The 113,630-nt window shown below is 60.4% G+C and carries 106 protein-coding genes and 2 tRNA genes (2 of these 108 cut by a window edge); 48 read left to right on the forward strand and 60 right to left on the reverse strand.

Annotated features, from left to right (window positions below; genetic code table 11):
- The 3 genes from tsaE to FP2506_RS06545 all read left to right on the forward strand — a co-directional run.
- A protein-coding gene (gene tsaE / locus FP2506_RS06535) for a tRNA (adenosine(37)-N6)-threonylcarbamoyltransferase complex ATPase subunit type 1 TsaE (protein ID WP_040489482.1) crosses the window boundary here: on the forward strand, window positions 1-320 show its 3' end. The gene continues 1,213 nt to the left of window position 1, outside the view; 320 of the gene's 1,533 nt are visible here — the last part of the coding sequence; its start codon lies off the left edge, out of view; its stop codon occupies window positions 318-320.
- The gene (locus tag FP2506_RS06540; protein ID WP_007066631.1) at window positions 317-1,081 is read left to right on the forward strand and encodes a nucleotidyltransferase family protein; all 765 of its coding nucleotides are present in this window, start codon (window positions 317-319) and stop codon (window positions 1,079-1,081) included. The genes tsaE and FP2506_RS06540 overlap by 4 nt, the downstream gene beginning before the upstream one ends.
- A 143-nt stretch (window positions 1,082-1,224) precedes the next feature.
- Window positions 1,225-1,584, forward strand: a complete 360-nt coding sequence (locus tag FP2506_RS06545) for a hypothetical protein (protein ID WP_007066632.1) — start codon at window positions 1,225-1,227, stop codon at window positions 1,582-1,584.
- Window positions 1,585-1,596: 12 nt separating this feature from the next.
- Here the strand turns inward: FP2506_RS06545 and FP2506_RS06550 are convergent, their stop codons facing one another.
- On the reverse strand, window positions 1,597-3,498 hold the full coding sequence (locus FP2506_RS06550; protein WP_007066633.1) for an ABC transporter ATP-binding protein: 1,902 nt from the start codon (window positions 3,496-3,498) through the stop codon (window positions 1,597-1,599).
- Window positions 3,495-5,363 (reverse strand): ABC transporter ATP-binding protein, encoded by a 1,869-nt coding sequence (locus FP2506_RS06555; protein ID WP_007066634.1) that lies wholly within the window; start codon window positions 5,361-5,363, stop codon window positions 3,495-3,497. Before FP2506_RS06555 ends, FP2506_RS06550 begins: the two co-directional genes overlap by 4 nt.
- A gap of 193 nt (window positions 5,364-5,556) precedes the next feature.
- Here FP2506_RS06555 and FP2506_RS06560 point away from each other — a divergent pair, with 193 nt between their 5' ends.
- The 3 genes from FP2506_RS06560 to FP2506_RS06570 all read left to right on the forward strand — a co-directional run bounded on the left by FP2506_RS06560 (window position 5,557) and on the right by FP2506_RS06570 (window position 8,484).
- A complete protein-coding gene (locus tag FP2506_RS06560) occupies window positions 5,557-6,009 on the forward strand; it encodes a tRNA (cytidine(34)-2'-O)-methyltransferase (protein ID WP_007066635.1) in 453 nt (150 codons plus the stop codon).
- Window positions 6,010-6,122: 113 nt separating this feature from the next.
- Window positions 6,123-7,034 carry an oxidoreductase gene (locus FP2506_RS06565; RefSeq protein WP_040489485.1) on the forward strand — a complete coding sequence of 304 codons (912 nt, stop codon included), beginning with the start codon at window positions 6,123-6,125 and terminating at the stop codon, window positions 7,032-7,034.
- 133 nt (window positions 7,035-7,167) lie between these two features.
- A complete protein-coding gene (locus FP2506_RS06570; RefSeq protein ID WP_007066637.1) occupies window positions 7,168-8,484 on the forward strand; it encodes an MFS transporter in 1,317 nt (438 codons plus the stop codon).
- Between the two features lie 44 nt (window positions 8,485-8,528).
- Here the strand turns inward: FP2506_RS06570 and FP2506_RS06575 are convergent, their stop codons facing one another.
- Window positions 8,529-8,786, reverse strand: coding sequence for a hypothetical protein (locus FP2506_RS06575; RefSeq protein ID WP_007066638.1), 258 nt, complete (start codon window positions 8,784-8,786; stop codon window positions 8,529-8,531).
- A 245-nt stretch (window positions 8,787-9,031) separates the two neighbouring features.
- On the opposite strand from FP2506_RS06575, the gene hemF reads away from it, so the two are divergent.
- Together hemF and FP2506_RS06585 are read left to right on the forward strand one after the other, a co-directional pair.
- Window positions 9,032-9,940, forward strand: a complete 909-nt coding sequence (hemF, locus tag FP2506_RS06580; RefSeq protein ID WP_007066639.1) for an oxygen-dependent coproporphyrinogen oxidase — start codon at window positions 9,032-9,034, stop codon at window positions 9,938-9,940.
- Window positions 9,941-10,031: 91 nt separating this feature from the next.
- Window positions 10,032-10,229, forward strand: a complete 198-nt coding sequence (locus tag FP2506_RS06585) for a DUF1059 domain-containing protein (RefSeq protein WP_148227487.1) — start codon at window positions 10,032-10,034, stop codon at window positions 10,227-10,229.
- Between the two features lie 120 nt (window positions 10,230-10,349).
- Here the strand turns inward: FP2506_RS06585 and FP2506_RS06590 are convergent, their stop codons facing one another.
- Window positions 10,350-10,739 (reverse strand): YbaN family protein, encoded by a 390-nt coding sequence (locus tag FP2506_RS06590; RefSeq protein WP_007066641.1) that lies wholly within the window; start codon window positions 10,737-10,739, stop codon window positions 10,350-10,352.
- 435 nt (window positions 10,740-11,174) lie between these two features.
- Between FP2506_RS06590 and FP2506_RS06595 the strand changes: the two genes are divergently transcribed.
- The gene (locus tag FP2506_RS06595) at window positions 11,175-11,780 is read left to right on the forward strand and encodes an LOG family protein (protein ID WP_040489486.1); all 606 of its coding nucleotides are present in this window, start codon (window positions 11,175-11,177) and stop codon (window positions 11,778-11,780) included.
- Between the two features lie 132 nt (window positions 11,781-11,912).
- A complete protein-coding gene (locus tag FP2506_RS06600; RefSeq protein ID WP_007066643.1) occupies window positions 11,913-13,463 on the forward strand; it encodes a bifunctional GNAT family N-acetyltransferase/carbon-nitrogen hydrolase family protein in 1,551 nt (516 codons plus the stop codon).
- 7 nt (window positions 13,464-13,470) lie between these two features.
- On the opposite strand, the gene rarD is transcribed toward FP2506_RS06600, so the two are convergent.
- Both rarD and pip read right to left on the reverse strand, forming a co-directional pair.
- Window positions 13,471-14,457 (reverse strand): EamA family transporter RarD, encoded by a 987-nt coding sequence (rarD, locus tag FP2506_RS06605; RefSeq protein ID WP_007066644.1) that lies wholly within the window; start codon window positions 14,455-14,457, stop codon window positions 13,471-13,473.
- 335 nt (window positions 14,458-14,792) lie between these two features.
- Window positions 14,793-15,752: a prolyl aminopeptidase gene (gene pip, locus FP2506_RS06610; RefSeq protein ID WP_007066645.1), complete on the reverse strand. Its 960-nt coding sequence runs from the start codon at window positions 15,750-15,752 to the stop codon at window positions 14,793-14,795.
- On the opposite strand from pip, the gene FP2506_RS06615 reads away from it, so the two are divergent.
- Window positions 15,751-15,951, forward strand: coding sequence for a hypothetical protein (locus FP2506_RS06615; RefSeq protein WP_007066646.1), 201 nt, complete (start codon window positions 15,751-15,753; stop codon window positions 15,949-15,951). The genes pip and FP2506_RS06615 overlap by 2 nt on opposite strands.
- A gap of 11 nt (window positions 15,952-15,962) precedes the next feature.
- Here the strand turns inward: FP2506_RS06615 and cysS are convergent, their stop codons facing one another.
- A complete protein-coding gene (gene cysS / locus FP2506_RS06620; RefSeq protein WP_007066647.1) occupies window positions 15,963-17,642 on the reverse strand; it encodes a cysteine--tRNA ligase in 1,680 nt (559 codons plus the stop codon).
- A 297-nt stretch (window positions 17,643-17,939) separates the two neighbouring features.
- Between cysS and FP2506_RS06625 the strand changes: the two genes are divergently transcribed.
- Entirely contained in the window at window positions 17,940-18,131 is a 192-nt protein-coding gene (locus FP2506_RS06625) for a hypothetical protein (RefSeq protein WP_007066648.1), read from the forward strand.
- An 89-nt stretch (window positions 18,132-18,220) separates the two neighbouring features.
- Here the strand turns inward: FP2506_RS06625 and FP2506_RS06630 are convergent, their stop codons facing one another.
- A complete protein-coding gene (locus FP2506_RS06630) occupies window positions 18,221-19,027 on the reverse strand; it encodes an SOS response-associated peptidase (protein ID WP_244404136.1) in 807 nt (268 codons plus the stop codon).
- Window positions 19,028-19,086: 59 nt separating this feature from the next.
- Here FP2506_RS06630 and FP2506_RS06635 point away from each other — a divergent pair, with 59 nt between their 5' ends.
- From FP2506_RS06635 to FP2506_RS06660, 6 genes are all read left to right on the forward strand, one after another.
- A complete protein-coding gene (locus FP2506_RS06635) occupies window positions 19,087-19,539 on the forward strand; it encodes an NUDIX domain-containing protein (RefSeq protein ID WP_007066650.1) in 453 nt (150 codons plus the stop codon).
- 47 nt (window positions 19,540-19,586) lie between these two features.
- Window positions 19,587-20,060 carry a TIGR02301 family protein gene (locus FP2506_RS06640; protein ID WP_148227490.1) on the forward strand — a complete coding sequence of 158 codons (474 nt, stop codon included), beginning with the start codon at window positions 19,587-19,589 and terminating at the stop codon, window positions 20,058-20,060.
- 105 nt (window positions 20,061-20,165) lie between these two features.
- A complete protein-coding gene (locus tag FP2506_RS06645) occupies window positions 20,166-20,426 on the forward strand; it encodes a hypothetical protein (protein WP_007066652.1) in 261 nt (86 codons plus the stop codon).
- 78 nt (window positions 20,427-20,504) lie between these two features.
- Window positions 20,505-21,386, forward strand: coding sequence for a hypothetical protein (locus FP2506_RS06650; protein WP_148227491.1), 882 nt, complete (start codon window positions 20,505-20,507; stop codon window positions 21,384-21,386).
- Between the two features lie 130 nt (window positions 21,387-21,516).
- Entirely contained in the window at window positions 21,517-23,436 is a 1,920-nt protein-coding gene (locus FP2506_RS06655) for an ABC-F family ATP-binding cassette domain-containing protein (RefSeq protein ID WP_007066654.1), read from the forward strand.
- A 351-nt stretch (window positions 23,437-23,787) separates the two neighbouring features.
- Window positions 23,788-24,306: a hypothetical protein gene (locus FP2506_RS06660; protein ID WP_148227492.1), complete on the forward strand. Its 519-nt coding sequence runs from the start codon at window positions 23,788-23,790 to the stop codon at window positions 24,304-24,306.
- 54 nt (window positions 24,307-24,360) lie between these two features.
- Here FP2506_RS06660 and FP2506_RS06665 read toward each other — a convergent pair whose 3' ends face one another.
- Together FP2506_RS06665 and FP2506_RS06670 are read right to left on the reverse strand one after the other, a co-directional pair.
- The gene (locus FP2506_RS06665) at window positions 24,361-24,813 is read right to left on the reverse strand and encodes a DNA polymerase III subunit chi (protein ID WP_007066656.1); all 453 of its coding nucleotides are present in this window, start codon (window positions 24,811-24,813) and stop codon (window positions 24,361-24,363) included.
- A gap of 18 nt (window positions 24,814-24,831) precedes the next feature.
- Complete coding sequence (locus tag FP2506_RS06670) at window positions 24,832-26,334, reverse strand: leucyl aminopeptidase (RefSeq protein ID WP_007066657.1); 1,503 nt, start codon at window positions 26,332-26,334, stop codon at window positions 24,832-24,834.
- Between the two features lie 272 nt (window positions 26,335-26,606).
- Here FP2506_RS06670 and FP2506_RS06675 point away from each other — a divergent pair, with 272 nt between their 5' ends.
- From FP2506_RS06675 to rsmA, 6 genes are all read left to right on the forward strand, one after another.
- A complete protein-coding gene (locus FP2506_RS06675) occupies window positions 26,607-27,803 on the forward strand; it encodes an LptF/LptG family permease (protein ID WP_007066658.1) in 1,197 nt (398 codons plus the stop codon).
- Window positions 27,800-28,882, forward strand: coding sequence for an LPS export ABC transporter permease LptG (lptG, locus tag FP2506_RS06680; protein WP_007066659.1), 1,083 nt, complete (start codon window positions 27,800-27,802; stop codon window positions 28,880-28,882). Before FP2506_RS06675 ends, lptG begins: the two co-directional genes overlap by 4 nt.
- Window position 28,883: 1 nt before the next feature.
- Window positions 28,884-31,355: an LPS-assembly protein LptD gene (locus tag FP2506_RS06685; RefSeq protein WP_244404137.1), complete on the forward strand. Its 2,472-nt coding sequence runs from the start codon at window positions 28,884-28,886 to the stop codon at window positions 31,353-31,355.
- A gap of 84 nt (window positions 31,356-31,439) precedes the next feature.
- Entirely contained in the window at window positions 31,440-32,390 is a 951-nt protein-coding gene (locus FP2506_RS06690) for a SurA N-terminal domain-containing protein (RefSeq protein ID WP_244404138.1), read from the forward strand.
- A gap of 13 nt (window positions 32,391-32,403) precedes the next feature.
- Window positions 32,404-33,456 carry a 4-hydroxythreonine-4-phosphate dehydrogenase PdxA gene (gene pdxA / locus FP2506_RS06695; RefSeq protein WP_040488972.1) on the forward strand — a complete coding sequence of 351 codons (1,053 nt, stop codon included), beginning with the start codon at window positions 32,404-32,406 and terminating at the stop codon, window positions 33,454-33,456.
- Entirely contained in the window at window positions 33,453-34,286 is an 834-nt protein-coding gene (gene rsmA, locus FP2506_RS06700; protein ID WP_007066663.1) for a 16S rRNA (adenine(1518)-N(6)/adenine(1519)-N(6))-dimethyltransferase RsmA, read from the forward strand. Before pdxA ends, rsmA begins: the two co-directional genes overlap by 4 nt.
- Before the next feature lie 18 nt (window positions 34,287-34,304).
- Here the strand turns inward: rsmA and gmk are convergent, their stop codons facing one another.
- The 7 genes from gmk to fabD form a co-directional block, all read right to left on the reverse strand.
- Window positions 34,305-34,973, reverse strand: a complete 669-nt coding sequence (gmk, locus tag FP2506_RS06705) for a guanylate kinase (protein ID WP_007066664.1) — start codon at window positions 34,971-34,973, stop codon at window positions 34,305-34,307.
- The gene (locus FP2506_RS06710; protein WP_007066665.1) at window positions 34,970-35,854 is read right to left on the reverse strand and encodes a YicC/YloC family endoribonuclease; all 885 of its coding nucleotides are present in this window, start codon (window positions 35,852-35,854) and stop codon (window positions 34,970-34,972) included. Before FP2506_RS06710 ends, gmk begins: the two co-directional genes overlap by 4 nt.
- A 65-nt stretch (window positions 35,855-35,919) precedes the next feature.
- A complete protein-coding gene (gene mltG / locus FP2506_RS06715) occupies window positions 35,920-37,029 on the reverse strand; it encodes an endolytic transglycosylase MltG (RefSeq protein WP_007066666.1) in 1,110 nt (369 codons plus the stop codon).
- 111 nt (window positions 37,030-37,140) lie between these two features.
- Complete coding sequence (gene fabF, locus FP2506_RS06720) at window positions 37,141-38,406, reverse strand: beta-ketoacyl-ACP synthase II (RefSeq protein WP_040488973.1); 1,266 nt, start codon at window positions 38,404-38,406, stop codon at window positions 37,141-37,143.
- A 130-nt stretch (window positions 38,407-38,536) separates the two neighbouring features.
- Window positions 38,537-38,776, reverse strand: a complete 240-nt coding sequence (locus FP2506_RS06725; RefSeq protein ID WP_007066668.1) for an acyl carrier protein — start codon at window positions 38,774-38,776, stop codon at window positions 38,537-38,539.
- Between the two features lie 130 nt (window positions 38,777-38,906).
- The gene (gene fabG / locus FP2506_RS06730) at window positions 38,907-39,644 is read right to left on the reverse strand and encodes a 3-oxoacyl-[acyl-carrier-protein] reductase (protein WP_007066669.1); all 738 of its coding nucleotides are present in this window, start codon (window positions 39,642-39,644) and stop codon (window positions 38,907-38,909) included.
- A 69-nt stretch (window positions 39,645-39,713) separates the two neighbouring features.
- Entirely contained in the window at window positions 39,714-40,652 is a 939-nt protein-coding gene (gene fabD, locus FP2506_RS06735) for an ACP S-malonyltransferase (protein WP_040488976.1), read from the reverse strand.
- 445 nt (window positions 40,653-41,097) lie between these two features.
- On the opposite strand from fabD, the gene rpsF reads away from it, so the two are divergent.
- The 7 genes from rpsF to FP2506_RS06770 all read left to right on the forward strand — a co-directional run bounded on the left by rpsF (window position 41,098) and on the right by FP2506_RS06770 (window position 48,353).
- Window positions 41,098-41,547, forward strand: coding sequence for a 30S ribosomal protein S6 (gene rpsF, locus FP2506_RS06740; protein WP_040488978.1), 450 nt, complete (start codon window positions 41,098-41,100; stop codon window positions 41,545-41,547).
- A gap of 6 nt (window positions 41,548-41,553) precedes the next feature.
- A complete protein-coding gene (gene rpsR, locus FP2506_RS06745; protein WP_007066672.1) occupies window positions 41,554-41,802 on the forward strand; it encodes a 30S ribosomal protein S18 in 249 nt (82 codons plus the stop codon).
- Between the two features lie 161 nt (window positions 41,803-41,963).
- Window positions 41,964-42,935: a DUF2232 domain-containing protein gene (locus FP2506_RS06750; protein ID WP_007066673.1), complete on the forward strand. Its 972-nt coding sequence runs from the start codon at window positions 41,964-41,966 to the stop codon at window positions 42,933-42,935.
- A gap of 55 nt (window positions 42,936-42,990) precedes the next feature.
- Window positions 42,991-43,626: a 50S ribosomal protein L9 gene (gene rplI, locus FP2506_RS06755; RefSeq protein ID WP_007066674.1), complete on the forward strand. Its 636-nt coding sequence runs from the start codon at window positions 42,991-42,993 to the stop codon at window positions 43,624-43,626.
- A 251-nt stretch (window positions 43,627-43,877) separates the two neighbouring features.
- Window positions 43,878-45,368, forward strand: coding sequence for a replicative DNA helicase (locus tag FP2506_RS06760; RefSeq protein WP_007066675.1), 1,491 nt, complete (start codon window positions 43,878-43,880; stop codon window positions 45,366-45,368).
- Window positions 45,369-45,414: 46 nt separating this feature from the next.
- Window positions 45,415-46,569, forward strand: a complete 1,155-nt coding sequence (alr, locus tag FP2506_RS06765) for an alanine racemase (RefSeq protein WP_040489496.1) — start codon at window positions 45,415-45,417, stop codon at window positions 46,567-46,569.
- A 203-nt stretch (window positions 46,570-46,772) separates the two neighbouring features.
- Window positions 46,773-48,353 (forward strand): vWA domain-containing protein, encoded by a 1,581-nt coding sequence (locus FP2506_RS06770; RefSeq protein ID WP_148227494.1) that lies wholly within the window; start codon window positions 46,773-46,775, stop codon window positions 48,351-48,353.
- A 79-nt stretch (window positions 48,354-48,432) separates the two neighbouring features.
- Here the strand turns inward: FP2506_RS06770 and FP2506_RS06775 are convergent, their stop codons facing one another.
- From FP2506_RS06775 to glpD, 9 genes are all read right to left on the reverse strand, one after another.
- Window positions 48,433-48,798 (reverse strand): hypothetical protein, encoded by a 366-nt coding sequence (locus FP2506_RS06775; RefSeq protein WP_148227495.1) that lies wholly within the window; start codon window positions 48,796-48,798, stop codon window positions 48,433-48,435.
- Between the two features lie 341 nt (window positions 48,799-49,139).
- Window positions 49,140-50,993, reverse strand: a complete 1,854-nt coding sequence (locus FP2506_RS06780) for an ABC transporter substrate-binding protein (RefSeq protein WP_007066679.1) — start codon at window positions 50,991-50,993, stop codon at window positions 49,140-49,142.
- Between the two features lie 65 nt (window positions 50,994-51,058).
- The gene (locus FP2506_RS06785; RefSeq protein ID WP_007066680.1) at window positions 51,059-51,322 is read right to left on the reverse strand and encodes a DUF2160 domain-containing protein; all 264 of its coding nucleotides are present in this window, start codon (window positions 51,320-51,322) and stop codon (window positions 51,059-51,061) included.
- Between the two features lie 21 nt (window positions 51,323-51,343).
- A complete protein-coding gene (locus tag FP2506_RS06790) occupies window positions 51,344-51,679 on the reverse strand; it encodes an SH3 domain-containing protein (RefSeq protein WP_007066681.1) in 336 nt (111 codons plus the stop codon).
- Window positions 51,679-52,455 carry a carbohydrate ABC transporter permease gene (locus FP2506_RS06795; RefSeq protein WP_007066682.1) on the reverse strand — a complete coding sequence of 259 codons (777 nt, stop codon included), beginning with the start codon at window positions 52,453-52,455 and terminating at the stop codon, window positions 51,679-51,681. The genes FP2506_RS06790 and FP2506_RS06795 overlap by 1 nt, the downstream gene beginning before the upstream one ends.
- A gap of 128 nt (window positions 52,456-52,583) precedes the next feature.
- Window positions 52,584-53,459 (reverse strand): carbohydrate ABC transporter permease, encoded by an 876-nt coding sequence (locus FP2506_RS06800; RefSeq protein WP_007066683.1) that lies wholly within the window; start codon window positions 53,457-53,459, stop codon window positions 52,584-52,586.
- On the reverse strand, window positions 53,459-54,556 hold the full coding sequence (locus FP2506_RS06805) for an ABC transporter ATP-binding protein (RefSeq protein WP_007066684.1): 1,098 nt from the start codon (window positions 54,554-54,556) through the stop codon (window positions 53,459-53,461). Before FP2506_RS06805 ends, FP2506_RS06800 begins: the two co-directional genes overlap by 1 nt.
- A 6-nt stretch (window positions 54,557-54,562) precedes the next feature.
- Window positions 54,563-55,651 (reverse strand): ABC transporter ATP-binding protein, encoded by a 1,089-nt coding sequence (locus tag FP2506_RS06810; protein ID WP_007066685.1) that lies wholly within the window; start codon window positions 55,649-55,651, stop codon window positions 54,563-54,565.
- A gap of 15 nt (window positions 55,652-55,666) precedes the next feature.
- Window positions 55,667-57,319 carry a glycerol-3-phosphate dehydrogenase gene (gene glpD / locus FP2506_RS06815; RefSeq protein ID WP_007066686.1) on the reverse strand — a complete coding sequence of 551 codons (1,653 nt, stop codon included), beginning with the start codon at window positions 57,317-57,319 and terminating at the stop codon, window positions 55,667-55,669.
- Window positions 57,320-57,527: 208 nt separating this feature from the next.
- Here glpD and FP2506_RS06820 point away from each other — a divergent pair, with 208 nt between their 5' ends.
- Window positions 57,528-58,286, forward strand: a complete 759-nt coding sequence (locus tag FP2506_RS06820; RefSeq protein WP_040488988.1) for a DeoR/GlpR family DNA-binding transcription regulator — start codon at window positions 57,528-57,530, stop codon at window positions 58,284-58,286.
- 218 nt (window positions 58,287-58,504) lie between these two features.
- Here the strand turns inward: FP2506_RS06820 and FP2506_RS06825 are convergent, their stop codons facing one another.
- From FP2506_RS06825 to FP2506_RS18675, 5 genes are all read right to left on the reverse strand, one after another.
- Window positions 58,505-60,106: an ABC transporter substrate-binding protein gene (locus tag FP2506_RS06825; RefSeq protein ID WP_007066688.1), complete on the reverse strand. Its 1,602-nt coding sequence runs from the start codon at window positions 60,104-60,106 to the stop codon at window positions 58,505-58,507.
- Window positions 60,103-62,361: an ATP-binding protein gene (locus FP2506_RS06830; protein ID WP_148227496.1), complete on the reverse strand. Its 2,259-nt coding sequence runs from the start codon at window positions 62,359-62,361 to the stop codon at window positions 60,103-60,105. The genes FP2506_RS06825 and FP2506_RS06830 overlap by 4 nt, the downstream gene beginning before the upstream one ends.
- A gap of 173 nt (window positions 62,362-62,534) precedes the next feature.
- Window positions 62,535-63,266, reverse strand: coding sequence for a response regulator (locus tag FP2506_RS06835; RefSeq protein ID WP_007066690.1), 732 nt, complete (start codon window positions 63,264-63,266; stop codon window positions 62,535-62,537).
- Window positions 63,263-64,990, reverse strand: a complete 1,728-nt coding sequence (locus tag FP2506_RS06840) for a sensor histidine kinase (RefSeq protein ID WP_007066691.1) — start codon at window positions 64,988-64,990, stop codon at window positions 63,263-63,265. Before FP2506_RS06840 ends, FP2506_RS06835 begins: the two co-directional genes overlap by 4 nt.
- Before the next feature lie 155 nt (window positions 64,991-65,145).
- On the reverse strand, window positions 65,146-65,397 hold the full coding sequence (locus FP2506_RS18675) for a hypothetical protein (protein ID WP_007066692.1): 252 nt from the start codon (window positions 65,395-65,397) through the stop codon (window positions 65,146-65,148).
- Between the two features lie 297 nt (window positions 65,398-65,694).
- Between FP2506_RS18675 and FP2506_RS06845 the strand changes: the two genes are divergently transcribed.
- Window positions 65,695-66,474, forward strand: a complete 780-nt coding sequence (locus FP2506_RS06845; protein ID WP_007066694.1) for a mechanosensitive ion channel domain-containing protein — start codon at window positions 65,695-65,697, stop codon at window positions 66,472-66,474.
- 326 nt (window positions 66,475-66,800) lie between these two features.
- Here the strand turns inward: FP2506_RS06845 and FP2506_RS06850 are convergent.
- A tRNA-Arg gene (locus FP2506_RS06850) sits at window positions 66,801-66,877 on the reverse strand.
- Between the two features lie 513 nt (window positions 66,878-67,390).
- On the opposite strand from FP2506_RS06850, the gene FP2506_RS18680 reads away from it, so the two are divergent.
- Window positions 67,391-67,996 carry a hypothetical protein gene (locus FP2506_RS18680; protein ID WP_007066695.1) on the forward strand — a complete coding sequence of 202 codons (606 nt, stop codon included), beginning with the start codon at window positions 67,391-67,393 and terminating at the stop codon, window positions 67,994-67,996.
- 653 nt (window positions 67,997-68,649) lie between these two features.
- Window positions 68,650-69,219 carry a transglutaminase-like cysteine peptidase gene (locus tag FP2506_RS06860; protein ID WP_187289026.1) on the forward strand — a complete coding sequence of 190 codons (570 nt, stop codon included), beginning with the start codon at window positions 68,650-68,652 and terminating at the stop codon, window positions 69,217-69,219.
- Between the two features lie 120 nt (window positions 69,220-69,339).
- Here FP2506_RS06860 and FP2506_RS06865 read toward each other — a convergent pair whose 3' ends face one another.
- Both FP2506_RS06865 and FP2506_RS06870 read right to left on the reverse strand, forming a co-directional pair.
- The gene (locus tag FP2506_RS06865; protein WP_007066697.1) at window positions 69,340-69,753 is read right to left on the reverse strand and encodes a gamma-glutamylcyclotransferase family protein; all 414 of its coding nucleotides are present in this window, start codon (window positions 69,751-69,753) and stop codon (window positions 69,340-69,342) included.
- A gap of 143 nt (window positions 69,754-69,896) precedes the next feature.
- Window positions 69,897-72,503 carry a hypothetical protein gene (locus FP2506_RS06870; protein WP_040488990.1) on the reverse strand — a complete coding sequence of 869 codons (2,607 nt, stop codon included), beginning with the start codon at window positions 72,501-72,503 and terminating at the stop codon, window positions 69,897-69,899.
- Window positions 72,504-72,638: 135 nt separating this feature from the next.
- Between FP2506_RS06870 and FP2506_RS06875 the strand changes: the two genes are divergently transcribed.
- Window positions 72,639-73,391 carry a pyridoxine 5'-phosphate synthase gene (locus FP2506_RS06875; RefSeq protein WP_007066699.1) on the forward strand — a complete coding sequence of 251 codons (753 nt, stop codon included), beginning with the start codon at window positions 72,639-72,641 and terminating at the stop codon, window positions 73,389-73,391.
- Between the two features lie 30 nt (window positions 73,392-73,421).
- Here the strand turns inward: FP2506_RS06875 and FP2506_RS06880 are convergent.
- From FP2506_RS06880 to FP2506_RS06910, 7 genes are all read right to left on the reverse strand, one after another.
- A tRNA-Leu gene (locus FP2506_RS06880) sits at window positions 73,422-73,505 on the reverse strand.
- Between the two features lie 73 nt (window positions 73,506-73,578).
- On the reverse strand, window positions 73,579-74,166 hold the full coding sequence (locus FP2506_RS06885) for a MerR family transcriptional regulator (RefSeq protein ID WP_007066700.1): 588 nt from the start codon (window positions 74,164-74,166) through the stop codon (window positions 73,579-73,581).
- A gap of 24 nt (window positions 74,167-74,190) precedes the next feature.
- Complete coding sequence (locus FP2506_RS06890; protein ID WP_007066701.1) at window positions 74,191-74,550, reverse strand: integration host factor subunit alpha; 360 nt, start codon at window positions 74,548-74,550, stop codon at window positions 74,191-74,193.
- Window positions 74,551-74,657: 107 nt separating this feature from the next.
- Window positions 74,658-75,629, reverse strand: coding sequence for a beta-ketoacyl-ACP synthase III (locus tag FP2506_RS06895; protein WP_007066702.1), 972 nt, complete (start codon window positions 75,627-75,629; stop codon window positions 74,658-74,660).
- Complete coding sequence (gene plsX, locus FP2506_RS06900) at window positions 75,626-76,666, reverse strand: phosphate acyltransferase PlsX (protein ID WP_050765129.1); 1,041 nt, start codon at window positions 76,664-76,666, stop codon at window positions 75,626-75,628. Before plsX ends, FP2506_RS06895 begins: the two co-directional genes overlap by 4 nt.
- A gap of 130 nt (window positions 76,667-76,796) precedes the next feature.
- On the reverse strand, window positions 76,797-77,363 hold the full coding sequence (locus FP2506_RS06905; RefSeq protein ID WP_007066704.1) for a YceD family protein: 567 nt from the start codon (window positions 77,361-77,363) through the stop codon (window positions 76,797-76,799).
- On the reverse strand, window positions 77,360-77,890 hold the full coding sequence (locus tag FP2506_RS06910) for a ubiquinol-cytochrome C chaperone family protein (protein WP_007066705.1): 531 nt from the start codon (window positions 77,888-77,890) through the stop codon (window positions 77,360-77,362). The genes FP2506_RS06905 and FP2506_RS06910 overlap by 4 nt, the downstream gene beginning before the upstream one ends.
- A gap of 149 nt (window positions 77,891-78,039) precedes the next feature.
- Here FP2506_RS06910 and FP2506_RS06915 point away from each other — a divergent pair, with 149 nt between their 5' ends.
- Window positions 78,040-78,534 (forward strand): outer membrane protein assembly factor BamE, encoded by a 495-nt coding sequence (locus FP2506_RS06915; protein ID WP_007066706.1) that lies wholly within the window; start codon window positions 78,040-78,042, stop codon window positions 78,532-78,534.
- A gap of 42 nt (window positions 78,535-78,576) precedes the next feature.
- On the opposite strand, the gene FP2506_RS06920 is transcribed toward FP2506_RS06915, so the two are convergent.
- The 10 genes from FP2506_RS06920 to FP2506_RS06965 form a co-directional block, all read right to left on the reverse strand.
- Entirely contained in the window at window positions 78,577-79,812 is a 1,236-nt protein-coding gene (locus FP2506_RS06920; RefSeq protein ID WP_007066707.1) for an MFS transporter, read from the reverse strand.
- A complete protein-coding gene (gene nusB, locus FP2506_RS06925; protein ID WP_007066708.1) occupies window positions 79,809-80,300 on the reverse strand; it encodes a transcription antitermination factor NusB in 492 nt (163 codons plus the stop codon). Before nusB ends, FP2506_RS06920 begins: the two co-directional genes overlap by 4 nt.
- A gap of 4 nt (window positions 80,301-80,304) precedes the next feature.
- Entirely contained in the window at window positions 80,305-80,754 is a 450-nt protein-coding gene (locus tag FP2506_RS06930; protein WP_040488991.1) for a 6,7-dimethyl-8-ribityllumazine synthase, read from the reverse strand.
- A 99-nt stretch (window positions 80,755-80,853) separates the two neighbouring features.
- Window positions 80,854-81,462 (reverse strand): riboflavin synthase, encoded by a 609-nt coding sequence (locus FP2506_RS06935; protein WP_007066710.1) that lies wholly within the window; start codon window positions 81,460-81,462, stop codon window positions 80,854-80,856.
- Between the two features lies 1 nt (window position 81,463).
- A complete protein-coding gene (ribD, locus tag FP2506_RS06940) occupies window positions 81,464-82,609 on the reverse strand; it encodes a bifunctional diaminohydroxyphosphoribosylaminopyrimidine deaminase/5-amino-6-(5-phosphoribosylamino)uracil reductase RibD (protein WP_007066711.1) in 1,146 nt (381 codons plus the stop codon).
- Window positions 82,590-83,063: a transcriptional regulator NrdR gene (gene nrdR / locus FP2506_RS06945; protein ID WP_040488993.1), complete on the reverse strand. Its 474-nt coding sequence runs from the start codon at window positions 83,061-83,063 to the stop codon at window positions 82,590-82,592. Before nrdR ends, ribD begins: the two co-directional genes overlap by 20 nt.
- 110 nt (window positions 83,064-83,173) lie before the next feature.
- A complete protein-coding gene (glyA, locus tag FP2506_RS06950) occupies window positions 83,174-84,484 on the reverse strand; it encodes a serine hydroxymethyltransferase (protein WP_007066713.1) in 1,311 nt (436 codons plus the stop codon).
- Between the two features lie 388 nt (window positions 84,485-84,872).
- On the reverse strand, window positions 84,873-86,207 hold the full coding sequence (locus FP2506_RS06955; RefSeq protein WP_007066714.1) for a L,D-transpeptidase family protein: 1,335 nt from the start codon (window positions 86,205-86,207) through the stop codon (window positions 84,873-84,875).
- Window positions 86,208-86,517: 310 nt separating this feature from the next.
- Window positions 86,518-87,027 carry a transcriptional regulator LdtR gene (ldtR, locus tag FP2506_RS06960; protein ID WP_007066715.1) on the reverse strand — a complete coding sequence of 170 codons (510 nt, stop codon included), beginning with the start codon at window positions 87,025-87,027 and terminating at the stop codon, window positions 86,518-86,520.
- A gap of 240 nt (window positions 87,028-87,267) precedes the next feature.
- Window positions 87,268-87,723, reverse strand: a complete 456-nt coding sequence (locus tag FP2506_RS06965; protein WP_007066716.1) for a DUF6163 family protein — start codon at window positions 87,721-87,723, stop codon at window positions 87,268-87,270.
- Between the two features lie 223 nt (window positions 87,724-87,946).
- Here FP2506_RS06965 and hemB point away from each other — a divergent pair, with 223 nt between their 5' ends.
- On the forward strand, window positions 87,947-88,972 hold the full coding sequence (gene hemB / locus FP2506_RS06970; protein WP_007066717.1) for a porphobilinogen synthase: 1,026 nt from the start codon (window positions 87,947-87,949) through the stop codon (window positions 88,970-88,972).
- Window positions 88,973-89,061: 89 nt separating this feature from the next.
- On the opposite strand, the gene FP2506_RS06975 is transcribed toward hemB, so the two are convergent.
- The gene (locus tag FP2506_RS06975; protein WP_244404140.1) at window positions 89,062-90,114 is read right to left on the reverse strand and encodes an MBL fold metallo-hydrolase; all 1,053 of its coding nucleotides are present in this window, start codon (window positions 90,112-90,114) and stop codon (window positions 89,062-89,064) included.
- Window positions 90,115-90,372: 258 nt separating this feature from the next.
- Between FP2506_RS06975 and FP2506_RS06980 the strand changes: the two genes are divergently transcribed.
- The 4 genes from FP2506_RS06980 to FP2506_RS06995 all read left to right on the forward strand — a co-directional run bounded on the left by FP2506_RS06980 (window position 90,373) and on the right by FP2506_RS06995 (window position 94,604).
- Window positions 90,373-90,846, forward strand: a complete 474-nt coding sequence (locus tag FP2506_RS06980; RefSeq protein WP_007066719.1) for an RDD family protein — start codon at window positions 90,373-90,375, stop codon at window positions 90,844-90,846.
- A gap of 151 nt (window positions 90,847-90,997) precedes the next feature.
- Window positions 90,998-92,827 (forward strand): SLC13 family permease, encoded by a 1,830-nt coding sequence (locus tag FP2506_RS06985; RefSeq protein WP_007066720.1) that lies wholly within the window; start codon window positions 90,998-91,000, stop codon window positions 92,825-92,827.
- A gap of 16 nt (window positions 92,828-92,843) precedes the next feature.
- Complete coding sequence (locus tag FP2506_RS06990; protein ID WP_040488996.1) at window positions 92,844-93,593, forward strand: arginyltransferase; 750 nt, start codon at window positions 92,844-92,846, stop codon at window positions 93,591-93,593.
- Window positions 93,594-93,653: 60 nt separating this feature from the next.
- Window positions 93,654-94,604 carry a DMT family transporter gene (locus FP2506_RS06995; RefSeq protein WP_007066722.1) on the forward strand — a complete coding sequence of 317 codons (951 nt, stop codon included), beginning with the start codon at window positions 93,654-93,656 and terminating at the stop codon, window positions 94,602-94,604.
- A 36-nt stretch (window positions 94,605-94,640) separates the two neighbouring features.
- Here FP2506_RS06995 and FP2506_RS07000 read toward each other — a convergent pair whose 3' ends face one another.
- Window positions 94,641-95,255, reverse strand: coding sequence for a GNAT family N-acetyltransferase (locus FP2506_RS07000; RefSeq protein WP_040489506.1), 615 nt, complete (start codon window positions 95,253-95,255; stop codon window positions 94,641-94,643).
- 441 nt (window positions 95,256-95,696) lie between these two features.
- Complete coding sequence (parC, locus tag FP2506_RS07005) at window positions 95,697-97,949, reverse strand: DNA topoisomerase IV subunit A (RefSeq protein ID WP_007066724.1); 2,253 nt, start codon at window positions 97,947-97,949, stop codon at window positions 95,697-95,699.
- Between the two features lie 220 nt (window positions 97,950-98,169).
- Between parC and FP2506_RS07010 the strand changes: the two genes are divergently transcribed.
- Together FP2506_RS07010 and FP2506_RS07015 are read left to right on the forward strand one after the other, a co-directional pair.
- A complete protein-coding gene (locus FP2506_RS07010) occupies window positions 98,170-99,426 on the forward strand; it encodes a hypothetical protein (RefSeq protein ID WP_007066725.1) in 1,257 nt (418 codons plus the stop codon).
- A gap of 72 nt (window positions 99,427-99,498) precedes the next feature.
- The gene (locus FP2506_RS07015) at window positions 99,499-100,044 is read left to right on the forward strand and encodes a 2'-5' RNA ligase family protein (protein WP_007066726.1); all 546 of its coding nucleotides are present in this window, start codon (window positions 99,499-99,501) and stop codon (window positions 100,042-100,044) included.
- 48 nt (window positions 100,045-100,092) lie between these two features.
- Here the strand turns inward: FP2506_RS07015 and aspS are convergent, their stop codons facing one another.
- A complete protein-coding gene (gene aspS, locus FP2506_RS07020) occupies window positions 100,093-101,880 on the reverse strand; it encodes an aspartate--tRNA ligase (protein WP_007066727.1) in 1,788 nt (595 codons plus the stop codon).
- Window positions 101,881-102,081: 201 nt separating this feature from the next.
- On the opposite strand from aspS, the gene rnd reads away from it, so the two are divergent.
- On the forward strand, window positions 102,082-103,233 hold the full coding sequence (gene rnd, locus FP2506_RS07025) for a ribonuclease D (protein WP_007066728.1): 1,152 nt from the start codon (window positions 102,082-102,084) through the stop codon (window positions 103,231-103,233).
- Between the two features lie 13 nt (window positions 103,234-103,246).
- On the opposite strand, the gene ppx is transcribed toward rnd, so the two are convergent.
- From ppx to FP2506_RS07045, 4 genes are all read right to left on the reverse strand, one after another.
- Window positions 103,247-104,761: an exopolyphosphatase gene (ppx, locus tag FP2506_RS07030; protein WP_040489508.1), complete on the reverse strand. Its 1,515-nt coding sequence runs from the start codon at window positions 104,759-104,761 to the stop codon at window positions 103,247-103,249.
- Window positions 104,754-107,141, reverse strand: a complete 2,388-nt coding sequence (locus tag FP2506_RS07035; protein ID WP_007066730.1) for an RNA degradosome polyphosphate kinase — start codon at window positions 107,139-107,141, stop codon at window positions 104,754-104,756. Before FP2506_RS07035 ends, ppx begins: the two co-directional genes overlap by 8 nt.
- Window positions 107,142-107,226: 85 nt before the next feature.
- Window positions 107,227-107,898 carry a P-loop NTPase family protein gene (locus FP2506_RS07040; RefSeq protein WP_007066731.1) on the reverse strand — a complete coding sequence of 224 codons (672 nt, stop codon included), beginning with the start codon at window positions 107,896-107,898 and terminating at the stop codon, window positions 107,227-107,229.
- Complete coding sequence (locus FP2506_RS07045; RefSeq protein WP_007066732.1) at window positions 107,899-109,080, reverse strand: AI-2E family transporter; 1,182 nt, start codon at window positions 109,078-109,080, stop codon at window positions 107,899-107,901.
- Window positions 109,081-109,301: 221 nt separating this feature from the next.
- On the opposite strand from FP2506_RS07045, the gene purM reads away from it, so the two are divergent.
- From purM to FP2506_RS07060, 3 genes are all read left to right on the forward strand, one after another.
- Window positions 109,302-110,363: a phosphoribosylformylglycinamidine cyclo-ligase gene (gene purM / locus FP2506_RS07050; RefSeq protein ID WP_040489511.1), complete on the forward strand. Its 1,062-nt coding sequence runs from the start codon at window positions 109,302-109,304 to the stop codon at window positions 110,361-110,363.
- The gene (purN, locus tag FP2506_RS07055; RefSeq protein WP_007066735.1) at window positions 110,360-111,067 is read left to right on the forward strand and encodes a phosphoribosylglycinamide formyltransferase; all 708 of its coding nucleotides are present in this window, start codon (window positions 110,360-110,362) and stop codon (window positions 111,065-111,067) included. Before purM ends, purN begins: the two co-directional genes overlap by 4 nt.
- 161 nt (window positions 111,068-111,228) lie before the next feature.
- A complete protein-coding gene (locus tag FP2506_RS07060; RefSeq protein ID WP_007066736.1) occupies window positions 111,229-111,870 on the forward strand; it encodes a hypothetical protein in 642 nt (213 codons plus the stop codon).
- Between the two features lie 62 nt (window positions 111,871-111,932).
- Here FP2506_RS07060 and FP2506_RS07065 read toward each other — a convergent pair whose 3' ends face one another.
- A protein-coding gene (locus FP2506_RS07065; RefSeq protein ID WP_040488998.1) for a molybdopterin oxidoreductase family protein crosses the window boundary here: on the reverse strand, window positions 111,933-113,630 show its 3' portion. The gene runs 414 nt beyond the window's last position; 1,698 of the gene's 2,112 nt are visible here — the last part of the coding sequence; its start codon lies beyond the right edge, outside the window; its stop codon occupies window positions 111,933-111,935.

Consider the following 113,630-nt stretch of genomic DNA (forward strand, 5'->3'; position numbering starts at 1 on the left):
CCAGGGTCAATATACCACCGGAACTCGAAGCCTCGCTGGTATCGACCTATGTCGCGGCGCGCAGAGCAGGGAATCCTGGTTTCAAACCGTTCATGTTCGAGCGCGACTACGCGGTGATGGCCGCGCAACGAGCCACGAAGGTTTTGGGAATCTTCGTGCGCCTTTCCGTCCGCGATCAGAAACCGCAATACAGGCGTCACATTCCCCACGTAACCGGCTATCTCGGGCGGGCCCTCGACCATCCGACGCTTGCTGCGGTCAAATCGCTCTACGCCGATTGGGGCATCGTCGGAAGCAAGCTGACATCAAGACGCGCATGACAAACGCAGCGACGACAATGATCTCCGCAAAAGGACTCCAAAGCTGCCGGCCAACGACTGCCATGATGCTCTCAGCTGGCCTTGGAAAGCGGTTGCGGCCGGTCACATCCACCGTGCCCAAACCCCTCGTTGAGGTTCACGGCAAAGCGCTGATCGATTACGGACTGGACGCACTTGTGCGGGCTGGCATCGAGACGGTCGTCGTCAACGTCCATTATCTGCCTGACTTGATGCGTGCGCATCTGCGCAAGCGCAAGGACATCGAAATCGTAGTCTCGGATGAAAGCGATCTTCTGCTCGATTCCGGCGGTGGGATTGTGAAAGCCCTCCCACATCTCGGCACCGATCCGTTTTTCGTGCTCAACTCCGACACGTTCTGGATCGAGAGCTATCGCGCAAATCTCGATGTTCTCGCTGATCTCTGGCGCCCGGAAAAGATGGACGTCAGCCTGCTGATCGCCGATATGGCGCAATCGACCGGCTACGACGGACGCGGCGATTTCGTGATGGACGCAGCCGGGCGGCTGATCCGGCGCGAGGAACGGGACATGTCGCCATTCATCTACGCCGGGGCGGGCATCTTTAAGCCCGAGCTCTTCGAAGGATACGAGGCGAAGCCCTTTTCACTCAACCGAGTTTTCGATACGGCGATCGAAGGCCAGCGCCTCTTCGGTGTCCGTCTGAGCGGTCTCTGGCTCACCGTCGGAACGCCAATCGCAATCAAGCAGGCGGAGGCCGCCCTCCTCGCCAGTGCGGCCTGATCGAACTCGTTCTTTTACAAACAGCTTTCCCGATTTAGATAGCGGTGCAAACACGCTTAGGCTATCGATGTCCGCCGTGACCCGACGATGTCCGAAGGGCCAGCCAGAAGCTCCTATGCGGCTTCGATAGGAAAGATCGACCCATGCGCCCTCGCCTTCTGCCAATCATCGCGGCAGCTGTCTTCGCCACTTCTTCAGCCTTTGCAGATCCGTCAGGCAGCTATACGATCTCCGGAACCAATCCGGATGGATCCGCCTACAATGGGTCCGTTCTGGTTGCGAAGGTCGGGGAGACGTTCACCGTAAACTATACGGTCGGCGCTCAGACCTTCACCGGGACGGGGCTCGGTGACGACGACGTCATCTCGATCGGCTACACAGCGGGTGGACAGGATGTCGGCGTCGCGCTGATGGTCGCCGACGGGAATGGCGGCTTCGAAGGTGTGTGGGCTTATCTGGGCTCGAAATCCATGGGTCAGGAGAGTTGGACCGCCGCGCAATAGGTGCAGCGATCGCTATTCAGCAGCCTCCCGATCGAGATCGCCGATAAAGCCGCCGGACTGGCGTTCCCAAAGTTGAGCGTAGAGCCCGCCCCGGCGAATGAGATCGGCATGGCGCCCCTCTTCGACGATCCGGCCTTCGTCGATGACGATAAGGCGGTCGAGCGAGGCGATGGTGGAGAGGCGGTGAGCAATCGCGATCACCGTCTTTCCCTCCATCATATGATTGAGATTGCCCTGGATCGCCGCCTCGACTTCCGAATCGAGAGCACTCGTCGCCTCGTCGAGAAGGAGAATCGGCGCATCCTTCAGAAGGACGCGCGCGATCGCGATGCGCTGCCGCTGGCCGCCGGAGAGCTTGATGCCGCGCTCGCCGACGGTCGCCTTGTAGCCGCTATTGCCCTTCGGATCGCGGAGCGTCGGGATGAAATCCGCCGCATTGGCACGCGCGGCCGCATCAAAGACCTCCTCGTCCGAGGCCTCGCTGCGCCCATAGGCGATGTTCTCGCGGATCGAGCGATGGAGCAGTGCCGTGTCCTGGGTGACTACGCCAATCGCTGCCCGAAGCGAGGCCTGAGTCACATCCGAGATGTTTTGGCCGTCGATCGTGATGCGACCGTCCTCGACGTCGTAGAGCCGCAGCAACAGATTCACGAGCGTCGTCTTTCCGGCACCGGAACGCCCGACGAGGCCGACCTTCTCACCCGGGTTGATGGCAAGCGAAAAGTTCTCGATGACACCGTCGCCCTTACCGTAGTGGAAGGTGATGTCCTCGAAGGCGACCGCGCCCGTCTCGACCTTCAGCGGCAGCGCGTCCGGCTTGTCGATGAGGTTCGGCAGCGGGCTGATCGTCGCGACGGCATCCTGAATCGTACCGTAGTTCCTCACGAGCCCGTTGATGTTGAACATCATCCAGCCGGACATCTGGTTGAGCCGCAGCACTAAGCCGAGCGCCGCGGCGACCCCGCCGGTCGTCACGGACCCTGCCTGCCAGCCGATGATCGCGACCCAGCCGACGCCGGTCATCATCAGCCCGTTGAGGATGGCGATCGCGGTTCGGATCGTCGTCAGCGCGCGGCAGAGTCGGCGCACTGCTTCGACATATCTGGCAAAGCCGTCCTTGACGAAGGCGTCTTCCTTGCGGGTCGAGTCGAAGAGCTTGACCGAAAGGATGTTGGTGAAGCTGTCGACCACCCGGCCGGTCCAGACCGAATTCGCGTTCGCACGCTCGCGGCCGAGAATGCGGATCTGCGGCAGGAGATTGCGGATCATCCAGATATAGCCGAGCGACCAGAGCGCGAGCACCACCGACATCCGCCAATCGATCGCTCCGAGGATCGAAATCGTCAGGACGACGAAGGTGATGAAGGACCAGAAGGTCTGCAGGATCGTGATGACGAAATCGCCTGTCGCCTGCCCTGCCTGCTGTACCTTCTGGGCGAGCCGGCCCGCAAAGTCGTTCTGGAAGAATGTGTAGCTCTGCTCGATGATCCGCCGATAGCTCTGCCAGCGTATGCGGTTAAAGAAGCTCGGCGCGATCATCTGCTCTTCGAGTACAGAGGCTGCAAAGAGGACGAGTGCGCGCCCGATCAGTGTCACGAAGAGCAGGCCGGCGATCAGCCAAAAGTGCTCGGCGAGGAACGTCGCTGGCGAGGTTCCTTCCATCGCGTCGACCAGCCAGCCGACGCCGGTGAACATGATCGCCTCGACAAGCCCCGTTAGTCCGCCACAGATGAGTAGACCAATCAGCGGCCATTTAGCTTGCTTGGCGAAATGCCAGATGAACTGGTTGGCGTTGTTCGGCAGCGGATCCAGGTGGCCGATCCGATTGAAGCGCGCGTGCTTTTCCGCTTCTCCATTGTCCTCGAAGGGATCGAGGACGTTTTCGAAGCGCTTGAGAAAGCCGTCCATCATCATTCGGCGGCCCTCACGGACTCGGGTTCGGCAGGCTCCGCGCCGAGCAGAAAACCGCCGGCCTGCCGTTCCCAGAGTTGGGCGTAGAGACCGCCGGACCCGACCAGTTCGCCGTGGGTTCCTTCCTCAAGGATCCTGCCCTCGTCGAGAACAATGAGACGATCGAGCGCAGCGATTGTCGATAGGCGGTGGGCAACGGCGATGACGGTCTTGTTCTCCATGAGGCGATAAAGATTGTCCGAGATTGCAACTTCTACCTCTGAGTCGAGCGCGCTGGTCGCCTCATCGAGAAGGAGGATCGGCGCATCCTTCAGCATAACGCGGGCAATCGCGATGCGCTGACGCTGGCCGCCGGACAATTTGACGCCCCGCTCGCCTACCTCGGCATCTAGTCCGCGCTGGCCCTTGTGATCGATAAGCTCGGCGACGAAGTCGTCGGCCTTCGCGGCCTTGAGTGCCTCTTGCACCTCGGCCTCAGTGGCGTCGGGCTTGCCGTAGAGAATGTTCTCGCGGATCGAGCGATGCAGCAGCGAGGTGTCCTGCGTCACCATGCCGATCCGCTCGCGAAGCTGGTCCTGTCCGGCTTCTGAGACATCGAGGCCGTCGATGGTGATGCGACCTTTCTCTACGTCGTGAAAACGCAGCAGCAAGTTGAGGATCGTCGACTTGCCGGCGCCGGATCGGCCCACGAGCCCGATCTTTTCGCCGGGCCTGATACGCAGCGAGAAGTCGTCGAGGACGCCCCCCTCCTTGCCATAGTGGAAGGTGACATTCTCAAAAGCGATTGCCGCGTGCCGTACTTCGAGCGGCGCAGGCTGGCGCTTGTCGACCACTTGATGCGGTCGCTTGAACGTCTCCATGCCGTCTCGGATCGTGCCGAGGTTCTCGAACAGGGAAGAGACCTCCCACATGATCCAGTGGCTCATACCCTGAACGCGCAACACGATACCGATAGCTGCCGCGATCGCGCCGGCGGTGACGAGCCCGCCGGTCCAAGTGATGACCCCGACCGCTCCAACGCCGAAAAGCAGAAGCGAATTCAGGAACTGCAACACAAAGATGAACTGCGTGATCAGACGCGACTGGTCGTAGACTGGATGAAGGAATATGCGCATTGACTGACGCGCATATTCGGCCTCGCGCCGGGTATGGGCGAAGAGCTTCACCGCCTCGATGTTGGCGTAGGCGTCAACGACCCGGCCCGTCATCTCCGCGCGCGCATCGGCTTGACGCTGGGAGACACGATCCAGCCGAGGAATAAAATAAACGAGCATCACGACGTAAAGAACGACGTAACCGACGAAGGGCAGCGTCATGCGCCAGTCGGTGGCGCCCACCACGACCAGGATGCCTGACATGTAGACGACGATATAGAGGAACACGTCGATCGACTTGACGATGACCTCGCGTACCGCGAGCGCCGTCTGCATCAGCTTTTGTGAAACTCGACCAGCAAATTCGTCCTGAAAGAACGAGACAGAATGACCGAGCAGCCAGCGATGCATCGTATAGCGAAAACGCATCGGCAGATTGCCGAAGATAGCTTGGAAGCTTACGAAGCCATCGAAGAGCATCAGAGCGGGCAAGACGACAAGAATGAGGACGCTGAGCCCCGTCAACTGCCAACCATAATCCGCCAGGAACGTCTCCCGATCTGCAGCTGCGAACCAGTCGATAAGGTCACCGAGAAACGCGAACAGCGAGACCTCGATCGCCGAAAAAGTGAAGGTGAGGATGACCAGTGCGGTCAGCAGACGCCATGCCGGCTTGGCGAAATGCCAGATGAAGGCCCCCACCGAATGGGTCGGCGGCGCGGAAATCGGCATTTCGGGGAACGGATCGAGGAGCCGTTCGAAACGAGCGAACATCGTCAAACCAGTGGGTGATGCCACATCGTATCGATGCGGGATATGAGAAGACTGGAGGGGAACGCAGCAGCATTCCGAGCGTCAATCATCGCGCGTCCGCGACAAGTTCGGATATAGGCGCTCGTCGGCGCGATCACACCGCATGCTCGCGAGCCTTTGATCGCACGAAACACCATAAGAGAGCAGAGGTGCCATGGCGATTTCAATCGCACTGTACCAGCCGGACATCGCAGGCAATACCGGCGCGGTGATGCGGACAGCCGCCTGTCTCGATCTTCGGATCGAGATCATTGAACCGACCGGCTTCGAACTCTCCGATCGCTCGCTGAAGCGGGCCGGCATGGATTATCTGTCACTTGCGAACCTCACCAAGCATTTAGATTTCGAGGCGTTTGAAGCGTGGCGCAAACGCGCAGGCCGACGACTGATACTTCTGACGACGAAGGCCGACACTGTCGTCTGGGATTTCGAATTCCGCGATGACGACATCGTCATGTTCGGGCGCGAGACCGCCGGGGTGCCGGTGGAGGTCCATGCGGCGGCTGATGCGCGGTTGACGATTCCGATGCAAACAGGCGCCCGATCGATGAACCTGTCGGCGTCCGTCGCTCTCGTCTGCGGCGAAGCGGTGCGTCAGCTGCGTTAGCGTTGAGTGGTTTTGCCGACCGTGCCGTTTCGGCCGACCAGGCATCAATCGCCTCGACCGATACCCCTTTTGTCCGCTATCGCACAAAGCGTGACAACCCGAGGAGGCTTCTGATGATCCGGAACTTCACCGCCGAGGACGTGACTGATCAATCCGGCCGGACCTTCTTCGTGACAGGCGCGAATTCGGGGATCGGTCTCGAGACCGCGCGAGTGCTCGCAGCAAAGGGCGCCCGAGTGCTTCTCGGATGCCGGACGGAGGCCAAGGCCCTGTCCGCCATGGCCGACATCCGGCTCGAACATCCGAACGCCGATCTCGGCTTCGTTCCCCTCGACCTCGCCGATCTTGGCTCGGTACGAGGAGCGGCTGCAAAGGTTAAAGCGGAGGAGCGCATCGACGTTCTTGTGAACAACGCCGGGGTCATGGTGCCGCCGCTTGGACGCACGAAGGATGGGTTCGAATTGCAGTTCGGCGTTAATCATCTTGGCACCTTCGCACTAACTGGCCTTCTCCTCGACCAGTTGTTTGCACGCCCCTACGCGCGGATAGTCATCACGAGTTCGATTGCCCATCGCAGTGGCGAGATCGATTTCGACGACATCGACGCGCAAGCGGACTACAACCGACTGAAGCGCTATCGGATGAGCAAACTCGCCAACCTCCTGCACATGTATGAGCTCGACCGCCGGCTGCGCGACGCCAAGGCCGATGCGATCGCACTCGCTTGCCATCCAGGCGTCGCTGCAACGAATCTGATGCGCTTCCTGCCCGGTCCTGCAAAGCTGTTGATGATGCCAGGTCGTCTCCTTCTGAACTCCGCGGCCGAGGGTGCCTGGCCGACCTTGGCGGCCGCGACCTCGCCCAAGCTCGACGGTGGAGCCTATGTCGGCCCCAGCAAGCGAGGCGAGACGGCCGGTCCGGCGGCCATCGCGAAATCGGCGGAACGCGCCCGCAACTCCGAAATTGCCGAGCGGCTTTGGGCGGTCTCCGAGGAGAAAACGGGCGTCGAATACCGCTTCGCGTGAGATGACTCCGATCCCGTTCTGATAAGAAAAGCCCCTACGGCATGCCCATGGCGGAGACGTCAAAGATGCAGTATCCGGCCCTGAACCACGCTCCGTTTGGTACGGTAAGGCTGCACATTCTGTAGGTCGCGCGATGCTTAAAGTCTTGTCCGGGGTCTGGGCCCTCCTGATCGGAATTGTGTTGATCATGCTGGGCAACGGCATGCACTTCACATTGATTGGACTGCGCGGCGGCATCGAAGGTTTCTCAGCCTCCGAGTTAGCCGTCGTCACGTCTGGCTATTACGTTGGCTTCCTGTCGGGCGCGCAGTATACGCCAACGCTCATTCGCCGCGTGGGGCACGTACGCGTCTTCGCGGCGCTCGGCAGTTTCATGTCGGCCGGGCTGATCGCTTTTCCACTGATTGCCGAACCGTGGGCATGGACTGCCTTGCGCATCCTGCTTGGCTTCTCGATGTCAGGCATCTACGTCGCAGCCGAAAGCTGGTTGAACGAGGCCGCGACCAACGAGACTCGCGGCAAGGTCCTTTCGGCCTACATGATCGCCCAAACGCTCGGCATCATCGGCGCTCAGTGGCTTTTGACTCTCGGCGATGCGGCGACATCCGTTCTCTTCATCGGCGCGTCGATCCTCGTGTCGATATCCTTCGCTCCGATTCTTCTCACCGTCGCCCCGGCGCCGAAGACGGAAATCACGCGACCGATGTCGCTCGCCAAACTCTTCACCAGTTCGCCGCTCGGCACCGTCGGGATTTTCCTGCTCGGCAGCGTCTACGCGACCCAGTCAGGCATGGGGGCGGTGTTCAGCACTCAGATCGGCATGACGACAGCCCAGATCGCCCTTTTCGTCGCGATGCTTTTCGGCGGAGCGTTGGTGTTTCAGTACCCGATTGGCTGGCTTTCGGACAGGATGGACCGGCGCGCACTCATATTCGGAGCATCTGCCATCGGCGCCGGCTTCTGCGCAATCGGCTGGATCAGTGGTGACAGCCTCTGGCCGCTGATGGCCTCGGCCTTCGTCGCCGGAGGCATGACGACACCGCTCTACGCGCTGTTCCTCGCCTACACCAACGACTTCCTGGGCGCCGAAGACATGCCCGCAGCCTCCGGCGGTCTTGTCTTCACCTTCGGTCTCGGTGCCATACTGGGTCCGCTGGCCACCGGCTATGCGATGCAGTGGGTCAGCCCCTATGCGTTCTGGCTGGTGCTGAGCGGGACGTTCGGAGGGATCGCGCTCTACGCTCTCTATCGCATGACCCAACGCTCGACGGTGCCGGTCAGCCAGACCGAGAGCTATATCGGCGTTACGCCGACATCGTCACCGGTGGCAGTGGAAGCTGCCGGCGCTTGGGCGGTCGAGAAAGCCGAGCAGTCGGACACCTCGGCGGGAGCAGACGGAGAGATATACGACAGCGAACCGGCTGATCACGCGAACAAGAATGTGATTTGAGGCTGTGCGGCGGCTTCTGCACTAGATGCAAGTGTCTAGCGCTTTCAGTCCGCCGTCGGCAGCCGCCGCATCGTGAACTCGACCGAGCCATCATCCACCAGACGCCAGCTTTCAACCTGGGTCCAGTAGGCAGCCTTCGGATAGCGTTCGAACCACTCGCGCGCCTTGATGCGCGCTTCCTCTCGAGGCAGCGTGAACGTCTCGCGCACAAAATGCGCCGCCGGATCTTTCTCGGCCTGACGCGCACGTTGCAGTTGCCGCCGCAGTCCGCTTAGAGGGGGATCAAATTGGCCGGAGGTCATGGCCGGTTTCTTCCTGAGCTTCCCGTCTTTGAATGGGTCGTTGTTTCCTATCCAATTTAGCGTGCGCCGATCGTGATTGCGAATCGGTAAATTGCACGCCCTCGATAATACATTCACTCGCATACTTCGGTGGTGAACTGCTCAATTTTGCGAGAAGTTTTCATTGCCAGAGCGGCATGCAACCGCCATACCGCGAGAGAGGGGTCCGCACGCACGGACGGCATGAACCGGGGACGATGAGCTTTATGGAACGGGAGAACCTGCCCGAGGGGCTGCCGGACAATATCGAGATGAAAAAGGCGACTGCGCGCGCTTGGTTCGAAGCATTACGCGACCGAATCTGTGCGGTCTTCGAGGATCTCGAGAAAGCTCATGGCGAAGAAACGGGGTTGGAGCCGGGCCGGTTCGAGCGGACCGAATGGCATCGCGATAACGAGGGTGGCGGCGGCGTCATGTCGATGATGCACGGCCGGGTCTTCGAGAAGGTCGGCGTCCACACTTCGACTGTTCACGGCGAATTCTCCGAAGAGTTCCGTAAGAACATCCCCGGTGCGGAAGAGGATCCGACATTCTGGGCGTCGGGCATCTCGCTGATCGGGCATCTACGCAATCCGAACGTGCCGGCAGTGCACATGAATACACGGATGGTGGTGACGACGCGTCAGTGGTTCGGCGGCGGCGCCGACCTGACGCCGACACTCGAACGGCGTCGTACGCAAGAAGATCCTGATACGCGAGCGTTTCACAAGGCCCTTCAGTTCGTCTGCGACAGACACTCGAAGGTAGCGGACTACGGACGCCTGAAGGAATGGTGCGACGAGTACTTCTATCTGCCCCATCGCCAGGAGACGCGCGGCGTCGGAGGAATTTTCTACGACTATCTACACTCGTCCGACGAGGTGGGCGGTTGGGACGCGGATTTTGCGTTCACACGCGACGTGGGCAAAGCCTTCATCGTTGTCTATCCACATATCATCAAGCAGAACGTAGGGCAGCCCTACACCGAAGCCGACCGGGAAGAACAACTGGTTCGCCGTGGCCGCTATGTGGAATACAATCTGCTCTACGACCGTGGAACGCTGTTCGGTTTGAAAACGGGAGGCAACGTGCAATCTATACTGTCCTCGATGCCGCCCGTAGTGAAATGGCCTTAAATACTAAATAGTTAGTTAGATATCATAATAGAACCTTTTGATCTTTTCCCCATTTCTGATATGTTAATCGACGATGCGGGAGGAAAAGAGAATGTATGAACTGGATTGCGCCGGGGTAATCCCCGGATGTGCGCGCGTAATTCGTGCGGACACCGAGTCAGAAGTCTTCAGCCGCGCCGTAATGCAAGCCCGCCGAATGGGGTACGATCGTCTTCCGGCGGCAATGCTCGACAGATTTCGCGAGAACATGACCGAAGTCTCCGAACGGTCCATCCAAGCAGCTGGTTGACCTCTCAGCATTTAGACGACCCGCCGCTTGCGGCGGGTCGTTCTTCGAGAGACCACCTCAGTCCAAATTTTCCGGGTAGAGTGACCGGACGTAGGTGATGGCGAAACACAACGCCGGCATTCAGTGGCATTGTGCTTTCGCGCATCCAAGCGGCTCGCGACGCGTCCAAACGAACGCGAGGACAATTACGAAGATCCCTCCTTGAACCAGGAGGATGGTCACTGACAGTCCCAAAAAGCCACCCAGCATCAGCGTAAGGATCATGACCAGCGTCGCCAGCCATTTCGCCCTGCGCGAAATAGCGCGTTCAGCACGCCAATCGCGGATCGCCGGTCCGAAACGAGGATGATCGAGCAGCCAAGCTTCGAGCTTCGGTGAGCTTCTAGAGAAAGCAAACGCGCTGAGGATCAAAAACGGGGTGGTCGGGAGAAGTGGCAGAACAACTCCTAGAGCAGCGAGCAGAACCGCAGAAGTTCCGACGGTCAACCAGAAGAGACGAGCGGGGTTCATGGCGGTCCGTTGCGAGTGCGGTTGCGCTAGAATCTCAGTGAAGGTCAAACGCCGAACGTCAGGCGCCGTTGCGGTGCCTGCGGATAAAATGGGCCTGATCGACACCGAAGTACGTCGTGATCGTCACTCGATTTCCGTCTCTTGCAAAGGGAGCAACGTGATCAGTTGTTCCCGCTCGCTCATCGGTCTTGACCAAACTTAGATCGGCTTTCCACAGTGGCACGCCATGCGAAAGCAGCGGCGAGAAATCCTCTCACTTCCTCGATCGACATCAACCACGAACCGATGTTTCTAAGCTCTGTCTCCGATCGCTTTCTGCAGCGAGAAGAGGCACGCCGGACATTGACTGGGCACTATGAAGCTACGAACCAAAACCCAGCAAGCAATAAACCTTCCAGCTTGACGCCGACAACGGCACCGACGACCTTCCAGATCATGACAGCGATTCGATCCATTTGCGTCTATTGTGGCTCTTCGCCTGGCCGCGATCCGACCTTTGTCGATGCGGCGAACGAGCTTGGCAGGGCAATTGCCCGAGCTGGAGTTCGCCTCGTTTATGGCGGCGGCACGCGGGGCGTCATGGGCGCCGTCTCCGAAGGCGTCATTCAAGGCGGTGGGCAGGTGACAGGGATCATTCCGCGTTTCCTCATCGATATGGAAGCCACGGAGCGTGAACTGAAACGCCTGGACGAATTGGTCATCACGGAGGACATGCACGAGCGCAAGCATATGATGTTCCAACGGTCCGACGCATTCGTCGCGTTGCCAGGAGGAATAGGAACCCTCGAGGAACTGATTGAGATCCTCACCTGGGGCCAGCTTGGACGGCACAAGAAGCCTATCGTCATCGCCAATCTCAACGGCTTCTGGGACCCGCTGAAGAGCCTGTTGGACCATATGGACACAGAAGGCTTTATCCATCGATCCCAGCATGTAAAGCCGATCATGACCGCCGATATCGCGTCGGTGCTCCCTGAAATCGAGAAGGCCATGGCGCAGACGACGAACGGAGGCCGTCGTCAGATCATCGAGAAGCTCTGACCTCGTCAGGACCGATGCGAATTCGCTGAGATACGCCGCCAGCTGTTCTGCGGGCTTGCGCGCCTATACGCACCGCCTCACGCACCCTAGTTCCGGCACACCAATCATCCCAGGCAGGACCACCCGCAAGCAATGGCCGACAAACAAGCGAACCCGAAAATCGAAGTCCGCGTCGCGGAGAAGGAGGATGTCGATGCTATCATCGCTCTCTCCGCGAAGGTGTTTCGTGACGAAACGCCCTACACGCGCGGCATGATCCTCGGCCAGATGTCGGCGTTCGCGGAAGGGCAGTTCGTCGTCGTCTTCGAGGGCGAGATCGTCGGCTATGCGGCGACCATGATGCTGCCGGAAAAGAAGGCACTCGGCCAGCATACCTGGGCGGAGGTCACCGGTGGCGGCTATGCTGCGATGCACGACCGCAAGGGCGAGTGGCTCTACGGCATGGAAGTGTGCGTCGATCCCGACCGGCGGCGCCTGCGCATCGGTAAACGCCTCTATGACGCGCGTCGGCGCCTTGCGACCGACAAGCAATTGAAGGGGATTGCTTTCGGTGGGCGTATCCCCGGCTTTCGGCGCAACAGGAAAAAGTTCGACACAGCCGAGGATTATCTCGAAGCGGTCAAGAGCAACGACGTGAAGGACCCCGTCGCGACCTTCCACCTCAATGCGGGCTTCGAACCGATCCGGCTGCTCAAAGGCTACTACCCCTCTGACAAGGAGTCCGGAGGGTACGGCGTTCTCATGGTCTGGCGGAACCCGTATTACGATCCGCAGCGCGAGGAGCAGCCGGTCAATCGCGGCAATCCGGACGTGGTGCGCGTCGCGACGGTGCAGATGAAGGCACGCACGATCAGCAAGCCGCAGGAATTCTACGATGCCGTGGAATACTTCGTCGAAGTCGCGTCGGAATACGGCGGCGATTTCGTCGTATTTCCCGAGCTTTTCACGCTGATGCTGATATCCTGTGAGCCGGAGGAGCTCGATCCTGAGGCGGCTATCCAGCGTCTCACCGAACATACACCGGAATTCGTCGAGAAACTGACCGACATGGCGATCCGGCGGAACATCAACATCATTGGTGGCAGCCACGCGACGAAGACCGAAGATGGCGACATCCAGAACGTCGGCTACGCCTTCCTTCGCGACGGCTCGGTGCATGCCCGCGAGAAGATCCATCCGACGCCCAACGAGCAGACCTACTGGCAGATCCAGGGCGGCGATCCGATCGACGTGATCGAGACCGACTGCGGGCCGGTCGGCATCATGATCTGCTACGATTCGGAATTTCCGGAGATCGGGCGCCGTCTCGCCGATCAGGGCGCGCGTATTCTCTTCGTCCCGTTCAACACCGATACCCGGCACGGTTATCTGCGCGTCCGCTACTGCTGCCAGGCCCGGGCGGTCGAGAACCAGTGCTATGTCGTGACGAGCGGCATGACGGGCAATCTCGGCAATGTCGACAATCTCGACATCGAATACGCCCAGTCCGGTATCTTCACGCCATGCGACTTCCCCTTCGCGCGCGACGGTATCGCGGCAGAGGCATCCGAGAATGTCGAAATGGTGACTGTCGCCGACCTAAACCTCGCGACGCTGTCCTGGGCGCGCTACGAGGGCTCGGTAAAGAACCTGCGCGACCGCCGGCTCGATCTGTACCGCACAACATGGTCGGACGGCGGCTGAGGAGACATCATGTCTTACTAGGCGCATCTGCCATCGGTGCGCCGCCCTGGGTGCTGGCGCCGCGACGCCGGCGGCGCTCCGCCCTCGCCTGACGCAAGAGCGTGATCGTATAGAGTACCAGCGCCGCCCAGATAAAAGCGAATGCAACGAGTTGCCAGACGCTGAACGGCTCGCCGAACAGAAAGACTGCGGTGAGGAAGAGTAGTGTCGGCACCGCATATTGCAGGATGCCAATGGTCGCGAAATGAAGAAGCCGTGCGCCAGCCGCGAAAAGGATGAGCGGAACGGCGGTAAGCGGACCGGCGCCGACAAGCAGCAGCGTCTCGGAGAGCATCCCTCCGAAATGCTGGTCACCGAGCATCGACAGAACGGCAAGCGCCAGGGGCGTCAAGAGAACGACTTCGAGGAAGAAACCCTCGCTCGCATCCACCTTCACGACCTTGCGGATCAGTCCATAGGTGCCGAATGAGCAGGCGAGCACAAGGGCGATCCAAGGAAGGCCGCCGGCTTTGACCGTCATGATCGCGACGCCCACGAACGCCAGCGCTATGGCGACCCCCTGCAGCCGCGTCGGCCGTTCCCGGAGGACGAGCGCGCCGAGGGCAACGTTGATCAGCGGATTGATGTAGTACCCGAGGGCGGCATCGATCGCCTGGTTCGAGACGATGGCATAGACGTAGACGCCCCAGTTCGCCGAGATCAGGATCGCGGTGAGGGTGGCGAGACCGACCGTTCGCAGGTCAGTGAGATAGCCGAGCGTATGCTTGAGACGGCCTTGATAAACGAGAAGCAGCGCCGCGAAGGGCAACGCCCACAGAATACGATGCGCGACAATTTCGAGAGGCGAAACGTGGTTCAGCGCCTTCATATAGAGTGGTAGCACGAGGCCCCAGATGCCGTAGGCACCCAGCGCCAGGAACAGACCGCGGCGCGTCTCAGACTCGGAAATTTGCATGGAGTAGCCTGCTGCGACAGATTCAATGTCGGCAGCCATATCAGGACCGAGCGTCCCACGCGTCCCGATTTTTGATGATCGCTGGGATCAACAAAAATTATGGATTGGCCGATGAGGCGAGTGGAGACTTGTCCTGATGGCCAATTGCTTCCGGACGCTGAGCGACGATGACCTCGCATATGAAGAAGTACGCTTCCCCGCAGTCCTTCGTTCTTGTCTGGCAACGCCCGAGGTCATTCGCGAATGTTTAGCGAGATAGGACGCCGCGCGGTTGAGGCGTCCGGAGGGCACTCGAGTCGTACGAGCGAAGACGCGAAAGGCGTCGGTTCAGCCAGGGCCCAAGCCATCCCAATCGCCGAAGTGTTCCGTGCCTATCAGTTCCCCGCAAAGCGATCGGTTGCGGTCAGTAGTTCTTGGAGAATGCCGGGTTCCGCGAAGGCATGACCCGCACCCTCGACCATCCGGTAGTCGGCCTTCGTCCAAACCTCTGCAAGCTGCCACGAGGTAATGGCGGGCGTCACGATGTCGTAACGCCCCTGTACAATGACGCCAGGAATGTTCGAAAGACGCGCCGCGTTCCCGATCAGTTGGCCATCCTCAAGCCAGAGGCCGTGGTAAAAGTAGTGATTCTCAATCCGCGCGAAAGCGATCGTGGTATCGGATACGGATGGCGCGCTACGCGGGACCGCGCCCGAGCGGAGCATCACCGTCGCTGACTCCCACTGGGTCCAACTTGCCGCTGCAGCGGCGCGGACCGCGCGGTCCGGATCGATCAGGCGCCTGCGATAGGCACCGATGATATCGTCCTGCTCCGATCGCGGGACCTGAGCGAGAAAGCTCTCCCATTGATCGGGAAACAGGCGGTTCGCGCCCGTTTCGTAGAACCAGGCGAGCTCGGCTGGGCGACCGGAAAAGACGCCGCGTAGAATCATGGCGGAGACGTTGTCGGGATAAGTCTCGGCGTATGCTAGCGCCAGCGTGGCACCCCAAGAACCACCGAACAGCACCCATCGGTCAATTCCGAGTTTCTTCCTGAGTATTTCCAGGTCGCTAACAAGATGCCAGGTCGTGTTCGATTCAAGGCTCCCAAGCGGGGTCGACCTCCCGCAACCGCGCTGATCGAACAGAATGATGCGGTAGCGCGCGGGATCGAACAGCCGACGATGCTGGGGTGAGGAACCGCTCCCCGGTCCGCCATGAAGGAAGACAACAGGCTTGCCGTCTGGGTTGCCGCAAAGCTCGTAGTAGAGTTCGTGTCCTTCGCCCACTGCAAGCCGGCCCGTGTGATAGGGGTCAATCGCTGGATAGGCCTTACGTGGGGATTGCGTGTCCATGGAGCGTCAGATCATGTTTGTATTGATGTGCGGTGTTCCGTCGTACGCATTATTCGCCGTCGAAACCAAGGTCGGCTATCTGCAGGAAACTTCAAGCGTTTGGGCCGCTTCGAACGGCGCTTTTCTTAACAGCCGACAGTTCCGCTACATATATTCCAGTTATGCCGCGCTGAACCCGGTTTTCTGGAAGATCACATAAGGTCGAGCCGATCAACGCTTCAGCTCCCAGGTGGTCAAGCGCTCACCGGTTTCAGGGTCTTTTGAATCCTTCAGCTGGATACCTTTCTCCGCAAGCTCGTCGCGGATCCGGTCGGCTTCGGCCCAGTTCTTGTCGCCGATGAAAGCGAGACGTTGTTCAACGAGACGCTGTATCTCTAACTCGGAGATTTGCTCAGTTTTCTCGACGTGAACTATCCCACGCTCTGAAACAAAGTATTTCAGCTGCTCGTTTGACAGACTTGAGGCCTCAAACTGCGCATCACGTATCGACGTGTTCGCGGCAATTGCTCGTAAATTCAGCAGCTTGTTTTTTTCTCTAAGCGCCGAATGCGGTGACATTCCAATGGAGAGCGTCCCGGTGCTATAAACGCCTATGATCTCGGGTCTAAAAATTCCAAGGAATTCGAGAGACGCGATTATCTGAGTTACTTTACCAAATTCACTCTTTCTTACATTCGAAACAGCTTCTCTAACGTACCGAAGAGCTAGGGAGATGTTTAGATCATCCTCTAGCGCTTCTACAAAACCTGGCACAAAATCCCGGAGCTCCAACTCCTTTCGTAAACTCCAATTATTCAGTATTTCCTCATAGTCGAACTTCTGCGCTAGCCGGCTCAGCTCTTCCGCTGCCTCCTCCAGCCGCTTCACCGAAAAATCGATCGGCTCGCGGTAATGCGTCATCAGCATCGCTAGCCGCAGCACTTCGCCGGGCCATTTGCGGCCACCGAATTTCTCGGTGTGCAACAGGTCGTGGATCGTGATGAAGTTGCCCTCGGACTTGGACATCTTCCTCCCCTCGACCTGCACATAGCCGTTGTGCATCCAGACCTCGGCCATCGACGCCGTGCCGTGGGCGCAGCGAGACTGGGCGATCTCGTTCTCGTGGTGCGGGAAGATGAGATCGAGGCCGCCGCCATGGATGTCGAAGGTCTTGCCGAGATGGGCCTCGCTCATGACGGAGCACTCGATATGCCAACCTGGACGGCCGCGGCCCCACGGTGACCCCCAGCCCGGTTCGTTCTCGTCGGACAGCTTCCAGAGCACGAAGTCGCCGGGATTGCGCTTGTGGCTGTCGACGGCGACGCGGGCGCCGGCCTGCTGCTCGTCGAGCCTCCGCTTCGACAGGCTCCCGTAATCGGGCATGGAGGTGACGTCGAATAGCACCTCGCCGCCCGCCTCGTAGGCATGGCCCTTCTCGATCAGCGTCTCGATCATCGCGACCATGTCGTGGCCGTTCGCGTGGCCGGACACGTAGTCCGTCGCGCGCGGCTCCACCGTCGGAGGCAGGCAGCAAAGCGCGGCGATGTCGGTGTGGAACTGCTCGGTCGTGCGCGTCGTCACTCGGCGGATCGCGTCGTTGAGCGGCATGTCCGGAAAGTCGCGGGCGGCGCGGGCGTTTATCTTGTCGTCGACGTCCGTGATGTTGCGGGCATAGACGACGTGATCCTCGCCGTAGAGGTGGCGCAACAGCCGGAACAAGACATCGAAGACGATCATAGGACGAGCGTTGCCTATGTGCGCGTAATCGTAGACCGTCGGCCCACAGACATACATACGAACGCGCTTCTCGGCTTCGGGAATTTCCGCATCCCGCCAGTCGAGCGGAACGAAGTCCTCTTTCTGGCGCGTCATCGTATTGCTCAGTCTGAGACCGCGAAAGCCTGCTCTCATTGGCCTATCCCGTCGAACCTGTCTGCCTGATCGGATGCGTGCTTCCGGTAGGCGGAAACTGCGCCGATTTCAAACGCGACCCCGATGGAACTCTGTCAGACCAAGCTTGTTGGTTGTGCAAGAGTATAGCCGCGGCCCGTTAACGACACGGTTACCATAAGCGCGGACAGCGTGGCGTCAGCGCCACGCACTGAGACGCCGACCCGTTCCCGAATGAAATTCCTACCGGGTAGGAGGGTTTCGCCCTCAAAGCGTCTCAATTTGGGAGCGGCTGATTTGGGCACGAAACCAGCAGGCATGAAGGCCATGAAGCAGATCGAGATCCAGTTCCGTTCGCGGCGCGAGCGTGAGAACGAGATTCACTTAGAAGACAACTACCGGCAACTCGGCAACCCTGCGATCCTCGCAGCGGCCCGATATTGCGGCAAGGCACGCGAGTCGGTGCTGCAGACCAAATCTCAGCCAGCATACATTTCGGCCGGCGAATGACAGCACAGCGAGCGGGGCTGGCGACAGGCGGCGAATGGCCCCGCTCACTCTTTCGAAATGCGCAATAAGAGCGACGTTTTGATCGAGGCTCAAATGAGCTTCAGCTGATCCACATCATCGCTATGCGACCCTGTATCGGCCTCACGAGCAGTCTTGGTCTCTCCAGTGGATCTTATAGGGTGTTCATCGACCGGTTCCTGGATTGAGGGATCGGCGTTCATGACCTTGTTGACCGCAGTCCCGATCCGCACGATCTCGAAGCCGCGTACGGCGGACCCGGCAATGAGATCGGCGACGCCCGCCGGGTTGTAGTCGCGGCAATCCAGCCATCGCTCGAACTCTCCCTCCTCGATCGCGACCGGCATTCGGTCGTGAATATCCGCGGGCGGGCCGGATGCTTTCGTCGTGACTATCGCGGCTGTGTCGATCTCGCCGCCATCCGGGTCGATCGTGGTCTCCATCAGTCCCGCGAAGGCAAAGGGTCGACCGAATTTCGGCCGAAAGAGAAAAGGCTCGGACGGTCCGCCGCCAGTGCGGCGCCATTCGTAGAATTCAGTCGCGGGAATCAGGCAGCGCCGATATTTCATCGCTGCGCGGAACGAATTCTTCGTTGCCGCCGTCTCCCCGCGCGCATTGATGAGCAGCGGAAATTTCGATGCGTCCTTCACCCAGGACGGGATCAGCCCCCAGCGAGCCAGTTGGGCCGATCGGTTTGCTCTGTTGGCGTCCGGGCGGTCTTGGTGCCCGCCGATCGCGATGAGGATGGGCTGTGTTGGCGCGATGTTGTAGCGTGGCGGGAACTCGTCGATCTCATCAAGCGACAGGAATTCCGCGACGATCTCGGGGGAAGCATGAAGGGCAAAGCGTCCGCACATCGGAAGAGGGAACAGCGCCACGGCGGCGCCGTCAAGCAGTTGATGATTTCGATAGACTCGTGTGCCCCGGTGCAGTGCCATTGACCCGGCAGCCGCAGATAGCAGTCTCCGCCGCCCTCTTCCGCGGCGAAGAACAACTCCTGATCGAGCGCCAGAAGGGCCAGACACTTGAAGGTCTCTTTTCGTTTCCGGGCGGACGGGTCGGCTTCGGCGAGACGCTCAGGCAGGCGGTCGCGCGCGAAGTTCGGGAAGAGGTCGGCCTCAACGTTGTGGAGGAGAGCTTCGTCTTCGTGACGAATCACGAGGCGATCTACGAGGATTTCCACTTCGTCATCGTGGTCTTCGCGGCCCAGATCGGCGCAGACGCCAATCCGGTCGCGGGCAGCGACGCCGCAGCTGTAACTTTCGTCCCTAGCGAATCACTACCCCATCTCGAAAACGACGGCCAAACGACCCCGAGCCTCGCGTCAATCTCGCGGCAGGCACTCAGCATGTTGCTACTGAGGCACAGTTCGGTTGAAAAGGGTTCATAGACAAGACTTGTCTTGAAATTGCCGAACCCGAGGCCGACTGCTCGCAGATGCACATATTCTTAAGGTTCTCGTTCACGTGGCTGTTGTCAGCCGTCCTGATGATCTCGGCCGTCTCGATCTCCCCCGGCACTGCTCAGGAAGCGCAAAGCGAGGCCACCGAGGAGTCGGAATCGACGAATAAGGAGGCCGAACCGGAAAGTGCCGCTAACCGTCCGAGCGAAGGGCCGTTCATCGAGGCGATGAGTCGGCTCTCGACTGTACTTGGTTCGATGCATTTCCTTCGCGAGCTTTGCGCGGACGAGGAGAAGTCGACTTGGCGGGGCGAGATGGCCGCGCTCATGGAGGCGCAGTCTCCGAACGATGCAGACCGTCGCCGTCTGATCGCCAGCTTCAACAGCGGGTATCGAGCCTACGAGTCGACCTACCGGCACTGCACCGAGGCGGCGCGCGTCGCGCATAACCGCTATCAGACCGAAGGGGCGAACCTGTCGCGGGACATCCTCACCCGCTACGGGAATTAATCAATCGTCAACGATCTTCGCACTGCAGCCGCGACAATCGTCACGTTCGTGGTAATAAATCTTAAACGGATCGAAGGATCCGAAACGAAGAAAAGGGATGCCGTCATGCTGGAACTGCCGAAATCGGAACTCGACGAGATCATCCAGGCGGAAAAGAAACAGGTCGCCCTCGAATATCACAACGAAGCCTGGGCCGACGGCATCAGCGAAGGCATCGAATCGGAAATTCTCGCAGAGACGGCGCTGTCCACTGCGATGATCGAACTCGTTCGCCTCCACGGCGAGGCTCATGCAATGGAAATGCTGGACGATCTGCGCCGGCGCGTAGAGTTCGGTGAGTTCCGGGCGAACCCGACTCTACAATAAGTAACCGCCTGAAGTCCGTCCGGTCGCTGACGGCGCTTTCACCAATCCAAGCTCCCGGGGAAGACGATGCCGCCTTCCATGAGATCGATAGCCATCATGGCATTTTGCGTGAGGCTTCTCGCCTCTGGGCACGCTTCAGCCCTGTCGCAGATCGTCGATGACGACGGCAACGCCACGGGTGAAATTCGGGACGGTATCGTGGCAGTGCCATTGCCACCATTACCGGGAACCGAAGAAGGCGCATCGCCCGCTCAGGAGGGAGAGACGCTTGATCCGTCGCGACCCGACGAGGATACGCCGCTCCCGCCGACCGATGCGGCGCCCCCTCCCCCCGTCACGCCGACCGCCGGAGAACCGGCGTCCAACGGTCCCGCCGAAGAACCCGAAGAACCGTCGCTAGAGGAGCCGAGCGGCGCAGCAACGCCAGAGGCTGGCGAAGCCCCCGGTGGGTCGTCGACCGAATCGAGTGCCGTCGAAGCGGAGCCGCTCGCGACCTCAAAGGTCAGGTACAACGCCGAAGAATTGCCGCGGCCGGTCCGCGATCTTCGCGGGCGTCTGATGGAGATCGCCCGCAGCGGTGAGATCGAAGGGCTGCGGCCCTATATCGAGACCGGTGCGGAGGAAACCGTCCTCTCCTTCGGCGGCAGCGTCGATGATCCGATCGAATTCCTGAAGGCTTCGTCCGGCGACGATGACGGGATCGAAATCCTCGCCATCCTGCTCGAACTCCTCGAAGCCGGCCATGTCGTGCTCGAACCGGAGACCGAGAACGCGCTCTATATCTGGCCCTACTTCGCCCAGGCTCGCCTCGACCAGCTGACCAAGCCGCAGAAGGTCGAACTCTTCGAGATCGTCACCGCTGGCGACTACCAGATGATGCTCGAATTCGGCGCCTACAACTTCTATCGGCTGGGCATAACCCCCGAAGGCCGCCTCGCCTATTTCGTCGCAGGCGACTGACCTCAGACCGCACCAGGATCACCCAACTGCCCCCGCCCCTTTACCGTCGGTTCGGGCTAAGCACCAAACGCGTCGATGGAATCTCGAGGCCCGCCTTCACCTCGATGCGAGGCCGTGGCAAAAGACCTCCATGCTGCAGATCAACGACCTCTCCGCGCGCGTCGCTGGACGCCTTCTCATCGACCATGCGAGCCTGACGCTGCCGACCGGAACCAAGGCGGGCCTCGTCGGCCGCAACGGCGCGGGCAAGTCGACGCTTTTCCGGGTCATCACCGGCGATCTCGCCTCCGAAAGCGGCTCGGTGAGCATGCCCTCGAACATGACGATCGGCCAGGTCGCGCAGGAAGCGCCGGGCACCGAAGATTCGCTGATCGAGATCGTGCTCGCCGCCGACACCGAGCGCGCGCGCCTGATGGCCGCTGCCGAGACCGAGACCGACCCGACGAAGATCGCGGACATCCACACGCGTCTCTTCGATATCGACGCCCATTCGGCCGAGGCGCGCGCCGCGTCGATCCTTGCCGGCCTTGGCTTTGACGATGCGGCGCAGGCTCGGCCGGCCTCGTCCTTCTCAGGCGGCTGGCGCATGCGCGTCGCCCTTGCTGCGGTGCTCTTTTCGAGCCCCGATCTTCTGCTGCTGGACGAGCCGACGAACTATCTCGATCTCGAAGGCACGCTCTGGCTCGAAAACTTCGTCTCACGCTATCCGCACACGGTTCTGCTGATCAGCCACGATCGCGACGTTCTCAACAATGCGGTGTCATCGATCGTCCATCTCGACCAGAAGAAGCTCGTCTTCTATCGCGGTGACTTCGATTCGTTCGCGCGGCAGCGCGCCGAGAAGATCGAACTCCTGCAGAAGCAGACGGCCAAACAGGCCGAAAAGCGTAAGCATATGGAAGCCTTCGTCGCGCGGTTCCGCGCCAAGGCATCGAAGGCGAAGCAGGCCCAGTCGCGGCTGAAAGCGTTGGAAAAGCTCGAGCCGCTTCAGGCGATCGTCGAAGAAAGCGTGACGCCGATCGGCTTTCCGGCGCCAGAGAAGCAGCCCGCCTCGCCCATCATCGCAATGGAGGACGTCAGCGTCGGCTATACGCCGGGCCAACCGATCCTCTCTTCGCTCGATCTCCGGATCGATACCGACGACCGGATCGCCCTTCTCGGTCAGAACGGCAACGGCAAGTCGACCTTCGCGAAGCTTCTCGCCGAGCGGCTCGGCGCCGAGGACGGCACGCTGACTAAGGCGCCCGGCCTGAAGGTTGCCTATTTCGCCCAGCACCAGATCGACGATCTGAGGCCGCAGGAAAACGCGATCGAACACGTGCGTCGGCTGATGCCGGACGCACCGGAGCCAAAGGTGCGTGCACGCGTCGCCCAGATGGGCCTGCCGCGCGAGAAGATGGAGACCGTCGCCGACAAGCTCTCGGGCGGCGAAAAGGCGCGGCTACTGCTTGGCCTCGCAACCTTGCATGCGCCTCATCTTCTCATCCTCGACGAGCCGACCAACCATCTCGACATCGAGGCCCGAGACAGCCTGATCCATGCGCTCAACGACTATCCGGGGGCGGTCGTTCTCATCAGCCACGACCGGCATATCGTCGAGGCGACGGTCGATCGGCTCTGGCTCGTCGAGGGCGGATCGGTGCAACGCTTCGAGGGCGATCTTTCCGAATACAAGCGGTTGGTTTTGTCTGGTAAAAAGCAGGGCAAGGGACCGAAAAAGGAGGCGGCAAAAACGACCGAACCGACGCCTGTGCCAACTGTCGAGCCCGCCGCACCGAAAGCGGAGATGCGGCGCCAGTCCGCCGAAAAGCGCGATCGGCTAAAGCCGATGAAGCGCAAGATCGACAAGCTCGAAGCGGATATGGCGAAGCTTCAGAAGGGTCTCGCCGAGGCCGAGGGCAAACTCGCAGACCCTGCGCTCTACCAGAGCGATCCGGCGAAGGTCACCGAACTCAACCGCAAACGTGCGGACGCCGAACGTTCACTTCAGGCAGCGGAGGAAGAGTGGCTCACGCTCTCCGGGGAATACGAAACGGCCCTTGCAAGCTGAACACCTGAACCGGATCGTTCCCTAACGTTATCTTTTTGCAACTTTGTTGCGCCGACGCAACATGACGAACTAATCGCCCAATTGGGCTTTGGAAACAAAGCGTTCGTCATGTCACGGCCCAGCTTCGCTCGCCATTTTAGGATCTTACGCGGACTCGCTCCGAGCAGTTCGCCGAACAGCATAGATTTACCGGAAGCAGTTCCCTTGGCACTCTCTGATACATTTGCGTCCGCAACAAACCGCGTCGGCACGTTCACTTCGGGTGGCTTGGCAACTTTTCTGTCCCGCAGGACAACCAACGAGATCGCTGTTTGTCTGGGTTTCGCGCTTGCGTGTCTGATGATCGCGGCGTTGGCTGCGCTAGTGGCATATCCGTTCGATACGCTGAAAGTCGGGCCGGTCGAAAACGGCTGGTTCGAGAGCGCCCAAACATTCGCACTCGGACTGACAGTGCTCTTGTCAGTTGAGGCATTGTTGAAAGCGCGCCACGAGATCTTTTACTTTTCTGCGACCCTCGTCATACTACTACCGCTCGCTATGGTGCGGGAAACTCCGCGCTGCGGATCGCCCTTCTACGACGGCGGGCTCTGCCTGACGGCCAATGGCAAGGCGCTCACCGTCATGATCGCCATTGCACTCGTCGTCGCGCTAGTCGCAATCCGGCGTGTCTCGTTCGCACGGTCGTGGCGAGAACTCACCTTCTTTTACGCCGTTCCCGTTGCCGTGACTCTTTCGATGTTGGTTGGAGCGGAAATCCTTGGAAAGCTCATCTATGTTTGGGCGGAGGAGATCTTCGAACTTGCAGCCTATCTCAACCTCTTCGGGCTAGCCCTCGCCGTCCGGATGCGACCTTCTTGGTTCTCCGCTTAGATTTCCGGACAGTCGCTATGAGAGGCACTGGTCGCCACTCTGGTGAGTTGGTGGTCAGCGCTTCTTGATCCACCGCCGATCTTCTGACTGCTGCCAGTAGGTCACTTCGTGGCCAGCGCTTTTCTCGACTTGCCATTGCTCGCGCGCATGCGCCATTTGGTCGGTATCGAACGCGTCGAACATATAAACGCCGCGGATGTAACCGGTCAGATCACCGGGCGTCGCGCCGTCGACCATGAATCGGACGTCTGGTTTGTTCGCAAACTGGTCGGCGCGCGTTGTCAGAAGAATCGGCTGGCTCTCGGGGTGCGCCTCGGCGTCGGTGCCATGCGGCAGAAAACTCTCCTCGCTGAACGTCCACAGTACGTTGTCCAGGCTGTCGCGGCGTTCCTCGCTGGTGCACTGTACGACGACGCGCCAACCGCGGGCGAGCGATCGCTGAAGCAACTCAGGCAGGGCGTCCTCGAGCCGGCTCTCAGTCAAGTGATAAAACAACACCTCCGCCACCAGACAACCGCCCTCTCGTCAGCGGGCCTCGTAGTGATCGCGCACGAGTCGTTCAAGCAGGCGCACGCCGAAGCCTGACGCCCAGGACTGGTTGTAGGCATTCGACGGCGATCCCATAGCCGTCCCGGCAATGTCGAGATGGGCCCAGGGGACGTCGTTCACGAAACGCTGCAGGAACTGCGCGGCTGTGATAGAGCCCGCGGCTCGGCCCCCGCCGATATTCTTGATATCTGCGAACTTGCCCTCAATCATCTTGTCATATTCCGGCGCGAGTGGCAGACGCCAGACCTTCTCACCACTCACTGTTCCCGCCGAGAACAGCCGATCTGCCAACTCGTCATTGTTGGAAAAGAGACCGGCATGATGATTGCCCAGCGCGACGACGATCGCGCCGGTAAGGGTCGCAAGATTGACCATGAACTTTGGCTTGAACCGATCCTGACAGTACCAGAGAGCATCGGCGAGAACGAGCCGACCTTCGGCATCGGTGTTTAGAACTTCGATCGTGGTCCCGGACATCGACGTCACGATGTCCCCTGGTCGCTGTGCGTTGCCGTCGACAGCGTTTTCTACAAGGCCGATGATGCCGATGGCATTGACCTTCGCCTTGCGGGCGGCAAGCGCGTGCATCACGCCGACGACGGCGGCCGAACCGCCCATGTCACCCTTCATCTCATCCATCGATCCGGCGGGTTTTATCGATATGCCGCCGGTGTCGAAGACGACACCCTTCCCGACGAAAGCCACAGGCTGCTCGCCCTCTGGCCCGCCGTTCCAGCGCATCACTACGAGGCGTGGTGGGCGTGGCGAGCCTTGAGACACACCAAGCAGTGCATGCATCTTCAGCGCTTCGAGTTCGCTCTGCCCAAGCACTTCTACTTCGACGCCGAGGTGTTTCAGCGCTTCTGCCCGTTCGGCGTACTCGACCGGGCCGAGAACGTTGGCGGGTTCGTTTACGAGATCACGTGCGAGCATCGTACCGTCGCTTAAAGCGCGTTCGGCTTCGAAGGCCTTCTCGGCGCCGAAAACGTCGGAGACGAGTATCGTGACGGCGCTGGCCGGTTTGTCCTTGGCCTCCTCCTCGTCGTTCTCTTTCTTCTTGGTCTTATAACGATCGAATTCATAAGCCCGAAGTCGCATACCTGCGGCGATCGTCGCGGCCTGCTCGGGCGGAATCGGTCGATCCCCCGCAACCGCCGTCGAGACCGAGACCTTCTCCACTCCCTTCGTCGCGGCCGCAATCGTGCCGCCGAGCTTCAGCCAGTCTTCTTCGACTGGTTCGCGGTCGAGATGCGTGCCGATGACAAGAAGACGGTCGACGTCGATAACAGACGGCGACACAAGATCGAGCTTCGCAAGCGCCTTGCCCTTGAAACGGCTGGAAGTGGCGGCCTTCTCGACAAATTCGCGCAACCCGGAATGATGCTTCGAGAGGCTCACATCCTTGCCGGCCAGTATGACGAGGACACCCTCCGGCCTCCTGTCTAGATCGGCAAATCGGATATCGGGAAGGCTTGCCATGATGGGTCCAGTTTCTGAGTCTCATTATCAGGTTCGGCGGGCCGGAGCCCGCGAGGGTATTGAGTGCCTATCATGGTCCCCAACAGGGAGAAAACCAGTCCGCGCCTTTGCATAAACGGCAAATGTCGCGTTAAGGACGTTCATTCGCAGATCATTAGGTCAGATTCGATACGTCCCGGTAGGGTCGAAGTTCGCTTGAGATCCAACCTTGGGGTCGCAATTTGGACGCGTTGAAGATCGAAACACGCCGGTGAACGTGAAGTAGAGGCCGGATGACCCTTCTCGAACGCTATATCTTCCGCCGCGCTCTGATATCATCGGTCGGTTCCCTCGTATCGCTCGCTCTCATCGTCTGGATCGTTCAGGCCCTCTCGAGAATCGACATCGTCAAGACCAGCGCTTCAGCCGCTGGCAACATCCTCTGGATCGCGCTGATGCTCCTGCCTGACCTTGCGGCAGGCGTCGTTCCCTTCGCGATCCTGATCGGTGCAATTCAGGTGCTCAACGGCCTTAACGCAGACTCGGAGCGGGCTGTCATCGCTGCCTCCGGCGCGTCGATGCGGGTGATTCTGAGACCGATCATATACCTCGGTCTTGCCGGTGGCATTCTCGTTCTGACTGTCGCACACGGAATAGGACCGCTCGCGTCTAGCGCTTTCTACAACGGCATCCGTTCGATCAATGTCGACACCATCACCTTATTCCTAAGGCCCGGCAGATTTGAGCGGGTTTCGCCAGATCTCGTCATATCGGTCGGCGAAAGCAACGGATCGATCATCGAGAGTCTCTTTATTCAGGATACGCGCGATCCAAATCTCGATCTCACCTATTTTGCGGCCGAGGCTTCGATCCTGGACCAAGGCGACCAATCAGTTCTCATGCTTTTCGATGGCCAGCTTCATCGTAAGCCGAAAACTGGCAATTCGGTCTCTGTCATCGAGTTTCAGACTTACGCCTTCGATCTCTCCAACCTCAGACCTGCTGACGATGGCGACTGGACCCGCACTTCCGAACTCTCGACATTGACGCTGATTGCTCCCGATCCGGACGACGAGATTTATCAAAAGAAGCCCGGGCGCTATGTCGAGGAAGCGACGGACCGTTTCACCTCATGGCTCTACTGCGTCGCTTTCGCTCTCTGGGCCATCGTATGTGCCGGTCAACCGCAAACGAACCGGCAGGCCTCGAACGCTGCTATGACGCTTGGTCTCGCCGGCGCCGTTGCTCTGAAGGCGGTGGCGTTCCTCGCGCTCAGCATGGTATCGCCCAATCCGAGCATGGCGATCTTTGTGTATCTGCTGCCGATCGCGGCCTGCGTTTTCAACGCCCTCCTGATCATGCGCGGGACGAACCTCGCTCAAATACCAATTGTTCAAAGGACTTTCGATTTGCCACGCAGGCTTCTGTCGGGCCTGCGCAAGAGCTTGAATAGACAGTCTTCCGGATCGCCGGAGAGCGCCATCCGATGACCCGTTGGACGCTTAATCGCTACTTCTTTCGGCTCTATCTGGTCAATTTCTTCTCGACCGTGGTTGCAGTCAGTGCACTGGTCTTGCTCATCGATTTGGTCGAACTCGGCAGGCGTTCCGTCCTGGCAGATCAATCGTTAGGCGTACTGCTGCTTTTCTCTGCCTTGCGGGTTCCGGCCTTCATGGAGCAGGCCTTCCCGTTCATCATTTTGTTCTCTTCGATCTTTACGCTGATTTCGCTCAATCGGCGGCTTGAACTTGTCGTTGCCCGAGCCGCGGGCGTGTCGGCTTGGCAGATTCTGATGCCGTTTATCGCCGGTTCGCTGTTTCTCGGTCTTCTGGCCACTTTCGCCTACAATCCGCTTTCGGCCTACACGAAAGCTCAGGCTGCAAACATCGAATCTGCAGCAGAAGGCCGGGAGGTCGCGTCGTCGGCTCTGCAGACGCCCTGGTTGCGCCAAAACGCCGATGGCGTCAGGTCGATTATGGGCGCGACACAAGTTGCCGAGAACGGCCGCGTCCTCTCGAATGTCTCGGCGTTCGTAATGGCCGACGACGGTTCGGTTGAAACTCGTATCGACGCTCCAAGGGCCGAACTCGGAAACCAGGAATGGATCCTCTTGCGGCCGAGGGTGACGCGGATTGGTTACACTCCCCGCGATCTCGTCGAGTACCGCCTCCCGACGAGCCTCAGACCAGAGTATATCGAACAGAGACTGGCTGATCCTGAAACGATCTCGATTTGGGAACTCGGCTCAAAAATCGATGTCGCCGCGAGCTTGGGTTTTAACTCCATGGCATTTTCCATGCAGTATCATACGCTCATCGCACAGCCTGCGCTGTTCGTGGCGATGACACTGTTGGCGGCGACGGTTGCCACGCGTTTCTCACGAACGGGGCAACCGGGGCGTATCTTTGTCGGTGGAGTGCTTGCTGGTTTTGTGCTGTACGTCGTGACATTCTTGGCCAAGGCCCTTGGCAGCAATGACGTCGTACCGCCAATCGTCGCGGCTTGGTTTCCGGTTCTGGCCGCGGGACTGTTCGGCGTAACGATCCTGCTGCATCAGGAGGATGGGTAGATTGAGTGATTTGAGGGGACGTGGCGCCTCGCTGATGGGGATCGGCGAACGCTCACGAAAATCGGTGCTTTTGTGTGGTACGGCCCTCGCTTTGTCCGCGGGCTTCACCGCGACTGGCACTCAACACGCCAGCGCTCAGGCCGTGCCAGCGTTGAACGCTGAGGTCCCGGCCGACGCCCAGCTTTTTCTCGAAGCAGACACCGTTACCTATGATAGCGAACGTGCCCTCGTCTCGGCGAGCGGCGGTGTTCAAGTGGATTACGGTGATTACAAAGTCGTCGCCAGAGAGCTTATCTACGATCAACGATCGAAGCGGTTGATCGCACGTGGCGATGTCGAGCTGCAACAGCCGGACGGCAATCGAATCTATGCCGATCAGCTCGATCTGACCGATGATTTCCGCGACGGCTTCGTCCAGGCTCTTCGTATTGAAACTCCGGACAACACACGTTTCGCTGCCGCATCGGCGACTCGAGCAGATGGTTCGGTCACCACCTTCAACCGCGGCGTTTACACTGCCTGTGAGCCCTGCCGGGAAAATCCCGATCGTGCACCACTCTGGCAGGTGAAGGCACGTAAGATTGTCTGGGACCAGCAGGAAAAAGAGATCCGCTACTACGGCGCCCAGTTCGAGTTCTTTGGCGCCCCGATCGCGTATCTCCCTTATTTCCAGTCGCCAGATCCGACGGTGAAACGGAAGTCGGGCTTTCTGGCGCCGGAATTTAAGTCTGGCGATGGGCGCGGCTACGGACTGCGCGTCCCATATTTCTACGCCCTGTCCGACGACAAGGACTTCACCGTCGCCGGTACTTACTACACCAAACAGGGGTTTCTCGGTGAGATCGAATACCGACAGGCGTTCCAGAGCGGCATCATTTCCGTGCAGTCCGCCGGTATCAGCCAGCAGGACCGCTTCGAGTTCGACGACAACACCCCCGACTATGGCAGCACCGATCGGGGGATGATCGGAACGAAAGGCCGTTTTGCGCTCTCGGATAAATGGACGTTCGGCTGGGATTGGCTCTTTCAGAGCGACGACAACTTCGCTAACACCTACGAAATCGACGGGTTCAGCGACACGATCAACGTCTCCGAGGTTTATCTGACGGGTCTTGGCGATCAGAGCTTCTTCGACCTGCGGGTTCAGGAGTTTGACTATCAATCGATCAATCCAGATCGCGACGACCAACAACCCTCGGTTCTTCCCGTCTTCGATTACGAGCGCATCGAGCAGGAAGGGGTTTTGGGTGGCGAGGTTGAACTCGACTTCAACGTCGTTTCGCTAAGCCGCGACAAGTTCGACTTCACGAGAATCTGCAATACGTCTCTCGTTCTCCGCGATGACTTCCGCGAAGTTTGCGTCCTGCCAGAAGATGGATTTTTCTTTAACCCCAATTTTAACCGCAACAACGGTCTAGAGGGCGATTACACGCGCGGGACGGCGGAACTTTCCTGGTCAGATCAGTATACCTTACCGAGTGGCTTGGTGTTGATACCGACTACCTCAGTCAGGGGGGACCTATACACCTCGAACATGGAGTCGCCCGGCTTCAGCAATCGATTTTTCACCGGCGGGCGGACTACGCTCTTGCTAGACGAGAGCGGTGCCGTCGACATCGACGAGGCCGGCTCCCGCGGGATGGCGATGGCGGCTTTGGAGGCCCGTTATCCCTATCTAATTCAGGTAGGCGGTGTCTCGCATGTGATCGAACCGATCGCGCAGGTGATTGCCCGCACGGACGAAGAAGATATCGGTCTAATCCCGAACGAGGACGCGGGCACGCTCGTCTTCAATGCGACGAACCTCTTTTCGTTTAACAAGTTTTCGGGATACGATCGTGTCGAAGGTGGGCACCGGGCGAATGTCGGTGTGCGCTACTCCGCAGATCTCGGTAATAGCTGGATGGTCAACGCAATTGCCGGCCAGTCCTACCACCTTGGAGGCCGCAATTCCTACGACCAGGTCGATCTCGCTTTGGCGGGGTTCGATTCCGGTCTCGAGACAGACAGCTCGGACTATGTCGGTCTTGTTTCCTTGCAGACGCCGTTTGGTTTCACGATCGGCACGCAGGGACGCTACGACGAGGATGACTTCGAGCTAAAGCGCCAGGACGTGTTTACGGAATACAGTTTCGGCTCTCTTGGCAGTGCGGCGGTCAGTTATACCAACATCGCTGCACAGCCCATCTACGGATCGCTCGACGATCGCAGCCAGGTATCTGGATCAGCCACCCTGAATTTCGCGACGAACTGGACGGCCCTTGCTGGAGCATCTTACGATATCGAAAACGATGCAGTCGTCGATCAGCGGTTCGGCATACGCTACGCGGACGAATGCTTCAGTTTGCTCGTCAGCTATCGTGAGAGAACGGACCGTTATTCGCTGGAGACCAATGAAACGACGTTGATGTTCAATATCGGGCTCCGGACCATTTCCGACTTCGAGCAGACGGTCGACCTGGGCGCGCAATAGGATACGCAAAATTTCATGCTTTCGCCCCAACAAGGCTGTAATGGGCCTTACCTGACTTGCGTCGAAGACAAGGGATCGAAGAGCATGCAAAAATTGGCGTCGTGGGTGATGCGTGGGACGATGATGGCCATGCTGGGGCTCGGCGGTCCGACATTGCTCGGACTCGCGCCGACGACCGCTCACGCGGCAAGCTCGGTCGCGGCCGTCGTCAATGGGATGCCTGTGACGACCTACCAGATACGCCAGAGAGCGGCCTTCCTGAAATTGCGGCGCGTCGGTGGGAACACCACTCAAAAAGCCACTGATGAACTGATCGACGAAGCGCTCAAGCGTCAGGAGATTCAGCGGCAGGGCGTCAATATTCCCGATGAGGAAGTGAACGCGGCCTATCTGAACTTCGCGAAGGGCAACAATCTATCCGAAGCGCAACTCGCAGAGGTTCTCGGCAGCGCAGGATTTTCACCGCAAGCCTTCAAGGACTACATCCGCGTTCAAATGGGCTGGGGTCAAGCCGCCTCCAGACGAATACAACGCGAGGAACGCCTCACCGAGCAGGACGCGGTCCAGCGCATGCTTGCGCAAGGCGGTGAGAAACCCTCCACGACAGAATACACGCTGCAACAGGTTATCTTCGTCATACCAAACGGCCAGCGGGGCGCGATGCTCGCTAATCGCAAGCGCGAGGCGCAGGCCATGCGCCAGCGGTTTCAGTCCTGTGATTCGACATTGGCCTTCGCGCAAGGCCTGCGCGATGTGACGGTGCGCGACCTCGGCCGCGTTGCTCAGCCGGAACTTCCCTCCCTATGGAAGGAAGATGTCATGCAGACCTCGCCTGGCCGCGCGACGCCTACGAAAGAGACTGATCGCGGCGTCGAATTCATCGGAGTCTGCAATGCGCGCCAGATCTCGGACGATCGCGCAGCGCAAATGGTTTTCCAAGCCCGCGACATGGAGTCTCTGAACGGAGACGGAAGCGGCGCCGATGCCGCACTCTTGAAGAAGCTCCGCGACGAGGCGCAAATCGTACGGCGTTGACGGGCAACCGAAAATGACCCCCGACACTGGCGATCTTCCTCTCGCGATAACAGTCGGTGAGCCCGCCGGTATAGGTCCGGACCTTATTATCAGTGTCTATAAGTCAGGTCTGTTGCGTGAGACCGGGTGCTTCGTTCTGGCCGACCCGGACATGCTGAAGAGCCGGGCTGAACGTCTGGGAATGGCTCTCGACATAGTGACGCTTCGGTCGCCTGACGAGGTCGATGCCTGCACTGCGGGCGCCCTTCCCGTCCTCCCGCTGGTCAATCGCCAGAGCGACAGACCGGGTGAGATCGATCCCGCCAACGGCGCGGGGACGATCGAGGCAATAGACCGCGCGACGGCGCTTTCTCTCGACGGCGCGATCGCTGGCATGGTTACGGCGCCGATCGAAAAGAAGGCGCTTTACGATGTCGGCTTCGGCCATCCCGGGCATACCGAATATCTTGCCCATCTGTGTTCCGAAGCTGTAGGGAGACCACTCGTTCCGGTCATGCTTCTCGCAGGACCGGATCTTTCCTGTGTGCCGGTGACAATTCACGTTCCACTTGAGCAGGTGCCGCGGCTTCTGACCGAAGATCTGATCCTCACCACGTGCCGCATCGTCGCTCACGACCTGAAGACGAAATTTGGTCTAACCCGGCCTCGGCTCGCGGTTGCCGGCCTCAATCCCCATGCTGGCGAGCGCGGCGCTATCGGACTGGAAGACGAGAGGATTGTGCGTCCAGCAGTCGAAAAACTCCGCGTCGAGGGCATCGACGCGAAGGGGCCGGTTCCGGCGGACACGATGTTCAACGCCCGGGCACGGAAGACCTACGACGTTGCGATTTGCATGTATCACGATCAGGCGCTGATCCCGGCGAAAACGCTGGCTTTCGACGAGACCGTGAACATCACCCTCGGCCTGCCGATCATTCGCACCTCGCCCGACCACGGCACCGCATTCGACATCACTGGGAAAGGCATTGCGCGGCCGGACAGCTTTCATGCGGCAATTCGCAAGGCGCGTGTGATGGCGTCGGCCCAAGCTCGAGCAGACGATGCCGCAATGGCCTCACGTCATTGAGCACAATCGATGAACTTCCACCGCTGCGCACGGTTATCGCCGAGCATGATCTCGTCCCGCGCAAGCAGCTCGGCCAGAACTTCCTCCTCGATCTCAACCTGACATCGAAGATCGCGCGGCAGGCGGCCCCCCTCGAAGACTGCATCGTCGTCGAAGTCGGACCGGGCCCCGGCGGCCTGACCCGCGCCCTTCTTGCCAATGGCGCATCACGTGTGGTCGCCGCTGAGAAGGATCCACGTTGCGTTCCAGTTTTGGAAGACATCGCAAAACGCTATCCGGGCCGGCTCGAAGTTCGGCAAATGGATGCGCTGGATCTCGACGTGGAGAGTATCGCTGAAGATCGAACACTGAAGATCGTTGCCAATCTCCCCTACAACGTCGGCACACAGCTCCTGGTGAACTGGCTATCGGTCGAGGCGTGGCCACCACGCTGGCAGAGTCTGACACTGATGTTCCAGAAGGAGGTCGCCGAGAGGATTGTTGCCTTACCGAGCTCAAGCCACTATGGGCGCCTCGCCGTCCTTGCCGGTTGTAGGACGAAAGCGCGCATCCTGTTCGACATACCGCGACAGGCTTTCACGCCGCCACCGAAGGTCACATCTGCAGTCGTGCAGCTGACGCCGCGCGATGCGCCGCTGCCGGTCTCGCTTGCAGCACTCGAGAAGGTGACTCTGACGGCCTTCGGTCAACGCCGCAAGATGCTGCGCCAGAGCCTGAAGCCGCTCGGCGGGGAAGCGCTCTTGAATGCCGTCGGCATCGACCCTCAACGCCGCGCTGAAACGCTGTCGATTGAGGAGTTTGTCGCGATCGCGAACGCCTGTAAGCTGTGAGGTCCCCGTCGAGCGGGCTTATTCAGTCGACTCTTTCAGCAGCTCTTCGGTGAACGCTTGGAGCCCAGGCCTGCGCTTGCGCTTCAACCGCTCGGCTATGATGATGGAGCGGACAGCTTCGTACGCCTGGTTTAGATCGTCGTTGACGATTACATAGTCGTAGTCTCGCCAGCGCTCGATCTCGACCCGCGAGTTCGCGAGGCGGATGGCAATCGTTTCTTCCGAGTCTTCCGCCCGACGACGAAGCCTAGAGCGTAGTTCGGCCATGGAGGGCGGCAGGATGAAGATCGAGACCACGTCCTCGCCGGCCTTCTCCTGCAGCTGTAGCGCACCCTGATAGTCGATGTCGAAGAGCATGTCCTGGCCGCCCTGCATCGCTTCCTCTGCGGGGCCACGCGGTGTCCCGTAGAAGTTGCCATGCACCTCCGCCCATTCAAGCAGCGCTTCGGAATCGCGGAGCCGGACGAACTCGTCCCGGTCGATGAAGCGGTAGTGAACTCCGTCGACCTCGCTGCCGCGGCGCTTCCGAGTGGTGACGCTGATCGACAACGCAAAACTGCGATCGGCCTCCATGAGCGTGTGCGCAATGGTCGACTTGCCCGCGCCGGAGGGTGACGAGATGACCAACATGAGCCCGCGCCTGTCTATCGACGCATCCGTCTTCGCCTGATCCGTAGTTTTCTTCATTCGATATTCTGAACCTGTTCGCGTAACTGATCCACCGCGACCTTGAGATCGAGACCGATCGAGGTCAGGGAGACGGCGTTAGACTTGGAACAGATCGTATTCGATTCGCGATTCATTTCTTGCGCTAGGAAGTCGAATCGGCGGCCGACTGGCTCGCGTTCGGTCAGAAGCTCGCGGGCACTCGAAACATGACTGGAGAGCCGGTCGAGCTCCTCACCCACATCGGCCCTGATGGCAAGCATCGCGAGTTCCTGAAGAAGCCGCTGTTCGTCGGGCGCATGATCGACGATGTGTTTCGCCTGATCCGAAATTCGCCGTTTCAACTCGATCGGCGATCGGCTCTGGTCTGCGCGGGCGCTCGCAACGAGCGCCTCGATGCGGTCGATGCAATCGGAAACCACGGCAGCGAGATTGCTCCCCTCGCTCGCGCGCGATGCATAGAGCGATTCGACCGCTGCCTCGAACGAGGCCTTCGCCGCGTCTAGAACCGCAGCCTCGATCGGCTGGCTTGCCCGAAACTCTTCGTTCGCCTCCATCACGCCCTTGATTGCGAGGAGGCCATCAGCCCGGGGCAGCGCAGCACGGCCTTCCGCGACGAGTCGGTCTGTGACGGAGAGAATTGCCTGAAGACGGGCTTCGTCAATCGTAATGGATTTTTCGGACGCGCTGAGCCCGGCATTGAGAACGCCCTGGACGTTGCCTCTGGAGAGGAAGCGTCCAGCAGTCGCCCGTAGATACTGCTCTAGAACCTCGAACCCGGCGGGCAACCGGAGACGTAAATCGAGATTTCGGCCGTTGACGCTGCGAAGTTCCCAGCGCAACGCGGTACCTTCGCTCTCGCAATCGACACGCGCAAAACCGGTCATACTGATCAGCGGCATGTCCGGTTCCCCAATGAATATAAGGGTATCAGGGAACGCCGTCCCAACGCACCCGGAAGCGCACTTTACTGGGTTGCTTGTTCAGCGTCGGCCCGCCGTTCGCGCTCTATTGCGCGGTACTTCTGGACGTTCCTGTTGTGCTCGTCGAGGGTCTCGGCGAAGACATGTCCCCCAGTGCCGTCGGCGACGAAATAGAAGTCACTCGTTTCGAGCGGATGGGCGACAGCCTCGAGAGCTTTGCGACCAGGAATCGCGATCGGACCCGGCGGCAAGCCACCGATGCGATAGGTGTTGTAGGGTGTATCGCTCTCAATGTCGGACCGAGTGATTGGCGCTTCGCTCGGTTTACCGGCACCCCCGTATATCCCATAAAGGAACGTCGGATCAGACTGGAGCCGCATACCTTCTCGGAGACGATTGATGAAGACCGAGGCGACGTGCGGTCGTTCCGAAGCCACGCCTGTCTCCCGCTCGACGATGGAAGCGAGTGTTACGAACTGACCGATGTCCTCTACTGGCAGCCCCTCGTCTCTTCCCTCCCAGATTTCTTGGACCATCGCCTCTTGGGATTGCTGCATCGACTCGACGAGCTGTTCGCGTGTCATACCGCGCTGTACCAAATGTGTCTCGGCCTGAAGCATTCCCTCCGGTGGAAGCGAAGGCATCGGTCCGGTTAGTACCTCAGATTCCGCAATGCGCTGGAATGCGCGCTGCACCGTCCAGCCCTCCGGAATGGTAATAGCATGCTGAACGGACTCGCCGCGTGCGATCTTCTCCAGAACATCGCGCATCGAAACGCCCGGATCGAAAGCGTATTCGCCCGCTTTCAGCTGACTGCCAAGGTTTGCGAATCTAGCACCGAATTTGAAGATCTGCGCGTTCGAGATTACGCCGCGCTCCTCCAGGCCGTCGGCGATAGAGTTGAGAGAGCTGTTTCGGGCGACGACGAAGTTCGCCTCTTCCGCGAGAGGCCCCTGGTCTTCAAATTCACCCTTCCCCCAATAGAGCACGGCCCCGATCGCCAGGACACCGAAGAATGCCGCCGACACGCACAAATTCAGGAAGATCACGAGCGGACTGTGTGCGAAACGCGAGCGCCGCTTCGGCTTGCCGCCACGTTTGCCGACCGGCACGGTGCCTGCGACCGCCTCCGAGCTTTCAAACCTCCGGTCCATGCTAAACGCTCGCCCCCTTAACGACGTCCATCCCGAGACTTTCGTGCACCATGGTAATGTGGCAAAAGCCCGGCGTGCGCCTATCGAAGATGGCTTGGTCGCTCGGTGTTATCAGTCGGCGACGCGCCGCATGACGAGCGATGCATTTGTGCCACCGAAGCCGAACGAGTTCGACAGGGCGACGTCGATCTGCTTCTCGCGCTTTTCTTTCGCACAGAGATCAATTTTGGTCTCGACCGACGGATTTTCCAGATTGATCGTCGGCGGAGCTACGTTGTCGCGGATCGCGAGCGCGGAAAAGATCGCCTCGACAGCGCCCGCCGCGCCGAGCAGGTGCCCGACAGCGGATTTCGTCGAAGACATCGTGATCTTATCGGCAGCATCGCCGACCAGACGTTCAAACGCGCGCAATTCGATCTCGTCGCCCATGGGCGTCGATGTGCCGTGCGCATTGACGTAGTCGAGCTGGTCGGGCGTGATGCCGGCCCGCTTGAGGGCAGCCGACATGCAGCGATAGGCCCCGTCGCCGTCCGCAGCCGGCGCAGTGATGTGGTAGGCGTCGCCGGAAAGGCCGTAGCCGATGATTTCGGCATAAATTTTCGCGCCACGAGCCTTCGCATGCTCGTACTCTTCGAGCACGACGATGCCCGACCCCTCGCCCATGACAAAACCGTCGCGATCTCGGTCATAGGGACGCGACGCACGCTGCGGCTCGTCATTGAAATGGGTCGAGAGAGCTTTGCAGGCCGCAAAGCCTGCCAACGCAAGACGGCAGACCGGAGACTCGGTGCCGCCCGCCACCATGACGTCCGCATCACCGTACGCGACAAGGCGTGCGGCGTCGCCAATAGCATGGGCCCCGGTCGAGCAGGCGGTCACCACCGAATGATTCGGCCCCTTTAGCCCATGCCGGATCGAGACGTGACCGGAAGCAAGATTGATTAGACTGCCGGGAATGAAGAAGGGGGAAACCCGCCGAGGACCCTTTTCTGCCATGAGCAGTGAGGTCTTCTCGATTGTCTCGAGACCGCCGATGCCCGAGCCGATCAGCGCGCCGCTTCGAACCTGGTCCTCGTAGCTTTCAGGATGCCAGTCAGCATCGTCGAGGGCCTCGGCCGCAGCTGCAACTGCGTAGACGATGAAGTCATCGACCTTGCGCTGTTCCTTCGGCTCCATCCAGAGATCGGGATTGAAGGTCCCGTTCTGGCCATCGCCTTTAGGGATCTGGCAAGCGATCTTGCACGGCAAGTCGTCGACTTCGAAGGTGTCGACGCGGTTCGCCCCGCTTTCACCTTTCAAAAGCCGCTTCCAAGTGCTGTCGACATTCGCCCCCAGTGGGGACACCATGCCGACACCCGTGATTACAACTCGTCTCATATCAAGCTACTATCGCCGAACCATTCGCATCGAACGAACGGCGTGCCTGTTGCATCGTCTCGGCGACGGCGGCACGCCTGAAGGCTCCGCGAACGCTCATGGATCGACGGACGCCCTTCACGCTCAGGCGTTAGGTGGTCTTGTTCTTCTCGATGAAGTTGACGGCGTCGCCGACGGTCAGGATCGTTTCAGCCGCATCATCGGGGATCTCAACGCCGAATTCCTCTTCGAACGCCATAACGAGTTCCACCGTGTCAAGGCTGTCGGCGCCCAGGTCATCGATGAAGCTGGCATTCTCAGTGACCTTGCTCTCCTCGACCCCGAGATGCTCGACGACGATCTTCTTTACGCGCTCAGCGGTATCGCTCATTGTGAGTCCTCTATTCCAATGACCTAGTCGCCGCCCTCGTTAGACGTGCGACAAATGTTTATCAAGCGCCCTGCCGCTTTGCTGAGCAGGATAACGCTCTTTGTCTTAATCTCACCGGTCGGTCCGGCGTTCAGATCATCGCCATGCCGCCATTCACATGCAGCGTCTGGCCTGTGATGTAGGCAGCTTCGTTCGAAGCAAGGAAAACGGCGGTCGCCGCAACCTCGGATGCATCACCCATTCGTTTCATTGGTATGGCGCCCATGATCGCGTCGCGTTGCTTCTCGTTCAGCTTCTCGGTCATTGCGCTGGCGATGAAGCCCGGGGCGATGCAATTGACGGTCACGCTACGCGAAGCGATCTCGTTCGCCAGCGACTTCGAGAAGCCGATCATTCCGGCTTTGGCCGCGCAGTAGTTTGCCTGACCGGGATTGCCGGTGACGCCAACGATCGATGTGATGTTGATGATTCGTCCGAAACGCCGACGCATCATCGAGTGCGTCAGGCCGCGCGTTATTCGGAAGGCGGCGGTAAGATCGATCTCGAGAACCTTGTCCCAGTCATCGTCGGACATGCGCACGAAGAGGCCGTCTTTCGTAATGCCGGCATTGTTGACGAGGATGTCGACGCCTTCGAGTGCTTTGTCGGCCTCCTCGGCTAGCGCCTTCTGGCCGTCACGATCGGAGATGTCTGCAGGCAGCACGTGGACGCGTTCACCGAGCTCGGCGGCGAATTCGTCGAGAGCATCGCGGCGGGTTCCGTGGATGCCGACCGTTGCACCGGCGCCGTGAAGTGCGGCAGCGATCGAGCGGCCGATACCGCCGCTGGAACCGGTCACGAGCGCTTTGCGCCCCGTCAGATCGAACATTGTCTACCTCTCGAATTGATCTTGGCAGCCACGGGTGAGTGCTAGAGGATCGATCGATCCTCTGCTTGGTCAAACCCGTTCCTTCAAGAATGTGGCGATATCATCGGGTGTGCCGAGCGGTTTTGCCGAGAGTCGCTTGTCGATCCGGCGAGTCAGACCCGAAAGCACCTTTCCTGCACCGATCTCGGCGAGATCGGTGACACCATTGTCTGCGGCGTAGAGCATCGACTCGTTCCATCGGACCGCGCCTGTCACTTGCTCGACCAAACGTTTGCGAATGGCTTCCGGATCGGTCGTCGCGTCTGCGGCGATATTCGAGATGACCGGAATTGCGGGTGCGGAGATGTTTGCTTCCTTGAGGGCTTCCGCCATCGTCTCAGCTGCCGGCAGCATCAGCGCGCAGTGAAAGGGTGCGGAGACCGGAAGCGGGATCGCGCGTTTGGCGCCGCGCTCCGGTGCGAGCGCGATCGCGCGCTCGACGGCGGCCTTCGTGCCGGAAATGACAATCTGGCCGCCGCCGTTGTCGTTCGCCGGTTCGCAGACCTCGCCGTCCGCCGCGGCGCCGCAGATGCCTTTCACGGCGTCCATGTCTAGACCGAGAATGGCCGCCATGGCGCCTGCGCCCTCCGGCACCGCCGCCTGCATGGCATCACCACGGACCCTGAGAAGCTTGGCGGTATCGGTGACAGTCAGGGCGCGTGTCGCCGCCAGTGCCGAATATTCACCAAGCGAGTGACCGGCCGCATAGGCTGCATCGGTCACGGAAAATCCTTCGCTCTCGAGGGCGCGGATCGTCGCGAGGGAGACCGCCATCAGCGCGGGCTGGGCGTTCGCGGTCAGCGTCAGGGTCTCGATCGGGCCTTGGAATATAAGGGATGAAAGCTTTTCGCCCAATGCCTCGTCGACCTCGGCGAAGACGTCCCGGCTTTCGGGATAGGCATCGTGAAGCGCCTTGCCCATGCCGACGCTCTGGCTGCCCTGCCCGGGGAATACGAGTGCCAAAGACATGAAACGATTTCCTCCAGGATCTATCCGAGAACTGGCGCATACATTAAAGGCCGCCGCTCCCATTTCGGCAGTGGCATGTTCCGCGGCCGGACGCGGTGTCAAGTTCTGACGCATTCGAGCAGCCGAAGCTCACGCTGACAGTCCGCCTCCGTGTGGGCAGGCGAAAGGAGTAGGCGTGGTTGCGTTTGCACTGCAAAACCGCTATCTGCCGGCCGTCGACGTTCGTGAACCCAGCTGGGGGCTGAACGGAAGGCTTCCGGCATCGCCGGTTTCATGGGGATCAGAAGGTTCCCGGCTTCCCGTGTCTCCGCTCTCGACCGTTTTTCGCATGACGCGCCTTTCCCTCGATGTCCGCGCACGTTGCGGGCCAGAGAAAGGTCGCTGAGGCTTAGCCGTTGGGTTCGCGTGTTCATTCGGCAAAACGAAAATGGAAAGGCGAACCGATATGGCTCTCTACGAGCATGTATTCCTCGCGCGTCAGGACGTTTCGAACAACCAGGTCGAACAACTGGTCGAAAACCTGCGCGGAATTCTCGAATCCGGTGGCGGCAAGGTCGGCAAGGTCGAAAACTGGGGTTTGAAAACCCTGGCCTACCGCATGGATAAGAACCGCAAGGCTCACTACACCCTTATGAACATCGACGCCCCGTCGGCGGCGGTTCACGAGATGGAGCGCCAGATGCGCTTCAACGAAGACATCCTGCGCTTCATGACGATCCGCGTCGACGAGCACGAAGACGGCCCGTCCGCGATGATGCAGAAGCGCGACGACCGCGGCCCGCGCCGCGGCGGACGCGACGATCGTGGCCCGCGCCGTGATCGTGACGACCGTCCTCCGCGCGGTGACCGCGAAGACCGCGGCCCACGCCGCGAACGCAACAGCGATTCGGAGTAAGTCATCATGGTCGATATCGCACAGCTTCCCACACGTCGCCCGTTCCATCGTCGGCGCAAGTCGGATCCGTTCTCCGGCAACGACGCGCCGAAGATCGACTACAAGGATGTCCGCCTGCTGCAGCGCTATATTTCCGAACGCGGCAAGATTGTGCCCTCACGCATCACGGCGGTTTCCCAAAAGAACCAGCGCGCCCTCGCCAAGGCGATCAAGCGCGCCCGCATCCTGGGCCTCCTGCCCTACGTCGTGAAGTAAGTTCGGCACGCGCAAAAGCACTGCCACGCAAGCATAGCGGGACCGACAGGTTCGGCCCCGCCTCCTCTTCCCTCCGCATCACGGCAGCGGTCGGACGCGACACACCGAAAGCCGGGTTGGGGCTTGTCCCCTAACTGCGACACGCAGGACAGCGACGAGACATGAAACCTTCCACGATCCTGATCGCGATCGGCGCGGCCGTAACAAGCGCCCTGCTCTTCGCAGGCCTTGCGACGCAGTCAGCACTCGCCGTCGGTTTCGCTCTCGCGACACCCGTCCCGATTGCAATTGTGGGTCTCGGCTGGGGCTCGGCCGCCGGCTTCATCGCGGCCCTTGCCGCCCCGATCCTGATTTTCGTCTTCACCGGCAACACACCGACCGCGCTGACGCTTGCCGTCGCGATGACGATCCCGACGGCCGTCTGCGCCGCTTTGGCGCTGCGCCGATTCGAGACCGCACCGTCCATCGAGGCGCAGCATGGGCCTCACGATATCCAGTCTACAGCGACGGCAACCGGCTGGATGCCGATCGCCCGAATTCTCTTCGTTCTGACGACATTCGCGGCGATCGCTGCGTCTGATCGGCTGGCTGCTCGGTATGATCCAGATGCGGTGCGCACCGCGATGATGGACGCCTTCGGGGAGTCGGGGACGGAACTGGATCCGGCGGCCGAGGTGCAGCTGGAAAATCTCGTCTCGGTGATCGTTGATCTCGTGCCACTGATCCAGCCATCGATCCTGACGTTGACCCTCGTCGTCTGCCTTCATTTCGGTTCGACAGTGGCACGGCGCTCGGGTCGGCTTGAACGTCCGAAGGACGACCTGCCTGAGGCCACTTCTATGCCCCAGGATGCGCTGCTGCTTTTTGCCGTGACGCTCGCCGGCACCTTCCTGACTGGTGGCGCCGGTCTCGTCGCGACGGTCTTCACGGGAGCATTCGGCACCGCCTTCGCGCTCGTCGGCCTTGCGCGGCTCCACCGGCGCACACGGGGTCGTCCGGCGCGCAGTCTCATTCTCTTCGTGGTTTATACGTCAATTCTCTTCCTCACCTTCCCGATCTTCGTCTTCCTCGTCATCGGCATCGTCGACGTGTGGCGCCACGGAGAACGGCTCCTCCCGAAGCGGCCCGGCTGACGGCAGCCGGTCCAAAACCATCCGACCAAACAAACAAACCCAAAGGATATCGAACATGGACGTCATTCTTCTCGAACGCATCGGCAAGCTCGGCCAGATCGGCGAGACCGTTCGCGTGCGCGACGGCTATGCCCGCAACTTCCTGCTGCCTACTGGCCGCGCTCTTCGTGCCAACGAGGCCAACCAAGCCCGCTTCGAGGCGCAGAAAGAGCAGATCATCCAGCGCAATGAAGAGCGCAAGGCAGACGCCCGCCAGATCGGAGACCAGATCGAGGGCAAGACCTTCGTCGCGGTGCGGTCCGCCGGCGAAAGCGGACAACTCTACGGCTCGGTTTCCGCGCGCGATATTTCAGAGATCATCGGCCAGGAAGGCTACAAGGTCGGCCGCAACGAGGTCGCGCTGCAGCAGCCGATCAAGCAGATCGGTGTCCACGACGTGACGATCGCACTGCATGCCGAAGTCGAGGTCGTTGTTAAGATCAACGTAGCCCGCTCGGCCGACGAAGCCGAGCGTCAGGCAGCCGGTGAGGACCTCACCTCCTACGAAGCTATCTACGGCATCGAGGAAGCTGAAGAAGTCAATGCCGAAGAGGTCTTCGAGAACGAGGAAGACGCCGAAGCCGTCCTCGCAGAGGGCGGCGAGCCAGTGGACGCCGAGGCGGAAGCCGAAAGCGAAGAGCAGCCGAGCTAAATCTAAAATCCACCGGATACGTGGTATCTGGCAAATCTTCCAGAGGGCCTCGCATTCGTGGGGCCCTTTTTCGTTCAGTCATCCATGCTGGCATCCGAGCAATCCGCGATCCCCGCTTTTCTCCACAGCGATCCCCGCCGCCAGACGTCTGTCTGCGACACACGCGCAAATGCTCCGTGATGTGATTGTCTTCCCGGCGTCGGCTCGTGTATTTCGGTCAACACGGCGGCAGACGAGGATGCGAAACGACGATGGCTCAGGCCCTTCGAAAGCTCGAGCAGGACGAACAAACGCTTTATCGGGAGGCGCCGAACAACCTGGAGGCCGAACAGGCGCTGCTTGGTGCCATCCTCGTCAACAACGACGCCTATTACATCGTCCATGACTTCCTGAAGGCGGACCATTTCTACGAGCCGCTGCACCGGGACATCTTCGCCAAGGCCTCGGAGATGATCCGGATGGGCAAAATCGCCAATCCGGTGACGATCAAGACCTTCCTCGCCGCCGACCAGCGCATCGGCGAGATGACGATCTCGCAATATATTGCGCGCCTCGCGGCGGAAGCGACGACCATCATCAACACCGGCGACTATGGTCGCGCGATCTACGATCTGGCTATCCGCCGCTCGCTGATCCGGATCGGCGAGGACGTCGTCAATATTGCCTTCGACGCGCCGGTCGACATGGAGCCGAAGAGCCAGATCGAGGATGCCGAGCGCAGGCTCTTCGAACTTGCGGAGACCGGACGTTACGACGGAGGCTTCCAATCCTTCCGCGACGCGATCGACACGGCCGTCCAGATGGCGACAGCTGCAAAGGATCGCGACGGTGGTCTTTCTGGAATTTCCTGCGGAATGCACTCGATCGACCGGAAGATGGGCGGCCTTCAACCATCCGACCTGATCATCCTCGCCGGCCGTCCCGCCATGGGAAAGACATCGCTCGCGACGAATATCGCTTTCAATGTCGCGTCGGCCTACGAGCCTGCAGAGCAGGCAGACGGGACCTTCAAGGCAAGGAACGGTGGGGTCGTCGGGTTCTTCAGCCTGGAGATGTCAGCCGAGCAGCTCGCGACGCGTATCATCTCCGAGCAGACGGAGATTTCGTCGTCCAAGATCCGCCGCGGCGAAATTAACGACACTGAGCTGCAGAAGCTGATCGCCTGCACGGAGATGATGAGCAAAATCCCGCTCTACATCGACCAGACCGGCGGCATCTCCATCGCCCAACTTGCCGCCAGGGCCCGGCGGCTGAAGCGCCAGCGCGGCCTTGATCTCATGGTTATCGACTATGTGCAGCTGATGACCGGCTCTTCCCGGAAATCCTCCGAGAACCGCGTTCAGGAAATCACCGAGATTACGACCGGCCTCAAGGCCCTCGCGAAGGAACTCGGCGTTCCAATCATCGCGCTTTCCCAGCTCTCTCGACAGGTCGAAAGCCGCGAGGACAAGCGCCCCCAGCTCTCAGACCTTCGCGAATCCGGCTCCATCGAGCAGGACGCGGACGTCGTGCTGTTCGTCTATCGCGATGAATATTACCTAGCGAACCGCGAGCCGAAGCCCGGCACCGACGAGCACCTGAAATGGGAGCAGGCACTGAACGAGGCGCGCGGGAAGGGCGATGTCATCATCGCCAAACAGCGCCACGGCCCCGTCGGAACGGTTTCGCTGGCTTTCCAGGCCGAATACACCCGGTTCTCTGATCTGGCGGACGACGCTTATCTGCCGGAACAGACCTACTAAGGCACGCGTGATGCGGCTTGAGGGACTGAGCGCGAATCTGGGAGCTGTGCACGAGCTCGAGGGTTCACTCCTCAGGCAGTTCGAGCGACTGCCACGGGTCGAGATCGATCGGGGTGCGTTAAAGCGAAATTGGGCGGCGCTTGCCTCCATCCATCCGAACGCCCAGACGGGTGCCGCTGTAAAGGCAGACGGTTATGGTCTCGGGGCGGTGGAAGTGAGCCGGGCGCTGTTCGAGGCCGGATGCCGAAATTTCTTTGTTGCCTGGCCGGAAGAAGGACAGATTGTCAGGAGCGCTCTGGCCCCCAAAAACAAGAACGCGCGCGTGTTCGTGCTGCAGGGTATGGAACCTGCAGCGGTTCGCTTTCTGACGGATCACGACCTTGTCCCGGTGCTCTCCAGTCCTGACGATCTTACAATTTGGACGGAGGGACTGACCGCACTTGCTCGCCGTGCCCCGGCCGCGCTTCAGCTCGAAACCGGCATGAACAGGCTTGGTCTCGATGAGCGCGGTTTAGGGAAGGCGATGGCGCTCGTAGAGGCCGGCGAGCTTGAGGTCGCACTGCTTCTGACCCACCTCGCGAGCGCCGATGTCTCGCCAGAGGACAGCGAGGCCCAACGCATCCGCTTTTCAGCTATGAGCGCTCGCTTTCCTTATATTTCACGCTCACTTGCCAACTCCGCGGGGCTCGTCTGCGGCGAAAGTTTTGGTCTCGACCTCACGCGGCCGGGTATCGCACTCTACGGTGGAATGGGGTGCCTCGGGGGGCTGATTGCAACGGAACCGGTCGCGCGCCTCAGCGCTGCAGTCATACAGGTTCGCGAAGTCGAAGCTGGGGAGAAGGTAGGCTACGCAGGCGCGGCGCGGCTGACGCGCAGAACGATCATTGCAACTCTCGGGATCGGATACGGCGATGGCTATCTTCGCGCACTTTCGGGAGCTGGTGTTCCATTGCGAATGGATCGACCCGCCGCAAGCGCAGTGATATCTGGATGCGCAGTGCCAGTCTTGGGCCGAATTTCGATGGATCTGACGCTGCTCGACGTGACCGACCTCCCCGCAGGCTCGGTGCGACCTGGCGACCGAGCCGAACTTTTTGGCCCGAATATGCCAATCGATAAGGTCGCAGAGGCTGCCGGGACGATCCCCTATGAACTTCTGACAGGTCTCGGCCCGCGTGTTCAGCGGGTTTGGCGGAATTGAAACGGAAGTATCGAGCAGTTCAACATGTAATGGAATCTAATACTTACGTAGATATTACACTAAATTGAAGGGATACGCTTATACAACGCTAACCTTCCGACCAGATAGCTTGCAATCGACGCAATCATCTAACCAGATGTTCACGCGTGCATGAGAGTCTGCCGATCTCTGCCTCCGGGCGTCAACTCAAATCGGTTCCTGTCATGACGTCAGTTATCAAAGAGTTCCTGAAGCAATATCGCGATGATCGGCGCGGTCAATTCGCAGTCATCACTTGTCTGGCTCTCGTCCCACTCATCGCTGCAGCGGGCGGTGCCGTCGATCTCTGGAACGCCCGACGTGTCCAGAACGCGGTGCAGAACGCGGTGGATACTTCGGCCCTTGCGGCAGTAAGCTACAGTGGCGAAGAGCAGACAGAGCGAGAAAAACGAGCAGACACGCTGTTCCTCAACAATACGGCGGGAATTGCTATCGAAGACACAGATCTTTCCGAAGAGGACGGAGCTTGGGTCTATAAGGCAGAGTATAAGATCAAGACCAATTTCTTGCGTGTCGTCGGCATCGACGAGTTCGAGATGGAGAGCCAGGGTGCTGCTGCTCTCGCAAACTCGCCGATGGATGTCGTCCTCGTTCTCGACTCGTCTGGATCGATGGCGCAGGACAACCGGATGGTCGAACTCAAGGCCTCCGTGAAGCTCTTCCTCGAGGAGTTCAAATCGAACGATCTGACTCAAGTCGCGCTCGTCCCCTTTGACACCCAAGTCAAAGCGACCAGTTCTCTGTTCGGGGCGGCCGGCAACGTCTCAGTTGCGAACCCGCTTGCGACGGGCTCCTGCGCGACAATTTCTGATCCGTTGGACAGGGACGCTTGCTACGCTTCCCAGAACGCGGCGCCGCCGGTCGTCGACTGCTCGAAATTGACGGATCTCATCGACGCAGTTCTATGCGGAGTAAACAATCTTGGCTTCAAGGTTGGGACAACCGCGATAACTGATCTGCGCTACATCTCTGACCGGCGATACGATGCGTTCATTGACGGAAATATGTTCCGGATTACGCGGAAGATCGGCGAAGCAGATTGCAGCAGCGTTTGCACTTGGAAGAAGACCTACTCGACAACGACCATCTTCGAAACCGCCGCCGGCGGCGGGGCTCCTGCGACCAGCAAGCCGAACGACGCCGAGACTCCGAACAACGATCTCATTGCGCAGTATCCGGGTCCATGGCCCCGGTGCTTCGTCGACAGGTCGCAGCCGTACGATGCGAACGCTACGGCGATGAATATCAGCCAGAAAGATACGATTTATCCCGAAGCCCATTGCGCGACGGGATCTCTCGAGCCAATCACCGGCCTGACCTTCGACCTTCAGTCCGTCGAGACCGCGGTCAACAAGTTAACGCCATCCGGCAACACCAATGTCACCATCGGTGTTCAATGGGGCATGGAAGCGCTGACGGCCGCCGCGCCTCTTACTGGTGTCCGCACCGGCAGCGAAGTGCGCAAGGTGATGATCGTCCTGACGGACGGACTCAACACGCAAAATCGTTGGTGGGGTTCACGCGACCGCAACAAGATTGATGCGCGGACGCTGGCAGCCTGCAATAACGCCAAAGCAATGGGCATCGAACTCTATACGGTGCGACTCGTAGAGGGGAACGAAGACCTTCTCAAGACCTGCGCGGAGACTGAAGACAAATACCACTACGTGACTTCCGCATCGCAATTGAAGACGACATTTGCGGATCTCGCTCGGCAGGTGAAGGGCGTGCGGCTTGCCTGGTAAATGAGTTCCCTTTCTCTTCTGACTTCCAGGACAGAAGTTCCGCGCTGCCCCTTATCGTGATGCGGTAAGGGGCAGCGCGTCAGAAGAGGCCAAGTGCCTGGCAATTCGAAAAGGCAACGAGCTTATCCGACCCGGAGTCGGCGGCCTCACGAACCTCGGTCCTTGCCGACACCGGATCTGTCACGACTCTGAAGATTCCGCTGCGCTTCTTCCGGCCATTCGCGCTCGCTGCGTTGTAGAGGCCACAGGTAACGAGTTTGCCATCCTTCGTCCGCCCGGTGTCCAGTCCGCGCAGGCCGACCTCCCACGAAGCAGGAAAGAGTGCGCGCACTGCTTGCCGTACGGATCGATCTTCGGTCGAGCTTAGTCGGGCGGGGGTCGTTTTCTCGAAGGTCTCGCCGCCATCCCGGGTCATCACCTCCACGACATCAGACATCTTCGGCATCGAGATGTCTTGGAGTTTGGTGATGCCGGCGGTTCCAAAGAAGGTACAGCCCACAAGCGACTGGCTTACAAGCAGCAATCCTAAAACCCGAAGCCGCATGGCGACACGCTCCTGAATGTGCGGGTCGTTTCCTCTTCAGAACTACTTCCCGGACGGGAGTCGTTCCCATTCGGGCGGAGAGAAATCGAAGAAAGCGGCGTCATTCAGGCAGTTACGGCATTTTCGGCGCAGGCCGAAAGGTAAACGAAGAGCTTATCATGTGAGAAGGGCGGCCAGCGGCCGCCCTATCCGATCAATCGATAACGATCCGAGCTCGACCCTTCGAGCCCGGACCATTCAGGTCAATTCGCCGGCGCTTCCTCGCTCGACGACGCCTCTTGCGCGGCGGGCTCTTCCATCGAGCCGCTCTCGCTGGCGCCGTCACCCGAGGTGGCTTCGCCTGTCGAACCTCCGTCGGAGGCCTGACCTTGCGACCAACGCTGGATCAGATCGTCATAGGCGATCGTCTCCGGCTCAGGATCCTCGTTCTCGATTTTGGCCTTGGGCGAGCCCTCTTCATCCAGCCACTCCTGCGGGTCGCGCTCCTCGTTGAGGACTGGACCAAGATCACCCTGGATGCCGGCACGTTCGAGGCGGCTCATGACCTGCTCCATGTCTGCGCAGAGCTTGTCGAGCGCTTCCTGGCTCGTCTTGGCGCCGCTCATCGCGTCACCGATGTTCTGCCACCAGAGCTGCGCAAGCTTCGGATAGTCCGGCACGTTGGTGCCCGTGGGCGACCACCGGACCCGGTCAGGCGAGCGATAGAACTCGACGAGACCGCCAAGACGCGGAGCGCGTTCGGAGAAGTGGTCGGAGTTGATCGTCGACTCACGGATGAAGGTGAGACCGACATCGGACTTCTTCACGTCGACCGTCTTGGAGGTGACGAACTGAGCGTAGAGCCAGGCGGCCTTGGCGCGATCGACCGGGGTCGATTCAAGGATCGTCCAGGACCCGACGTCCTGATAGCCGATCTTCATGCCGTCTTCCCAGTAGGCGCCGTGCGGCGAGGGAGCCATGCGCCATTTCGGCGTGCCATCCTCGTTTAGAACTGCATCGGCGCCGTCACCCACCATGTTGGCGGTAAAGGCGGTATACCAGAACATCTGCTGGGCGATATTGCCCTGCGCCGGGATCGGACCCGCCTCGGAGAAGGTCATGCCCGCAGCCTGCGGCGGGGAGTACTTCTGGAGCCACTCGATCGCCTTGTTGACGGCATAGACGGCCGCCGGCGAGTTCGCCGCGCCGCCGCGGGCTACGCAGGCGCCGACCGGCTGGCTGTTCTCGTTGACGCGAATGCCCCATTCATCCACCGGAAGGCCGTTTGGCTCACCCGTCGAGCCCATGCCGGCCATAGACATCCAGGCATCGGTATAGCGCCAGCCGAGCGACGGGTCCTTCTTGCCGTAGTCCATGTTGCCGTAGACGCCGGAGGACGGCTCGCCGTCGATATAGCTCATGTCGCGGCCGGTGAAGAATTCGGCGATATCCTCGTAGGCACTCCAGTTGACCGGCACGCCGAGTTCGTAGCCGTATTCGTTCTGGAAGTCCGTACGGGTCTTCTCGTCGTTGAACCAGTCGTAACGGAACCAGTAGAGGTTCGCGAACTGCTGGTCCGGCAGCTGGTAGAGATTGCCGTCGGGCCCGGTCGTGAACTGGGTGCCGATGAAGTCTTCGAGGTCGAGCGTCGGGCTTGTGACGTCGGCGCCCTCACCCGACATCCATTCGGTGAGATTGCGGGCCTGGCCGTAGCGCCAGTGAGTGCCGATCAGGTCGGAATCGTTGACATAAGCGTCGTAGACGTTTTCGCCCGACTGCATCTGCACCTGCAAACGTTCGACGACGTCGCCTTCGCCGATCAGGTCGTGGGTGACGTTGATGCCGGTGATCGCCGTGAAGGCCGGCGCGAGGACCTGGCTCTCATATTCGTGTGTCGTAATCGTTTCGGAAACAACGTTGATGCTCATGCCCTGCATTGGCTCAGCGGCATCGACGAACCACTGCATCTCCTCTTCCTGCTGTTCGCGGGTGAGAGTCGAAACGCCATTGATCTCCTCGTCGAGGAACTGGCGGGCTTCCTCCATGCCGGCCTTGGCAGGCACGGCCAGCGCGGCCAGGAGGCCCAGCGCTGTGGTTGTCTTGAGTACGAGGTTCATTCATTCCTCCCTAGATTGGAACCTTGGCTGAAACGGCGGTCCTCCGAGACCGCCGGATGAACTCCTCAGACGGTCTTGAAAACGACCGCCAGGAAGAGAAGCGAGATCGCGAGGCCAGCCCACTGGGTGATGTCGGTGAGGCCGAGCCAGGCGAGATTGATGAAGGCCATTGAAAGAAGCCCGATGAAGAGCCGATCTCCGCGGGTCGTTTCCATTCGCAGGATGCCGCGCCGGGGCGTTTCTGGGTAGCGTATCGCGAGCATCGTGAACACGGCGAGCGTCGCCGCGATGATCGCGAAGAAGGCCATCGTTGGCCACGTCCAGGCCATCCAAGACATCAGTCGGTCTCCTTACGGATAGAATTCGCACCAAGCGTCGTAGATCCAGCCGCGAAAAGTCGTCTCGCGGCCATTGATGGCTCCGTTTTCAACGTAGAGCCATCGCTCCTTGGGCGGCGCCTTGATGTAGGCAGCATCTCCATTGCGGAGACTGCCGATCTGTGGATACCCGGTTCCGGGCCCGCTGCGCAGCGCCAGAAACCCATCGCCGTTCGGATCGAGTCCCCTCACCAGGCAACCGGTTTCCACTTCGGTCGTCCGGTTGGAGGGGACGACGATCTGCTGCGCTGATGCGAACGGTATGCCGACCGTCGTTGCGAGCAAACAGGCAAGCGGGAGCGACTGCATCAGACCCTCCCCAGGGCGAAGCCGGATGCGATATAATTGCGGACGAAGTAGATGACTAGCGCACCGGGAATGATCGTCAGGATCCCCGCCGCCGCGAGCACGCCCCAGTCGACGCCGGCCGCGCCCATGGTGCGGGTCATGGTCGCTGCGATCGGTTTGGCATCCACCGAGGTCAGCGTGCGCGAAAGTAACAGTTCGACCCACGAGAACATGAAGCAGAAGAAGGCCGCGACGCCGATACCGCTCGCGATCAGCGGCATGAAGATCTTCACGAAAAAGCGCGGGAACGAATAGCCGTCGATATAGGCCGTCTCGTCGATCTCCCGCGGCACGCCGCGCATGAAGCCTTCGAGAATCCAGACCGCCAGCGGCACGTTGAAGAGGCAATGGGCCAGCGCCACGGCAATATGCGTGTCGAAAAGTTCGACCGAGGAATAGAGCTGGAAGAACGGCAGAGCGAAGACGGCCGGAGGCGCCATCCGGTTCGTCAGCAGCCAGAAAAACAGGTGCTTGTCGCCCATGAACTGGTAGCGGCTGAATGCGTATGCAGCCGGCAGTGCCACCGTGACCGAAATGACGGTGTTCATCACCACATACGCGATCGAATTGACGTAGCCCATGTACCAGGAGGGATCCGTCAGGATCTTCTCGAAGTTCCGAAGCGTCGGATATTGCGGGACAAGTGAAAAGGACGAGAGAATCTCCGAGTTCGTCTGGAAGCTCATGTTGAGCAGCCAGTAAATCGGAAGAAGCAGAAAGAGCAGGTAGATCGTCATGACGACCCCCGAACCGGACGGCGTTAGCCGCTGCAATACGGACGGCCTCGCTCGGCTCTTGGTTCTTGCCCCGGTCTGGTTCGCCGACGCCCGATGCGCGGCGCCCGTCGTTGAAGTGGCGGCGTCGCTCATTGCGTTCCGTCCCTCTTATCGAGATTGGTCATGACGATGTAAAAGACGTAGGAGATCGTCAGAATGACAAGGAAGTACATGATCGAGAAGGCGGCGGCCGGACCCAGATCGAACTGACCGAGCGCCATTTTGACGAGGTCGATCGACAGGAAGGTCGTCGCATTGCCGGGTCCGCCGCCGGTCACGACGAACGGCTCGGTGTAGATCATGAACGAGTCCATGAAGCGCAACAGGATCGCGATCATCAGCACGCCGCTCATTTTCGGCAGTTCGATGTAGCGGAACACCGCCCAGCGCGACGCCTGATCGATCTTGGCGGCCTGATAATAGGCATCCGGAATGGACTGCAGGCCGGCATAGGCAAGGAGCGCGACCAGCGATGTCCAGTGCCAGACGTCCATGACGATGACGGTCGTCCAGGCGGCGAAGAAGTCCTGGGTATAGTTGTAATTGATACCGAGCGAGCGCAGCGTGTAGCCGAGAAGGCCGATATCGACGCGGGCGAAGATCTGCCAGATCGTGCCGACGACGTTCCACGGAATGAGCAGCGGCAAGCTCATCAGCACGAGGCACACAGAAGCCCAGAAGCCTTTTTTCGGCATATTGAGCGCGACGAAGATGCCGAGAGGCACCTCAATCGCAAGGATGATTCCGGAGAAGACCAGCTGGCGCTGGAGAGCGTTCCACATTCGGTCCGAGGCGAGAAGCTGTTCGAACCAGTCAAGCCCTGCCCAGAAGAAGACGTTGTTGCCGAAGGTGTCCTGGACCGAATAGTTGACCACCGTCATCAGTGGGATGACCGCAGAAAATGCGACCAGGATCAGAACGGGGAGGACGAGGAACCAGGCTTTGTGATTGACGGTCTTTTCCATCAGGCCGCCCTCCTTCCCACTGAAGAACCATGCGGCTCGACGCGCCAATCGTCGGAATAGATGTTGACGCGCCCCGGCTCGAAAACGACCGTCTGGCCGTCGGTGGCGATCGCCTCGCCCTCGCCGGCGATGATGTTGAGCGGCGCCCCCAAGACACGCGCCCGGACGATTCGATGGCGCCCGACGTCCTCGACGCGGTCGATGGTTGCGGGCAGCCCTTCACCCTTCGACAGCTTCACATGCTCCGGCCGAACTCCGAGCTGTATTCGCCCGGAAGGCCGGCCGTAATCACTGCCAAGCGCGATCCGATTACCGTCGACCGTCGCAGTTTCACCCTCGACCGAACATTCCAGGAAATTCATGCCCGGCGATCCGATGAAATAGCCGACGAAGGTGTGCTCGGGCCGCTCGAAGAGCTCGTCCGGCGTGCCGATCTGCACAACCCGACCGTCATGCATGACGACGACCCGATCTGCGAAGGTCAGAGCTTCGGTCTGGTCATGGGTGACGTAGATCATCGTGTGGCCGAACTGTCGATGCAGCTCCTTCAACTGGGTGCGCAGCTGCCACTTCATGTGTGGATCGATCACCGTCAGCGGCTCGTCGAAGAGGAGCGCGTTAACGTCTTCGCGCACCATGCCACGTCCAAGGCTGATCTTCTGCTTTGCGTCCGCCGCAAGGCCCCTCGCCTTCCGGTCGAGCTGATCGGTCATGCCGATCATGTCGCCGATCCGCTCGACGCGCTCCTTGATTATTCCGGCGTCCAGCCCGCGATTCTTGAGTGGGAAAGCGAGATTCTCGCGCACCGTCATGGTGTCGTAGACCACTGGGAACTGGAACACCTGCGCGATATTGCGCTGCGCCGTCGGCGCTTCGGTTACGTCGTTGCCATTGAACAGGATGCTCCCCTGAGATGGGATCAGCAAGCCCGAAATGATGTTGAGCAGCGTAGACTTTCCGCAACCGGAAGGCCCGAGCAACGCGTAGGCCTCCCCGTCGCGCCAAACATGGTCGATCTCCTTCAGTGCCCAATCATCCTCTTGGGACGGGTTGGGAAGGTAGGAGTGAGCGAGGTTCTTAAGCGTAATCTGCGCCATAATCCCTCAAGCAGCCTGAGCGTAGGAGGCGGGGGCGATCAAAGCGCCAGCCTCATCAAAGAGATAGACGTGTTTCGGCGCGAGATAGACAGAAACCTCCTGTTTCGCATCGAGATGACGCACGCCGTGAACGAGCCCAATCCACCGGTCCTTACCGTGGTCGAGGTGGACGAAGGTTTCCGAGCCGGTGATCTCCGTGACGGAGACGGTAGCGCGAAAGGCGAAAGCTGAGGTCTGCGGCTGTTCGAGTTCCAGATGGTTCGGACGGAAACCTGCGATGTAAACGCCATCCGAAAGTTCCGAAAACGAGCCAATCGCGTTCTTCGTGTTGCCGTCACCGAAATCGAGACCGCTGCCCCGCTTCTCGACCCTCATGAAATTCATAGGTGGATCGGAGAAGACACGAGCCGTTGTCGCATCGACCGGCTGACGATAGACCGTGGGTGTCGGACCGAACTGCGTGACACGGCCTTCCCATAAAGTAGCTGTATTGCCGCCGAGAAGTAATGCTTCCTCTGGCTCCGTGGTCGCATAGACGAAGATCGAGCCGCTCTCTTCGAAGATCTTCGGAATTTCTACCCGTAACTCTTCACGCAGCTTGTAATCGAGATTGGCGAGCGGTTCGTCGAGAAGCACGAGACCTGCATTCTTCACGAGTGCGCGAGCAAGCGCGCAACGCTGCTGCTGGCCGCCGGACAGTTCCAGCGGCTTGCGGTCGAGCATCGGCGTCAGCTTCATCAATTCGGCAGCCTTGCGCACTTCACGGTCGATCTCAGCCTTCGGACGGCCGGACAAGCGCATGGGGCTCGCAATATTGTCGTAAACACTCATCGAAGGGTAGTTGATGAACTGTTGGTAGACCATCGCGATCTGCCGATCCTGAACCCGGACCCCGGTGACGTCCTCATCGTTCCAAAGAATGCGGCCCTCGGTTGGTCGGTCGAGACCGGCCATCAGCCGCATCAGGGAGGTCTTGCCGGCATTGGTCGGGCCGAGCAGAACGTTCATCGTACCTTTTTCCAGGGTGAGATCGGTGGAATGGATGTGAGTGCTGCCGCGCACCACTTTCGAAACACCGTCGAGCTTCAGCGCCATTGCATTGCCTCCGACCTATTCCGCCGCGTTCGCGAGCGAGTCGCCGCGCGAAGCCATGAATCTATCCAACGCTGCAATCTCCTTCGCATCAAGGCGTAATCCGAGTTTCGAGCGCCGCCAGACGACATCCTCTGCGGTTCTTGCGAATTCCCTGTCCATGAGCCATTTGACCTCTGCCTCGGTCAGGTTGGCGCCAAAGTCGCGGCCGAGATCGGAAACGGTCTTCGCCGCGCCGAGAAGCGCGCTGGCTTCGGTTCCATAGGCCTTCGTCAAACGCCGAGCCCAACGATCGGTCAGAAATGGGTGATCGGCTTTGAGACGTTTGACGAGCGCTTCCGTCTCATCGACTCCGAAGTCACCGCCGGGCAAGGCCGCACCCGCAGTCCATGACCGCGTTTTTCTGCCAAGCGCTTCGTCGATGTGGCTCAGCGCGCCTTCAGACAGACGGCGATAGGTCGTTATCTTACCGCCGAAGATATTGAGGAGCGGAGCGCCGTTCCGATCGAGCTTCAGGACGTAGTCGCGAGTTGCAGCCGTTGCACTCGAGGCACCATCGTCGAACAGAGGACGGACGCCGGAATAATCCCATACGACGTCTTCCGCCTCAAGGCTCTTTTCGAAGTAGCGGTTGACGAAACTGAGGAGGTAGTCGCGCTCCTTCGTGGACGTCTCAGGCTTCTCTTCGGGATCGGCGTGCTCCTGATCCGTAGTACCGATTAGGGTGAAATCGGTCTCGTAAGGGATGACGAATATGATCCGGCCATCTTCGCCTTGGAGGAAATAGGCTTTGTCGTGATCGAATAGCTTCGGGACGACGAGATGACTACCGCGCACCAGCCGCACCGAATGTTCGTCGTTCGCGCGAGAAGACCGGGCGATGACATCGGCCGCCCACGGGCCGCCAGCGTTCACCAGCATTCGAGCATGGAACGTGCGACGCTCGCCGTTTTCGGTGTTCTCGGTCTCGACCACCCAATGACCGTCTTCACGATCAGCTCGGTTGACCTTGCAGCGGGTCATGATGCGCGCGCCACGCGCCGATGCATCGCGGGCGTTCAGAGCTACGAGACGGGAATCTTCCACCCAGCAGTCGGAGTATTCGAAAGCGGTCTTGAATTCATCCTTGAGCGGAACGCCGGCAGGATCTCGGTCGAGATCGACACTTTTGGCGCCTGGAAGGATCGTCCGTCCGCCCATCGCGTCATAGATGAAGAGACCCAGACGGATCATCCATGCCGGACGACGGCCCTTCGTCCAAGGCATGATCGTCGAAAGCAACTTTGAGGCCGGCGTATCTGTCTCGAAGCGCATCTTCGAATTGTAGGGGAGGACGAACCGCATCGGCCAAGCGATATGCGGCATCGCTTTGAGCAGAACTTCTCGTTCGTGCAGCGCCTCGCGGACCAGGCTGAACTCGAAATATTCGAGGTAGCGAAGTCCGCCATGAAAGAGCTTCGTGGATTTCGAGGACGTCGCGGATGCTAGGTCGTTCATCTCGGCGAGGGTTACCGAATAGCCTCGCCCGGCAGCATCGCGGGCAATACCACAGCCGTTCACGCCACCGCCTATAATAAACAGATCGACAACATGTTCGGTCGGCTGTGGCGTTTGTTCCACAACACTTCCCGAAGCCGGTGCAGCAATTTTGGTCTGAGATGGCGATGGCATCGCGTCACCCTCCCAAGCGGCGCAATCGTTCTTCTTTTCTTGCCATCGAATAAAACGCGCGGATGTTCATTTGTCAACCAATGATGTTCATATTGCCTTCATTGGCTTTCATTTCTTTGGAAAACGAAAAATCGCTTGTCAAAAGCAGGCCGGTTTCACACAATGAGCGCTCGCAAAGAGATAGCTGAAGGCGCGGAGGAACGGTTCTTTGACGCAACTTATGCGGCATCCTGAGATCCTCGAAATCGCGCGTGTCGAGGGGAAAGTCTCGGTCGAAGATCTCGCCGAGCGGTTTGAGGTCACAGCACAGACGATCCGCCGCGACCTCAGCGAACTTTGCGATTCCGGTCAGTTAAAGCGAGTGCACGGCGGAGCGATCCTCGCCTCCGGCGTTGCAAATATCGGCTATGAGGCACGACGCGCGTTGAACGCCGATGCGAAGGCAAGAATCGGTCGGGCAGCGGCCGCAGCGATCCCGAACGGGTCGTCGATCTTCATGAATATCGGCACCAGCACCGAGGCGGTGGCGCGCGAGATGCTGCACCATCGCGATCTACTGGTGATGACCAACAATCTTAACATCGCGAACATCCTCGCAGCGAATGGCAACTGCGAGGTCATCGTGGCAGGTGGTACGCTGCGCCGCAGCGATGGCGGCATCGTTGGCAGTATGACGAACCGCATGGTGGAGCAGTTCAAGTTTGACCTCGCGATCATCGGCTGCTCAGCCTTGGACGATGATGGTGACATCCTGGATTTCGACGTACAGGAAGTCGGAGTCAGCCAAGCAGCGCTCCAGCGAGCGCGCAACGTTATTCTCGTCGCCGACGCCTCGAAGTTCGAGCGAAACGCGCCTGCCTGCATAGCCAGCCTTGAAGCGGTGGATGTTTTCTATACGGACGCGAGCCTGTCCGAGCCACTTCTCGCGAAATGTCGGGGATGGGGCACAATCGTTGCGGTCTGTTGACGAGCGGTCAATCAATTCTGTTGCCTGTCACCCGGTATTCACGACAGCCGTATCTTTCCAGTCAAAGGGCTGAACAGGCATTTCTGTCGATGCAGCCTGTCCACTTGAACAAAGGGAAACATCAAAACTTCTGCTTCAAGCGGAAAGCAATTCCTTGCGGATCGATATCTCATTCTATGCGACGCGACAGGATGGGAAAGTGCTGCGAACGTGACGCGTTATTGAATATCGACACCCTCGAACTGGTAGTAGCCGAGGGGATCCATGATGAAATGCTGCACCTCGGCTCGTGTGGCGGCCATGAAGATCGAGTGTCCGATCGGAGCCCAGGGAAGCTCCTCGCGGAAGATCGCTTGGGCTTCGTCGTAGAGCCGTTTTCGATCGGCTTCCAGCGGCGTCGTTTTGGCAGCGGTCACCAGCTTGTCGAACCGCTTGTCGCACCAACGGGCGATGTTGTTGCCGCCCTTCCGCGCTGCCGTGCAGCTGAGGAGTGTGTGCATGAAATTGTCCGGATCGCCATTATCGCCGGTCCAGCCGTAGAGCGAAAGGGTCGTTTCGCCGTTCTGTAGCTTCTCACGGTAGACGTCCCAGTCAGCGGTCTGGAGGTCAAGGCGCACGCCAAGGCGCTCGAGATCGGCGGCGATCATCTCGGCCATCCGTCTGCCGTTCGGGTTGTACGGCCGGCTGACGGGCATGTACCAGAGATCCGTTTCGAGCCCGTCCGTGATCCCAACCTCCTCGAGCAGGCGCCGAGCTTCCTCCGGATCGTAGGGAATAGGCTCGATGGCGTCGTTGTAAGCCCAAAGCGAAGGCGGCAGCGGGTTCTTCGCAGAGAGCCCGGTTCCGGCGAAGATCTCGTCGAGGATCGCCTTGCGGTCGATCGCCAGATTGATCGCAAGGCGCACTCTCACATCGTCGAACGGTGGCCGTTCGGTGTTCAGCGCGAGATAGCCGATATTGAACCCACTTAGCGTCATCAGCCGCAGCGCCGGGTCGGCCTCGATGGTCTCGACCTCGTTCGGCGAGGGAAAAGCGGAGATGTGGCACTCGCCGGCCTTCAGCTTTGTGAGGCGGGCAGCCGGCGTCGGCGTGATCGAATAGACCAGCGTATCGATAGGTTGGCGACCACGCCAATAGCCCTCGAAGGCCCGGTAGCGGATAGCGACGTCGCGGCTAAAATCGGCGAAGGCGAACGCTCCTGTGCCGATCGGTTCGAGATCGAGTTTTTCCGGCGTCCCAGCCGCCATCATCGCTTCGGCATATTCTTCCGAAAGCACCGCATTGAACGGCAGAGCGAGATCGGCGAGGAAAGGAGCCTCGGGGCGGGTCAGCGCGATTTCCACCGTCCTGTCGTCCAATGCTTTGACGCCTGCGATGAGGCTCGGCATGCCCATATCGACAAAGTAGTCGTAGCGGCCGCCGCCAACCTCGTGGAACGGATGGCTCTCGTCCCATTGACGGGTGAACGAGAAGACGACGTCGGCAGCGTTCAGCGGCCTGGTCGGCGAGAATTCGGCGTTTGAATGAAACTGAACGTTCGACCTCAGCTTGAACGTATATCGCAGCCCGTCGTCCGAGATAGTCCAGCTTTCGGCGAGCGCGGGCTGCAGCTGAGTACTACCCCGCCTGAACTCAACGAGATTGTTGAACATCGGCCGCGCGGCGTCCATCGCGGTGCCGGTGATGGCCAGCGGCGGCGAAATCGTTTCCGGACTTCCTTCTGAACAGAAAACGAGCGTCTTCGCGGCGGCGGGGTCGAGAATGACGATGGGCAAGAAGAGCGAGGCGGTCGCTGCCACGCGTACAAGAAGCTTTGTCATGCCGAACCTTTTGCTGGTTGCCGTGTAGGCGCCTGCGCCGGCAGGTCGATGACAAAGCGCGCCCCGCCGATTGAGCGCGACGTTTCGATCCGCCCACCGAGCGTTCCCGTGACGATGTTGTGGACAATATGGAGGCCGAGCCCGGTGGACCCTTGGGCCCTCCCCGTGGTGACGAACGGGTCAAAAATGCGCCCGCGCACTTCCGGCGAAATGCCGCGGCCATCGTCGGAAAAGACAATACGGACCCCGCCGTCCGGCCTCTCGGACGCCTCCACGGTGACATGCCCCCCTGTGCGTCCGGCGAAGGCGTGGATGTAGGCGTTGGTAAGGAGATTGGTCAGCACCTGAGCAAGTGCGCCCGGATAGGACTCGATCTCAATCGCCTCGGCGCAATTGATGTCGACCTGATGGCCGCTCTTGCGCCCAAGTGGGCCGAGACTGATAAAGACCTCGTCGAGAAACACCTTCAGGGGAAAGCGCCGGCGTTCGTCGTTGGTCTGATCCGTCGCGACCTGCTTGAAGCTGGTGACGAGCTTTGCTGCCCGTTCGAGGTTTAAGACGGCAAGCCGCATGCCGTCGGCCATTCGGTCGAGAAAGGTATTGAAGGCCTGACGTTCGATCCGACCGGTCCGCGCCATGCCGGTGAAGTCCGCGGTCTCCTCCTTCAGGATCGAGGTCGTCGTCAGGGCAACGCCAAGCGGAGTGTTGATCTCGTGCGCGATACCAGCGACCAGTTGGCCGAGCGACGCCAGCTTCTCGCTCTGGATCAGCTCGCTCTGCGTGCGCTGTAATTGGATGAGTGTCGCCTCGGTTTGTTCCTTGGCGAGTCTCAGGGCGTTCTCGCGCTTGCCGAGTTCGAATAGGAATTGGTTCGTTGCGCGGGTCATAAGGCCGATTTCGTCTGGACGGCTTGCGCCCGGGAGAGGCCCGCTCTCGGGATTTGCCGCCCGATCCAGCATGCCCTCTTCGAGTTTGCCAAGCGGCCGAGTGATCGAACGGCCGACGATCAGCCCGAAAAAGGCGGCGGCGAGAAGGGCGAGGCCTGCGCCGAAGACGAGGATCTGCCGGGCCGCGAAGCCTGTCTTTTCAGCGTGGTCGGAGAGCTGCGTGTTGAGACTGGAGACTTCGAGAACGAGGCCGTTCGCCATGGCGTTCATTCCCTGTAATGCGCCCTCCTGATCGGACAATGTTGCCTGCGCGTTTTCCAGGCCCTCTCGCCAGAGATCGAGTGCGTCCAGCATTTCGGTCTGAATGAGAGGCGCGATCGGCAGGGAGGCGATCTGGTCACCGAGCCGCACACTTTCCTCCAGGACTTCGGACAGCGCGCGAAGATCGCGTCGCTCCACCGCCTCGCGAGTGCGGCTCGCGAGTTTGATCGTCTCGACGGCGATGTTCTGGGTCGCCTGCTCGGTCTCGTGTGCTTCCACCGTATAGGTCAGTAGCTCGGCGACCTCGGTCTGGAGCGAGCGCGTGGCGGTTCCGTCGATCTTGATGCGCCGGTCGATAAAGAGAAGCACCGCCGACATATCGCCGCCCTCGCGCCATTCGATGAGCGCCCTCTCGAACTCGGTGACGTCGGACCGGTCGGTGAGGCCGTCCAGCATGGCGCGGATCGCGTTCTCGATCCGCGCCGCCGCGAAACCGTCCGAACCTTCGGAAGAGTTCCGCGCCAATGCTCCATCGACGATCGCGGCGCGCGCCCGCTGTGCTTCGGCTAGCCGTTCTTGCGTTTCTCGCAGCGTCTGATCGCGGGTACGCAGGGAAGTGACGATATCCGCGTTGGAGGCGTGCTGGCGCGAACGTGCTTCGTCGGTGAGCTGAAGGAGGGAGGCCAGCCGCTCATCCATCGACTTCAGAATTTCGTCGCTTTCTTCGACCGCGGGCGCCAGCGCCGTCATCTGCAGGCTGTAGCGAGCGAGCGCGTCGCTGGTCGATACAAGCGCCTCACGAGATTCGGCGGGGATCGAGGCAGGATCGAGCGAGCGTATTCCTGCCTGCGCGGCCTCGATTGCCGCGCCGACCTGTTGAAAATGAAACGCGCGGCGTTCGGGGACGGCACCGATATAGGCGTCCCGCTCGTTCATCGCCTTCGTCACATGGCGAAAGACATTACCAACCTTGTTTGCACCGAGCCGGGCATCGTCGGCACGGTTTATCAGGAACACCGAGACGATACCGATCGCGACCGCTACGACGATGGGCACCGCGCCGACGAGATAGATCCGGTGCTCGATGGAAAGGGCGCGATCCAACAAGGGCCGGGCGGCGTGAGATTTCGCCGATTTCCCGGTAGCTGCTTCGTCTTCCTGATCTTGCGTTCGCGCGTCCAATAGCGTTCGTTCCACGTGGGTTGAACCGCGGTCACCCGCGCTCGAACCGGCTATGCCACCAGCATGTTTCGTCCAGATTTCGTCCGCTCTCGACGCGCTCACCGATCGGGCGAAAAGAGATAGCCGGCTCCACGCACCGTGCGGATCACTGTCGGATGGGCGGGATCGGGTTCGACCTTCTTGCGGATTCGGGTGATGCGCACATCGATCGCACGATCGAAAGGATCGCTGTCTCTCGCGCTCGCGATATCCAGAAGCCGTTCACGTGAAAGCACTCGGCGGGGGTTTTCGGCAAAAGCCTTCAGGAGTCCAAATTCGCTCTGGACCAGCTGAAGTTCGACGCCTTCGTCATCCCGCAAAGTCTGTGCGTCGAGATCGAGCCATTTCGTGCCGAAACGGATTTCCCGACGAGGCGTATCCGATGCTAAATCAGCTTGGGCCTGTGCTGGTGGGGCAACGATGTTGCTGCTGCGACGCATGACAGCGCGGATGCGAGCGAGCAGTTCGCGCAACTCGCAGGGTTTGGCAAGATAATCGTCCGCGCCAAGCTCCAGGCCCACCACGCGGTCGACGAGGCTCGCTGTTGCGGTCAACATCACGACCGGAATTCCTGTGTCGGTCTTGAGGTAACGCACAAGGGAAAGCCCATCCTCACCGGGCATGTTGAGATCGAGCACGATGAGGTCAGGATGTCTGTCGCCCAGCGCTTCACGGAGGGCCGCAGCACCCTCGAACGCGCACACGGAATAGCCGTTCATCGCCAGATAGTCCGCTATCATCGATCGGGTCTCCGGGTCGTCGTCGACGACGAAGATCAGCGGTTCGCTCATAACGCCGCCTCTTGCGGCCCGAGCGGCAAGACGATGGCGAAGGAAGCCCCGCCTAGACCGCCCTTCTCGATCACCTCGACATTGCCGCCATGCAGCTCAGCGATGCGCCGGACAATCGAGAGACCTAGGCCGGTGGAGGACTCGCCGCCCGTCGGCTGAGCCGAAAGGCGCTGGAACCGGCCGAAAACGCGCATGACGTCTTCCTGGGTGAGGCCCGGCCCGGAATCGTCGACGCGTATTGTGACGGCGCGCTCGCCCGCGTTGAGGGCTATGGCGATAGCGCCGCCTATCGGCGCATACTTGATTGCGTTCGAAAGCAGATTCTCGATCGCCTCCGCCATACGGTCGGGATCGCAAGTGACCAGTAGCCGTTTCGGGCATTCGACGTGAAGGCTCTGCTCTTTTGCCTCGCAAAGGCCGGAGTATAGCCCTGCAGCACTGCGAACAATTGCTGCGAGATCGACCCGCCGACGGTCCAGGGCAATGTCGAAAGCGTCCGCTAGAGCCTCCGCGATCGAGACGTCGACGATCCGAGTCATCCGGTTCGCAGCGGTGCGGATGTAGTTGAGCTGGGTGGAGACAAGTGTCGCATTTGGCTCTGGTAGATCGCGACTGATGGTCGACAGCATTTCCGTGCGCCCGAGAACCACAGCCAGTGGGTTCTTTAGGTCGTGCGCCACCATACCGAGCATCTCGTTTTTGAAAGCATTGACACGGCGCAAGAGAGCAGCCTGGGCGTCGAGCCGTTGATTTACGGCGGCAAGATCAGCGGTCCTCTGCTCGACCCTATTCTCGAGCGCTGCGTTCGCCTCTCGCAATTCTTCATTGAGACGTACGTTCTCGAAGGCGATGGCGAGCTTTGAGGAAAAGACGGAAAGGAGTTCGATCTGCGTCGGTTCGAGAGCGTCGGCATGGTCGAGAAGCACGAGAATCTCAACGCCACGTCCAGTCCGCACGAAAAGCTGCGTGAGGCCCTCCACCGTCATCGGCAGCCCCGTCTTCACACCTGCCGCGAACAGGCGGTCGAAATTGAGCTTATTTGCACCCTCGATGAAACTACCGGTACTTGCGAGAACTGTAGGGTGGCCGTCCTCGGCCTCGCGCATAACGAGAATGCCGGCGCAATCTATCGCGAGAAGGGTGTTCAACTGAATGAGAACGCCCTTCGCGAGGGTCGTCAACGAGCAGTCGTCGAACAGTCGGCTCGCTCCCTCGACGATCAGCTCGAGCCCGATGCGCATCTCGTCGAGACGTTTCAACTGCTCGTAGCTTCGCAGCGCCGTGGTGAGAGCAATGAACAGACGTTCGGCAGTAAGTTCAGTCTTCGCTTTGTAGTCGTTGATGTCATAATCAAGGACCACGCGATGCTCCGGCGCCTCCCCCGGATGCCCTGTGCGCAGAATGATCCGCACGAGCTCATTTCCGAGTTCGCCCCTGATCTGGCTCGCGAGATCAAGGCCCGCCGCATCGCTCTCCATCACGACGTCCAGAAGCACGACGGCGATGTCCGGATGTTTCCTCAGCAGGGCCCGGCCCTCCTCGGCCGACCAGGCGCCGACAATCTCCATCGGCCGATCGGCAAAACGGAAATGCCGAAGTGCGAAACGCGTGCCCTCATGAACGGCATCATCATCGTCAATGACGGCGATCTTCCACGGCCTGAGGCCATTCACGTCATTTGCAGGGCTGAGATCCTCGACGATCTCCAGGAATTCACCCGTCATCTCAGTGATCCGAGCGCGACGCCGAATTTCGCGGCGAAGGGTTGACGATGAGATAAGAAGCAGGCTGACCGGTCCAACGCCAACGGGGCTCCGGCTCGCGTTCGCGCCGCCCCGAGATGTCGGGCAGCAGTAGAACCGCCTCTATCTCCTTGCGTTCACTTACGACGATTCCTGATTTCCCGGTAGTACTCGTAGTCGAATTCGTCGTAGTTCGAACAGCTTCCGTGGCGCCGATCCATCGGTCTGACGACAAGCTTGGTCTCGACAGCAAAACTTGCGTAAGAGAAACCCGGGTGCCAGCGCCTCAATCTGTTGGCAGCTTTTCGAACTGGTGCAAACGGGGAGGCATCTGAAAACCCGTTTCTTGCATCTTCGTTCGTCGGCTCGCCTGTGCTGCGCTCGCGCATGCTGGTTCCTCCATCTCCTGCCGCGGACGGCCGGGACGGCGGTCGAATAGACCGACTGCGTTTCCGCGATGCTTCGCCAAACTAAAATCGTGTTTCGTTCAGGTTTCATGCCGATACGTCATGGCGTTTTGCGGCGAACGCAGATGGCCGATCGGCAAGATGGCTGCAATCGAGAACATGGATTCGCAACGCAGACGACATCGCGCCGGCATTCGCGCGAAATGGAACGCGTCTAAATGGCCCGAAAACGATCACGATCCCGAAGCGAACCGGGATAGAATTCTGGCTTAAAACTTCATGACAATCGCACACACCGTTTTGTTCGGCTTCAAGGCCGTTCCGTACGCAGGGCTTATCCGATCACGAGCCGCATCTCTCCGCCGCGCGTGCAGGTATATCGCGGTCATTGCCGGCGTCTCGTTTGTCGGCTGGCTGAGCATCGAAGGGCTGCAGTCGATCATCTATTCGGCGACGGCGCTTGCCGTCGCGATCGTCATGGCCTTGAAGGAAATGATCTCAAGCGCCCTTGGAGGTCTGGTGCGGAGTGGGGCGGCTGGGTTGGAGCCCGGCGACTATGTCGAGATCGGAGACGTACGCGGTTACATCGACAGGCTGGGCCTTTTCACGACCCGCCTGGTCGAGGCAGACGAATTCGATTTAGGCCAATCTGGCCCGAGACGAGCGATCTCGATGCCGAATACGCGGTTCCTCGAGCAGTGCGTATACAGCCAGTCCGCCACGGCCGTCACCGTGACAACGCGCTTTTCCCTGACCTTCGAGACGCAGCGCAGCCTATACGAGATCGCCGAATGGTGGCAATCGCGCGAAAACGCCGGCGGAAACCGTGAAGTCGGTGGAGCAAGTCTAGCGGAGACAAGCTTCAGCCTCGCCTTCGGCCTCACGACGAATGCCATGGCGCGTCCGTGCGTCGAAGTCACGTTCCGCTCGTCCGTGGCCGAGGCGAAGACACTCCGTCGTAAGCTGACAATCGAATTCTTGGACTGGCTCGCACGTGACACCACGGATCACCAAAAGTCGGGTGAACCCGGCGACCGCGTGTTACAGCTCGTCGCGTGATCTGATCGCCAGAAAAATTACTCACCCACAAAGTTCTGCGGACTGGACGGTGCAATGATCGGGCAAGGCGCTTGTGAGACATCATTCGGCAGCACGTTTTTCACGCGCGAGTCTTAGCCCACCTGGATCATCGCCTAACCCGAACTCTCCCCTGTATCAGGTCCCTGCCACCGGTCATCGTGTCAAGAACCAGTATTCAGAAGCGAAACGAGCAGCTTCGACGGCTGAGCAGAGCGAGTTATATCGGAGAGGGCTATTTTACGAACTCTTCGAACCAGAACCGAGCAGGAAAACGACCGAGCCTCGATGGCAATCCGACGTAGCAGTGGCGCACCCGACAGGATTCGAACCTGTGACCTCCGCCTTCGGAGGGCGGCGCTCTATCCAGCTGAGCTACGGGTGCCTGATTGAGAGTTTCTCATCCCGGCGATGCATAACGGATCGTCGGTTTTACAGCAAGGTGGGATTTGCGGCGGTCGGCATGACTGCGGAGATCGAAGTCGGGATGCCGTCAAGCGTGAAGCGCTCCCGCCGACCACCTGTGTCACCAACAAGGGTGCACATTCGTCATGTCGGACATGGGGGCGGTACAATTACGCTGTCGGCTATGAAGGTCAGAACGCGAATTTCGTTGGGTTTCGATAAGGTTATAGAACGTTTTGAACCTGGGCCCCAGGGCCGTCTTTTCTCCAGGCACAAATGCGGAGCAGGAACGCAGAATTGAAGCAGCAAACAAGGGCTACAAGACCGAATACCACCAAGAAGAAGTACATACGCCGATAAGGTGCCTGCGGATCTCAGCAGGCACCTCGTTTTTCGTCGGGCAACTCAAAGGCGCCCGTTGTTCTTAAAAGACCAGAATGGCTTAGTTTCGACTAGCGCTCATTCCGCCACGGCCCTTACCGCCACGACCGCCATGGGCGTCACCACGGCCCTTGCCGCCGCGGCCGCCATGGGCATCACCGCGCCCCTTGCCGCCACGACCGCCATGGGCATCACCGCGACCCTTGCCGCCACGACCGCCATGGGCGTCACCGCGACCCTTGCCGCCGCGGCCGCCATGGGCATCACCGCGACCCTTGCCGCCGCGGCCGCCATGGGCATCACCGCGACCCTTGCCGCCACGACCGCCATGGGCATCACCGCGACCCTTGCCGCCACGACCGCCATGGGCATCACCGCGACCCTTGCCGCCACGACCGCCATGGGCATCACCGCGACCCTTGCCGCCGCGGCCGCCATGTGCATCACCGCGACCCTTGCCGCCACGACCGCCTTGGGCATCACCACGGCCCTTGCCGCCACGACCGCCATGGGCATCACCACGGCCCTTGCCGCCGCGGCCGTTCGAAGCGTGGTCTTTGCCTCCCCGGCCTTTACCGGACCCGTAACCCTTACCGCCGTCACCTTTTCCGCCGTAGTCTTTACCACCGCGTGGATCTTTACCGCCATTGCCATCAGGGTTTCTTGGATTGCTAGGTGTACGGCCGTTTTCTGGTTTCCCACCCGGCCTGTTGGCTGAACGCTCGGGTCCGCGAACCTCCGGAACAGCTACCGCTTGCGGGAAAGCATCACGTTCCCGAGTGTTGCTGTTTCGACCATCTAAATCGCGTAGAGCTCTACTGACTGTGGAGGTCGTAAGCGGCGGACAGGCTGCAAGTTGGGCAGCGCTTAGAATAGATTGGCGATTTATTGCCGCACAGCATGCATAGATGTTTCGCGTTGTCAGCCGTGTACACTGAGACGCATCGAGTGTCGGCCTGAGCGAAGACTGTGCAGATGCAGCATTTATTGTTGGCAGGACCAGCGCGCTTGCCATAACAAACGAGAACAAAAGCACAAAAAGTGCAGCGCATTTGACGATATTTTTACTCATCGGACGCAACCTTAACAAGACGTTAACTGCCCGATGCTCTGCTCAAAATAAAACAGAGTCAATAAACTATGACGCAACGGAAATTCGTACGCCGCTTCCCGAAAATCCCTTCAAGGAAACATTCAGAGCCATTCTACGTATGATTTCGGGATTTTTATACTAATCTCCGAGCTCATTTTATTCCTTTAGGGAAAAATCTTCCTTTTAGGCAGGTTTTGTAACGAAATTTTGATAATCTCAGCAAGATTTTACTCAATTATTCCGCAACGTTCGTGCGGAGAGGCATGGGGAGGAATCGGATGACCGTTCGCATATTTTCAGTTTCGGCTATAGCTTTACTTTCGGCTTGCGCAAACAGTGGCACTCAAAATCATCAGATGAGCTTAAATACGTATGGATACAGTTTTCCGCCAATCGCTTTCTATACCTTTTGTGAAACAAACAGTCGGCTCTGCAATACTAGCTCCGGAGAGAAACATATTGTTTTGTCCGATCAGAGATATAAGGAGCTCCGCAACGTCAACACCCGTGTCAATCGGCAGATTGAACAGCGTGCGGATGCCAAGGTTTATGGGCAGAAGGACGTCTGGAGTCTTCCTGATACAGTAGGCGATTGCGAAGATTTCGCGATAATGAAGAAGGATCAGTTGTTGAAGCTTGGGTGGCCTTCATCAGTTTTGTTACTCACCGTTGTCAAGCAGCCGTTCAGTGAAGAGGGGCATACGCTACTTACAGTCCGCACCTCTAAGGGGGATATTGTTCTCGATAACGCAACCGATCAGATCAAACTTTGGCATGAAACGAAGTATCGTTTTTTCTCAGTCCAAGCTCAGGGCGAGATGGGAAAATGGCTTCGGGTGGTACCATAGGCGCTGAAGAAGGCATCGAGCGATTTGGACACGGTCTGTTGCCGGTGGTCATAGAACCGCGGTCCGGCAACATTTCTCGTCGAACGGCTAGGTGCCCGCTCGGGCCTATCTGTCGCTTGCTCAGAGGCAGCCGCCTCGAAAGGCAGCCCAGTCGTCGCCCGGCACTCGGGGGTCCATTGGAGATAGCTGCGAGACGTAAACCCATGCTTCGATCTCGGGCGCTAGAAGACGAATCCTGCGCCTGACATAGAGCGATGCCGCCTCGTTACGCGGATCATAATTCTCATATCGATCGAAGATTTCAAAGGCTTCTGGGCCGACCAGTTCGTGCAGTTCGGCTTTCACGATCTCCGACTGCACCGACCCACGAGGCGCATTGTCCGGCGGGAAAAAACCGGGATAAGCGCCATGGTCCCGCAAGACGCCGGCGATACGGCACGGAGATATGTAACGGGAAAGACCGGTGCGCGAAGGCGCGGCGGGATCGTTCGCGCGCTCCATCAGCGATCCGTAAAACGCGATATAGTCGGTCATGGCCCTCCAAATCGGGGGGAATTGAGCACCAAGCTGGTATGGTGCGGTTCACCAGTGTTCAGTGCGCCGCACGCGCGAAGACGAAAAAGCGCGAGCCGATCCGGTCCGCGCCTTTTCTGAATGCTTGAGTTCTCGACCCCTACTCAGCAGTCGCTGGACGACAGCGTCACCGTCCGGGCCTCAACGCTGTCGACCGTCACCGTGCAGCCATCGCCGAGATCGAACGAACCGCCGGTCTCGACCGCCTCGCGCGGGCCGTTGAGAACCGCGAGGGTCGCACCGTTGTCGGAGACGGAGGAAACGAAGACGCTTCTGTCGCCGAAGCTCGCCGACTGACCGATCGTCAGCGCGCCATCGCCGCCCGACGAGCCCTCGGAAGAAGCCTCCTGCTCGCCGCCTTCGTCGGACTGACCTTCCGAGCCCGACGCTGCATCTTCGGACGCCTGCTCGGCATCGCCGGACTGCTCGGAACCGCTGCCCTCGCTGGATGCTGCGGCATCCCCGCCATTCGCTCCTTCGTTCGAGCCGGCAGCCACACCGCTATCGCCGCCTTCCTGGCCGGACGGCTCCTCACTCCCGCCTTCGGACGGCTGCGATTGACCGTTGCCGGAGGCCGCAGCTGCATCGCCGCCGTTCTGGCCTTCGCCAGAACCGTCATTCCCCGCCTGACCCACCTGACCCGACTGGCCCTCGGCGTTCTCGCCGTCCTGCTGCGCCTCGCCCTCGCCCGAGGATCCAGCCGCCTGATCGCCGCTCTCGCCCTCGGAGCCGCTTGCAGCCTGTTCGCCGCCGCCGGTTTCGCAGCCCTCTGCCGAGAGGCTGATCATACGCCCGTCGATACTGTCCAGCGTCACGGAACATCCCTCGCCTGCATCGAAAGACTGGCCCTGCTCGACCGTCTGCCGGCCCGCGCCGACGACACTCAGTGTCGCGGCGCTGTCAGTGATCGACGAGATGAAGACACGGGTGTCGCCGAATCTCGCCGTCTGGCCGATTGTCAGGCCTTCGCCGCCGCCGGACTGGCTCCCAGCCGTCGCTGAATCTTCGCTACCGCCGGCCTCGCTTTGAGTATCGGAAGCCTGCTCCCCTTCAGGTTGACCAGCCGAGCTGGATTGGCCGGCTTCATTACCCGAAGTCTGCTGTTCGCCCGCTTCGCTGGATTGACCTTCGGCAGAGGACTGGTTCCCTGACGACCCAGCCGCACCGGCAGCCGTTGCACCCGCCTGCTGTTCTCCGCCCTCTTCTTCTTGTCCGCCGCTCTGAGCTGCCTGCTCACCGGAAGATTGCTCGCCCTCGGCGGATGCTTCACCGCCACATCCGTTGCTGGAGAAATAGGCTGCGCCACCGGCAACGCCGGCAAGCGTGACCGTGCACCCGTCGCCGAAATTGACATCCTCGCCACCGGCGACATCCTGTTCGTCACTGCCGTCGAGTGCCACCGTGGCTGTCCCGTTCTCCGCATCGATCGAGACGAGGTCGAGTTGTGTTCCGCCAAAGATGGCGGCCTGTTCTGGAAGCAGGATGGCGCCGGTCGCGCCAATTTCGCCTGCAAGAGTGGCCGGATCGGCCGAACCAGAACCAGAGGCTGCTTCTCGGCCCGCCTGCTGCTGCCCGCCTTCGCTCGCCTCGCAGCCTTCCGCCGAAACGAATGCGGCACCGGCGGCCACGCCCACCAGCGTCAGCGAACAATCGTCAGAGATTTCGAGGCTGTCACCGCTCGAAACCTCACTGTCCTCGCCGCCGACGGCGAACGTTGCTCCGCTATCCTCGACGCTCGACAGCGTAATTTCGGTTCCGCCGAAGAGGCCGCCCTGGCCGGCCAGAAGCACGGCGCCCGACGAACCGATCTCTTCAAGAAGTCCGGCGACATCCTGACCGCCGCCACTGGCCTCTCCGTCGTCGCTACCCGAAGACGACGATGCTTCGGCCGGCTGCGCACAGCCGTCCGCCGTGAGGAAAGCTGCACCGGCCGCGACACCAGCAAGGCTTATCGAACAATTCTCCGATAGTTCGAGGCTATCGCCGCTGGCGATTTGCTGTTCCTCGCCGTCCACCGTGAAGGTCGCCGAGCCGTTCTCGTCGTCGATACCCGACAGCGTAACCTCGCTCCCGCCGAACAGTGCGCCCTGTTCGGCCAGGAGTACCGCGCCTCCTGCCCCAATCTCGCCGAGGAGGGCCGAAGCACCGTCTTCCGTCTCTTCGGAGCCCTGTGCACTTGCAGCCTGCTCCTGTTCTGCCGCACGTTGCTCGGCCGCTGCCTGCGCCTGTTGCATCTGATCGGACATTGAAGTTTGCGCCTCGCCGATCGCAGTTACTTCGCTGCGAAGGCTCTCGATCTGGCTGCTCATTTCACTGGTGAGGCCGGAGCCCTGCTCCTGAAGCTGCGTCGTGAGCTGCTCCATCTGCTGCTGCAGTTGCGCGACGCTCTCCTGCATGCTGCTTTGGACCCCTGAAACGGCGTCGCTTGCTGCTTGGGCGGACTGTTCGGCCTGGGCGGCGAGTTGCTCGCTCATCGAAGAGACCTGCGTCTGGATTGCCCCGACCTGCTGGGCAATCGTCTCTTGCTGCTGCGCGACCGCATCCTGCTGAGAGGCTATCTCGCTCGAAAGCGAGGAGACCTGATCCTCCACCGAAGATTGGACGTTGGAGACCCGCTCCTCCACTGCGTCGACATCCGGCCCCATCAGCCAGCCGATGAACAGTCCGACCAAAGCGGCAACTACGATTGGAATAAATTTTGACCCGCCCATTGAACCCATCTCCTCCGCTTCCAAACCCGCTTGTCGCAGAGTTGCGGTCCGACAGGGTCAAGTCAACGGTCGACCTTTCAAAATCATAGCCGCACGCCACTTTCAGCCCATAGTCGGGAATGTTTCGGAGCAGCAATGCCAACACAACTTTCGGTGAACCTCAACGCGGTCGCGATGCTACGCAACAGACGCGATCTTCCCTGGCCCAGTGTGACCGGCCTCGGGCGCATCGCCCTCAATGCCGGCGCGCATGGCCTGACCGTCCATCCAAGGCCCGATCAAAGGCACATTCGCTTCTCAGACCTTCCCGAAATCAGAAAACTCATCGACGACGAATTTCCCGACGCGGAGCTCAACATCGAGGGGTTCCCCTCGGATGAGTTTCTTAATCTCGTCGAAACCATCAGTCCGGAACAGGTAACACTTGTTCCAGACGACCCGAGTCAGCCGACTTCCGACCACGGCTTCGATTTCAAAGCCGAGCTGGAGAGATTGAAGCCGATCGTTCGTCGCTTAAAGGACGGGAACACGCGGGTCTCGATTTTCTCTGACGCCGATCCAAACCAGATGGAAGCTGCAGCAGCCACGGGCTGCGACCGAATCGAACTCTATACTGGTCCCTACGGCGCCACCTACGACAATCCGGATGCCGCAGAATCAGAACTTCGCGCACTTGGCGCCACCGCCGACCGCGCTCTCTCTCTCGGCTTGGGGGTGAATGCGGGCCACGACCTTACTGTTTCGAACCTACCCCCTCTCATCGAGCGCATCCCGTTCCTTGCGGAAGTCTCGATCGGCCACGGCCTGACGGCTGACGCGCTGGAATTTGGGATGGCCGAGACCGTCCACCGTTTCCGGGCAGCCTGCGATCAGCGTATTGGAACTTGAATCTGCATCGGCTGGCAGAATTCGTGGGTGTGGTACGGGCGGCGGGACTCGAACCCGCACGGCTTTCGCCTCGGGATTTTAAGTCCCGTATGTCTACCATTCCATCACGCCCGCACACGCCGTGGACGTTAGCAAGCGCGGCATGCGGCGTCGAGTTCTCCGTATGAAACTCGTTGGACTGTGGACTTCAGCGAACCTGATCGAGGAGGCGCTTGCATTCAAGAAGATCGATGATGACTTCCTGTAATCTGTCGGTCTGCTCTTTGGTGAGTTTCGGCTCGCCTTCGTTCGGCTCAGTTCGTCGCCGCAGAAAAGTTCCGAAGCCGGACCGGCGCTCGGCATTCGTTGAACGGACCTGGGGCTCCTCGGTCAGCACACCCGGCACGGGCGCCGCCGTGAGGTCGATATCGTCTGGAACGCCTAGTTCCGAGGGCGCTTGCTGCGGGTACGCAGCTTCTCGTGCGCTAGGTTCGGCAACCTGCTTTTGATCCGGCCTCAGATCGCCGGACGCGGTCGCCGCAACGAAACGTACTCCCTGTTCGCGGAGCAGTTTCTGAACACCCTTGATCGTAAAGCCCTTGGCGTAGAGCAGAAACCGGATACCGTGTAGCAGTGCGACGTCTTCCGGCCGGTAATACCGACGTCCGCCGCCACGCTTCAATGGGCGAACCTGCGTGAACCGGGTCTCCCAAAAGCGCAGAACGTGTTGTGGAATGGCGAGTTCGCTTGCGACCTCGCCGATCGTCTTGAAAGCGTCCGACGATCTGTCGTTCATGCTGGGCGCTTGCTCCGAAGGCCGTTACTCGGCAGCCCGAACTTCCGCCGGAACGTAGGTGTCGTCGTTGTCGGCGCGGTTCTTGCGCGAATGAGCCTCCAGAATCCGCTCCTTCAGGACATTCGAAGGCTTGAACACCGTGACCTTACGCGGCGAGATCGGCACTTCCTCGCCCGTCTTTGGATTGCGGCCGACCCGCTCGTTCTTGTCGCGCACGAGAAAAGAACCGAACGACGAGATCTTGACCGCCTCGCCGCTGGAAATCGTTTCGCAGACTTCTTCCAGCACCATTTCCACGAGGGTGGCCGACTCTGTTCGGGAAAGTCCGATCTTGCGGAACACAGCTTCCGAAAGATCCGCTCTCGTCAACGTCTTGCCGCTCATCACTTCCGCTCCTATCCCGGTCTCAGGAGTTCCGACCCGGCGCCTAGACCGCACCAAACGAGCCGAGAATCAGCCAGCTATTCACTGTTCCGTGATAGTGTAGCCGACTACCATCGGATAAGACAAGCACCCCATGTGAATCCGCCGCCCATTGCCTCCAGAAGAACGAGCTGACCTCGTTGGATTCGGCCGTCTCGAGCGGCGATATCAAGTGCCAACGGGATAGAAGCCGCAGACGTGTTGCCATGCTTCTCGACTGTCACGACGACCTTTTCCGACGGAATCCCGAGCTTCTTAGCCGAAGCGTCGATGATGCGGCGATTGGCCTGATGCGGTACGAACCAGTCGATGTCTTCAGCTGAAAAACCGGATTCGGCGAATGAATCTTCTATCACATCGGTGATCATACCAACGGCATGGCGGAAGACCTCCCGCCCCTCCATTCGGAGATGTCCGACTGTTCCCGTCGTCGAAGGGCCACCATCGACGAAGAGCTTCTCCTTGTGAACGCCATCAGAGCGAAGCTTGGAAACCAGAACGCCACGATCGCCTTCTTCCTTCCGTGCCTCGAGAACAATTGCTCCAGCACCATCGCCGAAAAGGACGCAAGTTGTCCGATCGCTCCAATCGAGAATGCGGGAGAAGGTCTCGGCCCCGATGACCAGAGCTCGCTTGGCAAGACCGGACCTCAGGTAGAGATCGGCAGTTGTCAGCGCATAGACAAAACCCGTGCAGACGGCATGGACGTCGAATGCGAAGCCGTGATGGATACCAAGGCGGTTCTGCACCTGGACAGCCGAGGCCGGAAATGTGTGGTCGGGCGTTGCCGTCGCCAAGACGATGAGGTCGATATCGGCCGGCTGCAGACTGGCCGCATCCAGAGCCCGACGAGCCGCTGCCTCGCCAAGTGAGACAGTCGTTTCACCCTCTCCCGCAATATGGCGCTCGGCGATGCCTGTCCGTTGCCGGATCCACTCGTCCGAAGTCTCGACGACGCCATCGAAATCGCGGTTCGTCATCACCCGTTCCGGCAGGGCCGACCCTGTGCCGAGGACGATCGATCGAATGGATGCGTTCATTGGCCTGCGCTTTCGCTTTCGTCTACTTTCAGCGGGGCATCGCTCATGCGATCGTGAAAGGTCTGGAGGTCGGCGGCGATCTTATTCATCAGATCATAGCGCGCCATCGCATGGGCAAGGTCCAAAGCTGCCGCGAACCCCTCGGCGTCGGTCCCACCATGGCTCTTGATGACAATGCCGTTGAGGCCGAGAAATACTCCGCCATTGACCTTGCGCGGATCCATCTTGTCGCGCAACCGGTCGAAAGCGCCGCGCGCGAAGAGATAGCCGATCCGAGCGAGAAAGGTGCGCGACATGGCATCGCGCAGATATCCGGCAATCTGCTTGGCAGTCCCCTCTGCCGTCTTTAAAGCAACGTTTCCGGTGAAGCCTTCGGTCACGACAACATCAACGGTTCCCTTGCCAAGGTCGTCGCCCTCGACGAAGCCATGATAGTCGATCCGCTCAAGGTTGGATTCCTTCAAAAGCCGACCGGCCTCGCGGACTTCGTCCTGGCCCTTCACCTCCTCGACTCCGATATTGAGAAGCCCGACCGTCGGCTTCTCCAGGCCGAACAATGCACGGGCCATCGCCCCGCCCATCATCGAGAAATCGATAAGCTGCTGGGCGTCGGCGCCGATTGTCGCGCCGACGTCAAGCACAATGCTTTCACCGCGCAGCGTTGGCCAGATCGCCGCGATTGCTGGCCGTTCGATTTCGGCCATGGTGCGCAGGCAGAACTTCGCCATCGCCATCAAGGCGCCGGTATTGCCAGCGGAAACCGCCACCATGGCATCGCCCGTCTTTACCGCCTCGATCGCCCGCCACATGGACGACTTGTGACGACCTTGCCGCAGCGCTTGCGAGGGTTTGGCATCCATCGCGACCGCCATCTCGCAATGGCGTACGATCGAGGCCGCGGCCAACGCCTCGTGCTCCTTCAGCGCCTCATCGATGAGCTCTGCATCACCATAGAGAAGGAAGCGCGTATCAGGCCGCCGCTCGAGCGCGAGCGCGGCGCCTGCCAGCGTCACCTTGGGACCATAATCGCCGCCCATTGCATCGATTGCGATGGTCGTCGTGTTGTCGTCGTTCAATGCAGATTCGCCTTCTCAACTCGTCACCGTTCGGGCCGCTGGCAGTCGTCCCGACTTTATCTCTCTCGCTGCACCCCGCAACACGCCAGGGCTAGTTCTCGTCGTCCTGTTGCTTTCTGAGCGCCGCAAGATCGGCAAAGGGGGATACCTTTCCCGCGTCCGGTTCCGGATCGGTGTCGATCGGTCGAAAGCTTTCCTCCGGACTGCGGGGATAGGGATCGAGCGCCAGAACGAGTTGCTCCTCGACATAAGGACCGAGTTCGATGTCGTCTCCAGAGAAGGTTTCCGGCGGGTCGTCGCCTTCCGGATCAACGAACAGTTCCTCCTCGAAATCGCTCTTCTTCGCCGCCAGTCGAGAGGTCTCCGGGACGAAGATCATGTCGAAATCGATCTCATACGCTTTCGCAACGGGTTCGAGCGTGACGACACTCTCGTGTACGACGCCAGCCTTCAACTTGCCGGCCACCCGAACGCCCGCCTTCTGCCAGGGCGTCGCCAGAAGCGATCCCCTGAAGTGCTGCAATTCGTGCAGCCCAAGCTCTGCAGCGATCCGTTTGAGATCACCTTCGCCGGCAGTAAATTCGATCGGTAGTCCGGAATTCGGCACGCGCGCCGCCGAGAGTCTGAGACGACGGTGAAGATCAGTTGCAGCAGTCATGAGTTCGCAGACATTCCTGTCCGTCCTGACATGAGGTCATCGGCGGGAATTTCCGAAAGCAGAGCAAGTTCCGCCGCAGCTTCGGTCGCAAGGCGGTGTGCGACCGTCGGATCGATATCCTGCTTCAATACGCGTCCCCTGAAATTCTCGGCGAGCGTTTCAAGCGACTCTTCTTTGAGGGCGGTGTCGTAGGCGTTCACTCGCTCGTAGAACTGTCCTGTCAGCTTGCGCATGCGTTTTGGCACCGACTGATCGCCGATGCCGATCTGGCGCAGGGAATCGTCCATGTCGACGACGAAACGGTCGACGATGTCCTGGACGATCGGCGCAAGTGCGGCATCGCCACGGCAGCGACGCATGAACAGGAAGATCTCGAGCGTCACGGCTTCGAAACGGCCCATGACGGTGTCCTCGATGCCGCATTCTTCGAAGAGAAATGGCCGACGTGCCCGGGCGATTAGCCAAGCATATAGGTTATCGATGATTTCCTGATTGCGCCTCCTCTGTCGGCGCCATTTCGAGAACATAGGTCCGATCGCTTTTCGATTGTGCTCCCAGATTTGGAACGCGCGGTGCCATAGCCTTTGAGCGATTGCAACGCGACGATGTCTGTTTTACGGACATGTGCGACAAAGCCAGCCGATCACGTTCGAATATCGGATACGCACCCGCTATTTTGGGTTCGGGCAAACTAAGGGAGGGCAAGGTCGTGGGCCTCAAGATCGCGACGCGTCATGTTATCTCGGCCATAGTGTTGTCCGGCAGTCTGGGAACGGTCAGCGGATGTCAGACGGGCGAGGTTCTTAGCGCAGGTTATGTCATTGACGAGCAGATGCTGCAGCTCGTGCCGGAAGGCTCGAGCCGCGAGCAGGTCGAGCTTGCGCTTGGTTCGCCCTCCACTACGGCAACCTTCAACGAACAACAAACCTATTATTACATCTCGCAACGCCGCGAACGGCGCGTTGCCTTCCTGACGCCAAGCGTCACTAATCAGCGTGTGCTCGCCGTCTACTTCAACAATGAGGACCGGGTCTCCCGCATTGCGAATTACGGTCTCCAGGACGGCCGGGTCTTTGACTTCATCTCCCGCACAACCCCGACAGGTGGCCGCGATGCGAGCTTCCTCGGCCAGATCCTCGGGGATACGACGAGCGGCGGCAGCCCAATCTAATCTTTCCTCATGCCATCGGCCTCCGTACAGGCAGCCGCCACTCTAGGTCGACCGGCCCCTTTTCAGCCACGCGCCGGTCTCCAGGGAAAGTACCAGAAGGCATGTCGCCACGACCGGCAGCACGATCCAGTTCATCGTGTCCCACCCGGAACCCACATAGGTCTTGCCCGACATGAAGGACGCGAGGGCGACGAGGCTGAACAGCACGAAGTCGTGGAAGCCTTGCGCCTTCGCCCGCTCCTCGGGCGTATGGACGCTCGCGATCATCGTGGTGGCGCCGATAAAGCCGAAGTTCCAGCCGAGACCCAATAGGGCGAGACCGAGCCAGAAATTCCAGATTTCGAGCCCCAAGAGAAAAACGCCGGCGCTGATCGCAATGAGCAGAAGGCCGGTCCCGACCACCAGCTCGACACCGAAACGCCGGATCAGCCGGCCGGTCACGAGGCTCGGCCCGAACATCGCCAGGACATGCCACTGGATACCGAGTACCGAGACATCCTGACTGAGGCCACAGCCCACAATCGCCAGCGGCGCTCCAGTCATGACGAAGCTCATCAGCGCAAAGGTTCCGACGCCGCAGACGAGCGCGACGAGGAAACGTCGCTGGGTGACGATCTCGCGGAGCGGCCGGCCGGTGTGGACGGCCTCTGCGCCGTGCCCTTTCGGTCGCTTCGCCGGTACCGGCAGCTTCAGCCGCGTCAGGATGACGGCACCGAGAAGCCCGAGGATAGCAAGCCCCAGAAAGGAACCCGCGAACTCGATCGGCAGAAACAGCGATGATGTGAAGCGCACGGTCTGTGGTCCGATGATCGCCGCGCCGATGCCGCCCACAAGCACGATCGAGATTGCCGTCGACTGATAAGCGGCAGGGGCGCCGTCGGTCGCTGCGAAGCGATATTGCTGGACGAAGGAGCCGCTCAATCCCAAGAAGAGCAGCGCGAGCGCAAAGATCCAGAAGCTCTGCTGGGACAGGGAAGCCGCGCCGATCAGTGCGCCGAGCGTGAGGATGAATGCGCCGGTCACGAATCCATAGCGCCTGCCGACAGCGCGCATCAGAGCCGCAGCCGGAAGAGCACCGAGCGCAACGCCAACATTGTAGGCGGTGACGGGAAGGGTCGCGAGCGACTTGTCGTCGGCGAGAAGCCAGGTACCGGCGAGCCCGCCGGTAGAGATCGCGATGGGCGCGGCTGCGCCGCAAACCGCTTGGGCACACGCAAGGACCAGTGCGTTAAGCCGGGCAGAGCGAGTCTCGGCGGCTTCAGGCGGGAACGTCGTCACCTGCGCGTGGTCGGCCGGGTATCGGAACGCATCTCGCGGGCGACACGGTCGAGCAGGGCGTTAACGAGCTTCGGCTCCTCTTCTTCGAAAAATGCCTTGGCCACGTCGACATATTCCGAAACGATGACCGCCACCGGCACGTCGTTGCGCGTCTCGATCTCGTAGACGCCCGCCCTCAGGATCGCCCGGAGGGTCGAGTCGAGCCGCGAGAGCGGCCAGCCGGGCGGCAGGTTCGCATGGATAATCGGATCGATCGCCTTCTGGCGACGCACCACGCCGGAGACGATGTCGCGAAACCAGGCTGCATCGGCGACACGATAGGTCTCGCCGTCGATCTCATGACCCATGCGATGGGTCTCATATTCGGCAACCGTCTCGACCAGCGGCGTTCCCCCGATATCCATCTGGTAGAGCGCCTGCACGGCCGCGAGACGCGCGACGCCGCGCTTGTTAGCCGGCCGAAAGCTTCGCTGTTTCGTCTCGTCCATCAGATCAGGCCCCGAGCCGATCCCTGAGCGCGATCATTTCCAGAACAGTGCGCGCGGCCCCGCCGCCTTTGTCCTTACGGTCAGGATCGGCACGCTCCAGCGCCTGCTCCTCGTTCTCTACCGTCAGGATGCCGTTGCCGATCGCGATGGTCTCCTCGATCGAAAGCTTCATCAGGCCGTGGGCGGACTCGTTGGCGACAATTTCGAAATGGTAGGTCTCACCACGAATGACGCAGCCGAGCACGACGAAACCGTCATAATCGGTGCCATCCTCGTCCGCACCCGCTAGAGCGTAAGAAATCGCAGCCGGCGCTTCCAGCGCGCCCGGTACTGTCACCACGTCGTAGGTGACCTCGTTCTTTTCGAGCTCTGCCTTGGCGCCCGCCAGAAGCTTGTCCGCTATATCGTCGTAAAAGCGCGCCTCGACGATGAGGACATGAAGTTTGGCGCTCATGCTCGTTGTCTCCGAATGATCATGGGCGTCGGGATACGCCTGCCGCAAGCCGCAAGCAACACCGGAATTCGATGCGTTAAGAGTGAAACGGAGGACGTTCTATCGCGGTGCGCCGAACAGGCGTGCGGCATAGCGCGCGATCTGGTCCACCTCGAGGTTGACCCGGTCGCCCACCCGCCGTTCTGCCCAGGTCGTCACCTCCAAGGAGTGGCGGATAAGGAGAACGTCGAACTCGGCATCCTGGACGGAGTTGACGGTAAGCGAGGTGCCGTCGAGGCAAACCGAGCCCTTCTGTGCGATGAACCGCTTTTCGCCCTCCCCTGCCCGCAGACGAAACCGTACGGCTTCGCCCTCTTCTTCGATCGCGACGATGTCGGCGAGCCCGTCCACATGACCGGAGACTAGATGCCCGCCGAGTTCGTCGCCGATCTTCAGTGAGCGCTCGAGATTGATACGTGTACCCTCGCCCCACGTGCCGGCGGTTGTCAGCCTCAATGCCTCTTCCCAAGCCTCCACCTCGAACCATCGCCTAGTATCGCCTGCTTCGGAAAACCCGGTTACGGTCAGGCAGATGCCGGAACAGGCGATCGAAGCGCCGAGATCGATTCCTGCACAGTCGTAGGTCGTCTCCACGCGAAACCTTCGGCCCTTCGGCAATGTCTCGGACGAAAGGATGCGGCCGACATCGGTCACGATTCCGGTGAACACTTCAGATCCGCCTTTCGAATTCGAACCATTGATCAGGACCGAAACGTAGTCGCTCCGTCAATTTGAAGCGCTGTTTCCCTGAAGCGACATCGATCGGCGAAACGATTCCGCCTTCGCCGACCATCGTTTCGCCTTCGACCAGGATCAAACGATCGACGAGATCGGCTTCCAGAAAGCTCTCCCCGACTGTCGCACCGCCCTCGACGAGAATATTCTGAATGCCCGTTGCGCCGAGGTCCTCCATGAGCTCCGGGAGCGCGACGCGGCCGGTTCCGGGAACGACGTCGCAGGCAACGAAATCGGCACCCGCCGCCATCAGCGACTGACGTTTGTCGGCGTCCGTATCGCCCCGCGCGACGATCGTGAGGGGCGTCTGCCGCGCGCTTCGAACCAAGCCGGTCTCCGGCTCGATCGTGAGATCGGGATCGAGAACGATCCGGCGCGGCGAGCGGTTTTCGAGACCGGGCAGACGGCAGTCGAGACCGGGGTCGTCCTCGCGTACCGTACCCATCCCTACGAGGATCGCATCGTGCCGAGCGCGCACGAGATGGGTCTGCCGATTTGCGATCGGCCCGGTGATGAACACCTGACCATGGCCCTTCCGGCCGATCATCCCGTCTGGAGAGACCGCCATCTTCAGAGTGATCTGTGGGCGGTTCCTTGCATGCCGGGTGAGATAGGCCGAAAGATCGGAGGCCGCCTCCTTCGCCATAACGCGAGGGGTGACGGAAAGCCCGCCTTTCTCAAGGATCGCGTGCCCTTTCCCGTCGACTCGCGGGTCCGGGTCCGCCGCAGCTGAGACCACGCGCGAAACGCCGGATGCAACGAGCGCCTCCGCGCACGGCGGTGTGCGCCCATGATGAGCGCAAGGTTCGAGCGTGACATAAGCAACCGCGCCGCGAGCGAGTGTGCCGGCCTCGCCTAACGCCTGCGCCTCGGCATGGGGCCGCCCACCCCGCGCGGTGATGCCGCGACCGACGATCCGTGGGCCCGCGCCGTCGTCGCGAACGATCAGCGTAGCGACTGACGGGTTCGTTCCAGTCAGGCCAGCATGGCGGAAGCCGAAACGGATCGCCGCGGCCATGAACCGCTCGTTGGCTGCACTCAGAATAGGTATTGCTGGCGGATCAGCCTGCGGCACCGCCACCCTCCTTGGCTTTCAGTTCCTCGATCAGATCGCCGAAATCCTTGGCTTCATGGAAATCGCGGTAAACGGAAGCGAACCGAACGAAAGCGACGTCGTCTAGTTCCTTCAGAGCGTCCATCAGCATCTCGCCGATCGTATCGGAGGCAACGTCCTGATCGCCGGACTGTTCGAGGCGTCGGACGATGCCCGAAACGAGACGCTCGACCCGGTCGTGCTCGACGGGTCTTTTGCGCAGCGCGACCTCCACCGAGCGGGCGAGCTTGTCACGATCGAAGGGAACGCGACGTCCCGATTTCTTGAGAACGTAGAGCTCGCGCAACTGCACCCGCTCGAAGGTGGTAAACCGGCCGCCGCAGTCAGGGCAAACCCGGCGGCGGCGTACTGCAGCGCCGTCTTCGGCCGGACGCGAGTCCCTCACCTGACTGTCTTGCGATCCGCAATAGGGACACCGCATGGCACGACTCTTACTCGGAACGAAAACCCGCCGGTCACGAAGCGACCGGCGGGTTTTGTTTGCGTCAATTCACTGGCCCGCCGCAAGCGGGCAGAAGCGAAATCACTCGATCAGAGGCCTTGGTAGATCGGGAAACGATCGGTCAGCGCGATGACCTTCTGCTTCACAGCCTGTTCGACAATCTCGTTGTCTTCCGAGTTCGACTTGCGCAGGCCTTCGAGCACCTCGACAATGAGATTGCCGACTTCCCGGAATTCGGCCGTGCCAAAGCCACGGGTCGTCGCGGCTGGGGTGCCGAGACGAATGCCGGATGTCACGGCCGGCTTTTCCGGATCGTTCGGAACACCGTTCTTGTTGCAGGTGATGTTGGCGCGGCCTAGCGACTTCTCGGACGCCTTGCCGGTCAGATCCATAGGACGCAGGTCGACGAGCATCAGATGGGTGTCGGTACCGCCCGAAACGATATCGCAGCCGCCGGCGCGCAGGGTTTCGGCCAGCACTTTGGCATTTTCGCAGACCGAACGCTGGTAGGACTTGAACTCATCCGTCAGCGCCTCACCGAATGCCACTGCCTTGCCGGCGATGACATGCATCAGCGGGCCGCCCTGAAGACCCGGGAACACGGCCGAATTGATCTTCTTGGCGATGTCCTCGTCATTGGTGAGAACGATGCCACCGCGCGGACCACGCAGGGTCTTGTGGGTCGTCGAGGTCGCCACGTGAGCGTGCGGGAAAGGCGAAGGATGGACCCCCGCCGCCACGAGACCCGCGAAGTGCGCCATGTCGACCATGAAATAGGCGCCGACTTTGTCAGCGATCTCACGCATACGTTTGAAGTCAACCTGACGCGAATATGCCGAACCGCCGCCGATGATCAGTTTCGGTTTGTGCTCGTCCGCGAGTTTTTCCAACGCGTCGTAATCGATGAGACCTGTCTCGAGGTCGAGTCCGTACTGAACTGCGTTGAACCATTTGCCCGACATGTTGGGCTTGGCGCCATGGGTGAGATGACCGCCGGCGTCGAGGCTCATGCCGAGGATGGTATCGCCCGGCTTGATGAGAGCAAGGAACACCGACTGGTTCGCCTGGCTGCCCGAATTCGGCTGGACGTTGGCGAAATTGCAGCCGAACAGTTTTGTAACACGTTCGATCGCAAGCTCCTCGACGATGTCGACATACTGGCAACCACCGTAATAGCGCCGCCCGGGGTAACCCTCGGCGTACTTGTTCGTCAGAACAGAACCCTGGGCATCGATCACGGCGCGCGAGGTTATGTTTTCCGACGCGATCAGCTCGATCTCGTGACTCTGGCGACCGAGTTCCTTGTTGATCGCGTCCATGACTTCGGAGTCACGCTCGCGAAGAGGTGTGTTGAAGAAGGCCTCGTGGACGTTGGATTGGCTCTGGAGCGCCTGGCTCATAGCTGTCTCTCTCCCATGGTCACTGTGAATCGGGCGCGGCCAAACCACACGGCGCGCGTTGGTGGCTAACTAGCACGATGACCACGACGGTCCAATGGAGTAGAGCTACCCGGTTGGATAAGAAGAAGTCGCCGGTTGCGCAATCCGGACAGCACTTTCCTTCAAACAGCATGCATAGTTTCACTGATATGCAGGCAAATACCACCGCCGTTTAGTAAGGTGCCGCTCCGTTCGGCCGCGTCTCGGGTCTGAGCCACAAAGTCGCATACCTGAGAGCAAGCTTTCTATCGCAGTTGTAGTGAAGCGCCCCGGCACAACCGGTCCGACGGTCTGGCGAGGAAGACCGTCGCATGGCCTGATCCGGGAGCTTCTCGCGAAATGATCCGGATCAGAAGCCGTCGCCCTGTGCATACGGATTCTGCTGGCCGTCTGCATAGGCGGTTGTTGTGAGTTCGCTCATCGCCAACTGCTCGGCGCCGTCGCGGTGGTAGATGTCGTCGCGGAACTGGACGACGTTTGGATCGGTCGCCCAACCCGTCACATAGGTAAAGTAGACCGGCACGGGGTTTGCGAGATCAATGTCTTCGCGCGAACGCGCGGAGATGACCCGCTCGATCGCCTGACGATTCCAGTTCGGTTCGTCCCGCGCCAGCCAGACGATGAGGTCGCGCACGTTTTGAACACGCACGCAGCCGGACGACTCGAAGCGCATCAACTCGGAGAACAAGCCCTTCTGCGGAGTATCGTGCATGTAGACAGCGTGCTCGTTCGGGAAATTGATCTTCACCGATGCCATCGCGCTGTTCGGTCCCGGGTTTTGACGGAACAAGTAACTCACAGCCTCATCGGAACTCCAGTCGATCGACTGTGGCGGCACCTCCTGCCCGTTACCGTTGAAGATGTGAATGCCGTTGCGCTGCAGATAGGTCGGATCCTGGCGGACCAACGGGATGATGTCCTTCCGCACGATCGATGCCGGCGCATGCCAATATGGATTGAGATTGAGATTGGTGATCTTCGAAGTAAGGATCGGTGTCTGCCGGTCCACCTTGCCGACGACCGCCGTATGGCGCTGCACGATCTGCCCGTTCTCCACTGCCTCGATCGCCGCGGCCGGAATGTTCACCATCACGTAGCGATAGGGCAGCTGTTCCTGGAGCTGGTTCTGCAGGCGCGCCGCATTGGTCTGCAGCTGGAACAAGCGCAGGTCGGCCGGAACGTTGAGCGCCTTGTAGGCATGCTCGCCGACCACGCCGTCGGCCGGCAGACCATGCCGGGCCTGGAAGCGCTTGACGGCTGCCTCGACATAGGTGTCGAAAGCCGGCGATCGCGAAGCCTGCGGCGAGAGATCGCCGGAGATCGCGAGGCGTTGGCGCAGAACCTCGACGTCCGGCGTGACCTCCCCGAGCTTCAGGACGTAGCGGGCAGGAACCGTCGGCCAGCCGCCCTGGGCGACGATCTGGTTGTAGGTCTGCATCGCCGCCTGGGTCGAGTATAGGGTCTGCTGGGAAAAGATCGGGTTCAGGGACGACACCTCTCGCGCGCTCGAACCGCGAGTATCGAACTGATCGTCCCAATTGCCGCGTCCGCGCGCGCCGAGCAGGCCGTCGAGGCCTGACTGGGCCGACGCGAAGCCTGTCATACCGAGGCCGAGGGCTGCCGTAGTACCGGAAAGAAAGGCGCGGCGGGTCGTGCGGCCCGGTATGAGATTGCGCTTCGTCATGAGTGTCGTTCCCCTCGTCGTGATCTTTCAGTCGGACAGACTTGCCCCTCGCGCTCGCCGAAAAGTTATCGGACGAGGCTTTCGCCACCCCTTAGGCGTATAGGGAGCCTGACGGATATGGGCGCGATCATCCAACTCAATGCGGCGAAAGGAAGGATAAACTCCAGTCATCGCGGACCTTGAGACGCGGTGCCCAGCTAGTCCCAACTTTCTTCAGAGCTCATTGGGAAACGGCCTCGCTCCCTATGGAAGCAAGGCCGTTCTGGGGAACGCCAGCGATGTAGGTTCAAGGGGTCTGCGAAGCTGGTAATCAGAGCCGATAGACGATCTGGTCGTTCCAAAAGCGATCGAGACGCTGGAGCGACTTGTTCATCTTGGAGAACTCCTGCTCGTCGAGGCCGCCGACCTTGTCGATCGATCCGATATGACGCTCGTAGAGCTCGGCGACGACATTCGCGATCTCCTGCCCGCTCTCGGTGAGCGAGATGCGGACCGCGCGGCGGTCGACGCGGGACTTCTGGTGGTTGATGAAGCCGAGGTCGACCAGCTTCTTCAGGTTATAGGACACGTTCGAGCCGAGATAGAAGCCACGGCTGCGAAGCTCGCCAGCCGTCAAGGTCGCATCGCCGATATTGAACAGGAGCAGCGCTTGTACGGCATTGATGTCGGTGCGGCCCTGACGCTCGAACTCGTCCTTGACCACGTCGAGCAGACGCCGATGCAGGCGTTCAACGAGCTGGAGGGTTTCGAGATAAAGTGACTTCAGATCGCCATTGGCGCTGACATCGGCGAGGGAGGACTGGACGAGATGCTGGTTCATGACTTGACTCCACTGTCGGGGCGATGAGTTCTTTTTCCGCCTCATCTTGAGACCCGTTCTAGCGAGCGCCCTCTAAAATTCGACTTAAACTACAAGCTTAACAAGGTTTTACGGCAAATACCTGCATTTCGTCCTTAATCAAACCTCGCTGAATTCTTGACAAATTCTGATACTGAAAAGTCTTTCGAGGTTGTTTACGACAATCCTTCGCCTGTTGCTGGGCGTTGCGCAATAACATTCTCAGAGCACTCGTTGCTTTGCGGCTCTCGCTTTCAGGCGGTCGCGGTGCGCGAGGAACCGCAAGGCGCCGAACATCGCAAAGCCCCAGATGTGGAGTGCAAGCAGCAGCAGCCGTGATCCAAAAAGGACCGGAAACCCGAACGACATCACAAGTTCGACAAAGATGACCAGCGCCCAGACAACCGGCGCCCAGCGCGCCGTCATCCAAAGGCTGATGCCGGCGATCGGATAAAGAACCGCGAGGATCGGGACGGCGATCTTCCACCAGATCGGCATAAGGTCGAACCGCGGAGGGATGTTCACGAAGACCGAGGCGATCGGATCGAACCCGACCAGCGCGGCCCAGTAGCACAAGGCGAGGAACAGCACGTAGACGGAGAAAATCCGAAGAAGAGTGACGGTAAGGAGCCGGTTTAACCCGACCTCCGGAGTCTCGGTCGGAATTTCGATCGTCATGCCATTCTGCCCAGCATCTGGATCATCGAGACAGCCTGGCTCACGAACCAGAACGCCTTTGCCCTTCCTTCAGCGAATGCACGCCTTCGCGCGCACCGCATTTTGTCCCGCGGACCATTTGCCCCTTTGCGCCGATACTATAGGCAGAAGAAGCGGTGTGATACCCGCGTGAAGCGATTACGGCCTGCGATCCGCTGCGGGCGACACATACGATGTGGATGCAATGACTGGCAGAAACGTGACCGAGGTTTCCAAACGGATCGAAAATGCGACGAACGGGTTGCGCATGCGCCGGCTGCGGCAGGCCGACTGGTCGCGACGTCTGGTCAGGGAAAACCATCTGAGGCCGGAAGATCTAATCTGGCCAATATTCGTCAAGGACGGAAACGAGGCCGAGCCCGTCGCCTCAATGCCCGGCGTCTCGCGCCAGTCGATTGCCGGCTGCGTCGATGCTGCCAAGCACGCGGCCGATCTTGGCATTCCGGTGATTGCCCTCTTCCCTTACACCGATCCCGCGCTGCGCGACGAGACAGGAAGCCAGGCTTTGAACCCGGACAATCTCGTCTGTCGCACGGCGCGAGCGATCAAGAAGGCGGTTCCTGAGATCGGCATCATGTGCGATGCCGCGCTCGATCCCTACACGAGCCATGGCCATGACGGCGTAATGGATGGCGAGCGCATTCTGAACGACGAATCGGTCGAGCTTCTGATGCAGCAATCGGTCATTCAGGCCGAGGCAGGCGCCGATATCATCGGCCCGTCGGACATGATGGATGGCCGCGTCGCGTGCATCCGTTCCGCGCTCGATGATGCTGGCCTTCGCGATACGCTAATCATGGCCTATTCGGCGAAATACGCTTCGGCCTTCTACGGCCCATTCCGTGACGCGGTCGGCTCCAACGCCATGCTGAAGGGCGACAAACGCACCTATCAGATGGATTTCGGCAATGTGGACGAGGCGATCCGCGAGGCCGAACAGGACGTCGCCGAGGGCGCCGACATGATCATGGTGAAGCCGGGTCTCGCCTATCTCGACGTCCTCTCGCGGATCACGCAGACACTCAACGTTCCCACCTTCGCCTACCAGACCTCAGGCGAATACGCGATGATCATGGCCGCCAGCCAGAACGGCTGGATCGACGGCGACAAGGCGATTGTGGAAGTCTTGACTGCATACAAGCGCGCCGGTGCTTCCGGGATCCTGAGCTATTTCGCGCCAAAGATTGCGGCAGAATTGAAGGCTGTCTGACTTAGCATCCGGGGCTCGGTACATGGACGGGACAGGACCAGCCTTGATCGCCACTGGGCCAATCTCAGCTGAAAGATCGGGTGGTCCTGTCAGCCGGGAACGTCGAAGGTCTCGCCGGCGATCAGAGGCCGAAACCGATCGCGGGCAATGCTCCGTGCGTCCAGCGCGGCGTGCAGGCTCTCGCGAGGCTCGGTGATCGCCTCGTTGGTCAGTTGGAATGTCGCCCAATGGTGGCCGATTGCATAGGCCGCATCGAGAAGCTGGAAGCCGACGACCGCTTCCTCCGGGTTCTGATGCTGGGGGCGCATGAACCAGCGAGGCTCGTAGGCACCTATGGGAAGAACGGCGAGGCGGACCGGACCGTGTTTCTCGCGCGCGGCGCGATAGTTCCGGCCATTGTGAAAACCGGTATCTCCGACGAAGTAAATGCGCCCGGCGGGGCTCTCAACCATGAAGGACGACCAGAGTGCCATGCGCCGGTCCGTCACGCCGCGGGCTGACCAGTGGTGCGTCGGTTCGCAGTGAACGCGCAAGGGTCCGATGTCAGCGACATCCCCCCAATCCTGCGAAACAATGCGCATGCCCGGCACCCGGTCACGCACGATGGTGTCGTTGCCGAGTGGCGTGCAGACCAACGGATTGTCGCGCTGGGCAAGTCTTGCCAGCGTGTCGAGATCCAAATGGTCGTAGTGATTGTGGCTGAGGAGGATGAGGTCGATTGGCGGCAGGTCGTCGAAAGGAATGCCAGGCTCGCTTACACGCTCCGGGCCGGCAAACCCGACGGGAGAGGCGCGATAGGAGTAGACGGGATCGGTGATAATGTTGAACTCCGCAACCTGAATCAGAAGCGTCGCATGACCCACCATCGTCACACGCAAGGTTTCGCCCGACACCCGCGCAGGCGTTTCAGAGGCGCTCGGTTGCTGTTGCGGCCAACGACTTGGCCATTGGGCAGCATTGGTACCAAGCTTCCAGCGCAGGAGGTCGGCGAAGCCCTTCGGCTCCTCGCCGCCCGGGTTGAAGAATAGGGTCCCGTCGAAATGATCGCTGGGCGGACCGTTGTAATATGGATTTCCACCGAAAGCCCGGGCAGCGGTCAGACCGCCGCCAAGCGTGACCCCGGCAATGCCTAAGAATTTCATTACACTTCGCCGGTTCATTGCAGGTTCCGTCTCGCCCATCGCCCGTCCGCCCTAGGGCAACGATCAGTCCAAGTCGATGCGAATTTTGCAGATATATGCAATGGAAATGCTTCCGACACGCCATTAGGGGCGAAAACTGCTGGGATGCGACAGTCTCTGTCATCCGCCATCAGGTCCAGCGCCAGCACTTACTGCGTTGAAAACCGGTCCATCGCCCATCATTTCTTAACCACAACGAAAGCAACCCGAGAGACGACGATGGACCGCACTGCGCCTCTGTACGAAACGCCAGAAATCGCGACTGCTCTAGATGAGCCGCGCCTTTACCGAAGCGCCCTCAGGCGCCGTAGCGCGGCCTTTCTCGTAGATTACGCGTTGATCCTTATGCTCTCGATCCCCGCCGCAATCGTCATATTCTTTCTCGGCATCGTCACGCTCGGCCTCGCGTTTGGGCTCTACGCCATCCTGCTGCCCGCGATCGCGGTCGCCTATATCGCGTTCACCATGGGCGGCGAGGCGCAGGCAACACCGGGGATGCGGTTGGCCGATCTCGAAGTGCGGCGCCTCGACGGCGGCAGGGTCGATCCGACGCTAGCCGTTTTGCATGGCGTGCTTTTCTGGACCTCGACTGCCATCTTGACACCGGCCATCGTGCTCGTCGGCCTATTCACGCGTCGCAAACAGCTGTTGCATGATCTTCTTCTCGGCACCGTCGTATCGCGACGGCGCTGAAATCCACGATCCAATGAAATGCCGTTCCTCCGTAGATCATTCAGGGAGAACGGCTTTCCACGCGTACTGCTAGCCGGTACCATGCCCCCGCCTTGCGTTCGGGCAGTGCCCCCTTGATAACCGAGGGGTATTGCAAGCCTCGCGGGTGGATATGGATTCACTTCACATTTGGGTGACGTATGGTCTGATCGCGCTCAGCGTTGTGGGCTATGCCATGGAGCGGTGGCCTATCGAAGCCGTCGCGGCGGGCTCGCTCAGTCTCTTTCTGATCTTCTTCGCTGCATTCCCATTCGTCACGCCAGACGGAACGCGGCTGACGACGGGTGATCTTCTCTCCGGCTTCGCCAACCCTGCACTGATCACCGTGTTGTGCCTCCTGATCGTCGGTCAGGGCTTGTTCGCAACCGACGCAATGGCGCATCCCGCCCAGTTCTTGACGAGGGTCGGCGGTACAGCCGGGCGCTCCACCATAGTGCTCGTACTCACATCCGCCGCCATCCTCTCGGCCTTCCTCAACAACACGCCCGTCGTCGTGATCTTCATTCCGATACTGACCGTGATCGCGACCCAGCGCGCGGTGCCAGCCGCACATGTCTTCCTGCCCCTCTCCTACCTTTCCATCCTCGGCGGGATGACGACCCTGATCGGCTCTTCCACAAATCTTCTGGTCGCGGGTGTCGCCATGCGGTCGGGGATCGAGATCGGTTTTTTCGAGATCACGATACCCGGTGTCTGTCTGGCGGTCGCTGGCGGTCTATACGTCCTGAAGATCATGCCGCGCTTCCTGAAGCCGCGCGATACGGGGGATGCGAGAGCCATCGATGCAGGCGGCAAGCAGTTCCTTGGCGAGATCGATATTGACGAAAGCCATCCCTTCGTCGGCCTGACAGCGACGGCTGGTCTCTTCCCCGGTCTCGCCGAACTTACCCCGCGAATGATCCTGCGCGGCGCCGAGACGATCCTGCCCCCATTCGATGACGTTACGCTCACGCCCGGCGACCGCCTCATCGTCACGGCTTCGCGCAAGGCGTTCTCCAAGGCCCTTTCGAAAGGCAATCTCGCGGTCCGTACCATCGACCCGACATCCGGCGCGCAGAACCTCGAGCGCACCCGCAAGATCGGGCCGGACATGGTGATGGCGGAGGCAGTCGTGGCGCCAGGGTCCCGTTACGCCGGCCGCACCATGCAGTATTCTGGGCTTCGCACCCAGTTCGGCATTACGCTTTTCGGCCTGCAGCGAAAGAATCGTATGGCCCGCTCGACCCTTTCCGATATTCGGCTCGAGCCCGGAGACACACTGCTCCTGTGCGGCCGCCAGTCATCAATCAACGATCTACGCGGCAACCACGATCTTCTGCTGCTCGAATACTCCACCCAGTCGGTACCGCAATCTTCGAAGGCGGGTGTCGCCGCCTCGATCTTTTTCGCGATCGTTGCGATCTCGGCCTCTGGCGCGATGCCCATCGAAGTTCTGGCCTTCGTCGGAGCCGTCATGATGGTGGCGACGGGGTGCCTCACCGTTGGAGAGGCGGCCCGCTCCTTCGACCGGTCGATCTTCATGCTCGTCGGCGCCTCGATCGCTGCGGCGACCGCGCTCGAGACGACTGGCGGCGCGGAGCTTCTCGCGAGCGGCATGCTGGCAGCGCTGACCGGCGCATCGCCCATTTTCATTCTCTCGGGGCTTTTCCTCGTCATCGCGGTCCTGACGAACTTCCTATCGAACAACGCGACGGCCGTGCTTTTCACGCCCGTGGCGCTTGATATAGCGGCGAAACTCGACGTGTCGCCCATGCCTTTCCTCGCCTGCGTCATCTTCGCGGCCAATGCATCCTTCGCCACACCGATCGGTTACCAGACCAATCTTCTCGTGATGGGACCGGGCCGATACCGCTTCACGGACTTCGTCAAAGCCGGCCTTCCCCTCGTCGTTCTGATATGGTTATGCTTCACGCTTGTCGCGTCTTTCTACTACGAGCTCTGAAGAGCGGTGATCAGCCTTGACGGTCCACCATCCGCAATCGCCGCAATTTTTCCTGACCTCACCCTCCCCATGTCCCTATCTGCCAGGTCGGGCCGAGCGGAAGGTCTTTACTCATCTCACCGGTGAACGGGCCCCGGCCCTTCTCGACCTGCTCAGCCAAGGCGGCTTCCGACGTAGTCAGAACATTGCATATCGGCCGGCCTGCGAGCGGTGCCGGGCTTGCATCTCTGTGCGCATCCTCACCGACGAGTTCCGCCCCGGAAAGAGCTTCCGACGCATCCTGAACCGGAACGAAGATCTCGTCTCCTTCGAACGCAACGCCGAGCCGACGAGCGAACAATATTCGTTGTTTCGCAGCTATATTGATGATCGGCACCTGACTGGCGGCATGAGCGAGATGAGCGTTCTCGACTACGCGATGATGGTGGAGGACAGCCAGGTCGAGACGCGAGTTATCGAATATCGCCGCCGCGTCCCGGGCGCTGTCGGCGCAGAAGCCGAGACTGGCGAACTCATCGCCGTCGCGCTGAGCGATGTCATGTCGGACGGGCTCTCGATGGTCTATTCGTTCTTCGAGCCGGACGCAGCCGAACGCAGCCTTGGAACCTACATGATCCTCGATCACATCGAGCGGGCACTCAACATGGGGCTTCCCTACCTCTATCTCGGCTATTGGGTGGAGGGATCACCGAAGATGAACTACAAGATCCGATTTCAGCCTCAAGAGCATCTGATGCCGAAAGGCTGGGAACGCTATCGCGGCTGAGCACCGGCTCGTCGAACGACTTTGATCGCGGCGCCCGCTGCGGAACGACGACTGGAGCCCATGCCCCGATCGACCTCGTCCATCGCTCACGGAATAGGTGCGTCCACACACGCAACGGAAACCGACGATTCGAGCCGCATCGGCCTGATGATCGTCGCGATCGGTGGGCTCGTCCTCTCATTCGACATTCCGCTCATCCGGCTTTCGGAAAGCACCTATTGGTCGGTGCTTCTGCTTCGCGGTTTGCTCATCAGCGGCGCGGCCGTCGCTTACTGGGCTTTCCGGCGCTATTGGCAAGGCCGTGCGACGCGTCTGATCGATGGCTGGAAGGGGCTGCTCGTGACCTGCCTCTACGCTGTTGGGGTGACGAGCTTTCTCATTGCAGTCTTCAACACGACGGCGGCGAACACGGTCTTCATCCTCGCCTTCAATCCCGTCTTCGCGGCGCTGTTCGGCTGGCTGATCGTCGGGGAGAAGCCCTCGCGCGTCACGCTCACGGTCATCCCGGTGACCATTCTCGGCGTCGGCCTCATCATGGGCTCGGGCTTTCAAAGCGACAACTGGATCGGCGACCTTGCGGCCCTCGCGGCGGCATTCTTCATCGCCATGGGCCTCGTCGTCTCGCGCCATTCGCGCCGCGACATGCGCTATGCCTCCGCGCTCGGCTCGATCGTCCCGGCGATGGTGGCGATCCCCTTCGTCATGGGGGAAGGATTTCAGTCCGAGGCGCCAATCTGGCTCGTTCTCAATGGCGCCGTGGTCGTGCCGATTGCCCTCGTATGCCTTGCGGCCGGACCGATGTTCATCGCAGCACCGCTCGCAGCCCTTGGCTATCTGCTGGAAACCGTCTTCACGCCGATTTGGGTCTGGATCATATTCGGCGAAGAACCAACGAGCTTTGCGCTCCTCGGAGGTGTGCTCATTCTGGGTGCGCTTGCTGTCCAGGCGGCTGACGAACTGCGTCGCGACCGGAACCGGAAGCTCGCCCGCAAGCTAAGCTATCAGCGCTGAAGGCGGGTGTGCCGGCCTCATCGCACCACTGAGCGCTTACCGGATAGATTCTCGAAAGATCGGGATGTGTGGCGCGGCAGATTGGTCGTATAACCCGGTTAGACGGGGATCCTCTGCCAGTTCGAGGAATTGCCGTACAGGGCGGAACCCAAAACGGCGATAGAAGGATACAGCCCGCTGATGGTCGTTGGTGTTGGTGTGCAGCCACAGGCGCTTTACTGACCGCTCGAAGGCGAACGTGACGACGCGCTCCATCATCAACGCAGCGGCGCCCTTGCCGATGTGTTCCCGTACGACGCCAAAATAGACGATCTCGCATGACCCTGGTTCGGAGAGGTCGAGTTCCGCGAACCCCGCATCCTCACCTTCGATCGACAGAACGAAGATCGCGGTCGTCGCAGAAGCAATCGCCGCGGCGATCTCATCGCTGGCCATCAGCAGCCGCGCATACCAGAGATGATCCCGCCCCACCGCACGGAAAAGCGATAGATATCGGTCGACCCCGAAGTCCGGCACGCGCTCAAACTGCCAGCCATCGGGCCACTGCGCTGGACTGCTCAATCGCCGATCCGCTGGAGACATCTCCATCACCGTCGCGATTGCTGCGAGCTTGCCGGGTGAAATGGCGGTGGTGCCGTCAGGAAGGGACACGGACATTCTCTCGAATCAAATTCGGCGGGACGCACCTGACCCAGCCGATCAAAGCCGTTCTATCGCCTTGAAATGTAACATCCAGTCGAACTGACTTGCGGTGGGACCGTGTCCACAACCTTGCGCGCCACTTTCGCCTCCGCGCAAGATTGCGACGCAAACGGGCGGAAGCTTGGCTTCACTTCAGCGAGAAGACCCCGGAGGTTCGGCCGCTTACAGATTGTGTTCGAGCGCCGGTTCGCCTGATTCTCGTGAAACGAGTCGAATTGCAAAGCTCCGCAACTTGGCGCTCGGAAGGTAGATCGCCTCTAGGATCACCTTCGGGCCGCATCTTGCGCCTGGTACTGCTTCTTGACGAGCTCGGCCATGAAGGGCGTATCGAATGCCTTCGTTAGCGATCGCTTCTAGACCGAATTAAGCAGATCGCGCGGACGGACTGTTTCAGCCGGCGAACTTGTTCGTCTTGGGGAAGCCCTTTGGCACGAGCCGCCCGGCCTGGGCGCGGTCGCCTTTCCATTCCATCAGCTCTTCGTCGCTGCGCAGGAATGCGCGCCCGGCGCTGTCGCTCCAGGTCAGTCCTTCCGAAAGCTTGAAGACCTTCGCGTCGGAGACACCGCCATCCTTGTAGCGCTGCAACCTGACGCCCTTTCCACGTGCCATTTGCGGCACCTGGGAAAGGGGAAAGACCAGCAGTTTCCGATTCTCGCCGACGATCGCCACGGTATCGCCCTCGCCGATTTCCTGTGCGAGTTCGACCACCGATCCTTTGCCGACATTCATCAGCTGCTTGCCTTTGCGGGTGCCGGAGATCATGTCGCCCTCGGTCGCGACGAAGCCCGTACCCTCGCTCGAGACCATCAGCCGCCTGCGCTCTGGCTCGGCGGTGAAAGCGGCGGCGATATCGTCCTTGTCCTCGAGATCGAAGGCGAGTCGGATCGGATCGCCCTGCCCGCGCCCGCCTGGCAGCTTGTCGGCCTGCATGGTGAAAACCCGGCCATGCTTCGAGACGAAGAGAAGCTTGTCCGTCGTCATGGCATGGAAGGCGATATTCAGTCCGTCGCCCTCGCGGAAGGTGAGGTTCGAGAAGTCCGCCAGATGGCCTTTCATGCCGCGCAGGAAGCCCTTTTTCGACAGAACGATCGTCACCGACTCCTTCTCGATGAGGGCGGTGGTGATATCGCCGATATCGTGGTCCGGCGCATCGGCAAACCGAGTGCGTCGCTTGCCGAGCTTGGTCTTCTTGGAGAAGGTCTCGCGCACGGCGCGCACCTCTTCGGCCACAGCGGACCACTGCTTCTCGGTCGAGCCGAGCAGCGCTTCCTTCTCGGCCTTCTCCACCGTCAGCTGATCGAATTCGCGGCGAAGTTCGAACTCTTCGAGCTTGCGCAAGGACCGCAGGCGCATATTGAGGACGGCTTCGGCCTGCACATCGCTCAGGGTGAAGAAGCGCATCAGCTCCTGCTTCGGCTCGTCCTCTTCGCGGATGATACGGATCACGTCGTCGATATTTAGGAAGACGATGAGATAGCCGGCGAGGATCTCTAGCCGCCGCTCGATCTGCGCAAGGCGATGACGGGCGCGCCGCTCCAGAACCTCGCGCTGATGGGCAAGCCATTCGGCCAGCACCTCCTTCAGCGAGAGCACCTTTGGCACCTTGCCGCCGGAGAGGACGTTCATGTTGAGCGGAATGCGCGATTCGAGATCGGTCAGCCGGAACAGCGACTCCATCAGAATCTCGGGATCGACCGTCTTCGACTTCGGCTCGAGAACGATGCGGATATCTTCGGCCGATTCGTCGCGGATATCGGCCAGCAGGGGCAGCTTGCGGGCCTGCAGGAGTTCGGCGATCTTCTCGATCAGCCTCGATTTCTGCACCTGATAGGGAATCTCGTGGACGACGACGAACCATTGGCCGCGCGTCGCATCCTCACGCTCCCAGCGCGCCCTGACGCGGAATGAGCCGCGGCCAGTCTCGTAGGCCTGGCGGATCGTCGCGCGGTTGTCGACGATGACGCCGCCGGTGGGAAAGTCCGGCCCCTCGATCGAGCGCAGGAGCTGATCGACCGTCGCGTCTGGGTTCTCGATGATCTTCAATGCCGCGTCGCAGAGTTCGGCTGCGTTGTGTGGCGGAATGTTCGTCGCCATGCCGACTGCGATGCCGGACGAACCATTGGCGAGAAGGTTCGGGAAGGCGCCCGGAAGGACGACCGGTTCCTCGTCCTCCTCGTTGTAGGTGGGGCGGAAGTCGACCGCGTTTTCATCGATGCCGCGCAATAGCAACGTCGCGACCTCGGTCATCCGCGCTTCGGTGTAGCGCATCGCGGCGGCGCTATCGCCGTCGACATTGCCAAAATTGCCCTGCCCGTCGACGAGCGGATAGCGGACCGAGAAGTCCTGGGCGAGACGCACCAGCGCGTCGTAGATCGCGGCATCGCCGTGGGGGTGAAAGCGCCCCATGACATCGCCGACGATGCGCGCGCATTTTTTGTAGGCTTGTCCAGGATCGAGCCTCAGGACGCGCATGGCGTGGACGATGCGGCGATGGACCGGCTTCAATCCGTCCCGCACGTCGGGCAACGCCCGTCCCATGATGGTCGACAGGGCATAGGCGAGGTAACGCTCTTCGAGCGCCTCGCGGAGGTCGACCGGCTGAATCTCGCCGCCGCCTGAAGGTGGATCGACTGGCTTTCCCATGCGACTCGTTGTGAACGATCGGGTCCCGACGAACAAGGGCATTGGGACGCGGTCGCCCCATGAGCGTAATTGTCGACGAGTTTTCCCACGACGATGTGGCCGACTGGACATCCGCCAGCGTCGTCACCACCCTTTCGCTTTGAACCGATCGCCCTAACATGGGCGGAGAGTTTTCCAGCGGTCCGGCGCGATGCTGCCGCTTCAACAAAGGGTATGATCGATGCGCAGGATTTCCGCAGGACTTTCGGCCGCGGCGCTCGCCAGCTTGCTCGGTACGGGCACGGCTCTTTCGGCCGACGCCGACGCGTTTGCCGAACGACTGAAGGAGGCATTGACCACTTCCGGCATGTCGATGACCTACTCCAGTGCGAGTTCCGAAGGCGACGACGTCGTCCTCAGCGGCGTCAGCATCGGGACGGGCGACGAGAAAACCGATGTTGGCGAGCTCACCTTCCAGAACGTCGCCGGTTCGACCGAGGAAGGCTGGACTGTCGAACGCCTGCCGATCGAGGATATCGAGGGCACTGACCAGAACGAGACGACGGGCAAGACCGCGACTTACGCCGTGCGCGAAATGAGCGTCGAGAATATCCGCATCGTCGGAACGTCGCCCGCCGAGGAAACGCCGGCAATCCTGCAAGCTTCGCCGCTATTCTTCGACCGAGCTAGCCTTGGTTCTGTGAACGTCACAGTCGAAGGTGACGACGCATTCACCCTTGACAATGCGATCTTCGCTAATGCGATCGGGGACGATGGCGGCTATACGGGTAATTTCGAGATCGAGAATTTCACCGCCTTCGTTCCCGAAGAGTCCGAGGACGGGTCGGCCGAGACCGTTCGCTCGCTTGGATATGAGCAGCTCTCGGGCTCGGCCAGCGGCGATATGAGCTGGGGGCTGGAAAGCGGCCGGCTCTCGCTGGACGGTCTTTCTTTCGACGTCGAAGACGCAGGACAATTCGACCTGTCCGCCGGCATCGGCGGCTACACTCAACAGCTCGTAAAATCCATCCAGGAAATGAACCGGCAGATGGAACAGAACCCGCAGAGCGGCGAAGGTGCGGGGATGGCAATGATGGGTATTCTTGCCCAGCTTCAGATCCAGGGCATTTCGATCGCCTTCGAGGACGACTCGCTCACCAAGCGCCTGATCGACTATTACGCGGAACAGATGAACCGTTCGCCACAGGACGTCATCGATCTCGCGGTTCAGATCGTCGAGGCCAATATCGCCCAGATCGGGGACGCGAACTTTCAGGGCCAGGTAACGGATGCAGTCCGCACTTTCCTTGAAAATCCGACCTCGATCCGGGTCGCCAGTGAGCCGCCACAGCCGATTCCGGTCATGCAACTCGTCGGCGCGGCGATGGGCGCCCCGCAAACCATTCCGAACGTCCTGCAGCTTCGGGTGCAGTCAAACGGCGACAGCAGCTCGGGCGAAGGCGGCTCGGACGATCCGAGTTCGCAGAGCGCGCAGTAGACCATCACAGGAGCCGGTCCGTGGGGCCGGCTCTTTTCCTTTCAGCTACGGGTCCGGAGGGCCGGCAGATACATGGTCGAAGAAGCGCCGTTGATCCTGACATTGCGCTTCGATGACGAAAGCTACGAGCGCTTTCAGAAGCTCAGGCAGGAGTATTTTCCCCCATCGAAGAACTTTATTCCGGCTCATCTGACCCTGTTTCACCACCTGCCCGGAGACGAGCTTGAGATGGTGACTGGGCATCTCGACAAAACGATCACCGAATGGCGGCCGATCAAGTGCCGTGTCTCTGGCCTGCGCTTTCTAGGCAAGGGCGTTGCCTACGAAATCGACAGCCCTCAGCTGGAGCGGTTGCGCGCCAATCTTGCGGGTCATTTCTATGACCATCTCACCGCGCAGGACAGACACCGGATCAAGCCGCACATCACGATCCAGAACAAGGTCGAGGCCTCGGTCGCCAGAAAGCTCTACGAAGAGCTCGACAGCGAGTTCGAGCCATTCAACTTCGATGCGACCGGGCTGTTGCTCTGGTTCTATCGCGGCGGACCCTGGGAGTCCGCCGGCGAATTCCTGTTCTGCCACGAAGGTCCAGAAGTTGACGGCACTCTCGATGCCTGAACAGGGCAGAGAGAGCGACGGAAAGCAGTCGGCCCGGCGACCCGCCTATTATTCCTTCGCCTTAGGCGCCATCCGCAGCCCCAACTCCCGCAGCTGGGCAGGGCTCGCCTCGGCCGGTGCGCCCATCAACAGGTCGAAGGCCTGCTGGTTCATCGGGAAGAGAGCGATCTCGCGCAGGTTCCGCGCCCCACAAAGCAGCATGACGATGCGGTCGATGCCGGCTGCCATGCCGCCATGGGGCGGCGCGCCGTACTGGAAAGCGCGATAGAGGCCACCGAAGCGCTCCTCGACCGTCGCCTGATCATAGCCGGCCAGCTCGAACGCCTTGACCATCGTCTCCGGCACCGAGTTGCGGATACCGCCCGAGGCGATCTCGAAGCCGTTGCAGACGACGTCATACTGGAATGCCTTGATCGACAGTGGCTCCTCGTTTTGAAGCGCATCCATCCCGCCCTGGGGCATCGAGAACGGGTTGTGGGCGAAATCGATCTTCTTCTCGTCTTCGTCATATTCGTAGAACGGGAAGTCGACGATCCAGGCAAGCTCGTAGCGGTCGCGATCGACGAGGTTGAGTTCTTCGCCGACGCGCGTACGCGCAGAGCCGGCGAAGGCCATGAACTTCTCAGGGCGCCCGGCGACAAAAAAGCAGGCGTCCCCGCTTTCGAGACCGAGCTGAGTGCGGACGGCCTCCGTGCGCTCAGGCCCGATATTCTTGGCAAGGGGGCCAGCGCCCGAGATTTCGTCGCCCTCCGCGCGCCAGAAGATGTAGCCGAGGCCGGGCTGGCCCTCGCCCTGCGCCCAGGAATTCATGCGGTCGCAAAAAGCGCGGCTGCCGCCGGTCTTCGCCGGAATCGCCCAAACCTCGACCTTCTCGTCGTTTGCGATCATGTTCGCGAAAACCTTAAAGCCCGAGCCGGCGAAATGCTCGGTCACTGCGCTCATCTCGATCGGATTTCTCAGGTCCGGCTTGTCGGTGCCGTACTTGCGCATGGATTCGGCATAAGGAATGCGCCTGAAGGTGTCCGTCACCGGCTTGCCGTCGGCGAACGTCTTGAAGACGTCGCGGATCACCGGCTCCATCGTCTGGAAGATGTCCTCCTGCTCGACGAAGCTCATCTCCACGTCGAGCTGGTAGAATTCGCCATAGAAGCGATCGGCGCGCGGATCCTCGTCGCGAAAACAGGGCGCGATCTGGAAATACCGGTCGAAACCGGAGATCATCAGAAGCTGCTTATACTGCTGCGGTGCTTGGGGCAGCGCGTAGAACATGCCGTTGTGAAGGCGCGAGGGCACCAGAAAGTCGCGCGCGCCCTCGGGAGAAGACGCCGTCAGGATCGGCGTCTGGAACTCGGTGAAGGCCGCGCCTTGCATCAGCTCGCGGATCTTCGAGATAATCTTCGTGCGCCGCATGATGTTCTTGTGCAGCGTCTCGCGGCGCAGATCTAGAAAACGGTATTTGAGACGGATGTCTTCGGGGTATTCCGGCTCGCCGAACACCGGCAGCGGCAGTTCCTTGGCGGGCGAAAGCACCTCGATCTCGCGGGCGAAGATCTCGATATCGCCGGTCGGCAGTTTCGGGTTCACCGTCTCGGCCGAGCGCGCCTTCACCTCGCCATCGATGCGGATGACCCATTCCCCGCGCACCGCTTCGGCCGTGCTGAACGCCGGCGAGTCCGGATCGACCACCACCTGAGTCAGTCCGTAGTGATCGCGCAGATCGATGAACAACAGCCCGCCATGGTCGCGAATGCGGTGAGCCCAGCCGGACAGGCGGACGGTGTCGCCGACATGGGCGCTGCGCAGATCGGCGCAGGAATGGCTGCGATAGCGGTGCATGGAGGATTCGTTCTCTCAGATGTCTTGTGATCCGCTCTGACGGGCCGTACTGCAGCGCTCAGTGAGGGCGCGGAACGGGCGGCGGATCGTATGGAAAATCGCGCCGGACAAGCGCATTTGTCGTCGCGGATGTCAAGTTTTCATGGGCAAAGGTCGGGCCTCTGCTTTTTTATGGACGCCGCGCGTTCTAAGACCGAAGCCATGGAACCGATCAAGACGACCGAAGCCCTGACGCGCGCCTGCGAAGCACTCTCGCGATCGCCATATGTCACAGTCGATACCGAATTCATCCGCGAGACGACGTTCTGGCCCGAGCTCTGTTTGATCCAGATGGCCTCGGACGACACAGAGGTGCTGGTCGACCCGCTCGCCAAGGGCCTCTCGCTCGACCCGTTCTTCGCGCTGATGGCAGACGAGAGTGTGGTGAAAGTCTTCCACGCTGCGCGACAGGATCTGGAAATCGTCTACAAACTCGGCGCCGTCATCCCGAAGCCGCTCTTCGACACTCAGATCGCGGCGATGGTCTGCGGCTTCGGCGAGTCGATTGCCTACGACCAGCTGGTGGCGCGGCTCACGGACGGCCGAATCGACAAGAGCTCGCGCTTCACCGACTGGCGTCATCGTCCGCTCTCGGACAAGCAGCTGACTTATGCGCTGGCGGACGTGACGCATCTGCGGGACGTCTACAAGGCGCTGAAGGCCCAGCTCGAAGAGACGAGCCGCCATTCCTGGCTCGACGAGGAGATGGCGATCCTTGCCGACCCGCAGACCTACGACCTTCATCCGGACGACGCCTGGCGGCGCATGAAGATGCGGGTGAAGAAGCCAATCGAACTCCAGATTTTGAAGGAGGTCGCAGCTTGGCGCGAGCGCGAGGCGCGATCGAACGACAGGCCGCGGGGCCGCATCCTCAAGGACGACGCGATCTACGAGATCGCCCAGCAAAAGCCTGCCAGCGAAGCCGATCTCGGTCGGTTGCGGTCGCTCCCGAAGGGCTTTGAACGATCGAGCGCAGCGCGCGGCATTCTTGAAGCGATCGAGCGGGCCAAAGCGGTCCCGAAGGGCGATCTTCCCTCGATCCCGCGCCCGGCAGCGCTGCCGGAGGGCACCCAGGCCGCCGTCGAATTCCTGCGCGTCCTTCTGAAGATCGTTGTCGAGGAGGAGGCCGTCGCCGCCAAGCTGATCGCCAATTCGGACGATCTCGAGAAGCTCGCGGTCCATGGCGAAGACGCGAAGATTGCGGCACTCGCAGGCTGGCGGCGGGAAATCTTCGGCAATCGTGCGCTCAGACTCCTCCAAGGCGAAAGCGCGCTGGTCTACCGGAACAGAAAGGTCGAGGTCATTTCGGTCTGATCCAGCTCAGCACTCAGCGTGCCTCCATCCTCAGCGGTTGTCCGACGATCTTGGCGAACTGCTCGAGCCGGCCTTCGGGCCGCGCCCCGATCAGGCCCTCCAGATCGCGCGGCAAGATAAGGGTGAAGCCGCCGCGCGGATCCTGCGCCCAGCGGAATCGGTCGAGGATGCCCGGCATCGAGGCCGTCATCAAATATGTGACGCGGAAGAGCGAGCCGAGCATGCGGGCACGTTCCAAGAGTCTCGGCTCGACCAGAGTTTCGAGGTCCGGAAGCTGGGCCTGGGCGAACGTCCCCTCGTGCCGGAAATAGTTCGTCAGGCCGAGATAGGCCCGGCCTCGATGGTCGATCGCCGGAAAGGCCGCATGGGCGATGATCGAGAGTGCCTGAAGGCCGCGATAGTCTGGATGGGCTCGCCAGCCGATATCGGCGAGAAGGCAGGCCGCAGTGCGCAGGCGCTTTTCCTCCTCGGTCTCCTCGACGCCAAGCGCTTCGAACGTCCTCGCCGTCCAGGCGACCAGTTCCTCGGCATGGTCTGGCGAGCGCGAACGCAGGATCGCGAGTTCTCGCGCGGCCTCTATGAGGGGATCTTTTGCACGCTCTTCCGCCGAGAGCAGCGAATGAAGATAGCCCTCTCGCACGCCGAGTGCCGAGACGACGATCTCCGAAGGTTTGAGGTATTTCAGAACGCTCTTTAGCGTGATCGCGCCGAAAGCAAGCAGCGAACGGCGCGACTTCGATACGGCTTCGATCCCGCTCAGCTTCTCCGGGTCGCCCTTGACGACGCTGTCGAGAAACTTCTCCAGTTTCGCCGCCGGCATCGTGTAGCCGTGCATGACGTGCAGCGGATAACTGCTTTGCTGCATATGCAGCTTGGCAAGGTTGCGCCAGGTCCCGCCGACCGCGAAGAACGGTTTGTCGTCTGCACTTCCGACGAGGGAACAGGACTGGAAATGGCTGTCGGCGATCGCCTGCGCAGCCTTAAGATCACCGTTCGCCAAGTCCTGAAGCCGTAGCCCCCCGAGCGGCATCGTCAGCCCCCCGGAAAGTTCGTCCCCCTGAACCCGCACGAGTTCGAGGCTGCCGCCGCCGAGATCGCCGACGATCCCGTTCGGCTGATGGAAGCCGCTCATCACACCTTCGGCGGCGTAGCGCGCTTCGTCCGCACCCGAGAGGATAGCGATCGGCCGGCCGATCGCCTCTTCCGCGGCCTCTAGAAATTCCGGGCCGTTCGTCGCCTCGCGGCTGGCAGCTGTCGCGAGCGGATAGAGGTCGCCGATCCGCGCCTGATCGGCGATCCGTCGAAACCGGCGCAGCGCTGCGAGGGCGCTGTCGACGGCGCTCTGATCGAGCCGGTTCGTCTGCGCAAGCCCCTTGCCGAGTCCGCTCAGTATCTTCTCGTTGAAGAGCACGGTCAGGGACCGCGAATGGCCCTCGTAGATTACAAGACGGACCGAATTCGAGCCGATGTCGACGACACCGACCGGCTTTCGTCCGATAAGGCGGCCCTGACCGAGCGCCTCACTCATCTCCGGCATGCTCCGCCCGCTGCCTTGCAATCAGGCGCGGTGCGTCGGTCTTCAGCGCCTTCCCGCGCCCGGAAAGTGAGGGATTGGTCATAAAATATCGCTGCGCGTTGAAGGGTTGTTCGCCATCGCTAGGCTTGATGTGGCGCGAAGACCCGTCCGCGGCAACCGACCAGCTCTGCTGATTGTCGAGGATGTTGCCGAGCATAATCTGCGACAGCACCTGGCTGTGCACCGTCGGCGTCTCGATCGGCACGAGGGTCTCGACCCGCCGGTCGAGATTGCGCGGCATGATGTCGGCGGAGCCCATCAGCACGATCGCCTCTTCGGACGGCAGCCCCTGCCCGTTGCCGAAACAGTAGATCCGACTGTGTTCCAGGAAGCGACCGACGATGGATTTCACTCGGATATTGTCGGACAGGCCCGGCACCCGAGGGCGAAGGCAGCAAATGCCGCGCACGATAAGATCGATTTCGACGCCAGCCTGGCTGGCCCGATAGAGCGCGTCGATCGTCTTCCCATCAACGAGCGAGTTCATCTTCATCCAGATCTGCGCCGGCCGGCCGGCCTCGGCATGCTCTGCTTCGCGTTCGATGTGCTCGATGATCCGATCGCGCATGAAGAGAGGTGAAACCGCGAGCTTTCGCACATCCGCGGGCTCGGCATAGCCGGTGATGTAGTTGAAGACGAGTTGAACGTCGTGCGCGATATCCGGATCGGCAGTGAAGTAGCTGAGATCGGTATAAATCTTCGCGGTGATCGGGTGATAGTTGCCCGTGCCTATATGGCAGAAGTTGATCAGCCTGCCTTCCTCGCGCCGCACCACGAGAGCCAGCTTGGCATGGGTCTTCTTCTCGATGAATCCGAAGACCACCTGGACACCGGCCCGCTCCAGATCGCGCGCCCAGCGGATATTGGCTTCCTCGTCGAACCGCGCCTTGAGCTCCACGAGCGCGGTCACCGATTTGCCGGCCTCGGCTGCCTCGATCAAGGCGCGCACGATCGGCGAATCGTTCGAGGTCCGGTAGAGCGTCTGCTTGATGGCGACGACGTTCGGATCGTTCGCCGCCTGCCGCACGAACTGCACCACCACGTCGAAGGACTCGTAGGGGTGGTGGACAATGATGTCCTTCTCGCGAATCGCGGCGAAGCAGTCGCCATTGTGCTCGCGAATGCGCTCAGGAAAGCGCGGGATGTACGGTTTGAACTTCAGATCGTCCCGGTCGATCTTGCAGATCTGCGAGAGGGCATCGAGCGCCAGCATGCCGTCCATTACGGCGACACGAGACTCCGGCGTTCCAATTTCCGAGGCCACGAAGTTCCGCAATCCGGCCTGCATGGACTTGTCGAATTCGGTTCGGATCACCGAACCCCGACGCCGGCGCTTCAGCGCGCTTTCATAGAAACGGACGAGGTCCTCTGCCTCTTCCTCAACCTCGATATCCGAGTCGCGAATGACTCGAAACGTACCGCTGCCCTCCACCGTGTAGCCTGGAAAAAGCTTGCCGATGAAGCATTCGACGATGCTTTCGAGCGGTACGAAACGATAGACGCCATCCTCCTTGAGCGGAATCTGAACAAAGCGCTGCAGCGCCACCGGGAGGCGGATAAGCGCGTTCATCTTCTCCGCGTCGCGCACCCGCCTCAGCTGGAGGCCGATCGAGAATCCGAGATTTGGAATGAACGGAAATGGGTGGGCTGGATCGATCGAGAGCGGCGTCAAAGCTGGGAAGATCGTCTCATCGAATTGTCGCGCGAGCCAGGAACGATCATCATCCGACAACTGATCCGGCTTCAGGATGTGGACATTTTCCGCATTCATGAGTTCCATGAGTTCGGCGAGCGAAGCTTGCTGCTCGGCCTGAAGCACTTCGACTTCGGCAAGGATCTTGTCCAGCTGCTCCTGCGCCGTCAGCCCATCGAGCGAACGGACGGTGATCTTCTCGCGGACCTGGCCCTCAAGACCGGCAACGCGAACCATGAAGAATTCGTCGAGATTGTCGGCCGAGATCGACAGGAACCGCAGACGTTCCAACAGCGGATGATCGACGTTGCGGGACTCTTCGAGGACGCGGCGATTGAAGTGGAGCCACGAGAGTTCGCGATTCATAAATCGGTCTTGCGGCAGTTCCGAAGGCCTGCGCTCCTCGCTCTCCTTCGCCTCCACCACCTGCGGCGGCGCATGCTCTAGGATGACCTCGACTTCGTTCGCGACGGTTTCTTCGTAGGGCGAAGAATGATCCGCAGCCGCGGTGATCTCGACACCTTTCGCCGTATCCGTCCTTGCGTGCGAGACGGTTGTCCGAGCGGCCTTCGAAGACCTGCTTGGCTTTGCGCCCTTATGAGCCCGCCTCGCCGTGGATTTCGTCCTGTCTTCGCTCATGAACAATCCATCTGATTGAGGTCTCGTCTCGTCGAAATCGCTTTTATTGCAGTTCGATGGAAGTTTTGCGTCGGTACTATGCACCCTACCCGGATGACATGCCCGCGCCGGAGTGGCGCTCCAGAACCCTGCGGACGAACGGTTTCGTGATCCGACTCTTTTCTGCGAGCGCCTGTCGATTGATGTCTTCGACGATCGCTCGCGCAGCCGATCCGGTGCGTTCAATCCTCGTGGCAAGATAGGTCAAAGTCGGAGGATCGACGACCAACTGATGGTCCGAGAAGCGCTTTGCGAGAATGCCCTCAAATAGCACGTCGTCCGGAGGATCGAGGTCTGCCCGGGCGGCCGCCGAAAGGCGAGAAACGAGATCCGGAAGCCGGCCTGCCATCATTTTCGGCGACACGCGCGACGTTGCCAGCACCCAGCCCTGACCAAGCCGCGCCGCGTTTATGGGCGCAAAGAGATCGCTGTCGGCAACATCCGGTCGATCTATGTCATCGATCACCAAGCGGAAACCGCCCGAAAGCGGACCGATTTCGCCCAGTCCGAGGATCGTTGCGTCGGCCGCCTCCGCCCAGATGCGCGCCAAATGGGTTTTGCCTGAGCCCTCCGGCCCGACAATCAAGAGCACGTTGTGCTGCCAATCCGGCCAGGCATCGATCGCCTCTGCCGCGAGGGTGTTTGAGTGCGATACGATGAGATCGTCTCGCCCCAGTTGCTCAATCGACGGGAGTTCCAGCGGAAGCTGTCTTGCCATTCAGGAGTCTTGGTTTTCGATCCGTTTCGAAGAAGTATCGCTCATGGAGACAAGCGTGTCGTTCGTTCGACCGCTGTCCTCGATACTCTTCGGCTCGGTCCGTCGGCCGGCTGGACCGTGGTACATATCGCTGTCCAAATATTTGGTTATGCCGAAGCGGGCAAGAACGCCGACTGCCGCCGCCGCTGGTACCGCAATCAGAAGACCGACGAAGCCGAACAAAGCGCCGAAGGCGAAGAGTGCGAACATCAGCCAGACCGGGTGAAGACCAACCGAAGCACCGACGAGCTTGGGCTGCAAGATATTGCCCTCGAAGAATTGCCCAACGAAGAAGACCGCAGCCACTGCGACGATCCAAGGCCAGTCCGGCCAGAACTGGACGAGCGCGACACCGATCGACAGCACAAGGCCAAGCAGCGACCCGATATAGGGAACGAAGGAAATGAGCCCGGCGAAGAGACCGATCAGAAGACCGAAGTTCAGCCCTACAAGCGTTAGCCCGACCGCGTAAAAACTGCCGAGGATGAGGCACACGCTGCCCTGCCCACGCACGAAGCCCGCGACAGAGAGGTCGATGTCTCGCGCAATACGGCGGATCGTCGTCTGATGTTCCCGCGGCAGCCAGGTGTCCACTTTCTTCACCATCCGGTCCCAGTCGAGCAGGAGATAGAACGCTACAACCGGCGTCACGACGAACAGCGAGACGAAGTTCACGAAAGCGAGGGAGGAGGACCAAAGCGAAGACAGGAAAGAGGTGACGAAACTGGTCGAGTCCGAAAGTAACTGAGCGAAATCCTGTTCGAGCGTCGACTCCTCGGAAGTGAACAGGAAAGCCAGCGGTCCGGATCGTGCTGCCACCGCAAAACCCTGCAACCGGTCGAGATACTCGGGCATCCGCTCGGCTAGATTGATTACCTGTGAGGAAATCACCGGCACGACGATGAGGATCGCAGAGATGAACAAGAAGACGAAAAGGATGAGAATCACCGTAGTCGCCATCAGACGCGAGAGGCCGCGTCGCTCGAACCAGTCGGCCACCGGATCGAGCAGATAGGCGATCACCATGCCGAGGACGAAGGGCAGCAGGATGTCCGCGAACAGCCAGATCACCAGCACGAAGAGGAACGCTGCGGCGCACCAGAAATAGACCTGTCTCCAGAAGACGGTTTTCTGATCGGGCATATATGGCGCTTCCGTCCCCAATTGGCGATTGGAGCCATGCTACAAGCCGAGGCGATGCTTGGCGAGAGAGCGTCACGGCCACTCGCGATTTTTCAGCGCCGGGAGACATCGCGCGCCGCAGCATTCAAGTTTGTCGCGGCGAAGTCGGATGCTGCAGCGCGATACGGCTTGCCCGTAGCGCGTCTTCCATGGCACTGGAACGGCAAATGAGGAAGACGACGATGGCCAACCATACGCCCCTCACCTACCGCGACTCCGGTGTCGATATCGACGCCGGCATCGCCATGGTGGAGCGGATCAAACCGCATGTGCGTTCGACCCGGCGCCCCGGCGCCGACGGCGAGATCGGCGGATTCGGTGGGCTCTTCGACCTGAAGGCCCTTGGTTTGAACGACCCTTTGCTGGTCGCAGCCAACGATGGGGTCGGGACCAAGCTGCGTGTCGCAATCGAAGCGAACCGCCACGATACGATCGGCATCGATCTCGTGGCGATGTGCGTCAACGATCTCGTAGTCCAGGGTGCTGAGCCTCTCTTCTTCCTCGACTATTTCGCGACGGGCAGACTCGACCCCGACCAGGGTGAAGCGATCGTCAGAGGAATCGCCGAAGGTTGCCGGCAGGCCGGATGTGCTCTGATCGGCGGCGAGACTGCGGAGATGCCGGGGCTCTACGCGCGCGACGACTACGATCTCGCCGGCTTTTCTGTCGGAGCCGTCGAACGGAACCGGCTTCTTCCTTCCGGCGACATCCACAGGGGCGATGTCATCCTCGGGCTTCTTTCTTCCGGTGTTCATTCGAACGGCTATTCGCTCGTGCGGCGCATCGTCGAGCGGTCCGGCGTATCTTATGAAGACGCGGCGCCCTTCGAAACTGACGAGACCCTTGGCGACGCGCTGCTCAAGCCAACGCGGATTTACGTCAAACCGCTTCTCGAAGTCTTCGCCAAGACCCATGCGGTCAAGGCACTCGCGCACATTACCGGAGGTGGTTTCGTCGAGAACATCCCGAGGATCCTGCCGAACAATTTGCGCGCTGATATCGACCTCGCTCGAGTCCCTGTGCCGCCCGTCTTCCGCTGGCTAGCCGAGGAGGGCAAACTCGAGATCGGCGAAATGTTGCGCACCTTCAATTGTGGGATCGGCATGGCCCTCATTGTTGCGGAAGGCGAAGCAGCAGCTGTAAGCGCGATGCTGCAGTCGGCTGGCGAGCGGGTCGTGCTTCTCGGCCGCGTCCTCCAGAACAAGGGAGAAGCCGTCACTTTCAACGGCGAACTTGCGCTGTGATCGGCACGAATGACTTTAAGCGCGTCGTCGTTCTTATCTCGGGGCGCGGCACGAACATGAGCGCGCTAATCGCTGCCTGTATGGATCCGAGCTACCCGGGTCGAATCGTCGGCGTGATTTCAAATCAGCCGGACGCGCAGGGTCTTAAGACTGCAGAGCGCTACGATATATCGGCGCGTGCGATTGATCATCGCGATTTTCCGAACCGCGAAGCTCATGACGAAGCGGTTAAGGCTGAGCTCGAAACGCTGAAAGCCGACATCGTTTGCCTTGCCGGCTATATGCGTCTCCTGACGCCCGGTTTCGTGCGGCATTTTGCAGGTCGGATGATCAATATTCATCCGTCTCTTCTTCCGCTCTTCCCCGGTCTCGACACTCATACGCGCGCCATCAATGCGGGCATGCGCGTTCATGGCTGTACCGTCCATTACGTCACCGAAGGTATGGACGAGGGTCCTATCATCGCCCAAGCCGCGATCTCAATCGAGGCGAACGATACGCCCGATACCCTTGCAGATCGACTCCTGCGAGCCGAGCACCGGCTATACCCACATGCGCTTAAGCTCATTCTGGAGGGGACGGTTCGCCTCTCCGGCGGTCGCGCAATTCTTAAGACCGAAGAGTGCGCGCCAGACGACGCCGATGCGACCCGTTTCGCTCACGGACCGGCAATGCTCGTCTCTCCGGATGCGCGGCGAAACTGACTGAACTGCGCTTGCTGCGTCTGCATTGGGGCGACCAGCGTCGGCGGGAGCGTGACCCACGCGGCAGCCGGCGTGACGTTTCGATTAAGGTTTCCTTGCACATAGATGACATTCTTGGGTAAGACCGTCGCGGAGCTTGTGAAGCTGAGACGGACACGGCCATGAGTTTGACGCAGTCGAAGTCGCGATTGCCGACGATCAGAATCATGCCGCTCTGTTGGCTTATTCCGATTGCGATCTCAGCCGCCTGCATTCTGCTGACGCTTGTTTTGAGCGCACGCACCGGAACGCCGCTCAGCGATTTCTACCGTGACGCCAACGCCATCGCCGGCCATCCGCCCTATTTCGGCTTTCTCGAATATGTCACCAGCATCACGATGCTGATGACCGGCGCCATCGTTCTCTTTACTGCACTGACGGAGACCGCACCTTCTCGTGAGACTCTCCGGTTTGGCGCACTCCTTGGCCTCCTGACGCTCGCACTCGGTGCCGACGACCTCTTCATGATCCACGAGTCCGTGAAGTCGATTCATCCGATCCTCTCGGAGAAGCTCGTCTACGCCTGCTACGCCCTCACCCTCTTCGTCATGATCGTCCTCTATTACCGACAGATGCTCAAAAGCGCCTTCATCTTCCTTCTGGTCGCGCTGGGCTTCCTGTTTCTCGGCGCGCTCGAGGATCAGTTCGGCAAGCTGTTTCCAGAAAGGCTCGAAGATTTTTGGGAGCTCGTTGGCTTCATCGTTTGGGGCACATATGCGGTCATCACCGCTGTCGACATCAAGCGCGGAGTGCTCGACGCTTAGCGAAATCCTCCGACTGTCCTCGTTTCGAATGAGAACGTCGTGAGTTCGTCGGAAATCACAGATCACACGGGCGTACTCAACCAAACCTTGGTGTCGTGAAACGCAGCGCCCCCATAGGGCGCGACCGGGTCGGCACCGGTAAGGACGTTGATGCCTTCACCGTCCGGGAAGTCCGAATTTGCCCAGAGCCCTTCGTGGATAAGGACGCCAGGCCTCGTGGCACCTGTCACCCTGAGCCGAAGTTTCACATCGCCGCGCGCATTGCCAATCCTCACCATCGCGCCGTCCGCGAGGTCTTCGCGGGCGGCGTCTTCGGGATGGATCATCAACACCGGTCCGCCCTCGCGCGAGCGGGAGCCTTCGGTTTCCGCAAAGGTCGAGTTGAGGAACTGCCGGGCCGGCGATGTCGCGAGCTTGTAAGGGTGCGACGGATCGGAGACCTCGATCATATCGACATGATCAGGAAAGACCGGCAGGCGTCCATGGTCGCCGAGGGGGCCGATCGAGCCCGGCGGGCGGTTCGGCGCGACAGTGCCTGTCCAATCCGGTCGGAAACGGAACTTGCCATCTGCAAAGCCGAAGCCGTTCAGGAAATGCGCATCTTCGAAGGTTACCGCCTTATCGATCCATCTCTCCTCAGCGAGATCGCTGAAATCGCGCTCGAGGCCTGAACGCATCAGAAGATCATCTATCAGGTTGCGCTCGGTCAGCCCGAACCCCTCATGGTTCGCGACGCCGAGACGCTTCGCCAGCTCCTCGACGACGAAATGATTGCTCCGAACCGTCTCCGGCGGCTCGACTAGCTTAGGCCCAAGCGTGATGTGGCTTTGTCCGCCGCCGCGATAGATATCATCGTGCTCTAGGAACATCGTCGCCGGGATGACGAGATCGGCGAGTTTGGCCGTATCCGTCATGAGCTGCTCGTGGACGGCAATAAACAGGTCCTCGCGCTTCAGTCCGGCGACCACTTTGCGCTGGTCGGGGCAGACATTCGCGGGGTTGGTGTTCTGGACGAGCATTGCCGTCACCGGCGGCCCGCCTTGGAGCGCTTCGCTCTCGCCCGCCAGCACCGCGCCGAGTCGGCTCTGGTCGAGATGGCGGATCTCGGGATCGAGATGCGCCGTCCCGGTCGCGAGCGAGGCATCGACGCCGAAGATGCCGCTGTTGGAGTGGAAGGCGCCGCCACCCTCGTACTGCCAGTGACCGTAGACCGCCGGAACCGAGAGCGCCGCGTGCATGGCCGCCGTGCCGTTGCGCTGGCGGGTGAAGCCGTAGCCGAGCCGGAAATAAGTGCGCTGCGTCGCGCCGATCAGCGCGGCGAAGGCCTCGATTTCTTCTACGGCAAGCCCGGTGATCCCTGCAGCCCAGTCTGGACCGCGCGATCTGAGATGAATTTCAAGCCCTGTCGGATCGTCAGCGAAATGGGTGAGATAGGGTTGGTCCGCTGTCCCGTCGCGAAAAGCGATATGCATCAGCGCGCAGGCAAGTGCGGCATCCGTTCCCGGACGCAGCTTCAGGGCGAGATCGGCCTGCTGCATCGTCGCGTTGTCGTAGATGTCGATCACGACGATCTTTGCGCCGCGCTCCTTCCGTGCCCTTGCGGCATGGGTCATCACGTTGACCTGAGACGCCACCGCATTGGTGCCCCAGATGACGACGCAGTCCGACTTGGCGATCTCGCGCGGATCGGCCCCGCGCAGGGCGCCCGCCCCCATCACCCAGCCGGTCCAGGCCATGTTCGTGCAGATCGTCGAGAACTG

It is taken from the genome of Fulvimarina pelagi HTCC2506 (genome assembly GCF_000153705.1).
Taxonomy (GTDB): Bacteria; Pseudomonadota; Alphaproteobacteria; order Rhizobiales; family Rhizobiaceae; genus Fulvimarina; species Fulvimarina pelagi.

What these genes read in the sequence shown, in the direction of transcription:
- FP2506_RS06540 (WP_007066631.1), top strand. Translation starts at nt 317, where the DNA reads ATGACAAACGCAGCGACGACAATGATCTCCGCAAAAGGACTCCAAAGC.
- FP2506_RS06545 (WP_007066632.1), top strand. Translation starts at nt 1,225, where the DNA reads ATGCGCCCTCGCCTTCTGCCAATCATCGCGGCAGCTGTCTTCGCCACT.
- FP2506_RS06550 (WP_007066633.1), bottom strand. Translation starts at nt 3,498, where the DNA reads ATGATGATGGACGGCTTTCTCAAGCGCTTCGAAAACGTCCTCGATCCC.
- FP2506_RS06555 (WP_007066634.1), bottom strand. Translation starts at nt 5,363, where the DNA reads ATGTTCGCTCGTTTCGAACGGCTCCTCGATCCGTTCCCCGAAATGCCG.
- FP2506_RS06560 (WP_007066635.1), top strand. Translation starts at nt 5,557, where the DNA reads ATGGCGATTTCAATCGCACTGTACCAGCCGGACATCGCAGGCAATACC.
- FP2506_RS06565 (WP_040489485.1), top strand. Translation starts at nt 6,123, where the DNA reads ATGATCCGGAACTTCACCGCCGAGGACGTGACTGATCAATCCGGCCGG.
- FP2506_RS06570 (WP_007066637.1), top strand. Translation starts at nt 7,168, where the DNA reads ATGCTTAAAGTCTTGTCCGGGGTCTGGGCCCTCCTGATCGGAATTGTG.
- FP2506_RS06575 (WP_007066638.1), bottom strand. Translation starts at nt 8,786, where the DNA reads ATGACCTCCGGCCAATTTGATCCCCCTCTAAGCGGACTGCGGCGGCAA.
- hemF (WP_007066639.1), top strand. Translation starts at nt 9,032, where the DNA reads ATGGAACGGGAGAACCTGCCCGAGGGGCTGCCGGACAATATCGAGATG.
- FP2506_RS06585 (WP_148227487.1), top strand. Translation starts at nt 10,032, where the DNA reads ATGTATGAACTGGATTGCGCCGGGGTAATCCCCGGATGTGCGCGCGTA.
- FP2506_RS06590 (WP_007066641.1), bottom strand. Translation starts at nt 10,739, where the DNA reads ATGAACCCCGCTCGTCTCTTCTGGTTGACCGTCGGAACTTCTGCGGTT.
- FP2506_RS06595 (WP_040489486.1), top strand. Translation starts at nt 11,175, where the DNA reads ATGACAGCGATTCGATCCATTTGCGTCTATTGTGGCTCTTCGCCTGGC.
- FP2506_RS06600 (WP_007066643.1), top strand. Translation starts at nt 11,913, where the DNA reads ATGGCCGACAAACAAGCGAACCCGAAAATCGAAGTCCGCGTCGCGGAG.
- rarD (WP_007066644.1), bottom strand. Translation starts at nt 14,457, where the DNA reads ATGGCTGCCGACATTGAATCTGTCGCAGCAGGCTACTCCATGCAAATT.
- FP2506_RS06615 (WP_007066646.1), top strand. Translation starts at nt 15,751, where the DNA reads ATGGAGCGTCAGATCATGTTTGTATTGATGTGCGGTGTTCCGTCGTAC.
- pip (WP_007066645.1), bottom strand. Translation starts at nt 15,752, where the DNA reads ATGGACACGCAATCCCCACGTAAGGCCTATCCAGCGATTGACCCCTAT.
- cysS (WP_007066647.1), bottom strand. Translation starts at nt 17,642, where the DNA reads ATGAGAGCAGGCTTTCGCGGTCTCAGACTGAGCAATACGATGACGCGC.
- FP2506_RS06625 (WP_007066648.1), top strand. Translation starts at nt 17,940, where the DNA reads ATGAAGGCCATGAAGCAGATCGAGATCCAGTTCCGTTCGCGGCGCGAG.
- FP2506_RS06640 (WP_148227490.1), top strand. Translation starts at nt 19,587, where the DNA reads ATGCACATATTCTTAAGGTTCTCGTTCACGTGGCTGTTGTCAGCCGTC.
- FP2506_RS06645 (WP_007066652.1), top strand. Translation starts at nt 20,166, where the DNA reads ATGCTGGAACTGCCGAAATCGGAACTCGACGAGATCATCCAGGCGGAA.
- FP2506_RS06650 (WP_148227491.1), top strand. Translation starts at nt 20,505, where the DNA reads ATGAGATCGATAGCCATCATGGCATTTTGCGTGAGGCTTCTCGCCTCT.
- FP2506_RS06655 (WP_007066654.1), top strand. Translation starts at nt 21,517, where the DNA reads ATGCTGCAGATCAACGACCTCTCCGCGCGCGTCGCTGGACGCCTTCTC.
- FP2506_RS06670 (WP_007066657.1), bottom strand. Translation starts at nt 26,334, where the DNA reads ATGGCAAGCCTTCCCGATATCCGATTTGCCGATCTAGACAGGAGGCCG.
- FP2506_RS06675 (WP_007066658.1), top strand. Translation starts at nt 26,607, where the DNA reads ATGACCCTTCTCGAACGCTATATCTTCCGCCGCGCTCTGATATCATCG.
- lptG (WP_007066659.1), top strand. Translation starts at nt 27,800, where the DNA reads ATGACCCGTTGGACGCTTAATCGCTACTTCTTTCGGCTCTATCTGGTC.
- FP2506_RS06690 (WP_244404138.1), top strand. Translation starts at nt 31,440, where the DNA reads ATGCAAAAATTGGCGTCGTGGGTGATGCGTGGGACGATGATGGCCATG.
- pdxA (WP_040488972.1), top strand. Translation starts at nt 32,404, where the DNA reads ATGACCCCCGACACTGGCGATCTTCCTCTCGCGATAACAGTCGGTGAG.
- gmk (WP_007066664.1), bottom strand. Translation starts at nt 34,973, where the DNA reads ATGAAGAAAACTACGGATCAGGCGAAGACGGATGCGTCGATAGACAGG.
- FP2506_RS06710 (WP_007066665.1), bottom strand. Translation starts at nt 35,854, where the DNA reads ATGCCGCTGATCAGTATGACCGGTTTTGCGCGTGTCGATTGCGAGAGC.
- mltG (WP_007066666.1), bottom strand. Translation starts at nt 37,029, where the DNA reads ATGGACCGGAGGTTTGAAAGCTCGGAGGCGGTCGCAGGCACCGTGCCG.
- fabF (WP_040488973.1), bottom strand. Translation starts at nt 38,406, where the DNA reads ATGAGACGAGTTGTAATCACGGGTGTCGGCATGGTGTCCCCACTGGGG.
- FP2506_RS06725 (WP_007066668.1), bottom strand. Translation starts at nt 38,776, where the DNA reads ATGAGCGATACCGCTGAGCGCGTAAAGAAGATCGTCGTCGAGCATCTC.
- fabG (WP_007066669.1), bottom strand. Translation starts at nt 39,644, where the DNA reads ATGTTCGATCTGACGGGGCGCAAAGCGCTCGTGACCGGTTCCAGCGGC.
- fabD (WP_040488976.1), bottom strand. Translation starts at nt 40,652, where the DNA reads ATGTCTTTGGCACTCGTATTCCCCGGGCAGGGCAGCCAGAGCGTCGGC.
- rpsF (WP_040488978.1), top strand. Translation starts at nt 41,098, where the DNA reads ATGGCTCTCTACGAGCATGTATTCCTCGCGCGTCAGGACGTTTCGAAC.
- rpsR (WP_007066672.1), top strand. Translation starts at nt 41,554, where the DNA reads ATGGTCGATATCGCACAGCTTCCCACACGTCGCCCGTTCCATCGTCGG.
- FP2506_RS06750 (WP_007066673.1), top strand. Translation starts at nt 41,964, where the DNA reads ATGAAACCTTCCACGATCCTGATCGCGATCGGCGCGGCCGTAACAAGC.
- rplI (WP_007066674.1), top strand. Translation starts at nt 42,991, where the DNA reads ATGGACGTCATTCTTCTCGAACGCATCGGCAAGCTCGGCCAGATCGGC.
- FP2506_RS06760 (WP_007066675.1), top strand. Translation starts at nt 43,878, where the DNA reads ATGGCTCAGGCCCTTCGAAAGCTCGAGCAGGACGAACAAACGCTTTAT.
- FP2506_RS06770 (WP_148227494.1), top strand. Translation starts at nt 46,773, where the DNA reads ATGACGTCAGTTATCAAAGAGTTCCTGAAGCAATATCGCGATGATCGG.
- FP2506_RS06775 (WP_148227495.1), bottom strand. Translation starts at nt 48,798, where the DNA reads ATGCCGAAGATGTCTGATGTCGTGGAGGTGATGACCCGGGATGGCGGC.
- FP2506_RS06780 (WP_007066679.1), bottom strand. Translation starts at nt 50,993, where the DNA reads ATGAACCTCGTACTCAAGACAACCACAGCGCTGGGCCTCCTGGCCGCG.
- FP2506_RS06785 (WP_007066680.1), bottom strand. Translation starts at nt 51,322, where the DNA reads ATGGCCTGGACGTGGCCAACGATGGCCTTCTTCGCGATCATCGCGGCG.
- FP2506_RS06790 (WP_007066681.1), bottom strand. Translation starts at nt 51,679, where the DNA reads ATGCAGTCGCTCCCGCTTGCCTGTTTGCTCGCAACGACGGTCGGCATA.
- FP2506_RS06795 (WP_007066682.1), bottom strand. Translation starts at nt 52,455, where the DNA reads ATGACGATCTACCTGCTCTTTCTGCTTCTTCCGATTTACTGGCTGCTC.
- FP2506_RS06800 (WP_007066683.1), bottom strand. Translation starts at nt 53,459, where the DNA reads ATGGAAAAGACCGTCAATCACAAAGCCTGGTTCCTCGTCCTCCCCGTT.
- FP2506_RS06805 (WP_007066684.1), bottom strand. Translation starts at nt 54,556, where the DNA reads ATGGCGCAGATTACGCTTAAGAACCTCGCTCACTCCTACCTTCCCAAC.
- FP2506_RS06810 (WP_007066685.1), bottom strand. Translation starts at nt 55,651, where the DNA reads ATGGCGCTGAAGCTCGACGGTGTTTCGAAAGTGGTGCGCGGCAGCACT.
- glpD (WP_007066686.1), bottom strand. Translation starts at nt 57,319, where the DNA reads ATGCCATCGCCATCTCAGACCAAAATTGCTGCACCGGCTTCGGGAAGT.
- FP2506_RS06825 (WP_007066688.1), bottom strand. Translation starts at nt 60,106, where the DNA reads ATGACAAAGCTTCTTGTACGCGTGGCAGCGACCGCCTCGCTCTTCTTG.
- FP2506_RS06835 (WP_007066690.1), bottom strand. Translation starts at nt 63,266, where the DNA reads ATGAGCGAACCGCTGATCTTCGTCGTCGACGACGACCCGGAGACCCGA.
- FP2506_RS06840 (WP_007066691.1), bottom strand. Translation starts at nt 64,990, where the DNA reads ATGACGGGTGAATTCCTGGAGATCGTCGAGGATCTCAGCCCTGCAAAT.
- FP2506_RS18675 (WP_007066692.1), bottom strand. Translation starts at nt 65,397, where the DNA reads ATGCGCGAGCGCAGCACAGGCGAGCCGACGAACGAAGATGCAAGAAAC.
- FP2506_RS06845 (WP_007066694.1), top strand. Translation starts at nt 65,695, where the DNA reads ATGACAATCGCACACACCGTTTTGTTCGGCTTCAAGGCCGTTCCGTAC.
- FP2506_RS18680 (WP_007066695.1), top strand. Translation starts at nt 67,391, where the DNA reads ATGGGCGTCACCACGGCCCTTGCCGCCGCGGCCGCCATGGGCATCACC.
- FP2506_RS06860 (WP_187289026.1), top strand. Translation starts at nt 68,650, where the DNA reads ATGACCGTTCGCATATTTTCAGTTTCGGCTATAGCTTTACTTTCGGCT.
- FP2506_RS06865 (WP_007066697.1), bottom strand. Translation starts at nt 69,753, where the DNA reads ATGACCGACTATATCGCGTTTTACGGATCGCTGATGGAGCGCGCGAAC.
- FP2506_RS06870 (WP_040488990.1), bottom strand. Translation starts at nt 72,503, where the DNA reads ATGGGCGGGTCAAAATTTATTCCAATCGTAGTTGCCGCTTTGGTCGGA.
- FP2506_RS06875 (WP_007066699.1), top strand. Translation starts at nt 72,639, where the DNA reads ATGCCAACACAACTTTCGGTGAACCTCAACGCGGTCGCGATGCTACGC.
- FP2506_RS06885 (WP_007066700.1), bottom strand. Translation starts at nt 74,166, where the DNA reads ATGAACGACAGATCGTCGGACGCTTTCAAGACGATCGGCGAGGTCGCA.
- FP2506_RS06890 (WP_007066701.1), bottom strand. Translation starts at nt 74,550, where the DNA reads ATGAGCGGCAAGACGTTGACGAGAGCGGATCTTTCGGAAGCTGTGTTC.
- FP2506_RS06895 (WP_007066702.1), bottom strand. Translation starts at nt 75,629, where the DNA reads ATGAACGCATCCATTCGATCGATCGTCCTCGGCACAGGGTCGGCCCTG.
- plsX (WP_050765129.1), bottom strand. Translation starts at nt 76,666, where the DNA reads ATGGGCGGCGATTATGGTCCCAAGGTGACGCTGGCAGGCGCCGCGCTC.
- FP2506_RS06905 (WP_007066704.1), bottom strand. Translation starts at nt 77,363, where the DNA reads ATGACTGCTGCAACTGATCTTCACCGTCGTCTCAGACTCTCGGCGGCG.
- FP2506_RS06910 (WP_007066705.1), bottom strand. Translation starts at nt 77,890, where the DNA reads ATGTTCTCGAAATGGCGCCGACAGAGGAGGCGCAATCAGGAAATCATC.
- nusB (WP_007066708.1), bottom strand. Translation starts at nt 80,300, where the DNA reads ATGGACGAGACGAAACAGCGAAGCTTTCGGCCGGCTAACAAGCGCGGC.
- FP2506_RS06930 (WP_040488991.1), bottom strand. Translation starts at nt 80,754, where the DNA reads ATGAGCGCCAAACTTCATGTCCTCATCGTCGAGGCGCGCTTTTACGAC.
- nrdR (WP_040488993.1), bottom strand. Translation starts at nt 83,063, where the DNA reads ATGCGGTGTCCCTATTGCGGATCGCAAGACAGTCAGGTGAGGGACTCG.
- glyA (WP_007066713.1), bottom strand. Translation starts at nt 84,484, where the DNA reads ATGAGCCAGGCGCTCCAGAGCCAATCCAACGTCCACGAGGCCTTCTTC.
- FP2506_RS06955 (WP_007066714.1), bottom strand. Translation starts at nt 86,207, where the DNA reads ATGACGAAGCGCAATCTCATACCGGGCCGCACGACCCGCCGCGCCTTT.
- ldtR (WP_007066715.1), bottom strand. Translation starts at nt 87,027, where the DNA reads ATGAACCAGCATCTCGTCCAGTCCTCCCTCGCCGATGTCAGCGCCAAT.
- FP2506_RS06965 (WP_007066716.1), bottom strand. Translation starts at nt 87,723, where the DNA reads ATGACGATCGAAATTCCGACCGAGACTCCGGAGGTCGGGTTAAACCGG.
- hemB (WP_007066717.1), top strand. Translation starts at nt 87,947, where the DNA reads ATGACTGGCAGAAACGTGACCGAGGTTTCCAAACGGATCGAAAATGCG.
- FP2506_RS06975 (WP_244404140.1), bottom strand. Translation starts at nt 90,114, where the DNA reads ATGAAATTCTTAGGCATTGCCGGGGTCACGCTTGGCGGCGGTCTGACC.
- FP2506_RS06980 (WP_007066719.1), top strand. Translation starts at nt 90,373, where the DNA reads ATGGACCGCACTGCGCCTCTGTACGAAACGCCAGAAATCGCGACTGCT.
- FP2506_RS06985 (WP_007066720.1), top strand. Translation starts at nt 90,998, where the DNA reads ATGGATTCACTTCACATTTGGGTGACGTATGGTCTGATCGCGCTCAGC.
- FP2506_RS06995 (WP_007066722.1), top strand. Translation starts at nt 93,654, where the DNA reads ATGCCCCGATCGACCTCGTCCATCGCTCACGGAATAGGTGCGTCCACA.
- parC (WP_007066724.1), bottom strand. Translation starts at nt 97,949, where the DNA reads ATGGGAAAGCCAGTCGATCCACCTTCAGGCGGCGGCGAGATTCAGCCG.
- FP2506_RS07010 (WP_007066725.1), top strand. Translation starts at nt 98,170, where the DNA reads ATGCGCAGGATTTCCGCAGGACTTTCGGCCGCGGCGCTCGCCAGCTTG.
- FP2506_RS07015 (WP_007066726.1), top strand. Translation starts at nt 99,499, where the DNA reads ATGGTCGAAGAAGCGCCGTTGATCCTGACATTGCGCTTCGATGACGAA.
- aspS (WP_007066727.1), bottom strand. Translation starts at nt 101,880, where the DNA reads ATGCACCGCTATCGCAGCCATTCCTGCGCCGATCTGCGCAGCGCCCAT.
- rnd (WP_007066728.1), top strand. Translation starts at nt 102,082, where the DNA reads ATGGAACCGATCAAGACGACCGAAGCCCTGACGCGCGCCTGCGAAGCA.
- ppx (WP_040489508.1), bottom strand. Translation starts at nt 104,761, where the DNA reads ATGAGTGAGGCGCTCGGTCAGGGCCGCCTTATCGGACGAAAGCCGGTC.
- FP2506_RS07035 (WP_007066730.1), bottom strand. Translation starts at nt 107,141, where the DNA reads ATGAGCGAAGACAGGACGAAATCCACGGCGAGGCGGGCTCATAAGGGC.
- FP2506_RS07040 (WP_007066731.1), bottom strand. Translation starts at nt 107,898, where the DNA reads ATGGCAAGACAGCTTCCGCTGGAACTCCCGTCGATTGAGCAACTGGGG.
- FP2506_RS07045 (WP_007066732.1), bottom strand. Translation starts at nt 109,080, where the DNA reads ATGCCCGATCAGAAAACCGTCTTCTGGAGACAGGTCTATTTCTGGTGC.
- purM (WP_040489511.1), top strand. Translation starts at nt 109,302, where the DNA reads ATGGCCAACCATACGCCCCTCACCTACCGCGACTCCGGTGTCGATATC.
- FP2506_RS07060 (WP_007066736.1), top strand. Translation starts at nt 111,229, where the DNA reads ATGAGTTTGACGCAGTCGAAGTCGCGATTGCCGACGATCAGAATCATG.